At 69.9% G+C, this 115,343-nt stretch carries 89 protein-coding genes and 3 pseudogenes (2 of these 92 cut by a window edge); 56 read left to right on the plus strand and 36 right to left on the minus strand.

Annotation, left to right across the window (positions count from 1 at the left end):
* Positions 1 to 389, minus strand: partial view of an efflux RND transporter periplasmic adaptor subunit gene (locus tag IPN03_01620; GenBank protein MBK9372455.1) — the 5' portion only. 760 nt of this gene lie to the left of the window's left edge; only the first 389 of its 1,149 coding nucleotides appear in the window; its start codon is at positions 387 to 389; its stop codon lies off the left edge, out of view.
* 68 nt (positions 390 to 457) lie between these two features.
* Here IPN03_01620 and IPN03_01625 point away from each other — a divergent pair, with 68 nt between their 5' ends.
* The 17 genes from IPN03_01625 to IPN03_01705 all read left to right on the plus strand — a co-directional run bounded on the left by IPN03_01625 (position 458) and on the right by IPN03_01705 (position 17,254).
* The gene (locus IPN03_01625; GenBank protein MBK9372456.1) at positions 458 to 1,498 is read left to right on the plus strand and encodes a c-type cytochrome; all 1,041 of its coding nucleotides are present in this window, start codon (positions 458 to 460) and stop codon (positions 1,496 to 1,498) included.
* A complete protein-coding gene (locus IPN03_01630) occupies positions 1,495 to 1,827 on the plus strand; it encodes a hypothetical protein (GenBank protein ID MBK9372457.1) in 333 nt (110 codons plus the stop codon). The genes IPN03_01625 and IPN03_01630 overlap by 4 nt, the downstream gene beginning before the upstream one ends.
* Positions 1,828 to 1,829: 2 nt before the next feature.
* Positions 1,830 to 2,846 (plus strand): pyruvate carboxyltransferase, encoded by a 1,017-nt coding sequence (locus IPN03_01635; GenBank protein MBK9372458.1) that lies wholly within the window; start codon positions 1,830 to 1,832, stop codon positions 2,844 to 2,846.
* A gap of 165 nt (positions 2,847 to 3,011) precedes the next feature.
* A complete protein-coding gene (locus IPN03_01640) occupies positions 3,012 to 3,668 on the plus strand; it encodes a cytochrome c3 family protein (GenBank protein ID MBK9372459.1) in 657 nt (218 codons plus the stop codon).
* Positions 3,669 to 3,696: 28 nt separating this feature from the next.
* A complete protein-coding gene (locus tag IPN03_01645) occupies positions 3,697 to 6,762 on the plus strand; it encodes a TAT-variant-translocated molybdopterin oxidoreductase (protein ID MBK9372460.1) in 3,066 nt (1,021 codons plus the stop codon).
* A gap of 1 nt (position 6,763) precedes the next feature.
* Positions 6,764 to 8,164, plus strand: a complete 1,401-nt coding sequence (gene nrfD, locus IPN03_01650) for a polysulfide reductase NrfD (GenBank protein ID MBK9372461.1) — start codon at positions 6,764 to 6,766, stop codon at positions 8,162 to 8,164.
* 43 nt (positions 8,165 to 8,207) lie between these two features.
* The gene (locus IPN03_01655) at positions 8,208 to 8,720 is read left to right on the plus strand and encodes a DUF3341 domain-containing protein (protein ID MBK9372462.1); all 513 of its coding nucleotides are present in this window, start codon (positions 8,208 to 8,210) and stop codon (positions 8,718 to 8,720) included.
* Between the two features lie 79 nt (positions 8,721 to 8,799).
* Positions 8,800 to 9,354: a cytochrome c gene (locus tag IPN03_01660; protein MBK9372463.1), complete on the plus strand. Its 555-nt coding sequence runs from the start codon at positions 8,800 to 8,802 to the stop codon at positions 9,352 to 9,354.
* On the plus strand, positions 9,351 to 10,544 hold the full coding sequence (locus tag IPN03_01665) for a hypothetical protein (protein ID MBK9372464.1): 1,194 nt from the start codon (positions 9,351 to 9,353) through the stop codon (positions 10,542 to 10,544). The genes IPN03_01660 and IPN03_01665 overlap by 4 nt, the downstream gene beginning before the upstream one ends.
* A complete protein-coding gene (locus IPN03_01670) occupies positions 10,537 to 10,977 on the plus strand; it encodes a hypothetical protein (protein ID MBK9372465.1) in 441 nt (146 codons plus the stop codon). The genes IPN03_01665 and IPN03_01670 overlap by 8 nt, the downstream gene beginning before the upstream one ends.
* A 5-nt stretch (positions 10,978 to 10,982) precedes the next feature.
* Positions 10,983 to 11,807, plus strand: a complete 825-nt coding sequence (locus IPN03_01675; GenBank protein ID MBK9372466.1) for an SCO family protein — start codon at positions 10,983 to 10,985, stop codon at positions 11,805 to 11,807.
* Positions 11,808 to 11,809: 2 nt separating this feature from the next.
* Complete coding sequence (gene coxB / locus IPN03_01680; GenBank protein ID MBK9372467.1) at positions 11,810 to 12,796, plus strand: cytochrome c oxidase subunit II; 987 nt, start codon at positions 11,810 to 11,812, stop codon at positions 12,794 to 12,796.
* Positions 12,797 to 12,816: 20 nt separating this feature from the next.
* The gene (gene ctaD, locus IPN03_01685; protein MBK9372468.1) at positions 12,817 to 14,442 is read left to right on the plus strand and encodes a cytochrome c oxidase subunit I; all 1,626 of its coding nucleotides are present in this window, start codon (positions 12,817 to 12,819) and stop codon (positions 14,440 to 14,442) included.
* 70 nt (positions 14,443 to 14,512) lie between these two features.
* Positions 14,513 to 15,088 (plus strand): cytochrome c oxidase subunit 3 family protein, encoded by a 576-nt coding sequence (locus tag IPN03_01690; protein ID MBK9372469.1) that lies wholly within the window; start codon positions 14,513 to 14,515, stop codon positions 15,086 to 15,088.
* A 17-nt stretch (positions 15,089 to 15,105) separates the two neighbouring features.
* Positions 15,106 to 15,435 (plus strand): cytochrome C oxidase subunit IV family protein, encoded by a 330-nt coding sequence (locus IPN03_01695; GenBank protein ID MBK9372470.1) that lies wholly within the window; start codon positions 15,106 to 15,108, stop codon positions 15,433 to 15,435.
* Between the two features lie 107 nt (positions 15,436 to 15,542).
* Positions 15,543 to 16,472, plus strand: coding sequence for a family 10 glycosylhydrolase (locus tag IPN03_01700; GenBank protein ID MBK9372471.1), 930 nt, complete (start codon positions 15,543 to 15,545; stop codon positions 16,470 to 16,472).
* Positions 16,403 to 17,254 (plus strand): hypothetical protein, encoded by an 852-nt coding sequence (locus IPN03_01705; protein ID MBK9372472.1) that lies wholly within the window; start codon positions 16,403 to 16,405, stop codon positions 17,252 to 17,254. The genes IPN03_01700 and IPN03_01705 overlap by 70 nt, the downstream gene beginning before the upstream one ends.
* On the opposite strand, the gene IPN03_01710 is transcribed toward IPN03_01705, so the two are convergent.
* From IPN03_01710 to IPN03_01740, 7 genes and pseudogenes are all read right to left on the minus strand, one after another.
* Entirely contained in the window at positions 17,146 to 18,624 is a 1,479-nt protein-coding gene (locus IPN03_01710; GenBank protein ID MBK9372473.1) for a M20/M25/M40 family metallo-hydrolase, read from the minus strand. The genes IPN03_01705 and IPN03_01710 overlap by 109 nt on opposite strands.
* Positions 18,621 to 19,787: an NAD-dependent epimerase/dehydratase family protein gene (locus tag IPN03_01715; GenBank protein MBK9372474.1), complete on the minus strand. Its 1,167-nt coding sequence runs from the start codon at positions 19,785 to 19,787 to the stop codon at positions 18,621 to 18,623. Before IPN03_01715 ends, IPN03_01710 begins: the two co-directional genes overlap by 4 nt.
* A gap of 101 nt (positions 19,788 to 19,888) precedes the next feature.
* Positions 19,889 to 25,994 (minus strand): annotated as a pseudogene (locus IPN03_01720) (hypothetical protein).
* Between the two features lie 123 nt (positions 25,995 to 26,117).
* Positions 26,118 to 26,744 carry a prolyl oligopeptidase family serine peptidase gene (locus IPN03_01725; protein ID MBK9372475.1) on the minus strand — a complete coding sequence of 209 codons (627 nt, stop codon included), beginning with the start codon at positions 26,742 to 26,744 and terminating at the stop codon, positions 26,118 to 26,120.
* Positions 26,745 to 26,927: 183 nt separating this feature from the next.
* Positions 26,928 to 29,348: a DEAD/DEAH box helicase family protein gene (locus tag IPN03_01730; protein ID MBK9372476.1), complete on the minus strand. Its 2,421-nt coding sequence runs from the start codon at positions 29,346 to 29,348 to the stop codon at positions 26,928 to 26,930.
* Between the two features lie 70 nt (positions 29,349 to 29,418).
* Positions 29,419 to 31,752: a DUF1957 domain-containing protein gene (locus tag IPN03_01735; protein MBK9372477.1), complete on the minus strand. Its 2,334-nt coding sequence runs from the start codon at positions 31,750 to 31,752 to the stop codon at positions 29,419 to 29,421.
* 394 nt (positions 31,753 to 32,146) lie between these two features.
* Positions 32,147 to 33,269, minus strand: a pseudogene (locus IPN03_01740) (PLP-dependent transferase).
* Positions 33,270 to 33,320: 51 nt separating this feature from the next.
* Between IPN03_01740 and IPN03_01745 the strand changes: the two are divergent.
* The gene (locus tag IPN03_01745) at positions 33,321 to 34,040 is read left to right on the plus strand and encodes a hypothetical protein (protein MBK9372478.1); all 720 of its coding nucleotides are present in this window, start codon (positions 33,321 to 33,323) and stop codon (positions 34,038 to 34,040) included.
* A 25-nt stretch (positions 34,041 to 34,065) separates the two neighbouring features.
* On the opposite strand, the gene IPN03_01750 is transcribed toward IPN03_01745, so the two are convergent.
* Complete coding sequence (locus IPN03_01750; GenBank protein ID MBK9372479.1) at positions 34,066 to 35,286, minus strand: MFS transporter; 1,221 nt, start codon at positions 35,284 to 35,286, stop codon at positions 34,066 to 34,068.
* Positions 35,287 to 35,318: 32 nt separating this feature from the next.
* The gene (locus tag IPN03_01755; protein MBK9372480.1) at positions 35,319 to 39,140 is read right to left on the minus strand and encodes a protein kinase; all 3,822 of its coding nucleotides are present in this window, start codon (positions 39,138 to 39,140) and stop codon (positions 35,319 to 35,321) included.
* Between the two features lie 97 nt (positions 39,141 to 39,237).
* On the opposite strand from IPN03_01755, the gene IPN03_01760 reads away from it, so the two are divergent.
* The 3 genes from IPN03_01760 to IPN03_01770 all read left to right on the plus strand — a co-directional run bounded on the left by IPN03_01760 (position 39,238) and on the right by IPN03_01770 (position 41,791).
* The gene (locus IPN03_01760) at positions 39,238 to 40,260 is read left to right on the plus strand and encodes an NAD-dependent epimerase/dehydratase family protein (protein MBK9372481.1); all 1,023 of its coding nucleotides are present in this window, start codon (positions 39,238 to 39,240) and stop codon (positions 40,258 to 40,260) included.
* Between the two features lie 139 nt (positions 40,261 to 40,399).
* Positions 40,400 to 40,798, plus strand: a complete 399-nt coding sequence (locus IPN03_01765; GenBank protein MBK9372482.1) for a GntR family transcriptional regulator — start codon at positions 40,400 to 40,402, stop codon at positions 40,796 to 40,798.
* Positions 40,799 to 40,801: 3 nt separating this feature from the next.
* Entirely contained in the window at positions 40,802 to 41,791 is a 990-nt protein-coding gene (locus IPN03_01770; protein ID MBK9372483.1) for a slipin family protein, read from the plus strand.
* Positions 41,792 to 41,818: 27 nt separating this feature from the next.
* Here IPN03_01770 and hflK read toward each other — a convergent pair whose 3' ends face one another.
* From hflK to IPN03_01785, 3 genes are read right to left on the minus strand one after another with little or no spacing between them, the layout of a single operon-like run.
* Positions 41,819 to 42,751 carry an FtsH protease activity modulator HflK gene (gene hflK, locus IPN03_01775; protein MBK9372484.1) on the minus strand — a complete coding sequence of 311 codons (933 nt, stop codon included), beginning with the start codon at positions 42,749 to 42,751 and terminating at the stop codon, positions 41,819 to 41,821.
* Positions 42,748 to 43,686 (minus strand): protease modulator HflC, encoded by a 939-nt coding sequence (gene hflC, locus IPN03_01780; protein MBK9372485.1) that lies wholly within the window; start codon positions 43,684 to 43,686, stop codon positions 42,748 to 42,750. The genes hflK and hflC overlap by 4 nt, the downstream gene beginning before the upstream one ends.
* A gap of 10 nt (positions 43,687 to 43,696) precedes the next feature.
* Positions 43,697 to 45,907, minus strand: a complete 2,211-nt coding sequence (locus IPN03_01785; protein ID MBK9372486.1) for an SO_0444 family Cu/Zn efflux transporter — start codon at positions 45,905 to 45,907, stop codon at positions 43,697 to 43,699.
* A gap of 189 nt (positions 45,908 to 46,096) precedes the next feature.
* On the opposite strand from IPN03_01785, the gene ytxJ reads away from it, so the two are divergent.
* Positions 46,097 to 46,420 (plus strand): bacillithiol system redox-active protein YtxJ, encoded by a 324-nt coding sequence (gene ytxJ / locus IPN03_01790; protein MBK9372487.1) that lies wholly within the window; start codon positions 46,097 to 46,099, stop codon positions 46,418 to 46,420.
* Positions 46,421 to 46,474: 54 nt separating this feature from the next.
* Here ytxJ and IPN03_01795 read toward each other — a convergent pair whose 3' ends face one another.
* Entirely contained in the window at positions 46,475 to 46,882 is a 408-nt protein-coding gene (locus IPN03_01795; protein MBK9372488.1) for a hypothetical protein, read from the minus strand.
* A 329-nt stretch (positions 46,883 to 47,211) separates the two neighbouring features.
* On the opposite strand from IPN03_01795, the gene IPN03_01800 reads away from it, so the two are divergent.
* Positions 47,212 to 47,415, plus strand: coding sequence for a CsbD family protein (locus tag IPN03_01800; GenBank protein MBK9372489.1), 204 nt, complete (start codon positions 47,212 to 47,214; stop codon positions 47,413 to 47,415).
* A 94-nt stretch (positions 47,416 to 47,509) separates the two neighbouring features.
* The gene (locus IPN03_01805) at positions 47,510 to 48,196 is read left to right on the plus strand and encodes a hypothetical protein (GenBank protein ID MBK9372490.1); all 687 of its coding nucleotides are present in this window, start codon (positions 47,510 to 47,512) and stop codon (positions 48,194 to 48,196) included.
* A gap of 163 nt (positions 48,197 to 48,359) precedes the next feature.
* On the opposite strand, the gene IPN03_01810 is transcribed toward IPN03_01805, so the two are convergent.
* A complete protein-coding gene (locus tag IPN03_01810; GenBank protein ID MBK9372491.1) occupies positions 48,360 to 49,178 on the minus strand; it encodes a hypothetical protein in 819 nt (272 codons plus the stop codon).
* Positions 49,179 to 49,345: 167 nt separating this feature from the next.
* Here IPN03_01810 and IPN03_01815 point away from each other — a divergent pair, with 167 nt between their 5' ends.
* The 4 genes from IPN03_01815 to IPN03_01830 all read left to right on the plus strand — a co-directional run bounded on the left by IPN03_01815 (position 49,346) and on the right by IPN03_01830 (position 52,352).
* A complete protein-coding gene (locus IPN03_01815) occupies positions 49,346 to 50,017 on the plus strand; it encodes a hypothetical protein (protein MBK9372492.1) in 672 nt (223 codons plus the stop codon).
* Complete coding sequence (locus IPN03_01820) at positions 50,014 to 51,396, plus strand: sigma-54-dependent Fis family transcriptional regulator (GenBank protein MBK9372493.1); 1,383 nt, start codon at positions 50,014 to 50,016, stop codon at positions 51,394 to 51,396. The genes IPN03_01815 and IPN03_01820 overlap by 4 nt, the downstream gene beginning before the upstream one ends.
* A gap of 194 nt (positions 51,397 to 51,590) precedes the next feature.
* Complete coding sequence (locus IPN03_01825; GenBank protein ID MBK9372494.1) at positions 51,591 to 51,863, plus strand: GlsB/YeaQ/YmgE family stress response membrane protein; 273 nt, start codon at positions 51,591 to 51,593, stop codon at positions 51,861 to 51,863.
* Positions 51,864 to 51,920: 57 nt separating this feature from the next.
* Positions 51,921 to 52,352 (plus strand): ferritin-like domain-containing protein, encoded by a 432-nt coding sequence (locus IPN03_01830; GenBank protein MBK9372495.1) that lies wholly within the window; start codon positions 51,921 to 51,923, stop codon positions 52,350 to 52,352.
* 25 nt (positions 52,353 to 52,377) lie between these two features.
* On the opposite strand, the gene IPN03_01835 is transcribed toward IPN03_01830, so the two are convergent.
* Positions 52,378 to 53,991, minus strand: a complete 1,614-nt coding sequence (locus tag IPN03_01835) for a response regulator (GenBank protein ID MBK9372496.1) — start codon at positions 53,989 to 53,991, stop codon at positions 52,378 to 52,380.
* Between the two features lie 233 nt (positions 53,992 to 54,224).
* Positions 54,225 to 55,820 (minus strand): hypothetical protein, encoded by a 1,596-nt coding sequence (locus IPN03_01840; GenBank protein ID MBK9372497.1) that lies wholly within the window; start codon positions 55,818 to 55,820, stop codon positions 54,225 to 54,227.
* Between the two features lie 132 nt (positions 55,821 to 55,952).
* On the opposite strand from IPN03_01840, the gene IPN03_01845 reads away from it, so the two are divergent.
* The 9 genes from IPN03_01845 (at position 55,953) to IPN03_01885 (ending at position 65,681) form a co-directional block, all read left to right on the plus strand.
* Positions 55,953 to 56,777 carry an alpha/beta hydrolase gene (locus IPN03_01845; GenBank protein ID MBK9372498.1) on the plus strand — a complete coding sequence of 275 codons (825 nt, stop codon included), beginning with the start codon at positions 55,953 to 55,955 and terminating at the stop codon, positions 56,775 to 56,777.
* A gap of 17 nt (positions 56,778 to 56,794) precedes the next feature.
* A complete protein-coding gene (locus IPN03_01850) occupies positions 56,795 to 58,477 on the plus strand; it encodes a DUF748 domain-containing protein (protein ID MBK9372499.1) in 1,683 nt (560 codons plus the stop codon).
* Positions 58,478 to 58,730: 253 nt separating this feature from the next.
* Complete coding sequence (locus IPN03_01855) at positions 58,731 to 58,901, plus strand: hypothetical protein (GenBank protein ID MBK9372500.1); 171 nt, start codon at positions 58,731 to 58,733, stop codon at positions 58,899 to 58,901.
* 672 nt (positions 58,902 to 59,573) lie between these two features.
* Positions 59,574 to 62,543: a PAS domain S-box protein gene (locus tag IPN03_01860; GenBank protein ID MBK9372501.1), complete on the plus strand. Its 2,970-nt coding sequence runs from the start codon at positions 59,574 to 59,576 to the stop codon at positions 62,541 to 62,543.
* Between the two features lie 15 nt (positions 62,544 to 62,558).
* Positions 62,559 to 63,623: a response regulator gene (locus tag IPN03_01865; GenBank protein ID MBK9372502.1), complete on the plus strand. Its 1,065-nt coding sequence runs from the start codon at positions 62,559 to 62,561 to the stop codon at positions 63,621 to 63,623.
* A 54-nt stretch (positions 63,624 to 63,677) separates the two neighbouring features.
* A complete protein-coding gene (locus tag IPN03_01870; protein ID MBK9372503.1) occupies positions 63,678 to 64,040 on the plus strand; it encodes a hypothetical protein in 363 nt (120 codons plus the stop codon).
* Between the two features lie 305 nt (positions 64,041 to 64,345).
* Positions 64,346 to 64,780, plus strand: coding sequence for a hypothetical protein (locus IPN03_01875; GenBank protein MBK9372504.1), 435 nt, complete (start codon positions 64,346 to 64,348; stop codon positions 64,778 to 64,780).
* A gap of 58 nt (positions 64,781 to 64,838) precedes the next feature.
* The gene (locus IPN03_01880) at positions 64,839 to 65,036 is read left to right on the plus strand and encodes a hypothetical protein (GenBank protein MBK9372505.1); all 198 of its coding nucleotides are present in this window, start codon (positions 64,839 to 64,841) and stop codon (positions 65,034 to 65,036) included.
* Between the two features lie 33 nt (positions 65,037 to 65,069).
* Positions 65,070 to 65,681: a PH domain-containing protein gene (locus tag IPN03_01885; protein MBK9372506.1), complete on the plus strand. Its 612-nt coding sequence runs from the start codon at positions 65,070 to 65,072 to the stop codon at positions 65,679 to 65,681.
* Here the strand turns inward: IPN03_01885 and IPN03_01890 are convergent.
* Genes IPN03_01890 through IPN03_01900 form a run of 3 tightly spaced genes read right to left on the minus strand, consistent with a single transcriptional unit; the run spans position 65,668 to position 68,334 of the window.
* Positions 65,668 to 66,345: a M23 family metallopeptidase gene (locus tag IPN03_01890; protein MBK9372507.1), complete on the minus strand. Its 678-nt coding sequence runs from the start codon at positions 66,343 to 66,345 to the stop codon at positions 65,668 to 65,670. The genes IPN03_01885 and IPN03_01890 overlap by 14 nt on opposite strands.
* A 4-nt stretch (positions 66,346 to 66,349) precedes the next feature.
* Entirely contained in the window at positions 66,350 to 67,261 is a 912-nt protein-coding gene (locus tag IPN03_01895; protein MBK9372508.1) for a hypothetical protein, read from the minus strand.
* A gap of 8 nt (positions 67,262 to 67,269) precedes the next feature.
* A complete protein-coding gene (locus tag IPN03_01900) occupies positions 67,270 to 68,334 on the minus strand; it encodes a murein L,D-transpeptidase (GenBank protein ID MBK9372509.1) in 1,065 nt (354 codons plus the stop codon).
* Between the two features lie 111 nt (positions 68,335 to 68,445).
* On the opposite strand from IPN03_01900, the gene IPN03_01905 reads away from it, so the two are divergent.
* Together IPN03_01905 and IPN03_01910 are read left to right on the plus strand one after the other, a co-directional pair.
* On the plus strand, positions 68,446 to 70,455 hold the full coding sequence (locus IPN03_01905) for a hypothetical protein (protein ID MBK9372510.1): 2,010 nt from the start codon (positions 68,446 to 68,448) through the stop codon (positions 70,453 to 70,455).
* Positions 70,452 to 71,481, plus strand: a pseudogene (locus tag IPN03_01910) (hypothetical protein). Before IPN03_01905 ends, IPN03_01910 begins: the two are co-directional and overlap by 4 nt.
* Before the next feature lie 11 nt (positions 71,482 to 71,492).
* Here IPN03_01910 and IPN03_01915 read toward each other — a convergent pair.
* The 3 genes from IPN03_01915 to IPN03_01925 all read right to left on the minus strand — a co-directional run bounded on the left by IPN03_01915 (position 71,493) and on the right by IPN03_01925 (position 74,676).
* Positions 71,493 to 72,377, minus strand: coding sequence for a hypothetical protein (locus IPN03_01915; protein ID MBK9372511.1), 885 nt, complete (start codon positions 72,375 to 72,377; stop codon positions 71,493 to 71,495).
* A 74-nt stretch (positions 72,378 to 72,451) separates the two neighbouring features.
* Positions 72,452 to 73,030 carry a chalcone isomerase family protein gene (locus IPN03_01920; protein MBK9372512.1) on the minus strand — a complete coding sequence of 193 codons (579 nt, stop codon included), beginning with the start codon at positions 73,028 to 73,030 and terminating at the stop codon, positions 72,452 to 72,454.
* Between the two features lie 2 nt (positions 73,031 to 73,032).
* The gene (locus IPN03_01925; protein MBK9372513.1) at positions 73,033 to 74,676 is read right to left on the minus strand and encodes a hypothetical protein; all 1,644 of its coding nucleotides are present in this window, start codon (positions 74,674 to 74,676) and stop codon (positions 73,033 to 73,035) included.
* Positions 74,677 to 74,960: 284 nt separating this feature from the next.
* On the opposite strand from IPN03_01925, the gene IPN03_01930 reads away from it, so the two are divergent.
* Positions 74,961 to 75,419: a DUF2383 domain-containing protein gene (locus IPN03_01930; GenBank protein ID MBK9372514.1), complete on the plus strand. Its 459-nt coding sequence runs from the start codon at positions 74,961 to 74,963 to the stop codon at positions 75,417 to 75,419.
* A 110-nt stretch (positions 75,420 to 75,529) separates the two neighbouring features.
* Entirely contained in the window at positions 75,530 to 76,276 is a 747-nt protein-coding gene (locus IPN03_01935; protein MBK9372515.1) for an endonuclease/exonuclease/phosphatase family protein, read from the plus strand.
* Here the strand turns inward: IPN03_01935 and IPN03_01940 are convergent, their stop codons facing one another.
* From IPN03_01940 to IPN03_01950, 3 genes are all read right to left on the minus strand, one after another.
* Complete coding sequence (locus IPN03_01940) at positions 76,277 to 78,253, minus strand: DUF3943 domain-containing protein (GenBank protein ID MBK9372516.1); 1,977 nt, start codon at positions 78,251 to 78,253, stop codon at positions 76,277 to 76,279.
* Positions 78,254 to 78,290: 37 nt separating this feature from the next.
* Positions 78,291 to 79,007 carry a phosphatase PAP2 family protein gene (locus IPN03_01945; GenBank protein MBK9372517.1) on the minus strand — a complete coding sequence of 239 codons (717 nt, stop codon included), beginning with the start codon at positions 79,005 to 79,007 and terminating at the stop codon, positions 78,291 to 78,293.
* 269 nt (positions 79,008 to 79,276) lie between these two features.
* A complete protein-coding gene (locus tag IPN03_01950; GenBank protein MBK9372518.1) occupies positions 79,277 to 80,188 on the minus strand; it encodes a YihY/virulence factor BrkB family protein in 912 nt (303 codons plus the stop codon).
* A 204-nt stretch (positions 80,189 to 80,392) separates the two neighbouring features.
* On the opposite strand from IPN03_01950, the gene IPN03_01955 reads away from it, so the two are divergent.
* Entirely contained in the window at positions 80,393 to 80,827 is a 435-nt protein-coding gene (locus IPN03_01955; protein ID MBK9372519.1) for a YXWGXW repeat-containing protein, read from the plus strand.
* A 43-nt stretch (positions 80,828 to 80,870) separates the two neighbouring features.
* Here IPN03_01955 and IPN03_01960 read toward each other — a convergent pair whose 3' ends face one another.
* Genes IPN03_01960 through IPN03_01970 form a run of 3 tightly spaced genes read right to left on the minus strand, consistent with a single transcriptional unit; the run spans position 80,871 to position 83,445 of the window.
* On the minus strand, positions 80,871 to 82,112 hold the full coding sequence (locus IPN03_01960) for an AI-2E family transporter (GenBank protein ID MBK9372520.1): 1,242 nt from the start codon (positions 82,110 to 82,112) through the stop codon (positions 80,871 to 80,873).
* 13 nt (positions 82,113 to 82,125) lie between these two features.
* On the minus strand, positions 82,126 to 82,734 hold the full coding sequence (locus IPN03_01965) for a class D sortase (GenBank protein MBK9372521.1): 609 nt from the start codon (positions 82,732 to 82,734) through the stop codon (positions 82,126 to 82,128).
* Positions 82,735 to 82,749: 15 nt separating this feature from the next.
* Positions 82,750 to 83,445 (minus strand): hypothetical protein, encoded by a 696-nt coding sequence (locus tag IPN03_01970; protein MBK9372522.1) that lies wholly within the window; start codon positions 83,443 to 83,445, stop codon positions 82,750 to 82,752.
* A 534-nt stretch (positions 83,446 to 83,979) separates the two neighbouring features.
* On the opposite strand from IPN03_01970, the gene IPN03_01975 reads away from it, so the two are divergent.
* Entirely contained in the window at positions 83,980 to 84,870 is an 891-nt protein-coding gene (locus IPN03_01975) for a GGDEF domain-containing protein (GenBank protein ID MBK9372523.1), read from the plus strand.
* A gap of 314 nt (positions 84,871 to 85,184) precedes the next feature.
* A complete protein-coding gene (locus tag IPN03_01980) occupies positions 85,185 to 86,567 on the plus strand; it encodes an IPTL-CTERM sorting domain-containing protein (protein ID MBK9372524.1) in 1,383 nt (460 codons plus the stop codon).
* 177 nt (positions 86,568 to 86,744) lie between these two features.
* Here the strand turns inward: IPN03_01980 and IPN03_01985 are convergent, their stop codons facing one another.
* The 4 genes from IPN03_01985 to IPN03_02000 form a co-directional block, all read right to left on the minus strand.
* Positions 86,745 to 87,299 carry a BON domain-containing protein gene (locus tag IPN03_01985; GenBank protein MBK9372525.1) on the minus strand — a complete coding sequence of 185 codons (555 nt, stop codon included), beginning with the start codon at positions 87,297 to 87,299 and terminating at the stop codon, positions 86,745 to 86,747.
* 79 nt (positions 87,300 to 87,378) lie between these two features.
* A complete protein-coding gene (locus IPN03_01990) occupies positions 87,379 to 87,597 on the minus strand; it encodes a hypothetical protein (GenBank protein ID MBK9372526.1) in 219 nt (72 codons plus the stop codon).
* The gene (locus IPN03_01995; GenBank protein ID MBK9372527.1) at positions 87,598 to 87,963 is read right to left on the minus strand and encodes a hypothetical protein; all 366 of its coding nucleotides are present in this window, start codon (positions 87,961 to 87,963) and stop codon (positions 87,598 to 87,600) included.
* Positions 87,939 to 88,343, minus strand: coding sequence for a phage holin family protein (locus IPN03_02000; GenBank protein MBK9372528.1), 405 nt, complete (start codon positions 88,341 to 88,343; stop codon positions 87,939 to 87,941). Before IPN03_02000 ends, IPN03_01995 begins: the two co-directional genes overlap by 25 nt.
* A 268-nt stretch (positions 88,344 to 88,611) precedes the next feature.
* On the opposite strand from IPN03_02000, the gene IPN03_02005 reads away from it, so the two are divergent.
* Complete coding sequence (locus IPN03_02005; protein MBK9372529.1) at positions 88,612 to 88,968, plus strand: PRC-barrel domain-containing protein; 357 nt, start codon at positions 88,612 to 88,614, stop codon at positions 88,966 to 88,968.
* A gap of 50 nt (positions 88,969 to 89,018) precedes the next feature.
* Here IPN03_02005 and IPN03_02010 read toward each other — a convergent pair whose 3' ends face one another.
* The 3 genes from IPN03_02010 to IPN03_02020 all read right to left on the minus strand — a co-directional run bounded on the left by IPN03_02010 (position 89,019) and on the right by IPN03_02020 (position 94,840).
* On the minus strand, positions 89,019 to 89,708 hold the full coding sequence (locus IPN03_02010; protein MBK9372530.1) for a hypothetical protein: 690 nt from the start codon (positions 89,706 to 89,708) through the stop codon (positions 89,019 to 89,021).
* A 117-nt stretch (positions 89,709 to 89,825) separates the two neighbouring features.
* The gene (locus IPN03_02015; GenBank protein MBK9372531.1) at positions 89,826 to 92,672 is read right to left on the minus strand and encodes a cation-translocating P-type ATPase; all 2,847 of its coding nucleotides are present in this window, start codon (positions 92,670 to 92,672) and stop codon (positions 89,826 to 89,828) included.
* A 47-nt stretch (positions 92,673 to 92,719) separates the two neighbouring features.
* Entirely contained in the window at positions 92,720 to 94,840 is a 2,121-nt protein-coding gene (locus tag IPN03_02020) for a FecR domain-containing protein (protein MBK9372532.1), read from the minus strand.
* A 314-nt stretch (positions 94,841 to 95,154) separates the two neighbouring features.
* On the opposite strand from IPN03_02020, the gene IPN03_02025 reads away from it, so the two are divergent.
* The 11 genes from IPN03_02025 to IPN03_02075 all read left to right on the plus strand — a co-directional run.
* Entirely contained in the window at positions 95,155 to 95,301 is a 147-nt protein-coding gene (locus IPN03_02025) for a lmo0937 family membrane protein (protein ID MBK9372533.1), read from the plus strand.
* Between the two features lie 58 nt (positions 95,302 to 95,359).
* Positions 95,360 to 96,748, plus strand: a complete 1,389-nt coding sequence (locus tag IPN03_02030; protein MBK9372534.1) for a hypothetical protein — start codon at positions 95,360 to 95,362, stop codon at positions 96,746 to 96,748.
* 6 nt (positions 96,749 to 96,754) lie between these two features.
* Positions 96,755 to 104,998, plus strand: a complete 8,244-nt coding sequence (locus IPN03_02035) for a DUF3131 domain-containing protein (protein ID MBK9372535.1) — start codon at positions 96,755 to 96,757, stop codon at positions 104,996 to 104,998.
* Positions 104,999 to 105,112: 114 nt separating this feature from the next.
* Positions 105,113 to 105,520: a hypothetical protein gene (locus IPN03_02040; protein ID MBK9372536.1), complete on the plus strand. Its 408-nt coding sequence runs from the start codon at positions 105,113 to 105,115 to the stop codon at positions 105,518 to 105,520.
* Positions 105,521 to 105,607: 87 nt separating this feature from the next.
* Positions 105,608 to 107,896, plus strand: coding sequence for a TonB-dependent receptor (locus IPN03_02045; GenBank protein MBK9372537.1), 2,289 nt, complete (start codon positions 105,608 to 105,610; stop codon positions 107,894 to 107,896).
* 126 nt (positions 107,897 to 108,022) lie between these two features.
* Complete coding sequence (locus IPN03_02050; protein MBK9372538.1) at positions 108,023 to 109,981, plus strand: FAD-dependent oxidoreductase; 1,959 nt, start codon at positions 108,023 to 108,025, stop codon at positions 109,979 to 109,981.
* The gene (locus IPN03_02055; protein ID MBK9372539.1) at positions 109,978 to 110,526 is read left to right on the plus strand and encodes a Rieske 2Fe-2S domain-containing protein; all 549 of its coding nucleotides are present in this window, start codon (positions 109,978 to 109,980) and stop codon (positions 110,524 to 110,526) included. Before IPN03_02050 ends, IPN03_02055 begins: the two co-directional genes overlap by 4 nt.
* A 15-nt stretch (positions 110,527 to 110,541) precedes the next feature.
* Positions 110,542 to 111,885 carry a cytochrome b N-terminal domain-containing protein gene (locus IPN03_02060; protein ID MBK9372540.1) on the plus strand — a complete coding sequence of 448 codons (1,344 nt, stop codon included), beginning with the start codon at positions 110,542 to 110,544 and terminating at the stop codon, positions 111,883 to 111,885.
* A 2-nt stretch (positions 111,886 to 111,887) separates the two neighbouring features.
* Complete coding sequence (locus IPN03_02065) at positions 111,888 to 113,108, plus strand: c-type cytochrome (GenBank protein ID MBK9372541.1); 1,221 nt, start codon at positions 111,888 to 111,890, stop codon at positions 113,106 to 113,108.
* A gap of 110 nt (positions 113,109 to 113,218) precedes the next feature.
* A complete protein-coding gene (gene nosZ, locus IPN03_02070) occupies positions 113,219 to 115,087 on the plus strand; it encodes a Sec-dependent nitrous-oxide reductase (protein MBK9372542.1) in 1,869 nt (622 codons plus the stop codon).
* A gap of 129 nt (positions 115,088 to 115,216) precedes the next feature.
* On the plus strand, positions 115,217 to 115,343 hold the start of the coding sequence (locus IPN03_02075; GenBank protein MBK9372543.1) for a hypothetical protein. 503 nt of this gene lie beyond the right edge of the window; 127 of the gene's 630 nt are visible here — the first part of the coding sequence; it begins with the start codon at positions 115,217 to 115,219; its stop codon lies off the right edge, out of view.

Genomic DNA, 115,343 nt, shown 5'->3' on the forward strand with positions numbered 1-115,343 from the left:
GACAGGTCGCGAACGGCCTGCTCGGCCGCCCGGCACGCCTCCCGCTCCGCCGCCTCGGCCACGACGAGCGACTTTTCCGCGAGGGTGACCTGCGCGCGCACGTCGTCCGCGGCGATCCTGACGAGAGCGTCCCCTTTCTTCACGCGATCGCCTTTCCGGACGAAGAGCCGCTCGACCCGCCCGCCGACCTCCGGGCTCAGCGTGGCCCGGCGGCGGGAGCGCACCGTGCCGGCCCGGCTTCCCGTGACCGTCTCCTCCACGGCGCCGCGCGCGACGGCGACGACCGTGACGGGGACCGGATCGGGACGCAGGAACGTGACGCGCAGGACGAGGGCGGCGAGGACGAGCGCGACGCCGACGAGACCGCGGCGGAGCCACTTGCGAGCCATCGGTCCATCGTAGGAGCGCACCGGCGCGATGGGAAGCGTTCCCTCGGGGCGTCTAGAATCCAGCCCCGATGATCCGGACCCGCCTCCTCGCAGCCGCCGCCGCGCTCCTCGTCCTCGCGGCCTGCGGGAAGAAGGAGCCGGAGCCGAAGGTCGACCGCGCGGCCCGCAAGGCCCTCTCCGCGCAGGCGAAGTCCACGCTCGGCGTCCTGCCCGAGACGATGCCGGGCTCGGAGGCCGATTCCCCCCAGCTCGTCGCTCTCGGCAAGGAGCTCTACTTCGAGAAGCGTCTCTCCGTGAACGGCACCCAGTCGTGTAACGACTGCCACCGCCTGGACGGCGAGAGCCCCTCGGGCGCCGACGGGGAGAGAACGTCGAACGGGGCGAAGGGTGAGAAGGGGACAAGGAACTCGCCGAGCGTGAAGAACGCCGGGTACCACGTCGCCCAGTTCTGGGACGGACGGGCGAAGACCCTCGAGGAGCAGGCCGCAGGACCGCTCCTGAACCCGGTCGAGATGGCGATGCCGGACGCGGCGGCCGTGGAGGCCGCCCTCCGTGCTGCGCCGGAGTACCGCGAGCCCTTCGCCGCCGCGTTCCCGGGCGAAACGGAGGCGATCAGCCTCGCCAATGCCGCCCGGGCCCTCGCCGCCTTTCAGAGAACGCTCCGGACCCACGACCGCCTCGACGACTTCCTGAACGGGGACCTCGACGCGTTGACGCACCGGGAGGCCGCTGGCCTGCAGCTCTTCCTGAAGACCGGCTGCACCACGTGCCACAACTCGCCCACCATCGGGGCGAACCAGTTCCAGCTCCTGGGCCTCGTCAAGGCCTGGGAGACGAAGGACGAGGGGCGGTTTGCCGTGACGAAGGACGAGGAGGACCGCCGGAAGTTCAAGGTCCCCTCTCTCCGCAACGCCGTGGCCACCGGTCCCTACTTTCACGACGGCTCGGTCGCCCGCCTCGACGAGGCGGTGAAGAAGATGGCCTGGCACCAGCTCGGCAAGGAGCTGTCCGACGACGAGATCGCCTCGATCGTCGCGTTTCTCGGGGCGCTCGCCGACCGGAGCGCGCCCGTCGTTCCCCCCCGCGCCCTGATGGAGAGACCGCGATGAACCACGCACAGCTCGTCCGCGACGCCGCCAGCCTCTCGGTCCTCCCCGAGGCGACCGTCGAATCGGTCATCGCCGCTCTGGCCGACCTCGTCCACCGATCCCGCGTGAGCCCGGACGAGCTGCTCCACGCCCTTCTCGGCGCGGCCGACCCCCTTCACGCCCACCCCGTCGACCCGCGCGACTCCCACGTCGTCGCCCAGCTCGTCGAACGGGCGAAGGCCCACCCCCTCGGCCTCGACTACCTGAAGGGCGGCCACCTCGGAAGCGTTGCCGTGACGTTCGAGGCGCACGCCTTCACGGTCCTCGCGGCCCGCGAGCTCCTGAGGTGAACATGACGAACTGGAATCTCCCGAAACGCGTCGACCTCGCCGACATCACCGTCCGGGACGGCTTCCAGCACGAGGAGAAGTGGATCCCCACCGAGGCCAAGCTCTGGGTCCTCGAAGAGCTCGTCCTCGCGGGCTACCGGCGCCTCGAGGTGACGAACCTCGGGAACCCGAAGGGGATGCCGCAGTTCAGGGACTCCGACGAGCTGCTGAAGGGGATCCGGGCGAGCAAGCGGGTCGAGAAGCAGATCGCCGGCGTCGAGCTGACCGCGGTCACCATCCGCGAGAAGGCCGTCGACCGGGCCATCGAGGCGAAGGCGGAGGGGTGGGGGCCGGACCGGATCCTGATGATGGTCTCGACCTCGGCCACCCACATGAAGAAGAACTCCGGCCTCGACCACGCCGGCTACTGGGCCGAGGCCGAGCGCTGCATCCGCAAGGCTCACGCCGCGGGGATCAGGGTCAACGGGACCGTCAGCACGATCTGGGGCTGCCCGATGGAGGGGCCCACCAGGCTCGAGGACGCCGTAGCCTTCACGAAGCGCTTCCTCGACATCGGTGCCGACGACATCGAGCACGCCGACCACGACGGCTCGGCCCCGCCCGACCGGGTCTACGCCTACTACTCGATGATCCTCGAAGCGATGCCGGACGTGACGAAGCACCTGGCCCACTTCCACGTCACCCGCGGGTGGGGCCTCGCGAACGTCCTCGCCGCACTTCAGGCCGGGATCGTGAGGTACGAGAGCACCCTCGGCGGGATCGGCGGCCAGCCCGCGAACTTCTTCGACGGGGCCCCCGTCTCCGGCACCGGCCGCTACTACTACCAGGACCCGAACAACGTCGGCCTCGTCAGCGGCGAAGACCTCGTCGTCATGCTCGACGAAATGGGGATCGAGACCGGCCTCGACGTGGACCGCGTCCTCGCCACGGGCCGGATGGTCGAGAGGATCGTCGGCCGGCGCCTCCGGAGCGAGACGATCAAGTCGGGACGGATTCCGAAGAAGCCGACCGGCTTCTGAGCTCCGGGGTCCTCGACGACCTTCCGTCAGGGCAGGAGGAGAGCCGGAGAGGGGCCTGTTCGTCGGCGCCCTCGTATGGTACCTTCACGGGTTTTTTTGAGACCGTCACGCATGGACGACTCGCTGCCCTTGCCCACTCCCGGCCCTAGAAAGGCATAAGCGAAGATGGCACAGCTCTTTCCGAAGAGCGCGAACTACCTCGCGCCGGCCTCGATAGCCGCCCTCGTCCTCGTGGCGGGCGGCGCCGTAGGCTCCCTGCTGGCGCTCGACTACGCCGGTTTCAACCAACGCCGCGGAGAGACCGTCGAGCAGCCGGTTCCCTTCAGCCACGAGCACCACGTCGCAGGGTTGGGCATCGACTGCCGGTACTGCCACACCGCGGTCGAGAAGTCCGCCTCGGCCGGCGTGCCGCCGACCTCGACCTGCTACAACTGCCACAAGATCGTCTGGAACGAGGCACCGATGCTCGAGCCGGTCCGGTCCAGCTACCGGACCGGGCAGCCGATCGAGTGGAACAAGGTCCACGACCTTCCCGACTTCACCTATTTCAACCACTCGATCCACGTCGCCAAGGGAATGGGCTGCGCCACCTGTCACGGCCCGGTCCACCAGATGCGCCTCATGCGCTCGGCCCAGCCGATCCAGATGCGCTGGTGCCTCGAGTGCCACCGGAACCCCGAGAAGTTCATCCGACCGAAGGAAGAGATCTACAACATGACCTGGAAGGCGAAGGACCAGGAGGCGCTCGGCCGCGAGCTCGTCGAAAAGTACAAGGTACGTCCTCCCGCCGAGATCACGTCCTGTGGGACCTGCCACCGTTGAGCCGCCGGACTGAAGGAGCAGCGACCCGATGAGCCTTCCGACCCTTCGTCCCGAGCCCGCGGAAGGACTCCCGGCCGGGCCCGCCCACTTTCCGCTCGACCTCGCCGAGATCCGCGAGCGCCTCCGGACCCGGCAGGGACCGGCGTTCTGGCGCGGAATCGAAGAGCTCGCGGACGACACCCGCTTCCGCGAGTTCCTGGCAACGGAGTACCCGAGGCACGCCTCCGACTGGGACGAAAGCCTCGACCGCGGCTTCTCCCGCCGGCGCTTTCTCGAGCTCGGCATGGCCTCCATGGCCCTGGCCGGCATGACGGCCTGCACGCGGCAGCCCGTCGAGAAGATCGTCCCCTACGTGAAGCAGCCGGAGGAGATCCTCCCCGGCGTGCCGCTCTTCTTCGCCACGGCGATGACGGTCGGCGGCTTCGCCCAGCCGCTCCTCGCCGAGAGCCACGAGGGTCGCCCCACGAAGGTCGAGGGGAACCCGGAACACCCGGCGAGCCTCGGGGGCGCCACCGCCGTCGCCCAGGCGTCCGTCCTCGGGCTCTACGACCCCGACCGCCTGAAGGTCCCGACGAAGCTCGGAATCCTCGACACCTGGCCGCACCTCGTCACCGAGCTGCAGGCGGCCGCGAAGGCGCAGAAGCAGATCGAGGGAGCAGGCCTCCGGATCCTGACCGAGACCGTCACCTCCCCGACCCTCGGCGCGCAGATGAAGGCGCTCCTCGCCGCCTTCCCGAAGGCGAAGTGGCACCAGTGGGAATCGGCCGGGCGCGACGCCGTCCGCTCCGGCGCCCGGATCGCCTTCGGGCAGCCGGCGGAGACCCGCTACGACCTCGGCGCCGCCGACGTCGTCGTCGCCCTCGATTCCGACTTCCTCGCCTCCGGGCCCGATTCCGTCCGCAACGCCAAGGCCTTCTCGGCCCGGCGCCGCCTCGTCGGCGGGTCGAAGGAGATGTCTCGTTTCTACGCCGTGGAGGTCTCCCCGACCCCGACGGGCACGCTCGCCGATCACCGCCTCCCGCTCCGCGCGAGCGCCCTCCCCGCCTTCGCGGAGGCGCTCGGTGCCGAGCTCGGCCTCGCCGGCTTCGCCCGGCCCTCGGGGCTCGACGAGAGGGCGCTGAAGTTCGCCGGCACGGCCGCGAAGGACCTGAAGGCGGCCGCCGGCCGCTCCGTCGTCGTCGCGGGCGACTTCGCCCCCGCCGAGGTCCACGCCGCGGCCCACGCCATGAACGAGGCGCTCGGCAATGTCGGGAAGACCGTCTTCCAGACCGATCCGGTCGAGGCGGCGCCGGTCGACCAGCTCGCATCCCTCGCCGACCTCGTGGCGGACGTGAAGAAGGGGGAGGTGCAGGTCCTCCTCATCCTCGGCGGTAATCCCGTCTACGACGCCCCGTCCGATCTCGCGTTCGGCGAGAGTCTCCTGAAGGCGGGCCTTCGCATCCACCTTACCGGCTACCCCGACGAGACCTCGCGCTACTGCCAGTGGGCCGTCCCGATGGCCCACTTCCTCGAGGCGTGGAGCGACGTCCGCTCGCTCGACGGCACCGCCGCCCTCGTCCAGCCCCTCGTCGAGCCTCTCTACGAAGGGAAGTCGCCGCACGAGCTGCTGTCGGTCCTCCTCGACGAGACGCCCCGGAAGGGCTACGACGTCGTCAAGGAGCACTGGAAGGCGGCCCGCTCGGGCGAGGCGGACTTCGAGGCGTTCTGGAGGAAGAGCCTCCACGACGGCGTCGTTCCCGGCACCGCATTTGCCGCGAAGGTGCTGCCGGTGCGCGTCGCCGAAGTCGCAGGGGCCCTGGCCGCCGCCGCGACGGCGGCGGCCGCCCGTCCTTCCGACCTCGAGGCCGTCTTCCGGCCCGACCCGTCGCTCCTGGACGGCCGCTTCGCCAACAACGGCTGGCTCCAGGAGCTCCCGAAGCCGCTCAGCAAGCTGACGTGGGACAACGCGGCGATCGTCTCTCCCGCCACCGCGCAGAAGCTCGGCCTGCAGAACGAGGACGTCGTGAAGGTCACGGCGAACGGGAAGAGCGTCGAGCTGCCCGTCCTCATCCAGCCGGGCCAGGCGGCGGGCGTCGTCACGCTCCACCTCGGCTTCGGCCGCGCCCACGCCGGGCGCGTCGGCAACGGCGTCGGCGCCGACGTGACACCACTCCGGACGACGGCCGCGCCGTGGATCGCCGCCGTCACCCTCGCGAAGACGGGCGCGCGCTCCCCGCTCGCGCACACGCAGCAGCACTTCCGGATGGAAGGGCGCGAGATCGTCCGGGTGATGTCGCTCCCCGAGTACGTGAAGGACCCCGCGAAGGCGAAGGGGCACGGCCTCCCGCCGAAGGACGTCTCCCTCTTCCAGCCGGGCTGGGAGTACAAGGAGAACGCCTGGGGGCTCTCCGTCGACCTCGGCTCGTGCTTCGGCTGCAACGCCTGCGTCGTCGCCTGCCAGTCGGAGAACAACATCCCCATCGTCGGCAAGGAGCAGGTCGGCAGGAACCGCGAGATGCAGTGGATCCGCGTCGACCAGTACTACGAGGGGACCGACCTCGAGAACCCCGAGGTCCACCACCAGCCCCTGATGTGCCAGCACTGCGAGATGGCCCCCTGCGAGGTCGTCTGCCCCGTGGCCGCGACGGTCCACGGCGCCGAGGGGCTGAACGAGATGGCCTACAACCGCTGCGTCGGCACCCGCTACTGCTCCAACAACTGCCCCTACCACGTCCGGCGCTTCAACTTCCTCGAGTACAACGGCGAGAGGGAGAAGGAGCCGGTCCTGAAGATGCTCGCGAACCCCGACGTCACCGTCCGGTCCCGTGGCGTCATGGAGAAGTGCACCTTCTGCATCCAGCGGATCAACCGGGCCCGCATCGTGGCCGAGCGCGAGGGGCGCGCCATCCGCGACGGCGAGATCCGGACCGCCTGCCAGCAGACCTGCCCGGCCGACGCCATCGTCTTCGGGAACATCAACGACCCGGCGGCGAAGGTCACGAAGCTCCGCGAGGAGCCCCGCACCTACTGGCTCCTCGAAGAGCTGAACACCCGCCCCCGGACGACCTACATGGCGAAGGTGACGAACCCCAACCCGGACGCGGAGGCCGGCTGACATGTCGACCATCTACGACGGCACGCCCGGCGCCGACCCGATCGGGCAGGCGCCCGTCCTCGCGCCCGGTCACACCCCCGCGAGCGTCACGGAGCGGATCTCCGAGGTCGTCAACACGAAGCTGACGAAGACGCCGAAGTGGTGGCTGCTCGGCCTCGCGGTCGGCTTCGGCCTCCTCAATCTCTTCCTCCTCGCCGTCACGAACCTCTTCATGACCGGCATCGGCATCTGGGGAAACAACGTCCCCGTCGGCTGGGGCTGGGACATCGTCTGCTTCGTCTGGTGGATCGGCATCGGCCACGCGGGGACGCTGATCTCCGCCATCCTCCTCCTGCTGCGGCAGAGCTGGCGCAACTCGATCAACCGGTTCGCCGAGGCGATGACCGTCTTCGCCGTCGCCTGCGCCGGCATGTACCCGATCCTCCACCTCGGCCGCCCGTGGCTCCCCTACTGGCTCCTGCCGGTCCCGGGGACGCTCAACATGTGGCCCAACTTCCGAAGCCCCCTCATCTGGGACGTCTTCGCCGTCTCGACCTACGCCACGATCTCGATCGTCTTCTGGTACGTCGGCATGCTCCCCGACCTCGCGACCCTGCGCGACCACGCGAAGGCGAAGGTCGCCCGGTTCGCCTACGGGATGGCGGCCCTCGGCTGGCGGAACTCCTCGCGCCACTGGGCGAACTACGAGGTGGCGTCGCTCCTCCTCGCGGGGCTCTCGACGCCGCTCGTCCTCTCGGTCCACTCCATCGTGTCGTTCGACTTCTCCGTCGGCATCGTCCCGGGCTGGCACACGACGGTCTTCCCGCCCTACTTCGTCGCGGGCGCCGTCTTCGCGGGCTTCGCGATGGTCCTCACGCTCGTCCTGCCGCTGCGGCCCCTCTTCAAGCTGAAGGACTTCATCACCGAGCGGCACCTGCAGAACATGGCGAAGGTGATGCTGACGACCGGCCTCATCGTCGCCTACGGCTACGTCCTCGAGATCTGGGCCGCCTTCTACAGCGGCAACGAGTTCGAGATCTTCATGGTCCTGAACCGCTTCACCGGGCCGTACGCCGTCCAGTACTGGCTCCTGATCCTCTGCAACATCCTCGTCCCGCAGCTCCTCTGGTTCCGGCAGGTGCGGTCGAACGTCTGGGCGCTCTGGGTCATCGCGATGTTCATCAACGTCGGGATGTGGCTCGAGCGGTTCGTCATCATCGTCGTCAGCCTCTCCCGCGACTACGTCCCGTCGAACTGGGCCATGTACCACGGCACGAAGTGGGACATCGCGGTCTTCGCCGGGACGATCGGTCTCTTCCTGACGCTCCTCCTCCTCTTCATCCGCTTCCTCCCCGCGCTGAACATGTTCGAGATGCGCGTCCTGACGCCCGAGGCGACGAAGGCGCACGGAGAGGAGAAGTAACGCGATGCACGGACCGCAGACGGAACCTCTCCTCCACGGCGTCATGGCCGAGTTCCGGAATCCCGAGGAGCTGATCGAGGCGATCGGGGCCGCGAAGGCCGCCGGCTTCACGAAGCTCGACGCCTACACCCCCTACCCGATCGAGAAGGTCCTCGACGCGCTCGACCTCCACCACTCGAAGCTCCCGCTGCTCGTCCTGGGCGCGTCGATCGTCGGCGCCGTGGGCGTCTTCGGCTTCGCCTACTGGGCGAGCGCCATCGACTACCCGCTGAACATCGGAGGCCGGCCCCTGAACTCCTGGCCGGCTTTCATCCCGGCCACGTTCGAGGGAGCCATCTTCCACGGGGGCCTCGCGGCGGCGCTCGGGATGCTGCTCCTGAACGGCCTGCCGAGGCCCCACCACCCGCTCTTCAACGTGCCGCGCTTCGTCGAGCACGCCTCCAAGGACGGCTACTTCCTCGTCGTCGAATCCGACGACCCGAAGTTCGACGGCCCGGCCGTCAGGAGCTTCCTCGAGAGCCTCGCACCCGTGGAGGTCAACGAAGTTGAAAACTGAGTTGAAGAAGGGCCTGCGGAGGCTCGGCGTCGCCGCGCTCGCCCTCGTGTCCCTCGCCGGCGCCGGGTGCCGGCAGGGGATGTACAACCAGGCGAAGGAGCGTCCCCTGGCCCAGAGCGAGTTCTACCGTGACGGGCTCGCCTCGCGCATCCCGCCGGCCGGGACCGTCGCGCGCGGCTGGCTCCGCGAGGACCGGGTCCTCCACACCGGCATCGGTCCCGACGGGAAGTTCGTTTCCGAGCTTCCGGCCGCCGTCCCGTTCGACAAGGCCCTGCTCGCCCGAGGCCGCCAGCGGTTCGACGTCTTCTGCTCGCCCTGCCACGGCCGCCAGGGCAACGGCCAGGGGATGATCGTCCAGCGCGGGTTCAAGCAGCCCCCCTCGTACCACATCGACCGGCTCCGCGCGCAGCCGCTGGGCTACTTCTTCGACGTCATGACGAACGGCTTCGGGCAGATGTCGAGCTACGCGAGCCAGGTCCCCGCCGAGGACCGCTGGGCCATCGCCGCTTACGTCCGAACCCTCCAGTTCTCCCGCAACGCCCCGCTGGCCGAGCTCACCGAAGCCGATCGCGCGGCACTCGACAAGGCCGCCGCCGCCCCCGCGGCCGCACCGACCCCGGAGGCCCACCCGTGAACCCTGGCTCGAACAGCGGCTCGTACCTGGCTCCCGAGAGCGCCGGGAAGATCGGCCGCATCGGACTCGTCGCCGGCGTCGCCGGCCTCGTCCTCCTGGCGGTCGGCTTCGCCACGAACAAGGACCAGTTCTTCCGGTCCTACCTCACCGGCTACATGTGGATGCTCGGCCTTTCGGCCGGCGCCCTCGGTGTCCTGCTCCTCCACCACGTCACGCGCGGGGCCTGGGGCGTCATGATCCGCCGGGTCCTCGAGGCGGCGGCGAGTCCCGTGACGCTCGGCTTCGCGGCCGTGGCGTTCCTGCCGATCGCCTTCGGCACCCATTCGCTCTACGAGTGGACGCACGGCGAGGTCGTCGCGGCCGACGCGATCCTCACGCACAAGAAGCCCTGGCTGAACACCACGTCGTTCCTGACCCGATCGGCGATCTACTTTGCCATCTGGATCGCCTTCGCCTGGATCCTGTCCAGGCTCTCGGCGCGCCAGGACGAGACGGGCGACCGCCGCCTCGCACTCTGGATGCAGCGCTGGGGCGCCGCCGGCCTCGTCGCGTATCTCCTGTCCATGACGTTCGCGGCGTTCGACTGGCTCATGTCGCTCACGCCGCACTGGTACTCCACGATCTACGGTCTCTACGTGATCATCGGGCAGGCCGTCGCGGCGATGGCCCTCGTGGCGCTCGCCGCGCTTCTCCTCGGGGAGGGGCCCTCCCCCGCCGTCCCGTTCCAGCCGCGCCACCTTCACGACTACGGCAAGCTCCTCTTCGCGTTCGTCTGCGTCTGGGCCTACTTCGCCTACTCGCAGTTCATCATCATCTGGTCGGGGAACCTGCCCGAGGAGACGACCTTCTACACCTCCAGGATGAACGGCGCCTGGAGGGCGACGACGATCGTCCTCGTCCTCCTCCATTACGCCCTCCCATTCGCGCTGCTCCTGTCCCGCGACCGGAAGCGGAGCGCAAGAGCGCTTGCCCCGGTCGCCGTCCTCCTCCTCTTCGCGCGCTGGCTCGACCTCCACTGGCTCGTCGCGCCCTCCTTCTCGAAGGACGCCTTCACGATCCACTGGCTCGACTTCGCCGCGCCCCTCGCCCTCGGCGGCATCTGGCTCTTCCTCTTCGCCCTCGGCCTGAAGGCGCGGCCGCTCCTGCCGGCGAACGAGCCGTTCCTCAAGGAGGCCCTCGCCCATGACTGACCACGACCGCCCGCAGCACGAGCCGGCGGAGTTCGACTCCGAGATCCACGTCAAGGGGATCTTCGGAGCGATCGCGGGTCTCGCCCTCCTCGTCGCCCTCTCCTTCGCGGCGATGATCGCCTTCAGCAAGGTCCTGAAGTCGCAGTCGATCGCGCGCGACCCTGCGCCCCTCCCGGTCGCCGAGGCGAACCAGCCCCGGCCCCGTCCCAGGGCGGCGCTGCAGGCCGACCCGACCGCCGACATGGTGAAGTTCGCGAAGGAAGAGGAGGCCGCCCTGACCTCGTACGCCTGGGTCGACCGCGCGGCCGGCGTCGTGCAGATCCCCGTGGACCGCGCCCTCGAGATCGTCGCGGAACGCGGCCTCCCGGTCCCGCCGCCTCTCCCCGACACCCCGGGGCAGGCTCAGTCCGCCCCCGCAGCGGCCTCGAAATGAGCACCATGACGCGCGCCTTTCGCTTCGCCCCGGTCCTCGTCGCCCTCGCCGTCGCCGCTTCGCCCCTGGCGGCGCAGCCGATGATGCCTTCGCCCACGCGGGAGGTCGGCTGGGAGCAGCACACGGGAACCCAGCTCCCCCTCGACGCGACGTTCACGGACGAGAACGGCAAGTCCGTCCGCCTGGGCGACTACTTCGGGAAGAAGCCGGTCATCCTCTCGCTCGCCTACTACGAGTGCCCGATGCTCTGCGGCATCGCGCTCGAGGGCCTCGCCCGGAGCCTGAAGGGCTTCACGCTGACACCGGGCGCCGACTTCGAGGTCGTCACCCTGAGCTTCAGCCCGGTCGAGAAGCCGCCCCTCGCCCGCGACAAGAAGACGAACCTCGTCGAGTTCTACGGCCGGAAGGCCGAGGGCGAGGCCGGCTGGCACTTCCTGACGGGCGACGAGTCCCAGATCCGCCGCGTCACCGAAGCGGCCGGGTTCAAGTACCGTTGGGACGAGCTGCAGAAGCAGTACGCGCACGCGACGGGTGTCGTCCTCGTGACGCCCGAAGGGGTGATCTCGCGCTACTTCTTCGGCGTCGAGTACGCGCCGAAGGAGCTCCGCCTCGGCCTCTCGGAAGCCTCGGAAGGGAAGGTGGGCGGCGTCACCGCGCAGCTCCTCCTCCTCTGCTTCCAGTACAACCCGGCCCTCGGCAAGTACACCGCGACCACCATGACCGTCCTCCGAATCGCGGGCGCCCTCCTCGTCCTCGGGTTCGGCGCCTTTCTCGCCGTGATGCTGCGCCGGGAACGCCGCGGCCGCGCGCACGCCGGAGCGAGCGCCTGACGATGCTCCCCAACTCGCCCGTCTTCCCGCCCGTCTCCTCGACCCTCGCCTCGAAGGTCGACGCGATCTTCTTCTTCACGCTCGGCGTGTCGGTCCTCTTCTCGGTCCTGATCGTCGCGACGATCGTGGCCTTCCTCGTGAAGTACCGGCGCCGCCACGCCGCCGAACCGGGCCAGGAGATCACGGGGAACACCCTGATCCTCGAGCTCACCTGGTCGATCATCCCGCTCGGCCTCGTCATGGTCAGCTTCTTCTGGGGGGCCTCGATCTTCTTCGAGCAATCGCGGCCGCCCTCCGACGCCTGGTCGTTCCACGTCTACGGCAAGCAGTGGATGTGGAAGGTGGAGCACCCCGAGGGCAAGCGCGAGATCAACGAGTTCCACGTTCCGGTGAACCAGGCCGTGAAGCTGACGATGACCTCCGAGGACGTCATCCACAACTTCTCCGTCCCCGCGTTCCGCCTCAAGATGGACGTCCTCCCCGGCCGCTACACGACGGCCTGGTTCAAGGCGACGAAGACCGGCACCTACCACATCTTCTGCGACCAGTACTGCGGCGTCGACCACTCCAAGATGGTCGGGAAGATCCACGTGATGGAGCCGCAGGACTACCAGAAGTGGCTCGTCGGCGGGGCCTCCGCGGGCGGCACCGTCGCCTCGGGCGAGGAGCTCTTCGTCGCGAAGGCGTGCAACACCTGCCATCGCCCCGACAGCTCTGCCCGGGCACCCGTCCTCGACGGCGTCTTCGGGAAGCAGGTGGCCCTCGTCGACGGGCGGACCGTCGTCGCCGACGAGAGCTACGTGCGCGAGTCGATCCTGAGCCCGGCCACGAAGGTCGTCCAGGGCTACCAGCCGATCATGCCGACCTTCAAGGACCAGATCTCCGAGGAGGAGATCGTCCAGCTCATCAGGTACATCAAGGAGCTCAAGCCCGCCGGTGCCGCCACCGCGCCGGCGGCCGCGGCCCCCGCCGCCGGAGGGAAGTCGTGAGCGCACCCGCGAACCACGCCGTGTCCGGAGATCCCGGCGAGACGAACTACCTCAACGCCTCCCACGGCATCGGGTCGTGGCTCCTGACGAGGGACCACAAGAGGATCGGCATCCTCTACCTCCTCGGCATCTCGGTTTTCTTCGTCCTCGGCGGCCTGATGGCCGTGCTGATCCGCGCCGAGCTGGCGACGCCGCAGGGAGACCTCTTCTCCTCCGACGTCTACAACCGGCTCTTCACGATGCACGGCATCCTGATGATCTTCTTCTTCCTGATCCCGTCGATCCCGGCGGTGCTCGGCAACTTCCTCCTGCCGATCATGATCGGGGCGAAGGACCTCGCCTTCCCGCGCATCAACCTCCTGAGCTGGTACCTCTACATGATCGGCGGCGTCATGACGTTCGTGTCGCTCCTGACGGGCGGCATCGACACCGGCTGGACGTTCTACACGCCGATGTCGACGAACTTCGCCCAGGGGCAGGTCATCGTCACCGCGGTCGGCATCTTCATCGCCGGCTTCTCGTCGATCCTGACGGGGCTGAACTTCATCGTCACGATCCACCGGATGCGGGCCCCGGGGCTCACCTGGTTCCGGCTCCCCCTCTTCGTCTGGGCCCACTACGCCACGAGCATCATCCAGATCCTCGGGACGCCGGTCGTCGCCATCGCGATCCTCCTCGTCGGCGCCGAGCGGCTCTTCCACATCGGCGTCTTCGACCCGAAGTACGGCGGCGACCCGCTCCTCTTCCAGCACCTCTTCTGGTTCTACTCGCACCCCGCCGTCTACATCATGATCCTGCCGTCGATGGGCGTGATGAGCGAGCTCGTCACCGCCTTCTCGAGGAAGCGGGTCTTCGGGTACCACTTCATCGCCTTCTCGAGCCTCTTCATCGCGGTCATCGGCTTCCTCGTCTGGGGCCACCACATGTACATCTCCGGCCAGTCCGTCGTGGCCGGGGCGATCTTTTCGTTCCTGACGATGCTCGTGGCCATTCCGTCGGCCGTGAAGGTCTTCAACTGGACGGCCACGCTCTACAAGGGCTCCATCTCGCTGCAGACGCCGATGCTCTACGCACTCGGCTTCATCGGCGTCTTCCTGATCGGCGGGCTGACGGGCGTCATGCTCGGGACGCTCGGCATCGACATCCACGTCCACGACACCTACTTCATCGTCGCGCACTTCCACTACGTCATGGTGGGGAGCGCGATCATGGGGTACCTCGGCGGGCTCCACTTCTGGTGGCCGAAGATCACCGGCCGGATGTACAACGAGTTCTGGTCGAAGATCTCCGCGCTCGTCATCTTCATCGGCTTCAACACGACGTTCTTCCCGCAGTTCATCCTCGGCTACCTCGGGATGCCGCGCCGCTACCACATGTACCCGGCCGAGTTCCAGACGTGGAACGTCCTCTCCTCCGCGGGCGCGACGATCCTCGGCTTCGGCTACCTCCTGCCCGTGATCTACCTCCTCTGGTCGCTGAAGTTCGGGGCGAAGGCCCCCGCGAACCCGTGGGGCGCCAAGGGCCTCGAGTGGGAGACCTCCTCCCCGCCGCCCGTCCTGAACTTCGACACCCCGCCCGTCGTCACCGAGGAGGCGTACGCGTACGAGACCTCGACTCCCGCCAAGGAGGTCACCGTTGGCGTCTGAGACGCGTCCGGCCGCCCTGGCCCACCACTTCGACGACTACGACCAGCAGCGCGAGGCCGCGACGCTGGGAATGTGGCTCTTCATCGCCCAGGAGCTGATGTTCTTCGGCGGGCTCTTCCTCACCTACACGGTCTACCGCTGGAAGTACCCCGCCTACTTCGCCCTCGGCTCGAACCAGCTCGACATCCCGCTCGGCCTCCTGAACACCATCGTCCTCATCGGCAGCTCCCTGACGATGGTCCTCGCCGTCCGGTCGGCGCAGCTCGGGCGGGCGAAGCAGATCGCCGGCTGGCTCGCGGCGACGATGACGCTCGGCACCGCGTTCCTCGTCATCAAGGGGTTCGAGTACCACCACAAGTGGGTCCACCACCTGATCCCGGGCGAGAGCTTCCAGCTCGCCGGGACGACCGACCCCGCCGCGCAGACGTTCTTCGTCATCTACTTCTGCATGACGGGGCTCCACGCCCTCCACATGATCGTCGGCCTCGGCCTCCTCGCCTTCCTCGTCCCGAAGGCGCTGCGCGGCGAGTTCTCGGCCGAGAACCACAACTGGGTCGAGGGCGTCGGCCTCTACTGGCACTTCGTCGACATCATCTGGATCTTCCTCTTCCCCCTCCTCTACCTCCTGGGACGGCACCACGCCTGAGGCCGACGGAGAAGCGCATGTCGACCGTTCACGTCACCCCCGTCCGCACGTACCTCTTCGTCTTCGCCGGCCTGATGGCCCTGACCCTCCTCACCGTCGGCGTCGCACACGTCAACATCGCCCACCACCTCCCCGGGCAGATGACCGACGCGATCAACGACGCCGTGGCCATGATGATCGCCGTCACGAAGGCGACGCTCGTCATCCTCTTCTTCATGGGCGTCTGGCACTCGGCGCGCATCAACAAGGTCGTCGTCTGGAGCTCGTTCTTCTTCCTGCTCGTCCTCTTCGCCTTCTCCCTCGCCGACTACTTCAGCCGCGGGTGGCTCGGGGTGCCGGGGAAGTAGCGGCGGGGCCCAGGAGCCGGCCGCTCGCGCGCAGGCTTCATCCCGAGCGGCCGTCGCCGCCTCAGCGCTGCTACGATTCACGGCTGTCCTTCGAGGGAGGTTCCGCCGTGAGTCGTCTCGCAGGCCCCGGTGTCGTCCTGGTCGCCCTCCTTACCCCCGTACCGCTGTCGGCGACGCCTCCCGCCGACCCTCCCGAGGTCCGCGCCGTCTGGGTCGACGCCTTCGGGCCGGGAATCCGCTCGCCGGAGGAGGCCGAGGAGCTCGTCCTCGAGGCGAAGAGGGCGAACCTCAACCTCCTCTTCGTCCAGGTCCGCCGCCGCGGCGACGCCCTCTACACGAGGGGCGTCGAGCCGCCGCTCGACGCGCCGGCCTACGATCCCCGCTTCGACGCCCTCGAGAACGTGATCCGCCTCGCCCACCGCGAGGGGCTCGCGGTCCACGCCTGGGTCAACGCGATGCCGGTCTGGCGAAACGAGCCTCCCCCGTGCGACGCGCGGCACCTCTTCAACCGGCACGGGCCCTCGGCCACGGGCGATGAGATGTGGCTGACGACGACCCCCGACGGCGCGACGCTCTTCCCGGTCGGGACGTTTCTCGACCCCGGCCACCCGGGCGTGCAGGAGTACCTCCCGCGCATCTACGCGAACCTCGTCCGCGAGTACGACCTCGACGGCATCCACTTCGACTACATCCGCTACCCCGAGACCGAAGAAGCCCTCGGGCGCGGCTCGGCGGTCGGCTACAACCCGGCGGCGCTCGCCCGCTTCCGGATGGCGACCGGCCGGACCGGAACGCCGGAGCCCGGCGACGAGGAGTGGATGGCCTGGCGTCGGCGGCAGGTGAGCCACGTCGTGCGGCGCGTCTTCCTCGAGGCGAAGGCGCTGAAGCCGCGGATCGTCGTCAGCGCATCGGTCATCCCGTGGGGCGCCCGCCCGCGGACGAGAGCGGCTTTGCCGACGCGGCGCCGATGCAGCGCGTCTTCCAGGACTGGCACGCCTGGCTCGAGGAGGGGATTCTCGACCTCGCGGTCCCGATGAACTACGCGAGAGAGAGCGACGACCGCGTGCGGACCTGGTTCGACGGCTGGGTCGCCTGGGAGCGACGCCACCAGCACCGGCGCGGGACCGTCGTCGGCCTCGGCGGCTATCGGAACTCCCCAGACGCGACCCTCGCGCAGATCGGGCGGGTCCGCCGCGTCGAGGGCTTGGACCGTCTCGCCGGCATTTCCCTCTTCTCCTACCGCGTGCCCGTCGCAGGGCCCGACGGCTCCGAGAGCGCCCCTCTCGCGTTCGCCGGCGAGCGCCTCCTATTCCTCTCCGCAGGCACGCCCGACTCGCCCGGGGCCTTCGCCTCCGCCGCGCCGCTCCCCCGTCTCCCCTGGGTCGCGGCGCCCGGGCACGGGTTCCTCGCGGGGACGGTGTCGGCCGCCTCGCGGGCGGATGCCGACGACGTCGAGGTCGAGATTCGCCGCACCGGGCTCTTCCGGACGACGCGCCGCGTCCGGACCGACGCGACCGGTTTCTTCGGCGTCGCGCGCCTCGCGCCCGGCCGGTACCGCGTGCGGCTCGCCGGGACGCGGGCCGCGGAAACCGAGACGCACGTCGACGTGACGGCGGGCAACGTGGGCGCGCCGCGCTCGCCGGTCCCGCCCGATGAGGCCGGCGGGAAGCCGGGACGCGCACTCGAGGCGCGTCCCGGCTCCCGGCCGGATCAGGGCCTGGCGTCGGCGAGGGCGACGGCCGCCCCGAGGACGGTCCGTCCGCCGGACTCCATCGTCTTGGGCGTCACGAAGTACACGGTGTCTTCGGGGGAGTGGTAGCCGTGGTGCTCACCACCGCTCCCGAACAGGCTGACGGCGTGAATCCCCTTCTCGAAGAAGGGCGCGTGGTCCGCGCGTCCCTCGCCGCGGATCTTTCCCGCCTTCAGGCCGAACCCGGGCGCGAGACGGTCCCGCGCCGCCTCCATCGCGGCCTTGATCTCCGGAAAGTTCTCGCCGCCGGCGATATAGAGGCCATTCCCGGCCCCGAGCATGTCCAGGTTGAGCACGGCGACACACTTCTCGAAGCCCTTCGGCGGGTGGCTCGCGAACTGCTCCGCCCCGCGGAGCCCGAGCTCCTCGGCGGCGAACCAGACGAAGACGACGGACCGCCGGGGCCGTACCTTCAGAGTCGCGGCGGCCCTTGCGACCTCGAGGAGCGTGGCCGCGCCCGAAGCGTTGTCGTCCGCGCCCGGGTTGAGGCGCGGCCAGTCGCCGATGTGGTCGAGGTGCGCGCCGACGACGACGTACTCGCCCTTCACCGACGGGTCGGAGCCGGGAAGGAGGGCGACGACGTTGTGCGTCGTCACCTCCCGCCACGGCAGGCCCTTCACGGCGAATCGAACCTCCCGCCCGGTTCCGAAGGAGGCCGTGCCCCCCTTCGACAGGACCTTCTTCAGGTCGGCGACCGTGAGCTTTTTCCCGCCGAGGAGCCGGTCGGCGAATGCCTCGCTGACCATCGCCTCGGGGAGGTCGCGGCTGATACCGACGTTCGTGGAGGTCACCGGGCTGTCGACGAGGAGCAGCCCCGCCGCTCCCTTCCGGGCCGCGGCGAGCGTGCGGGCGATCGTGGAGCGGTGCTCTTTCCACTCCCCGGTTTCCGGCTCTCCGCGGAGGACCAGGACGACCTTCCCCTTCACGTCGACGCTGGCGTAGTCGTCACGCCCCTGGGCCGCGGCGTCGATTCCGAACCCGACGAAGACGACCTCGGCGGTGACGTCCCCGGAGCCTCCGTTCACCATCGGGGACCAGTCCTTCAGGACCTCCGCCTCGGCGGGCTTTCCGTCCTTCTCCCCTTCTGCGGGAAGAAGCGTGAGGCTGGCGCTTTCCACTCCGCCCAGTCCGTGCGTGAACGGCTGGAGGTAGTCGCGAAAGTCGTCGGTCGGGCGCAGCCCGGCCTTCCGGACCTCGGAGACGACCCAGTCGGCGGCCTTCCGGTACCCTTCGGTCCCCGAGAGGCGTCCCTGCATGCCGGGCGCCGCGAGGACCTCTACGGTCTGGAACGCGGAAGCGGCGGTGATCCCGGCAGCAGCCTTCTCGACCTCGGCAGCCGAGGGCCCCGCCGCCGGCAGTGCCCGGGTGAGGATGGCCGCGGAAGCGAAGAGGACGACGAGCGCGCCCAGCCGCCCGCGGGCGCGCGTCCTGCCCGTCACTTCTTCGGCTCCGCCGCCGGCACGGCCGCCGGGGCCTTCCCCTTCAGCGCGGTCAGCGTGGTGGCCTCCTTCTCGGGAACGAGGCCGGCGCGCATCTTCGCGCGGCGCTCCTCGGGGAGGGAGTCCCAGAAGCCCAGCGTCGAGCGGATCGTCTCGCCGAGCGGCCGGAACGTCAGCCCCGCATTCAAGGCCCGGGCGATCGAGACGTCGCCGATGCCGGCCTCCTCGCCCTTCGTGGAGACCCAGATCGGGAAGTCCGCCTCGGGCGTCAGGCCGAGCTCTTTCAGCTTCTCCTCCGGCGCCCAGGTGAACGTCGCCTTCGACCCGGTCTCCTTCCGGCAGGCCTCGAGGAAGGCGCCCATCGTGAGCTTCTCCTTCGGGCCCGTCGCGTTGAAGACGCCGTTCGTCCCCGACGCGACCATCCGGATCGTCCAGTCTCCCAGATCGCGAACGTCGATGAACTGGATGGGGTCCGTCGGGCTCCCCGGGACCAGGACCTCTCCCCCCTTCCGGACGCGGACCGGCCAGTAGGTGAAGCGGTCGCTCCCGTCGCGGTCCCCGACGATGTAGCCGGGCCGGATGTTGAGCGCCTTGCCCGGCATTGCCTTCTCGGCGGCCTCCTCGCAGAGGAGCTTCAGCGCGCCGTAGTTCCCCTCGCCGATGTCCTTGATGGCGTCCACGTCGGTTCCCGCGGCGAGGCGTGCGACCGTGGCGCTCTCGTCCATCCCCGCCTTCATCGGCGAGGCGTAGACCGAGATCGAGGAGATGAAGACGTACTGCCCGACGTTTCCCGCGAGGACCTCCGCCGCAGAACGGACCTGCCTCGGGAAGTAGCCGGACGTGTCGATCACGGCGTCCCACTTCCGTCCGGCGAGCTTCTTCACGTCGTCCGCGACGTTCCGGTCGCCGTGGATCTCCTCCAGGGGGCGGCCCTTGAAGAGGCCCGGGTTCGACTTGCCCCGGTTGAAAAGGGTCAGCTCCCACCCCTTCGCGAGCGCGGCCTCGACGAGGGCGACCCCGAGGAACCGGGTTCCCCCGAGGATGAGCAGCTTCTTCTTCGCGGGTGCGGCCTCGGCGGCGCGGGCCCATCGCGGAAGGGCCAGGGCAGCTCCGGAGGTTGCGGCCAGGGCCAGGAGATCCCTACGGCTGAGACGGTCTTTCATCGTCGCTCCTTCACGGGCACCTCGGGAATCTACGCCGGAAGCGCGGCGATGTTTCAGCTCTCCTTCGCTTCCTTCCCCCCGACCGGAAGAAGCTTCGGCCCTCATTCCCCCTTCACTGTCAGCACCGCCCCCGCCGAGTAGGCGTTGAACTCCGGTGCGTACATCGACTGGACCGTCGCCGGGCCGACCCGGAACGTCCCGGCCATGTTCGCCCGGAGGCGGTACTTGAACGTTGTACTCGCCGACGGGGAGCTGCTCGAAGAAGAAGTTCGTCCCGCTGTCGCGGACCTCCTCGTACCAGGCGATTCCGAGGTCCCACTTGTAGCGCGAGACGGTCGACTCGGGCTCGAAGCCGGCGCCGCGCGGGTCGCGCAGGTGGACGTACTCGGCGGCGTGCTTGGTCCGGAGCGAGATCTGCACCTCCACCTGGTCGCCCGGCTTCAGCGTGGCGCCGTCGGCGAGGGGCCTCAGGACCCACTCCTTCCCGGTGTTCTCGCGGAGGAAGTACTTCCGCGAGACGTGGAAGAAGTCGCCCCGGTCCTCCTCGGGGAGCTTCTCGGTCGAGAAGTGCCAGGCGGCGGAGGCGAAGGCGAAGCCCTTGCCTCCCTTCTCGACGGCGATCGTCGAGGTCGTCTTCGGGTCGACCTGCGGCCCGGGGATGACGACCTGGTTCTTCTTGCCGGTGTACCTGTCCGGCTCGAACGTGAACGCGGTCTCCCGCCCGCCGACCGTCACCTTCATCGTCTCGCGCGTCCCGAGGGCCCCTTCGGCCTTCAGGTAGTGGACGAGCGAGTAGAGGACCTCGGCCGTGGCGCGGGTCGACTTCCACTGGTTCAGCTTCTTGTTCAGGAAGAGCCACTGGACGAGGCCGTCGCGGCGCGGGTCCTTCGGCGTCAGCTCGGTCAGCGTCCGGAGCGCGAACGCGTGCGTCTCGATCGTGTCGTTGTACCAGAGCCAGGAGCGGTCTTCCTGCGCCCAGAAGGTGCCCAGCTCCTCGTTCGTCTTCGCCGAGTCCATGACGCTCGCGAAGACGAGATCGGCGTCCTTCGGCCGGCCCATCCGCTTCAGGGTCAGGGCGAGGTAGCCCTTCAGGTAGGGCGAGTGCTCCTTCCAGTGCTTGAAGGAGAAGGCCAGGATCTCCTTCCGCTCGTCGGCGGTGAGGGCGTTCCCCATCCAGGACGGGTCGGGGTAGCACGAGGCGACGTAATTGACGAAGGTCAGCGTCTCCCAGCAGCAGTCCCTTTTCATCATGTCGCGCAGCTCCTCGCGGAAGTGCTTCGCGACGTACCCCCAGCCCTTCTCCACCATGTCACGCGGGACCTCGACGCCGAACTCGGACGCCTTCGCGAGGCCGTGGAGGATGTAGACGGTCATGTAGGGCGACGGCGGGCCGCCCGGCCACCAGGGGAAGCCGCCGATGGAGGTCTGCGCCTTCCGGAGCTTCGCGATCGCGGCCTCGCGCTCGGCCTTCGCGACGCGCGGGTCGAGGACCTTCGCGAGCCCCTCGCCGGCGTCCTTTCCCCCGCGCGCGTCCACGAGCCACGGGCTCTCCTCGAGCGTCATCTTCCGGTTCGGGTCGGCGGCGTCCCACGTCTCGAGGCGGACGTCCCTCTTCGAGAACTCCTTCGCCATCGCGGCGACCGACGGGTACTTCTCGAAGATCGACGAGACGATTCCGGTGGAGACGAAGCGGTTCAGGGTCTGCTCGGTGCACTCGTACGGGTAGTTGACGAGGTACGGCAGCGCCTCGAGGACGGCGTAGAAGAGCTGGGCGTCGACCGTGACGACCATCTGCTCGTTGATGAGCGTCGGGTCGCCTCCCTTCGCCAGGTCCTCGAACCGCAGCTCCTTTCTCTGCCCCTCGCGGAGCGTGACGAAGCGCGACTGGACGAGGTGCATCCGGCTCGGCAGCACCGGCAGCGGGCGCAGCTCGCCGTCCGAAAGGCTCCCCGACGTCGCGGTGACCTTGAAGGCGACCGTCCTGACTCCCGGAGGGGCCGTCAGGAAGAAGGTCTGGTTCGTGCCGCCGCCCTTCGGGACGACGATCGCGCGGCTCGTGTCGTTCGCCGAGAGTCCGAAACGGGCCGAGAGGTCCTCGTTCGTCTCGGGGTCGAGGATCTGGAATGCCAGGCTCCCCTTCAGCTCGGCTTCCGACGCGTTGTTGACGACGACCTTCAGCGCGGCCCGGTCCCCCTCGCGCAGGAACCGCGGGACGTAGGGACGGACCATCAGCTCCTTGACGCTCTTCGTCTCCTTCTTCAGCGACCCGCCGCGCAGGTCCTTCGTCACGGCGTGGAGCCAGACGTTCCAGGACGTCACGGAATCGGGAACGGTGAACTCGATCGAGGCGGAGCCGTCGGCCCCGGTCAGGAGCTGCGGCGTCCAGAACGCCGTCTCGGCGAAGTTGCTCCGGAGGGCCGGCGCATCGCCCGCGGCGGGCGCCGCACCGCCGGCGTTCTTCTTCGCCTCGCTCTTGTCGTCGCGCTCTTCGTTCGCCGCCACCTTCGCCATCTGGCGGGCCGGGGCCGACGCCGGCGCGGGAGGCGGGGCCGCTGCGTCCATCGCCATGCTCTCGGCCACCATCGTCGCGCCCATGCCTCCCCGCATCTGGAACCGGCGTCCGCGTGCCCCCGGGCCGCCGATGCCGTACCGGTCGAGCTCCTTGAGGCGGTCGGGCACGAGCGAGGGGGCCGAAGGGGTCGGGTCGAAGCTGCCGATCACCCACTGGGCCTGCGCCGCTCCGAGCGTCGCGCGGGTCCAGGGCGTACCGATGCGCGACGGGTAGAGCGAGAGGACGGAGGGAGGCTGGTGCGGCGCGAAGACGTCGAGGCTCCGGTCGTACATGTAGCCGAGCAGCTCTGCCGCACCGGCTTCGACCGGCTTTCCGGAGGGCGACTTCACCGTGACCCGCCACGTCTCGCGTGTCCCGGGACGGATCCGGTCGCGGAACGTCGCGAACTCCAGCTTCAGCTCCCTGTCGTCCCACGGGACGAAGACCGCCACCGTCTGGCTCATCCACTGGTGGTCCCTGAGCGCCGACAGCGTGATGCCGAAGCCGCCGCGGTCCGCCTCGGTGACGGGAATCTCGAGGACCGTGTTCCCTTCTCCGGCCTTCAGGACCATGCGGGACAGGAGCTTCCCCGCCCGGAACCTTTCGAGGAGCATCGGCTGGCCGGGAAGGCCCGAGGTCGCGAGGAGCCGTGCCGTCTCTCCGACCCGGATCGAACCCGACTCGACGAGGAGAACGAGCGGCACCGACGGCGTTTCCTTTCCACCGGCCACGAGGAAGTCCCGGAACGTCTCGTACTTCGCCCCGAAGTCGTCGACGGTCGTGTAGTGAATCCTCCAAGCGCCCGAGTCGAGCTTCCCGAGGTCGAGCTTCGCGAGGCCGTCTGATCCGTGAACGGACTCGCCCCGGGCCTTCTCGGCGCCGTCCCGGAAGTCGCGCAGCACTCCTTCCACGTTGAACGAGGTGTCCCAGCGGGGACGCAGGGCGTCCCCGGGCGTCGTGTGCGTCGCGCCCTCGGGAGCCTCTTCCTCTCCTTCGGCCGGCGCGCCGCGGCGGGGCAGGTCGCCCGGGAGCGGGGTCGTCGCCGGGGGAATGAGCGCCACGAGGCGCCAGCTCCCCTTGCCCGCACGGGGGGTGCCGTCGAGGCTCGACCTCGTGATCGTCGCGGAAGCGGGCTCTTTCTCACGCGCGAAGCCCGTCGGGAATCCGACGTTCGCCTCGACGGAGACGAATCCGAGCCGCACCGCGCGGGTCGCGGCGCGCGTTTCGCCTCCCTCGTCGACGACGTCGGCGCTCACGACGTAGCGCCACGTCAGGTCGCTCCCCTTCGCGGCGGTCTCGTCGGCCTCCGGGGTGAAGGAGACGAGGAACGTCCCGTCGGCCCCGAGAACGGTCGCTCCGGACGCCACCGTCTGGGCCTTCGACGGCGAGCCCCAGCCCCAGAAGGACCACCACCACGGCCGGAGCGTCTCGCGCGTGACGCGCCACGTGACGTTTCCGGACGCGACCGGAAGGCCGAAGTAGTACTTCGCCTCTCCGGTGAGGACGGCCTTCCGGTTGAGCCGCATCGGTTCCTTCGGCTCCTGGAAGGTGACCTCGAACGTCGGCCGCTTGTACTCCTCGATCCTCACCGGCGTGCTGCCCGAGAGCGAGCTCTCGAGCCGCCAGCCGCCGAGGAGGCGCCCCGTCGGGACGACGAACTCGCCGGCCGCGGTGCCGAAGGCGTTCGTCGAGACCGAGCGCGTCTCGACGCGCTCGCCGTTCGGGTCGATGAGCCAGACGGTGACCGGTGTCCCTGCCGCGGACTTGAACCGCGCGTTCTCCTGCGAGCCTTCGTAGGCGAGGACCTTCCAGAAGAGCTTCTGCCCGGGCCGGTAGATGCTCCGGTCCGTGTAGAGGAGCGACGCCGTCCGGCTTCCGGCGGTGCCTTGCCGGTAGAAGCCGACCTGCTGGCCGTCGAAGGTGACGTGGGCGCCCTTCTTCGCCAGGAGGTGGAAGGAGTTTCCCGTCCTCTCCCTCGAGCCGAACGAGACCGCTCCGTCCGCGTCCGTCGTCTTCACCTCGTCCCGGCGGTGCCCTTCCTTCCAGTCGAAACGCCAGAGCGCGACCTCGGCGCCCGAGACCGGGCTCCCCGTGGTTCCCGAGAGGACGCGCGCCGCGACGGCCCCCGTCTCGGCCTCGGGCCTCACGACGAGAACGAGGTCGGAGACGAAGAGGTTCGTCCCGACGACGACGTTGTCGGACGCGCCGAAGTCCTTCCGGGCCGACGCGAGGACGACGTAGAAACCCGGCTCCTTCATCGGAGGTGTGACGAACGTCCGGTGCGTCTCGAAGTCGGGCGTCGGCGGCAGGTCCACCTTCCACTCCGCCACCGGCCGGGTCGAGACGAGCTTGCGCATGTCGTCGGAGGTCGGGAGGGCCGACCAGTCCTTCGACCCCTCGATCCTCTTCTCCGCGTCCAGCTTCACGGCCCTGAAGTGAACGGCCCCGAGGTTCCTGTGCGAGACCTCGAGCGACCTCTTCCCCGGTCCGTCGACGGCCATCGCCTGGAGGCGGACCTCGGGGGCCTCGATCGCCTTCACGATCGAGAGGCACCGCTGGCCGCCGACGGACGAGGGGTACGCGGCGCGACCTTCCTCGGCCTCGCGGCGCGCAGCAACCCTTCGGTTCGGGCGGCTCCCGCGCTGGTGCAGGTCGGCCACCTCGGCCTTCCCCATGGCCCACCAGGAGTCCGACCGGAACGCGGAGAGGCGGCCCTCGAGGTCCTTCCGGATCCGGGTCTTCTCTCGCTCCTCCGTGAAGGAAGCCGACAGCCGCCGCACACGCTCGAGGCGCGCCTCGAGCTGCGCGCCCTTCCTCCCGGCGCCGGAATGCCACCCCTCGAGGTCGTTCAGGACCGCACAGATCTTCGTCAGCGGGTGGACCGCCGGCGCGGCGAGGTCGATCTGGGCAACGTCGCCCGATTCACCCTTCAGGAGTGCCCCGAGGTCGAGCCGCCAGACCTCGTTCGACTGCTCCGGAGTCCAGCCCGCCGTGTCGGCCAGCAGGTCGACGAGGAGGTAGCTCACGGCGTCGCGGAGAGTCCCGCGGATCTCCTTCGGGTAGCTGTTCGGGTCGAGGACGAGCTCGGCTGCCGCGACCGGCTCCTTTCCCAGCGCGTCGCGCATCCCCCAGACCTCGAGCGCCGCCTTCAGAGCCTCGGCCAGGATCTGCTCGCGCGTCCACGCCTTGAGGTCGACGGCGCCTTTCGAGTCGACCCGCTCCCGCTGGCCGACCTCCCACGAGTAGGCCCGCTGGTACGTCACGAGCGAGTGTCCGTAGAGGAGCCCGAGCTGCGCGCGGGACATCGGCCCTTCCGGCCAGGGCTCCTCGCGCAGCCGCCGGACCGCCGTCTCGTAGCCGTGGAGGCCGATCCGGAGCTGGGTCACCGTGACGAGCGCCTTCGTCCAGTCCTTCTCGTCGCCCTTCGCCTTCGCGGCGGCGAGGATCGTCTCCGCGGCCTTCGCCGCCTCCTCGTACTTCTGCTCCTTCACGAGGCGGTCGACGTCGGCCCAGGACGCGTCGGCTTTCGGCACGGGCTTCACTCCCTTCTCGCTCCCCTTCAGAGGAGCGAGGGCGAGCGCGCCTCCGGTGAGGAGGACGACGACGGAAAATGCGGCAAGGGAGACCCGGACGCGGCGGCGCGGCTCTGTCGTCATAACGTGAGCTTAGACCGCCCCCGCCCCCGAAAGTTCCAGAGTCGATTACACGAGTTCAACACGAGTCCGTGCCAGGCACGGAATCGTGTATTACATGTCCGGTGCCAGGCGTGCAATCGTGTATTACGGGCGGGGGTGACGCCGCTGACGGAGGAGCCACTCCCAGAGCGCCCCGTCCGCGTAGGTCGCCGTCCACGCGTCGTGCCCGGCCTCGGGGTAGACGATCAGCTCGGCCGTGCCCCCGCACTTCTTCACGGCGTCCACCACCGTCGTCGATTCGGCGAGCGGGACGACGGTGTCGCGCGCGCCGTGGAACGCCCTCACAGGGATGTCCTTCAGCAGGCAGGCCCGGTCGGGAATGGCGCCTCCGCACACGGGCACGATGGCGGCGAAACGCTCCGGGTAGGACATCGCGAGCTCCCATGTCCCCCGCCCTCCCATCGACAGGCCCGTCACCGCAATGCGATCGGGGTCGATCCTCAGCTGCCTCGCCACGTCGTCCAGGAGCGCGGCCAGTGCGTCGGCCTGCCACCGCTGTCCGGCCGGGCACTGGGGCGAGACGACGACGAACGGGAAGTCCTCGCGACCGTCGAGCTGATGCGGCGGGCCGTGGACCTTCACCTTCGCGAGATCGTCTCCCCTCTCCCCGGACCCGTGAAGGAAGAGGAGGAGCGGCCAGCGCCTCGTGGCGTCGGCCACATACGCCTTCGGCACGTATAGGAGATAGCGGTACGAGACCTTCCGCGCGATCGTCGCCTCGAAGAGCCGCTCGCTCTGTCCCGGCGGCGGCGCGGCCGACCGGCAGGCGGCAGAAAACGGAGCCACGAGGACGGAGAAGATGGCCAGGAGACTTCGGGAGAGGCTCACCCGCCGATTCTCGCCCCGGCCCGTCCCGGCGCGGTCGCGCCAACCGTTCCTCGGGCCGGAGTGCGCTTATCGAAGAAGGCGGAAGCCCGCCGCGGCGAGAATCGGGCCGTTTCTCTCGGCCCGGGCCGCGAGCGCCCGCACCGTCGTGGCCCAGCCCCTCCCACGGGGAATCTCGGGCGACCAGTCCTCGATGGGGAGGCCACGGAGGTTCGTGCGCCCCCTCATGAGGAGCTCCGCCCACTCGGGCCTCGGCTGCCCCGCGAGGTCGATCGCGGACGCGGCGAAGGCCTCGTCCCGCCGGTGCAGGAAGAGGACTCCCTCTCCGTCGACGCCGGTCTTCTCCAGCTTCAGGAGCGCAGCCCGGCCGCGTGGTCCGTCCTCGAGCTCCTGGAAGATCCCCTCGACGAGCGGGTGCCCCGAGGCGAAGAAGTCGAGCTCCTCGCGCAGGACCGCTTCCTCCCGGTCGAAGGTTCCGAGGTAGCGCGTCCCGCCCGGCACGCCGGGAAGGTGCTCGAGGAGCGCGTCCCCGCCGAACTCGAGGTACCAGGTGCGAATGCCCTTCTTCTCGGTGACGTCGAACCCGAAGAGCTCGCAGGCGGCGGTGACGAACCGCTCCATCGCGGCGTCCAGCCCGGCGGGAACACGGGTGAGGATGCCGCTCGCAAGGTCGGCGCGGAAGCCCTCGGAATGAAGGTGGTGGTAGGCCGCCCTCTGACGGACCTGGGCGGCACCGCGGACTTCCGTGACGAGAGCTGCGACCGGCAGCTCCGAGAGGCCCCGCGCCGAGGCCTTCTCGGCCTTCCGGATCGCCGCCTCCACGTTCGCCAGCGACCGCTCGAGCCCCCCGAGCGGCTCCCGGAAGAGGCCGATCCGCTCGTAGAGCTCCACGAGATCGCGGTAGAACCCCGACGGAGGTCGAAAGTAGACGATCTCCACCCTCTCCTTCCGGCTGATCCGGTCGAGACGGCCGATCCTCTGCTCGACCTGGGCCGGGTCGAGAGGAAGGTCGAAGAGGACGAGACGCCGGCAGAACTCGAAGTTGCGCCCTTCCCCGCCGCACTCGGTCGACACGAGGAACGTGGGTCCCTTCGGCCTGCGGAACTCGGCCACCTCGAGGTCCCGCCGGTCGGGCGAGAGCTCCTCGTGGAAGACGGCGACGCGCTTGCGCGTTTCGCGCTCCAGGAGGGCCTTGAGCGCCTGGAGGGTCGGGAGGTCGTGGCAGAAGACGAGCGTCTTCCCTTCCTCGCTCCCGCCCGGGGCGAAGCTCTTCGCCTTGGAAACGAGCCACGCGACGCGCGGGTCCGCGGCGTCGACCTTCTCGTCGCCCGTCAAGGCCTGGGAGGCCGGGACGCTCTCCAGCTCGACCGGGAGCGGCACGCGCGGCGGGAGGCCGCCGATGTCGACGCGCCGCGTCGCGCTCGTGCAGGGTGGAAGCGGCTGGTTCTCCGCGAGCGCGGCGAGGAACTCCTTCTCGGAGCGGTAGGCGTCGGGGCGGACGAGCTCGAGGAGGCGGAAGAAGCCCGAGGTGTCGGCCTCGAGAGGCGTCGCGGAGAGAAGCAGGAGGTGCTTCGCCGATCGGGCGATGGGCGCGATGGCCCGCTCGGCTTCCGCGTCGAGGACGAGCCGGTGCGTCTCGTCGACGACGAGGAGGTCGAGACCCGCCGCCAGCGCCTTCTGCGCGAGCCCCGGCTCCGAGACGAGGTCCTCCAGCGCGATCACGCTGCGGCGGTGGGCGTCGAACGGATTGAACTCCGGCCCGTGGTCCTTCGCGACGTCGGCCCGGCGCTTGCCGTCGAGCAGGACGAAGACCTGGTGGAACTTCCGCCAGAGCTCGCCCAGCCACTGCACGGTGAGCGTCGACGGGACGACGACCAGGATCCGGTCGGCCCGCTCGGTCCGCACGAGGCGCGAGAGGATGAGGCAGGCCTCGATCGTCTTGCCGAGGCCGACCTCGTCGGCGAGGAGCCAGCGGACCGGCTCGTAGGCCGTCGCCCTCTCGGCGACGTGGAGCTGGTGCGGGTGAATGGCGATCCGCCCGCCGAGGAAGGAACCGAGCCCCTTCGCCTGCCGCATCCGCTGCAGGAAGAGTCCGTCGAGACGGTTTCGGAATGCCGCGGCCCGGTCCACGTCGAGCCCCGCGAGGCGCTCGACCGGGTCCTGCGGAATCTCCGCGGGCCAGAGCATCTCGTCCTCGATCTGGCGGCCGTCCGTCGTCGTCCAGACCGTCCCGCCCTTCTCCCTGGAAGAGAGCGTCACGACCTCGCCGGTTTCCTCGATCCGCGCGTCGCGTCCCGCGGAGAGCTCGAGGGGCTTCAGGCCGGCATCGCCCGCACCGAACGTCAGCCGCTCCCCGGTTCTCGGGAAAAAGACGACGATCCGGCGGGCCGCCACGTCCTCGACCCTCCCGGGTCCGAGGTCGCGGTTGTACTTGTGCAGGACCTTTGTCCCTATGCGGGGCGCCCCGTTGGGGGCGACGACCCTCGCCATGAGACCGGGAATGGTGCACCGCCGGCTTCCCCGGGGCAAGGCCCCGGGGAAGCCACGCGGAGTCAGTGTGTTAGCTGCGACAGAAGACGCGGAAGTCCATGTCGCCGAAGGGGAAGATGGTGTCGGCGTCCTCGAGGACCGTCAGGTACTCCTCGTGAATCTGCCCCGCTTCCGCCTGCCGCATGAGCTCGCGGGCGCGGTCGAGGTGCCTCACGATCTGCACCTCGGAATACCGGACGGCCTGCCCCGTTTCGATGAGGAAGCCCCAGTCGGAGGCTCCCGCCAGGAAGAGGCAGCGAGCCGCCTGGTCCAGCGCTCGCTTCAGCACGCCGTCCGTCGTGTCCCGGTGGCGCGTGGCGAGGTCGGCCATCTTCCCGACGAGCCGGAAGAGGTGCCGGTAGACCCAGGTGTTCGGCTGGAACTCGCGGCCCTCCACCCACGTCTGGAAGTAGTCGCCCTTGCCCCAGCTCGACGCGCCGGGCGTCATCCGCTGGTGGTGAGGGTTCTCGGCGAGGTACTCGGACGGGGTGACCGGCCGGACGACCGACTGGTCCCAGAGGAGCTTGCGGAAGACGGACTCGATGAAGCCCGGGCCTTCTTCCCACCAGTGGCCGAAGAGCTCGGCGTCGTAGGCCGAGACGACACACGGCTTGCGCCCGCCGTTCTTCTCGAAGAAGTAGTTCGCCTGGGCGCCCCGCTCGAAGACGAACTGAGCGGCCTGGGCCTCGCGCGTCTCGTCGGCCCAGTCGGGCACGTAGTAGGCCTTTCCGCCGAGGTCCACGCCGGGGCCCGTGATCCGGTAGTACTTGATGCCGGTGTTGCGCCTCACGCCGGCCGTCTTCCAGTACTCGGGAAGGTAGTCGAAGTCGGCGTCGTAGCCGAGGTCGCGGTACCACTCCTTGTAGTTCGACGCGCCGGGGTAGCCGTTCTCGCGCGACCAGATCTTCGCGCGCGTCTCCGGGTCGATCGGGAACGCCGCCGTCCCCGCGGGGGTGATGACCGGGTTGGCCGAGTCGAAGAAGGGGCGCGTGTCCCCCTCGCGGAGGGCCTTCGGGTTCACGAGGAACCAGTGGAACCCCTCGGCCGCCAGGATCGCGTCCAGGCCCGGCGTCCAGGCGTTCTCCGCGAGCCAGATCCCTCGCGGGCTGCGCCCGAAGACCCGCTCGTACTGTCGCTTCGCGGTCTGGACCTGCGCCCGGATCGCCTCCGGGAAGTCCTTGTAGAGCGGAAGGATCCAGTGCGTCGCCGGGCAGGTGATGACCTCCAGCTTGCCGGCGTTCTGGAAGTCGCGGTAGCCGCGTGTCAGGTCCCCTTCGTAGGCGTCCCAGACGCGCTTGGCCGTCCAGAAGCGGGAGAGGATCTGCTCGGCCGCGGCGAGCCACGGCTTGCCCCGCGCGTTGTCCCGCTCCCGCGTCGCCAGCTTGATGCACTCGTCGATGTGCCGGGCCGCGCGCAGCTTCAGGTGCGGGTCCTGCATCATCGAGAGGAGCGGCGGCGTCAGGCTCACCGTGAGGCGGAAGTCGACCTTGTCGCGTTCCAGGTTCCAGAGGACGTGCAGGAGCTGCGTATAGACCGAGACGACGGCCTCGAAGAACCACTGCTCCTCCAGCCCCACCTCGTACTCCGGGTGGCGCACGAACGGGAGGTGCTGATGGAGGACGAGCGACCAGTATCCCTTCTCCGGTGGGGCCGCGTGGCTCCGCCTCTTCCAGTAGAGGTACTGGTTGTAGCGCCACTGGTCGGGCCCGACGGGTATCTCCAGGTCGTTCGACGGGGTGTGGATCGACCCCCACGTCACGTGCACCTCGGCCGGCTCGTCCTTTCCGCGGGGAACGAAGACGGCGTTCGACCGGGCGACCTTCTCGAAGAACGTCGTCCCGTGCGCGCGGTAGCCGATCTCGGCGACGTAGTCCCTGCCGCCCTCGGCCTTCACCCAGTAGCAGACCTTGTCGGCGAGGTAGTCGTCCACCTCGAAGAACGTGTTCGCGTTGAACCCGTCGAACGAGATCCCGGTGACGTCGTAGACGCGGAGCAGGAGCGAGTTCTTCTCGAAGAAGTCCGCTCCGAACCGGGCCTTCAGGCCGTCGCGCGCGGCGTCCCCCACCTCGAAGATGCAGTAGATGCTCTGCGGGTCGCACGGCACGAGATAGACGTAGGTCTCGTTGTAGTAGTCCGAGAGGAACGGCAGCTCCTTGAGCACCTTCTGGAACGGCGTCTCCGGGACGTCCGGGTCCCAGGGCGGCGGCGGGAGGGGATCCTGCGAGGGACGTCCGACTTTCGCGTGGCCGTCGAAATCGGGGACGTCGAGGACCTCGGTGCGGGCGGCCTGCAGCGCGGCGAGGTCGGACGCGGTCGACTGGGGCTCGGGAACCGGAGCGGGACTCGGAGCCAGCGGCTCGGTCATGGCCTTGGTCGCCTCCTTCGCTCTTCGGGGCACCGGAATCCTGGACTTCGGAATCTCAGGGGTCTTCGGACTCGTCGGGGTCTTCGCGGTCTTTGAGGCCTTTGACGCTTTTGAGGCCTTCGGGGCTGCCGCCGAGGCCTTCGGGACCGCCGGTCCCTTCACTGCCTCGGGCACCTTGCGGGCGGGCTTCTTCGGCTGCTCCGGGGCGGCCTCCACTTTCGGCTTGCGGGTCGGTTTCTTTTCCATGGTCCTCGTTCTGATCGGTTCGGGTTTCCCTGGCCCCGCGAGGACACGACGTCCCGCCGTAGGGCCTGAGGCCGGTCCGTGGCTCCCGGTCTCGGGTTCCTGTCCAGCGGCTCCGAGGATGATACGGGATCGGTCGTGAAGGTCCCGTTCAGGTTCCGAGGGCCTGTGCCAGATCGGCCAGGAGATCGTCCGGATGCTCCAGGCCGATCGAAAGCCGGACCAGGTCCCCCGGTGCGGTCGACGCGGCCCCTTCGCTCGTTGCCCGGTGCTCGATGAGGCTCTCCACCCCCCCGAGCGACGTCGCGCGCGTGAAGAGGCGCGTTCGGCCCACGGCTTCGATCGCGGCCTCGCGCCCCGGCCGCGACGTGGAAGGAGATCATCGACCCGAAGGCGGTCATCTGGCGGCCGGCCGCCTCGTGCCCCGGATGCCCGGCGAGTCCTGGGTAGTTCACCCTCGAGACCGCCGGAAAGGTCGAGAGCGCCGTGGCGACTGCGAGGGCCGATTCCGACTGGAACCGCGCCCGCACGGCGAGCGTCCGGAGCCCTCGAAGGACGAGCCAGGAGTTGAACGGCGAGGAGACCGCCCCGAGGATCGTCCGGACGTGGCGGACCTTCTCCAGGAACTCGCCCTTTCTCGAGAAGACGAGGGCGCCTCCCTGCACGTCGCTGTGTCCGCCCATTCCCTTCGTCGTCGCGTGAAGGACGATGTCGGCCCCCAGGTCGAGGGGCCGCTGAAGGATCGGCGTCGCGAACGTGTTGTCGACGAGGACGAGCGCACCGATCCTCTTCGCGATGGCGGCCGAGGACGCGAGGTCGGTGATCCTCAGGAGCGGGTTCGACGGGCTCTCGAGCCAGACGAGCCGCGTTTCGGGCCGCAGCGCTCCCGCGAGGGCGCCGGGCTGGTCCAGGGGCGCGAACGTCGCCGTCAGCCCCCACGCGGGAAAGAAATCGCGCGCCGCGACGCGGTACGCGTAGTAGACGTCTTCCGGCAGGACGACGTGGCTGCCCGGCGGGAGGGCCTGCGCGACCGCGAGGCCGGCCGCCATCCCCGATCCGAACGCGAGGGCCGCCTCGCCCCCTTCCAGCCTCGAGAGCGCCTCTTCCAGGAGGTCCTGGGTGGGATTCGACTCGCGCACGTAGGTGTGTCCCGCGATCGGGACCCCGGCCTCGTCGCGTCCGAACGTCGTCGACAGGTGGATGGGAGGGGCGACCGCTCCCGTCGACGGGTCGACGGAGAAGGCGGCGTGGACGGCGACGGTCTCGATCCGCATCGCCGGAAAGCCTACAGGAACGCCCGGGGGCCGCTGTGGAAGAATCGCTGCGTGCCCGCCACTCTCCCGGCTCTCGCGGCCCTGCTCGCCATCACCCTCCTCGCCACACCGCCTCCGACGGTGCCCCCCGACGTCGCGTCCGGGCTCGAGACGGGGCGCCAGGGGCTCGCGCACTACCAGTGGCGCCTCAGGACCGAGATGAAGGTCGACGGCGTCTCCCGCCTGACGAAGCTCGAGGACGTGCACCTCGGCCCCGACGGCGGCCTCGTCACGAAGAAGACCGTCAAGTACGACAGGCGCCCCGAGCCGACGCCGCTTCCGGCCAGCGATCCCCGCTCCGACCGCCAGCGCCCCCTCACCTCGCCCGAAGAGGAGCGGCTGGCCGAGGCCGCGATGGAGGTCATGCAGCTCTACGCGCGTCTCACGCCCGACGTCGCGAGGCGTTGGCAGGAAGGCGCCGACATGCTCCCGCCCGACCCCGGCCGCCCGGGCCTGGTGAGACTGAAAGGGCGCGGCCTGGGACGCCCGCAGGACGAGGCGACGCTCTACCTCGACGAGAAGACCCGCATCGTCGAGCAGATCGAGGTCAAGACGACGGTCTCTCCCGAGATCCGGGACATCGCGTTCCTGCGGGCCGACTTCGAGAGGATCCCGGCGCCAGGAGCGCCACCGGGTCTGCTGGTCCCTGGCAGGATCTTCCTGAACATGCAGTACCAGGGGCGCCGCGTGACCCTCGAGATGACGACGACCGACTACAGCACCTGGCCCTGAGCCGGCGGGCCGGTCGGTCGGTCCCTCACATCGACGCGACGCCGTCCTTGCGGCGCCGGGCGGCGACGGTCCCTCCGGCCACGACGAGCGCGACGCCGCACGCTACGAGAACCGCCGGCGCTCCCGCCGCCGCTGCCGCCGCCCCGGCGGCCAGGTTCCCGAGCGGCATCCCTCCCCGGAACGCGAGGCCGTAGATGCTGATGACCCGGCCCCGGAGCGAGTCCCCGACGCTCGTCTGGACGAGCGTCATGAAGCTCGAAAAGACGACCATGAGGCAGGCTCCCGCCGCGACGAGGAACGCGAACGAGAGGACCGGCGACCGGGAGAGGCCGAAGCCGGCGGTGAGAACTCCGTAGGCCAGGAGGCCGATCGCGCCGATGAAGCCTCGCCGCCGCATCCTCGAGGCCGTCGTCGCGACGACGAGCCCCCCGAGGACGGCCCCGCACCCGAAGGCCGACAGGAAGGCGCTGTAGCGCCCCGCTCCGGCGTGGAAGACCTCCTTCGCGAAGACCGGGAGAAACGTCACGAGCGGAATCGAACAGGCGCTGCCGAGGAACGCGAGGCCGACGAGACCCCTCAGGTCCCTTCGCCTCCAGACGACTCCGACTCCCTCCTTCAGCCCTTCCAGAACGCTGGCCCCACCGCCCCCCGCGGCCGGGCGGCGCGGGATCGAGGCGAGCGCGGCGACCACCGCCAGGAACGAGAGCCCGTTCAGGCCCATGCAGCCGGCGGCGCCGAGCTGGTGGAAGGCCAGGCCGGCGATTCCCGGCCCGACGACCCGCGCGAGGTTGAACTGGATGGAGTTGAGCGCGATCGCCTTCGGAATCTCCTCGGGAGGAACGAGTGTCGGGAAGAGCGCCTGGAAGGCCGGGGCTCCGAACGCCTGCGCGAGTCCCGAGAGGAACGAAAGCGCCAGGATGGACCCGAGGGTGACCTGATCGACGAGGATGAGCGCCATGAGAACGAGCGCGCAGCTCATCTGGACGACCTGCGATACGAGGAGGATCCGTCGACGCTCGGCACGGTCGGCCAGGACGCCGCCGAAGAGGGAGAAGACGAGGAACGGCGCGTCTCCGAGGAACGCGTCCATCCCGAGCCAGAACGGAGAGCCGGTGAGGGTCAGCACGAGCCACCCCTGAGCGACCCGCTGCATCCACGTGCCGACGCTCGAGACGAGCGACCCCGACCAGAGGATCCGGAAGTCGCGGTGGCGAAGGGGCGAGAAAGCCCGCGGAAGGCGCAGCACGAGGAATCAGTCTCGCACGCCGGTGCGCCCGGTCAGTCGCCCGCCGCGGACCCTGCGTCGCTCCAGCCCGCCTCGGCCGGCGGCACGCCGGAGAGGGCTGCGGCCAGCCGGCTCCCCCACGCCTCCACGTCCTGTGGCCGCTCGCCCGGCGCCTTTGCGAGCGCGGAGAGGACGAGCGCATCGACCTCGGGCGGGAGCCCGGCACGGAGCAGGGAGGGCGGCGTCGGCTCCTCCGTGAGGATCTCGTGGAAGATCCCGCCGACCCCTTCCGACTTCACGAGCCGGAGTCCGGTCAGCGCCTCCCAGACCACCGCCGCCAGGGCGTAGAGGTCGGTCGCCGCGGAGAGCTCCTCGTCCATCACCTGTTCGGGCGCCATGAAGGCGGGCGTGCCGACGACCATCCCGGTCCGCGTCAGCGCCCGGCCCGCCTCCGGGGCCCGCGCGAGACCGAAGTCCACGACCTTCACCCTGAGCCGGTCCCCGTCCCACGTCAGGACGAGATTCTCGGGCTTCACGTCGCGGTGGACGACTCCCGCCCGGTGGGCCGCCGCGAGCGCCGCCCCCGCCTGGCAGGCGACCTCGGCCACCTGGGCCGGACGGCCCCGCCCGTCCTTCGCCAGGACGCTCCCCAGGTCGCGTCCCCGCAGGCGCTCCATGACGAGGAAGAGCGAGCCGTCGTCCAGCTCGCCGGCATCGAAGAGCGCCGTGACGCCGGGATGCGACAGCCGCGCGAGCGTGTTCGCCTCGCGGACGAACCGGAGGCGGATTCCCGGGTCGGCGTGCAGGTCCAGGCGGACGATCTTGATCGCCACCTCGCGCGGGAGGCGGAGGTCTTCCGCGAGGAAGACGGTTCCCATTCCCCCTTCTCCGAGGACGCAGAGAAGGCGATAGCGATCCCGGATGACGGCGGGCAGGAGCCGCGAAGCGTCGAGGGGCGTTCCGTCATCGGGACACCGCACGACCTCCGAGTAGACCCGCCGGCAGCGCGGGCAGACGGCCGCGGGAACGACACCGCGGCTCTTCATCGCCGCCCGCGCCGTTTCGCGCGCCGACTCGGCCTCGGCGAGCCGCCGCCGTACGGTCCGGATCTCCAGGGCGCCGCCCAGCTGGTGGGCGAAACCGCCGAGGAGCCGCCGCCGGGACTCGTCCCACGTCGCCCCCGCGGGGACCGCGACGGCGCCCAGCAGCTCGCCGCTCGCGCCGCGCGCCGGGAACAGGGCGCCCTCGCCGGGCGACAGGAAGGCCCCCGGCGCGGCGGCCTCCGCGTCGGATCGCGTCGGCGCCGGAACGTCCTCGCCCGCCAGCCGCGTGGTGGTTCCCCTCTCGTCGAACGCGAAGACGCCGACCGAGGCAACTCCGAGCGCTCGCGCCAGCTCCGCGGCGACCGTCGAGGCCCACGAGGCCGGGTCGAGCTGCGCCTCCGGCCGGCTCTCGAGCAGCTGGGTGATTCGGGCCTGCGCCTCCTCCAGCCGCGCGTTCGTCTCGGTCAGCTCCCGCGTACGCTCCTCCACGCGCGACTCGAGCGCGGCGGCTCGCCGGCTGAGGCCCCTCGTTCGCAGGCGTACGACCGTCGCGACCGCCGCCAGGAGGAGGAGGAGCATCGCTCCCCTCGCCCACACCGTCCCCCACCACGGCGGCTCGACCGTGAAGTGGAAGCGGGCCGGCCGCGGACTTCGGAGGCCGGACGAGGCGAGGGCCTGCGCCTCGAGCGTGTATCGGCCGGGGGCGAGCCCCGCGTAGCGCGCGCGCGGTTCGGGGTGGGGAGGCGAGAACGCGCTCTCGAGCGGAAGGAGGCGTTCCGAGAAGAGCGTCCTTTCCTCCGAGAAGTAGGACGGAGACCTGAGCGCGAACGTGATCGAAGCCGCGCCGGCGTCCACCGCGCGCCCGGGATGGACGGCCCGTCCGGAGGCGTCGACCACGCCTGCGATGGCGATGGCCGGGGGCGGCGCAATCCGTGGCGGCCGTCCCGCGTCGAGCAGCGAGAGGCCGCCGTCCATGCCGACGGCGAGACGGTCGCCCGGCAGTGGTGCCAGGCACGACTCGGCCGTCGTGCTCGCCCCGACGAGGCCCGTCCCCATGTCGAGCCGCTCCACGACGACGCCGTCCTTCACGCGGAAGAGGGAGTACGACGTCGCGACCCAGAGGTCTCCACCCGCTTCCGCGAGCGCCGCGATCCACGGATCGTCCAGGGCCCGATTGACGGCGTCGACGGGCCTCACCCGCCCTGCCTCGAGCCGGAAGAGACCCCGGTCCGTGCCGATGAGAAGGCCGCCGCGCGTCGGCAGGACCACGCGGCTGTACCCGCTCGGAAGGCCCGCCTCCGATCCGATCCGCGTGAAGCGCGCGCCGTCCCAGCGGATGACGCCCCGTCCATCGGTCCCGATCCAGGCGGTCCCGTCGTCCTCGACGGCGATCGCGCGCGCCTCGCCGAAAGGCTCGCCCGCGATCTCCGTCGTCGGTATCGGATCGCGGGGCTTCTTCGTCCGCGCGTCCCACGAGAATCGGACGACGCCGTCCACCGTCGTGGCCCACACGGTGTCGCCCGCACCACGCGCCAGGTCGAAGACCCGGCCCGGGCCGGCCAGGGGAAGGTCCGGGAACCGCCGGACCCCCGCCGGCGACACGTGGATGAGACCTCGCGGCGTCCCGGCGAGGAAGGACTCGCCCTCCATCGGGAGAATCGTCCATACCGCGGCTTCCGAGCCGCCGAGCGCGATCCGGCGGACCGTGTCGCCGCTGACGACGGAGACTCCTTCCGTGTGACCGACCCAGAGGCGTCCCCCCGGCGCCGGCGCCACCGTGAAGACCATTCCTCCGAGGTCGGGAAGCCGGGATGGGATGGACCTCAGGTCGAGATCGAAGATCTTCACGAGCCCGGCTTCCGTGGCGAGCCAGAGAATTCCGCTGCGGTCGACGATCGCCCCGGAGACGCTGGCGCTGGGAAGTCCCTGCTGCGTCCCGATCCACTCGGGGATCCGCCCCTCCCGAACGAGCAGGAGTCCCCGCGTCTCGGTCGGGATCGCCCAGCCGTCGACGAGCCTCACGAGGGCGTTCGGCTCCGCCTCCGGCGGAACCTCGGCGACGACCTGAAACGGACCCGTACCACCGGCGAGGCGGGCGAGCCCGCGCCCGAAGAGGACGTAGAGGTCGTCTCGATCGAGGGCGAAGGCCACGGGACGGCCCATCCCTGGCGGGATCGGCAGCACGGCGGGGCTCGTCGCGGACCTCGAGAGGAGGGCGAGCCCTCCCTCGGACCCGGCCCAGCAGGTGTCGTCGGTGGCGGGACCGAGCGCCAGGACGTTCGGGCCGAAACCCGGTGGGAAGGGCATCTCGTCGGCCCGGCCCTCCGCCACGCGGACGACCCGTTTCCCGTCGCCGAGCCAGAGCGCACCCGGCGACGCGGCCAGGAGCGTCGGCCGGAGGGACGCGATGCCCCGGATCGCCGGTGGGAGCGGGACCACCCGCGGCTCGCCGAGCGCTCCGGCAGCGGGTGCGATGCGCGCGAGCCCCTCCTGCGTGGCGGCCCACACGGTTCCGTCGGCGGCCGTGGCGAGGGCGCTCACGGAGTCGTGCGAGAGGCCGTCCCGCGAGGTCAGGCTCTCGAACTTCCGGCCGTCGTACCGCGAGACGCCGTACGAGGTGCCCACCCAGATCATCCCGTCGCGGTCCTGGGCGACGCAGAACACCTGCGAGTACTTCAGCCCGTCCGCCACGCCGTAGATCCGGAGCGCAGGGCGTGCCGCCCCTGCGCCCGCCGCGCAGACGAGGGCGACCAGGAGCGCGAGGGCGCCGATTGGAGCGCCCCGCATCCGCGAGGGACGGGCCGATCCCTTCACCCGGACCTTCCGCGCCATGCTAACCGGGTTCCGGAGAGAGACAGACCCTCCCGCACCGTGCTAGCGTCACCGGCTGCCCGCGGGCCGCCCGGCCCGCCGCCTGAAGGAGGCCTTCGTGCTGCGCACACCTGTCGTCTTCCTCACCGGAGCCAGCGGAGAGATCGGCCACACGCTCATCGAGCGGCTCTCCGAGGACGGGAGCCGGCCCGTCATCACGCTCGACCTCAAGCCCCTCGACCCCTCGATCGCGCCCCGCGTGACGAGGCAGTTCACGGGCTCGATCCTCGACCACCAGCTCCTCGAGCGGATCCTCTCCGAGTTCGAGGTCGACCAGATCTTCCACCTCGCGGCGCTCCTCTCCACGCGGAGCGAGTTCACGCCGGTCACGGCGCACCAGGTGAACGTCGAGGGGACGATGGCGATGCTCGAGTTCGCCCAGAGGCAGGGCGAATCGCACGGCCGTCCCGTCGTCTTCATGTATCCCTCCTCCATCGCGGCCTACGGCATGCCGGGCCTCGAGGTGAAGGCGGGAGCCGGGAAGGTGAAGGAGGACGACTTCACGAACCCGACGACGATGTACGGCTGCAACAAGCTCTATTGCGAGCAGCTCGGCCGCTACTACGCCCGCCACTACAAGCAGCTCGCCCCCGAGACGCTCTCGGGCAAGGTCGACTTCCGGTCGATCCGCTTCCCCGGACTCATCTCGGCCTTCACCGTCCCTTCGGGCGGCACGTCCGACTTCGCCCCCGAGATGATCCACGCCGCCGCGTCCGGCAAGCCCTACGCCTGCTTCGTGAGGCCCGACGCCCGCATCCCCTTCATGGCGATGCCCGACGCCGTCGACGCATTCCTCCAGCTCGCCGCGGCGCCGCACGCGAAGCTGACGCGGACCGTCTACAACATCGGCGCCTTCGCCCCCTCGGCCGCGGAGGTCCAGGCGATCGTGGAAAAGGCCTTCCCGAACGCCGAGATCACGACGAAGGTCGACGCGAAGAGGCAGGGGATCATCGACTCGTGGCCCGCGGACGTCGACGACTCCGCGGCCCGCGAGGACTGGGGGCTCTCGCCCCGCTTCGACCTCGACCGCGCCTTCCAGGAATACCTGATCCCGAACATCCGAAAGCTCTACCAGCCCTGACCGGGAACCGTGGGGGTCTGGTCTACGTTCTACACTCTGCGCGCGCAGAGTGTAGAACGTAGACCAGACCCCATTCCCTTGACACCCCGCTTCGGGCGCCCCACATTCCTGTTGTCCTAGTTCACTAGGACACACGATCATGAAGAGCGCGCCCGTCCCCTTCCGGCTCGACACCGCGTCCGGCGTCCCGTTCTACCGGCAGGTGATCGACCAGGTCCTCCTGGCCGTCGCCGACGGACGGCTCACCCCCGGGACTCAGCTCCCGACCGTCCGCCAGCTCGCGGTGGACCTCGCCGTCAACCTGAACACGGTGGCGAAGGCGTACCGGGAGATGGAGATCCGCGGGATCGTCGAGACGCAGCAGGGAACGGGGACGTTCGTCGCCGAGAGGGCCAGCCCCGGCGGCGCGGCGGAGCGGAAGCGGGCCCTCGGGAGGCTCGTCGACGAGCTTCTCGCCAAGGCCGGCTCCCAGGGATTCGACGTGGACGAGGTGGCCGACGCCGTCGCGGCTCGCACGGCCGGCCCGAGGAGGAGGTAGGAAATGTTCCCAGGCATCGCGGTGTCCATCGCGAAGAAGAAGGCTGCGGAGCAGGAAGACGAGGCCCGGAGCCCCCTCGACTCGAGGGCGGAGAGGAAGCAGAGGGTCCGGGACCGGGCGGCGAATTCCCGCCGCGTCGTCTCGGAGATCGGCCTCCTCGCGTTCTTCCTGGTGCTCGCCGCCAGCGGCCTCACCGCCGCGTTCAGCGGCTCTCCCGTGCCCGTCGCGACCGGCTTCCCTCTCGCCTTCTATCTCCTGTTCGCGTTGAAAGTCGCCAAGCAGTGGGAGCGGGCGGTCGTCCTGCGCTTCGGGAAGTTCCAGGGGCTGAAAGGGCCGGGCCTCTTCGTCCTCATTCCGGTCGTCGACGTCATCTCGCACCTCGTCGACCAGCGCGTCCGCGTCTCCGACGTCACCGCCGAGTCGGCCCTCACGCGCGACACCGTTCCCGTGAACGTCGACGCCATCGTCTTCTGGACGGTCTGGGACGCGCAGAAGTCGATCCTCGAGGTCTCCGACTACGTCGACGCCGTCCTCTTCGGGGCCCAGACCGCCCTGCGCGAGTCGATCGGCAAGCACATGCTCGCCGAGATGATCACCGAGCGCGACCAGCTCGGGAAGGAGCTGCAGAAGATCCTCGACGACAAGACGAACCCGTGGGGGATCACGGTCAATTCCGTCGAGATCCGCGACGTGAAGATCCCGCCCGAGCTCGAGGACGCGATGAGCCGCCAGGCCCAGGCCGAGCGGGAACGGCAGGCCCGGATCATCCTCGGTACGGCCGAGACCGAGATCTCCGAGCGCTTCGTGAAGGCCGGCGACGCGTACGAGGGCAAGCCCCTCGCGCTCCACCTGCGCGCCATGAACATGCTCTACGAGGCGCTCAAGGAGAAGGGCTCCATGGTCATCGTCCCGTCGAGCGCCGTCGAGACGATGGGGCTCGGCGGACTCGCGGGGCTGACGGCCCTCGGCAAGGACTCGCTCACGAAGAGCTGACGGGCTCCCCTCCCGCCCGCCCCGGCGTCAGCTCGGCGGGACGGACACGCCCCCGGCCGCTTCCGGTCTCACGAGGCGCAGGCGCGTCCCCTCGTCGACGACGTAGACCTTCATCCGCGGAAGGACCTCCTCGAGCGTCTCGAGGTAGAGCCGTGCCCTGAGCGGCCCCGGCGCGAGGCTCGCCTCCCGCCGGAGCGACTCGAAGCGGGCGGCGTCGCCGTGCGCTTCCTCCACCCGCCGCTGCCGCTGGCTCACCGCGGACGAGACGAGCGCGCCCGCCTCGCCCCGCGCCCGCGGGAGCGTGTCGTTGGCGTAGCTCTCGGCCTCGTTCACGTAGCGCTCCCGGTCGCTCTTGGCGTTCTGGACGTCCTGGAACGCCGCGAGGACGGCCGGGGGCGGATCGACCGACCGGATGGCGACGGAGACGATGCCGACGCCGCTCTGCCAGTCGTCGAGAAGCCCCTGCGTCCCGCGGCGGACCTCCTCGAGGAGAGTCAGCCGCCCGGCCGTCAGCGCCTCGTCGACCGGGAGCCTCCCCATCGCGTCCGTCACGACCGACTCCGTCGCCCGCCGCACCAGCTCGCGGGTGTCGCGGCCGTTCACGACCCACTCGACCGGTTTCGCGACGCGGTACTGGACGGCGAGCTGCACGGCGAGGATGTTCGTGTCGCCCGTGAGCCACTGTCCCTCGTCGGCGGAGAGCGTGGCCTCGAGGCCCCCTTCGGCGGTCCGGAAGCCGATCGGGACGGTCTCCGTCTTCGTCACCTCGACCTTCACGACGCGGTCGATCCCGCGGGGCACCCAGTGGATTCCCGGAGTGAGCGGGATGGGGCGCGGGACCCCGAGCCGGAGGACGACCCCCTGCTGCGACGTGCGCACCGCGACGATCCCCGAAAGGAGCCAGACGGCCGCGAGAAGCCCCGCCGCCGAAAGGGCCGCTTTCCGCCCGGCAGGGCTCAATTCGGTCCCTTCCTCGAAGGCGTCGCGGGCGCGGCGCCGTCCGTCAGGAGGCGGAGGACGTCCGAGTCCCCGGGCAGGACGAGCGTCGTCTTCTCGTCGAGGATCTTCTCGTAGGCCTGGAGGGTCCTGAGGAACTTGTAGAGGTCGGGGTCCTGGTTCGTCGCCTTCGCGTAGATCCGCGCGGCCTCGGCCTCCCCCGCTCCCTTCTCTTCCTGGGCCTTGCGGTACGCCTCGGAGAGGAGGCGCGTCTTCTCCTTGTCGGCTTCGGCGCGGATCTTCAGCGCCGCCTCCTCGCCTTCCGACCGGAAGCGCCGCGCGATCCGCTCCCGCTCCGAGCGCATCCGGCCGAAGACCGAGAGGAGGTTCTGCTCGGGGAAGGCGATCCTCTTGAGCCTCACGTCGACGACCTTCACGCCGTAGTCGGCCGCGGCCCGGGCGCGGACCCGGTCGCCGATCCCGGCCACCACCCCCGCCAGGTCCGCCTCCCCCGCCGTCGCGGAGACGAGACGCGTGAACGGGACGGAGCCGAGCGCGGCGCCCGTCTCCGAAGCGACGAGGTCGGCGAGCCGCGCCTCCGCACTCTCGCGGGTCACGAGCGTCTGGAGGAAACGCAGGGGCTTCTCGATCCGCCAGAGGACGAACGGAGTGACGACGATGTTCTTCTTGTCGTTCGTGAGGAACTCACCCGAGGGCGGGTCGAAGTAGAGGAGACGGGCGTCGAGGCGCACCACGGCGTCGACGAGCGGCACGCGGGCGTGGAGCCCCGGCGTCGTGACGACGGAGACGGGGCGTCCGAACCGCGTTCTCACGGCGAACTCCGTCGCCTCGACGACGTACGGCACGCGGGCGAGCAGCAGGAGGACGGCGATGCCCACGGCCCACGGTGCGAGCCGGCGGAGGAGCGGGGATCTCGGTGTCTCGGGCACTTCTTCCATGTCGTTCTCGTCAGCGCTCCGCAGCGGGGATGTCCGGAGGCGGCGTCGGTATCGGGTTGACGAAGCCGGAGAGCCCGGGAATCGGGGCCGATCCGGCCGCCGGGTCCGTGGTCCCGGAGCTGCCGTTGGGGGTGATCCAGAGCTCGAAGCCCGGGGCCCGCCGCGCGTCGGGGCGGATCAGCTTGGGGACGCCGGGGAGGACCCTCTCGAGCGCCTCCAGCTTCAGCCGCATCCGGCTCGTCTTCGGCGCGGCCGCCACCTCGCGCGCCAGCGGGACGAACGCGGCCGCATCGCCGTGGGCGGTCTCGACCAGGCGCGTCCTCTCCGAGTCCGCCTCCGCAAGCGTCCGGGCGACCTCGCCGCGGGCTCGTCCGAGAGCCCCCTCGGCCTCCACGAGCGCCTTGTTCTGCGCGGTCTTCCGGTCCTCCGCGGCCGAGGCGATGTCGCGGAATGCGCCGTGAACGTCGTCGGGGGCGTGGACGAAGAGAAGCCGCAGGTCGACGGGCGCGAGCCCCGTCTCTTTCAGCGCCGGCGACTGCCGCAGCGCCTCCAGGACCTTCCGTTCGACCGCGCCCCGCTCGGACGTGTAGATCGCGTCGATCGGCGTCCGCCCGACCTCCTCGACGAGGAAGGCTCTCGCGAGGTCCCGGAACGCCGGCTCGGCGCGGTCGACGCCGAACCGGTAGAGCGCCGGGTCGGCGACGCGGTAGTGGACGACGGCCGCGACCTCGATGACGTTCTCGTCGCCCGTCAGCAGCTGCGCCTCGTCCGGAACGCGGGACGATTGCGTCGGGACGAAGACCCGGGCCGTCAGGGGCGCGGACGCGGGCGCGGCGACGCGGTACCGGAAGCCGACCTCCACGGAGCGCAGAAGGCCGGTCGGGACCGACTCCGCGTCTCCGAACGGGAACGGAGGAACGACGTGAAGGCCGGGGCCGAGGTCGGCGGCCGTCACCCGTCCGAGAGTCCTCACGAGCCCAGTTTCTCCGGGGCCGACGACGAGGACCGCGCTCCTGGCCCAGATGAGGAGCAGGAGCGCCGCGCCAGCCAGGACGAGAGCCCTGCGAGGGAGCCGACGCGTGAAGGGGACCCGGGCGAGCTCGCCCAGCGCCCTCCCGTGCTCCTTCAGCTCGTTCCAGCCGGGGCGCAGGCCGCGGCGGTGCAGGCTGAAGGCCATGAGGGCGAGGAAGCCGAACGCCCCGAGGAACCTCACGACGGCCCAGAATCCACGCGCTTCGACCTCAGGCGCGAGCGGAGCGGGAACGAGGCCGGCCCCGATCACCGCGTTCAGGAGCAGTCCCGCCCCGATCGCGACTCCGAAGATCGCGGCGAGGTAGAGGGCCACGAACTTCCGGCCGAACATCCGGGCGACGACCGCGATCGTCGAGGCGTTCGTGGCCGGGCCCGTGAGCATGAACACGAGCGCGGAGCCCGGGTCCAGGCCCTTGCCGATCATCGCGGCGGCGATCGGCGTCGAGGCGCTCGCGCAGACGTAGGTCGGCACCCCGACGATCGCCATGACGACCATCGAGAGGAGGGGCCAGGGAAGGAAGCGGAGGAAGAAGTCCGCAGGCAGGAGCGCCGCGAGAAGCCCCGTGGCGAGGAACGCGAGGAGGAGCCAGAAGGCCAGCTCGTCCATCATGGTCACGAAGGCGTAACGGGCGATCCCCGCCACGCGCTCCCTGAGCCCTCGCTTCTGGACCTCCGCTTCGACGGGCGGTGCGCAGCTTCCGTCCGCGCAGGCCGTGGAGCCCTCCCCGGGGACGACGGCGGCCCCGTCGCCCTCCCGGGCCTCCGTTCCCCCGTCGCGCCCGCCGGCGACGAGGGAGAGGAGCCCCGCCCCCACCGCCGTGGCGATGGCGGCGAGCGGCCGCACGAGGGCCATGACCGGCCCGAGGAGGCCGTAGGTGATCAGGACCGAGTCGACACCGGTCTCGGGCGTCGAGATCAGGAAGGAAACGGTCGCCTCGCGGCTCGCACCTTTCTTTCGAAGCGCCACGGCCGTCGGGAGGACGCCGCACGAGCAGAGAGGAAGCGGGGCGCCGACGAGCGCCGCCGTCAGGATCGACTTCAGGTCTCTTCCGCCGAGGATCCGCCCGATGCGCGCCGTGTCGACGAACTCGTGGAGGATTCCCGCGAGGAAGAATCCGAGGAGGATGAAGACGCCGCTGTCGAGGACGATCCGGTACGTCTCCTCGAAGACGCCCACGAGCAGGTTCATGACGCTCCGGGGGGCAGGGCGGGCGATTTCGTCACGGCTCGGAGTATCGCCCCTCCGCTCAGCCGTGCGAAGGGACCGGCGATCCGGCCCCGCGCCGCTCCCCGGGAGCCGGGGCGAGCCACGGGTTGACGGCTGTGCCGCACCGCACTAGAACGGCGGGCGCGGTGGCCCCACCGCACGGAGGACGCGATGAAACCGGTGAGAGACGCAGAGGAGCTCGCGCGAGCCTTCGAGGAACCCTGGGCCCTCGTCTTCAAGCACTCCACGCGCTGCCCCGTCAGCACCGCCGCGCACCGCGAGGTCGCCGAATTTCGGCGGAGGCACCCGGAGGCCCCCGTCTACGTCGTCCACGTCGTGGAGCAGAGAAGCCTCTCGAAGGCCGTGGCCGAGCGGACGGGAGTCCGGCACGAGTCGCCCCAGGCGATCGTCCTGGCCTCCGGCGCCGTCGCCTGGTCCGACTCGCACGAGGGCGTCACGGCCGATGCCCTCGAGGCCGGCCGGCTGAAGGGATAGAAAGCAGAAGAGCCTGCGTCGGCAGGCCCTCGTCGCTCGCCGGCTCCCGGGCGTCTAGGACGTGAGTCGCGAGAGGATCGCGGAGAGCTCGGCGACATGCTTGCGCTGGCGCGGGATCAGCTCCAGCGTCACCAGGTCGCGGGCGTTCCCTTCGAGGCCCCTGGTGGCCTCCTCGTACATCTGAAGGCTCAGCTCCTCGCCCGCCAGGAGCTCCCGGACCGTGGCGGTGTCCCTGAGGAGGGCGAAGGCTCCCGACGTGGCCGCCACGCTCGCGGGTTCGCCGCCGAGCTCGAGAACGGCCCCCTGGAGGGCCGCGACCGTTCTCTGGTGCTCCGAAGCGAAGCGGAGGATCTCCGAGGCGTCCACCGTGGCCCGGCCCTCGGCCGACCTGAGGGCGCGCTGATAGGCATGCACCGCGGCGAGCTCACCCCGCAGGAGGGAGTTGAGCTCGTCGTTCCCCACTACCTCTCTCCAGCGTGTTGCGGAACGGATCGCTTGTTCATGGGTTTGCCCTCGGTCCGGCCTAAGCACGAGTCGCGCCAGGAAGAACGGGCGTCGAGGCCCGCAGTCTGGACCCGACCGTCGCGCCGGGGGCCGGTCTCCGCCACCAGGCACCCTTGAAAAGAGTGGAAACCGGATCGCAAGGTTTTCAACCGCCCGGGCGCGACATCGGCCGCGGCACGACGGACTGACGAGTCGGACCCGGTCGCGGCGACTTCCCCTGCCGACGGGACATCGGCTGCGTCCGTGGCACGTCCCATGCGTTTTCTTCACGCAAAGGAGACGCAGCCATGAGAGAGCAGGAGATCAAGGGGAAAGTGAAGAAGGCGAAGGGAAAGGTGAAGGAAGCCGTCGGCATCCTCTCCGGGAACAAGAAGATGGAACGCGAAGGCTCGGCCCAGCGCGCCGCGGGCGCCGTGCAGGAGGGGCTCGGCAAGGCCCGCACGGAGGTCGGCAAGGCCCTGAAGAAGATCGGCGATGCCATCAGCGGATAGCCCGCTTCCCGGATGACCGAGGTTCCCGAGAGCCGGGTCCGGTCACGGGCCTGGTTCTTGCGGCGCATCACCCTTGAAAACTGGAGGAATCCCGATGAAGAAGCTCGTTCTCGTCCTCGCTCTCGTGGCTGCGACGTCGGTCGCGGGGCGGAGCTCGGCCGAACCGCAGAACCCCGCCACCACGCCGATGGGCGCCACCGCGAACTCCGCGCTGGTGGACGACATCACCCGGCTCTGGAAAGCCAACCTCTCCGAGGAGTTCATCAACAAGTACTTCGCCCGCACCGATCTCGCGCGCGACCTGACGCCCGACGACGTCGTCCGTCTCCGCGAGGCCGGCGTTCCCGAGAGCCTCATCGCTTCGCTCACCCTTCGTGAAGCGGTGAAGAGCCCGTCGTCCCTCTCCCCCGGCCCGAACGACTCCCGCCGCTGGGACGGCCTCGCCCTCCGGAACTCCGGGGTCGTGCTCCTGAAGAGCCGATGGGACTCGGGAATGCTCGAGTTCCGGGAAGCGTCGCTCCGGTGGGTCGACTCGAAGCGGACCGAGAAGAACCTCCTCATCCCGATCGAACAGGTCACCGAGCAGCAGCTCACGTGCCTCAAGAAGGCGGGAGGAAACGAGTGCTTCGAGTGGGTCGTGAAGACGCGCAGCGAGGAATACCGCATCCGCGACGCCTCGTGGAAGCAGGGCGACAACACCAAGGTCCAGGAGCTCTACGACTTCTTTCGCAGCGCCTACCCGAACCTGATCTCCTCCCGCACGCCCGTCGACGAGAAGTGAACCGGTGGGTCGCCTCGAGCCGGTGACGGCTCCTGCGGGGTCCCCGGACAGGATGAGACCGGCCGCCCTCGGGGCGGCCGGTCTCTCTCGCAGGAACGTCCGGGACGAGAAGGCCAGGGCCGGCGGGACGCCAGGCCCTGGCCCGCTGGTCTGGCCCCCGGCCTCAGAAGGGCGTCGCGAGCTGGAACGTGCCGTCGTTCGACGCGTTGTTCACCTCGACGCCGTAGCAGACGGCGTTCTGGGACGCCTGGATCTCGACTCCGCCGTTGAAGAGCGGGCTGCCGTAGGCGAACTGTGCCCAGCCCCAGGCCCGGAGCGTGAAGCTGAAGGCCGAGCCGACGACGTCGCCGAAGCGGTCGAACGCCCGGAACGTGATCGTCTGGTCGAAGGGAGAGTTGCTCGCGCAACCGATGTTGGTCCTCGAGGACCCGTCCACCGAGACGCCCACCACGTACCCCGGACGGGACGGAGTGACGGCGCCGAGGTCGTCCGCGAACTGGACGGACGTCGTGTATCGGCCCGAGGATGTGTCGACGTAGACCTGGGAGCTGACGACGAAGACGTAGTTGGCGTTGCTGCTGTCGAGGTCGATCGCACCGGCCCCGGAGTAGCCGAAGATGTCCTGGAGGAAGTTGTTGAACGTGACGGTCTCGTACGGAGCGATCGTCAGGTACCGCGCCTCGATCTCGCCGGTCCCGTCGCTGAGGCCGATGCGAATCTGGTACGTCGCGTCGACCGCGTTGTAGATGCTCACCTTCGTCTTGTAGACGGCCCCGTAGGCGCCGTTGGCGTTCGCCGACGTCGGCAGGAGAAGGTGCGAAACCGCACCGACGGCGAGGGCGCGCGGCCCGGTGGCCGAGCGGACCCCGGATCGCGACTCGGCGCCGAGGGCGCGCCGCTCGAAGCGGGCATCCTGCGAGAGCGCCGGGAGGGTGACGAGCGTCACGACTCCGGCAAGGGCGAGGCGGAAGGCTGCATTCATCGTTCTGTTCCCCTTTCGTTGCAAAGCGCGTCTGCGCTGCCTGCGACGTCGCAAGGCGCTTGCCACGGCGGACGCCGACGCGGAGGTTCGACGGGCCCCGTCCCTCGGCCGGAGGCCGGCGCGTTGACGTTCGCCACCACCGGGTCGATCCTGTACAGGAGAACGCCATGATCGAAGCCCTTCCCCCAGAGCCTTCCTCCGGAGTCGCTGGTGCTCTGGGAACTCTCCGGCACGCCCTGGCCGACCCGCTCTCGGCCGCGGGCCTGAAGCTCGAGCTTCTCGAGCGCCGCCTCGCGGCGGCCTCACCCGGCGAGCCGGCCCTCGCCGAGAGGGTCCGCGGCGCGAGCTCGGACCTCGGCCTCGCCGGCCGGCTCATCGACCTCCTGCCACGCCTCGCGGCCATCGCGGGAGAGGAGCCGTCCGCGATCGCGCTCGACGAGCTCTGCCGGCTGGCGGGAGTCCCCCTGGGAGAGGACGGGAAGCCCCGCCCGCACCTGCTCCTGCGGCGCGTGGCGGCCAGCGACGCCCTCCGGACCCTGTCGGGGTGCTTCGGCGCTCCCGAGCCCGCGGGCGCGTCGCCCCGCGCGCGCGTGGAGGTGGAGATCGCCGCCGGCCGCGTGTCCCTCCGGATCGAGGGACCCGGGGCCCTCGGCGGGAACCCCGAGCGGCTCTTTCACCTGCCTCGCGGCGAGGAGCGTGCCGAAGAGCTCTTCCTGGCCCGCGCCGCCGTCGAATCCGACGGTGGCACTGTCGCGCTCGCAGACAGGGGCGGTCTCCTCGCCGCGTGTCTCTCCTGGCCCCACCGGGCGGCAACGGCGGACGAGGGCCCGGCATCGTGAAGGTCCTCGTCGTCGAAGACGAGCCCGGGGCGCGCGAAGCGCTCGTCGAGCTCGTGAAGGACCTCGGCTACGAGGTGACCGCCGCGCCGTCCGTGGCGGACGCCGCGGCCGCGCTGAGCAGCTTTGCTCCGGACGTCTGCATCACCGACCTGGGCCTGCCCGACGGCGACGGTCTCGACGTGGTCAGGGCGGCGAAGGCGGCGGAGCGCGACTGCGCCGTCCTCGTCCTGACCGGGAAGGGCTCCGTGCGCTCCGCGGTCGAGGCGATGAAGGCCGGTGCCCACGATTACCTCCTGAAGCCCCTCCGCACCGCGCACCTCAAGACGACGCTGGCCCAGCTTTCCGAGCAGCACGAGGCGGCACGCGGCGTGCTTTCGGCGGTGCCTCCCGATCCCGCCGCAGCCGGGGGCCTCGCCGGAATGGTGGGCCGCTCCGCCCCCATGGTGGAGGTGTTCCGCCTCCTCACCCGCGTGGCCCGCTCGAACGCGCCCGTGCTGATCACGGGGGAAAGCGGCACGGGAAAGGAAGTCGCCGCCGAGACGGTGCATCTCCTGTCCCGCCGCGCGGCCCAGCCCTTCGTCGCCCTCAACTGCGGGGCGATCTCGCCCATGCTCGTCGAGAGCGAGCTGTTCGGGCACGAGCGAGGAGCGTTCACCGGCGCCGAACGGCGCCGGGCGGGAACGTTCGAGATGGCCCACGGCGGGACGCTCTTCCTCGACGAGGTCTCGGAGATGCCCCTCGAGGTGCAGGTGAAGTTCCTGCGCGTCCTGGAGACCCGCACCTTCCGGCGGGTCGGCGGAACCGAGGAGCTGGACATGAACGTCCGGCTCGTGACGAGCTCCAACCGGGACCTCGCCGACGCGGTGCGCCGCGACGCGTTTCGCTCCGACCTCTTCTACCGCCTGAACGTCTTTCCCCTCCGCCTTCCGCCGCTGCGCGACCGGAAGGAGGACGTGCCCCTCCTCGCGGCCCACTTCCTCTCCCAGATCGAGGAGAAGGAGCAGCACGGCTTCTCGTCCTTCGAGCCCCGCGCGCTCGAGGCGTTCTCCGGCTACGGATGGCCCGGCAACGTGCGCGAGCTGAAGAACGCCGTCCACAGGGCTTACGTCCTCAGTGACCCGCCCGCGATCCAGGCGGAGGCAGCGGAAGCCGTCCTGACCGACTCGGGCGCCGCCGAGCTCCACTCCATCGCGGGAGGCGACGGCGCCTGGCCCGCGGTGCCGATCCGCGTCGGCGAGACCCTTCAGGCGGTCGAGAAGAAGCTCCTCACCGCCACGCTCCTCGCCGTGAGCGGAGACAAACGCATCGCGGCCGAGCTTCTCGGCGTCAGCCTGAAGACGATCTACAACAAGCTCAAGGAGTACCAGCTCGAGCCCTAGGCCGTCCGGGCCTGCCGTTGAAAAGCGTGCACGCCCGGGCGCAGGGTTTTCAACGCCCCCAGGCTCCGGGAACGGAGCCGCCGGCGTATCCCCGTGTACGACCGGGAGTCGCCCTCCTCGTGCCGTCGCCAGGGCCCGGGCCCCGGGTGGCACGGTGCATGCGATCGCTTCCTCGAAAGGAAGTCAGATCGATGATCTCCATACCGGGTCTTCTCCTCCTCCTTCTCATCGCCGCGGTCTGCGGGGCCATCGGCAGCGCCATCGGTGGCGGGAGCCGGGGCGGGCTCCTCGTCTCCATCGTCCTCGGGTTCATCGGCGCGCTGCTCGGCTCCTGGATCGCGCGAGAGATGAAGCTCCCCGAGCCGTTCGTCCTCCGGGCCGCAGGCCAGGCCTTTCCGATCCTCTGGTCGATCGTCGGGTCCGCCCTGTTCGTCGCCCTCGTCCACCTCTTCAGCCGCCGGCGGTGAACCGGCACGACGATCCGGCGCCGGCGCGCGCCGTGCGGGATCGCCCAGGGAGATGACATGAACGGGCAGCTCCCGAAGCCGACCGACCACCTGAATGCCCTCCTCCGCGTGGAGCTGGCTGCGGTCCTCGCCTACCAGCACGCGCTTCGTTCGGTGGGCGGTCGGCTCGGGGACGACTCCGGCAGGCTTCGCGACCTGGCCGACGGCCACCGGCGAAACGTCGCGGCGCTGCAGGTCTGCATTCGCAGGCTCGGGGGCGTACCGGACCTCGCGTCGGGCGCGGCCTGGAGCTCCTTCACCCTTCTCCAGGACGAGCTCTCCGTCCAGCAGCTGCTCGACGCCGAGGAGTGCGGCCTCGCCGACTACAACGCCGCGCTGCCCGCCCTCGAGGGCGACGTCCGCGAGCTGGTCTTGAAGGAGCTCATCCCGCGACAGCGGCTCCACGTCGCGACCCTCTCGCGACTCCTGCTCGACGTCTGCGCGGCCTGACGGGCAGCGCGCTCCCGTCCCGCGGTCAGGCCTCCGGCCGCAGCCCGTCCGCGAGCGCGAGCAGCCGCTCGAGCGTCGTCGCGCCGACCGGCTTGGCCAGGTGGTGGTCGAACCCGGCGTCGCGCGATTGGACGAGGTCCTCCGGCTGGACCCAGCCGGAGAGAGCCACGAGGAACAGGCCCGCGAGGGACGGATCGGCCCGAAGGCGCCGCGCCACCTCGAGTCCGCTGAAGCCTGGAAGCCCGATGTCGAGGATCGCGACGTCGGGTCGAAGCCGACGGGCGCTCTCGACCGCCGAGGGACCGTCGTGCGCGACGTGGGCCTCGTGCCCGTCCAGCTCCAGGATCTCGGCGAGAGTCCTCGCGGCGTCGACGTTGTCGTCCACCACCAGGATACGTCGCGGCGTGACGGTTGCCAGGGGCGCCGGCGGCGGATCCTCGTGATGCGTCGCGGCGCTTCCCTCCAGGGGGATGCGCAGCGTGAACGTGCTTCCCTTGCCCGGACCGTCGCTGGCCGCGGTGAGCGAGCCCCCGTGGAGCTCCGCGAGCTGCTTCGCGAGCGCCAGGCCGATTCCGAGCCCGCCGTGCTCGACGGCGGTGACCTGCGCGCCCTGGCCGAAGAGCGTGAAGACGTGCCCCAGCGCGTTCGCCTCGATGCCGATGCCGGAGTCGATCACGCGCACGGCAACGGTCTCTCCCTCGCGGGCCGCCTCCACGCGGACTCTGCCACCGGGCTCGGTGTACCAGGCCGCGTTCGACAGGAGGTTGGTGAGGATCTGCGTGAGTCGTATGGGGTCGCCCTGCAGGTATACCGGCACCTGGGGCAGCGCCACGTCGAGCGCGTGCCGCCGGCTGGTCAGGACCGGGCGCGTGGACTCCAGCGCGCTCTTCACGACGTCGCTGATGGCGACGCGCTCCGGCCTCATGCCGACCTTCCCGTGCGAGATCCTCGATATGTCGAGGAGGTCGTCGATGAGACGGACCATGTGCGAGACCTGTCGCTCGATCACGTGCCGGGCCTCGGCGGCGCGCGCCTGGTCCTCGTCCCCGTTTCCCACGCGGGACAGGATCTCCGTCGCGTGCCCGATCGGCGCGAGGGGATTGCGCAGCTCGTGGGCGAGCGTCGCCAGGAATTCGTTCTTCCTGCGGTCGACCTCCCGGAGCTTCTGCTCGGCCTTCCGCCGTTCTGCCACCTCGGCGGCGAGCGCGGCGTTCATCGTCTCGAGGCTCGTCGTGCGCTCGTCGACGCTCTCCTGGAGCTCCTCGCGGGCGTGCCGCAGCACGACCTCCTGGCGACGGGCCTCGACGGCGTAACGGATCGAACGCTCGAGGAGGTCGGGGTCCATCGGGCCGACGGCGAGGAAACCCGCGGCTCCGTTCTCCATCCCCCGCAGGTCCAGGGCCCTGTCGTCGGAGGTTCCCACGAGGAGGACGGGCGCCACGCCCCCGGCTTCGTTGTAGCCACGCATCAGGTCGATGCCGGACCGCTTTCCCAGATCCTCGCCCACGAGGTGGACGTCGTACCGGGTCGAGGTCATCCGGCTGAAACCGGCGTCGAACGAGTTCGCCCAGTCCACCTCTATCGGAACCGGCATCCGAGCGACCAGGTCGCGCAGCCGCATGACGATTCCTTCGTCCATTGCGACGAGAAGGGCCCGGAGAGGCCTGGGCTCTCCTGCAAGCGAATGGTGCGCCGTCACGCTGGAAGTCTCAGCCCTGCGCAGAGAGGAGTCAAAGAGCGCTGTCGCTCCCGCGCGCGTCTCTGGTCGGCCTGCTCCTGGCCTGCCCCGTCGTCTGCCTCAATACTGCCGCCGATCATGTGAGGACTGAGTCTGCCCTCTGCCTGCCGGGAAGACGCGCCGGGAGGCCTCGTTCAGAACAGCGACTCGGTCGTGATCAGGTAGACGGGCCCGCCTCCACGATCGGGAAAGGCCACCTCGAAGCGGACGACGCGCACGCCCGACGTACGGGTGAGCTCCACCAGGAGGCCCGCCCCGACGTCGCTCCGCCACCCTTCCGTGGAGGGCCCGACGCGCTCTCCCCAGGTCTTGCCGCAATCGGCGAAGACCGCGAACCCCAGCGCCGCCAGGGACAGCACCTCGCCGGTGAGGCGCCGGCGCCACTCGACGTTCGCCACGACGCGCGAGGTGCCGTCGAACGTGTTCGGGTCGTACCCGCGCAGCCCGGTGTCGGCCCCGAGCGTGAGCTGCCTCTCGCCGTCGAGGGCGTAGCCGAGGTCGGCAGCGACCCGGCCTCTCAGGCCCGCCGTACCGGTGACGGCGCCCCCCACCTCGAGGTGGCTGATCGCATTGGCCAGGCTGCGGCTCTCGACCCGTCCCGAGAGACCGACGCGCTGCCAGGTGTAGACCCGCCCCGAGAGCTGGCTCGCGTCGAACGCGGCCTCGTAGCGAAGGCGTGCCTCGTCGCCACCGAAGAGAGGCAGCGAGATCCCCGTCACGACCTTCCAGTTGGGCCCGAGCGCGAGGTCTTCCTGCCTGAACCAGGCGCGGAAGCCGCTCACGACCTTCCATCGGAAGGTCGTGCGTTCCCAGCCCAGCTCGGGACCGACCAGGTCGCGGTCCTCTGGCTGCGGGTAGGCCGGGCCGTACAGGCTCCGCCAGTCCCGGAAGGAAGCGCTCTCGCTGAAGGCTCCCACCAGAAGACGGTTGACGCGCACGCCGCCACCCGGCAGGCGAAGACCTCCGTAGACCTCCCAGGACGTCGTGTTCGCATCACCCTCGACCCGCCGATCGCCGTCCGACCAGAGGTATTCCCTGGATTCTTCCCGTCTCCACTCGACGCCACCGGCGCGCGGAGTGGACTGGGAGAAGAACGGGTACTCGAACCGGAAGTGATCCGCCGACCCGTCGGTGGACGCCCGGTGGTCCAGCTCCAGCTGCCAGCGCGTGCCGAGGAACGTGATGTCCTTGTAGCGGAACGTCGTGGAGGTCCGTTCGGGGTCGTCCGTGACTTCGAAGAAGAGGCTCTTCCCGAATCCGATCACGTTGTCGTCCGAGACCCCGAAGGTGGCGGACTGGCGGTCCCCCTCCACGCCGAAGCTGAGGTTCACGGCCAGCGTCCACTGGTCGTGCGTATCGACGATCACTTCTGCCCCGCCGGCAACCGGCCGCGCCGAGATCCTCACCGGGTTCAGGAACCCGGTGCCTCGCAGGATGATCTCGGTCTCCTCCAGCCGGGCCGGATCGAGGACGTCGCCGACCTTGAAGAGCAGCAGGCGGCGGATGAAATCCTCGCGGGTGAGGATGTGCAGGGCGTTGGCCCAGCGATACGGCCACGACGAGGTGGACGGGTCGTCCAGGTCGAAGACGTCGTGCCTGTCGATCTGCACCGCCACGATGGTGGTGCCGGGAGCCACGTCCTCCACCATCGCGCCCCGGGCGCCGGGCCCGAAGAGAACGAAGACGAGGCACAGGGCAGCGCGCCGCAGAAGGCCCCTGCAGGCGGTCACGAACCCGGGACTGATCCAGACCGGCCCGTCCTGGGCCGTGGTACGGGACGTGCTAGGCGACAGGCCATGACCTCCGGTCGAAATATACCAACCGGTCGCGTCCCCCCTTCCGATGAATCAAGGAGACATGCCATGGGTTCACTGTCGACGAGAGACGGCACGCAGATCCATTACAAGGACTGGGGCACGGGCGCGCCCCTGGTGTTCAGCCACGGCTGGCCCCTCAGCTCGGACAGCTGGGAAGCCCAGATGCTCTTCCTGGCCTCCAACGGCTACCGCTGCATCGCCCACGACCGCAGGGGTCACGGCCGTTCGAGCCAGCCGTGGAACGGCAACGACATGGACACCTACGCCGACGACCTGTCGGAGCTCATCGAGACGCTCGACCTCGAAGGCGCCACCCTGATCGGCTTCTCCGCCGGCGGCGGCGAGGTGGCCCGCTACATCGGCCGCCACGGCACGAAACGCGTCGCCAGGGCCGCCCTGGTCGCCGCCGTCCCGCCGCTGATGCTGAAGACCGACGCCAATCCCGGGGGCCTCTCGCGCGAGGCGTTCGACAAGATCCGCCTCGGCTGCCTCGCCGACCGCTCGCAGTTCTACAGGGACCTCGCGAGCGGCCCGTTCTTCGGGGCCAACAGGCCGGGCGCGAAGGTCTCGCGGGGGATGATCGACGCGTTCTGGCTCCAGGGGATGCAGGCCGGCCACCGGAACACCTTCGAGTGCATCGAAGCTTTCTCCGAGACCGATTTCACCCGGGATCTGGAAAAGTTCGACGTGCCGACGCTGGTCATTCATGGCGACGACGACCAGATCGTGCCGATCGGCGCTTCCGCCCTCCTTTCGTCGAAGCTCGTCCCGAAGGCGACCCTGAAGGTCTACCCGGGTGCGCCGCACGGCCTCGCCTACACCCACAGGGACCAGCTGAACGCCGATCTGCTCGCGTTCCTGAGGTCGTGAACGAGCGACGATCCGGAATGACGAAGCTCCCGGCGCCCCTTCGTCTCGCGCAACGGTCTCTCAAGGTCGCGCTCCCCCTGGTGCTGCTCGTCCTCGCAGCGTCGTTCTTCGTGGACGAACCCCTCCGCCGCAGTATCGAGCGCCGGATGAACGACAGGCTCCCGGGCTACGACGTCCGCCTTCCGAAGCTGCGCGTGCACGTCTTCTCGTTCTCGATCGCGCTCGAGGGCCTCACGGTGAGGCAGAAGGCGCACCCCGAGCCCCCGGTTCTCCACATCGAGCGCCTGACGACGAGCATTCACTGGCGCGCGCTGCTTTCGGCCCGTCTCGTAGCGGACGTCCTCCTGGTACGGCCCCGCGTCGACATGGACCTCGTCCAGCTGCGAGAAGAGGTGAAGGACGGGGTCCCCGTGAACGAACGGGGCTGGCAGGAGGCGCTCCAGGAGGTCACCCTCCTGAAGATCGATCTCTTCCGGGTCGAGGACGGCACGGTCACCTACGTCGACGCCGACGCGGCTCGTCCCATTCGCCTGACCTCCCTTCGGATACGGGCAAACGACATCCGGAACGTGAAGTCGAAGCCCGACGTCTACCCGTCGCCCATTCACGCCGAGGCCACGCTCTTCGGGTCGGGCCGCGGCACTCTCGACGGTCACGCCAACTTTCTGGCCGAGCCCTACCCGGGCTTTCGCGCCCTCTTTCGCCTCGACGCGGTTCCTCTCGACGCGCTTTCCCTGCCGGTCCGATCGCACACGTCTTTCGTTCTCGCGGGCGGAATCCTCGCCGCAGCAGGGGACCTGGAAACCTCCCCGGCGGTGCGGAATCTCCGGCTCTCGAAGCTCTCGCTGTCGGGCGTGACGCTGGACTACGTGCAGGCGAAGGCCGGGTCCGCCGAGCCGAGCGCCGCGGCGACGCCTCCGCCCGCGACGGCGGCGGCGAAAGCGAAGGGGCCGCCGCCGCCGGAGCCGGAGTGGGCCATCCGGATGGACAAGATCCTGATCTCGTCGAGCGAGCTCGGCTTCGTGAATCGCGCGACGGACCCGGGGTACCGCGCGTACTTCTCCCGGCTCGACGGCTCGATCTCGGACCTCGGAAACCACGCGTCGGGGGCTCGGGCGTACTACGACCTCAGGGGGCGGTTCCTCGGAAGCGGAGAGACCAAGCTCACCGGGTCCTTTCGGGAGGGCTCCGAGAACCCCGATTTCGACGCGAACCTGAGGATCGAAAGCACCGACATGACGCTCATGAACGACCTGCTCCGGTCCTACGGGAAGTTCGACGTGGTCGCCGGCAGATTCTCGTTCTACTCCGAGCTGAAGGCCCGGGACGGCAACATCGAGGGCTACGTCAAGCCGCTGTTCAAGGGAATGGACGTCTACGACCGGAGGCAGGACCGGGACAAGTCGGTCTTCCGCAAGGGCTACGAGATGCTGGTCGGCGGCGTCGCCGGGCTCCTGAGGAACAGCGAGAGGAAGCAGGTGGCGACGGTGGCGACCGTCTCCGGGCGCCTCGACGAGCCGGACACGAGCGGCTGGCAGATTGCGGTTCGCCTCGTCGGGAACGCCTTCTTCCAGTCGATCCTGCCCGGTTTCGACCGCGAGCTGGAGCGCCTGCCGGCCAAGGGGAAGAAGGATGAGAAACGTTCCGCTCCCGGCGCGCCCGTTCCCGCCGCCGGGACGCCGTCGCCCGTTCCCGGATGATGGGAATGGCCCGGATCGTCCTCGTCGTCTTCGCCGTGCTGCTGGCCTATGCCGCGTTCCGGGCCCGTCAGGGCTGACGCTCCCTCCCTCGTGCCGGAGGGAGGACGGCCCGGACCGTCTCACTCGTACCGGAGAGCCTCGATCGGGTTCAGCGCCGCCGCCGATCTGATGGGCCTCGCGGAGGAGGACGCGGATCTCCTCCTGCGCGGCCGGGAGGTCTCCCTCGGAGGCGGTGCTCGCCAGGATCTGCGGAATGCGCGGCCTCAGGGTGAGGCGGGTGGCCGCGGTCGTGTACGGCACGAGGATCACGTCGTCCGAGTCGCTGCCGCTCGCGGTCTGGCCCTTCGGCGCGAGGACGCCCATCACCATGAAGAGCAGCGCCGCGATCTGGCCCGAGACTGGGTGCCAACGCTCACGGTCGTGAGCCGGAACCCGGGCGGGGACTTCCGGGAGGCGACGCGGTAGATCCCGAAAGCCGCGCCGGAAGCCACCACCACCAGGCTTCAACCTTCGAGGGACTTTCTGTTCAGGAGCTTCTCTTCTCCTCGAACGCTGTCATCGATTCAGTCGGGTTCACGGCGTTCTCCGCTGGTTCTTACCGGGCCTTCTTTGCGCGAGCGGGATCCCAACCGCTCGGACCGTCCCTGGGGGACTCCCCCTGGTAATCCTTTCAAACGCACCCGGAGCCCCGTTCCTCCAAACCCTCCGTGCCGGGTCCTTCATCTCTGAAAGTCCGTGCGCACCGCCCCGGCACCGCTCCGCAACTCTGGCGCGTCACTTGCGTCCTTACGTTCGTCCATCCCGCGCTGCATCGCGGCGGGAGGGTGGATCGAAAGGGGCCCCCGCCCCGAGCCGGTCGAACCGGTACGAGAAGGCGCGCCATGAAGACCGAGAGTCCGGCCAGGACGCCCGACGGCACCCGAAGGAGACGACCATGAAAGCGTCTCCCGGTACCCGGGCTTCGTTGGCCGGAGCCGCCCTCATCGCGGCGCTGGTCATGGCGCCTGCGTTCCGGACGCACAAGGGGATGCAGGACGCCGCGGCGGCGCAGCAGGGAGCGGACTATCGGGCTCACGTACGCACGCTGATCGCCCTGATGGCCGCCGCCTCCCTGGGCACGGTGCTGTCGACCCTCGCGTTCGTGCACCTCCTCCCCAGGAGCGCCCTGCACCGCCCGGAGAGCACCGGCTCTCTCGAGACACGGAACCTGCCCGAACTCCAGGAGGAGACGAACAGGGCCCTGCGCAACACCAACCACGCCCTGCAGATCAGCGAGGCGAGGCTTGCCGTCACGCTCCACTCCATCGGCGACGCCGTCATCGCCACCGATGCCGAGGGTCGGGTGACGCTCCTGAATCCGCTTGCCGAAAAGCTCACCGGCTGGACGCAGGCCGAGGCCGCCGCGCGGCCGGCGGCCGAGGTCTTCCGCATCGTCGACCGCGACACCCGTCAACCCTCCCCGTTCCCCCTCGAGGAATCCCTCGCGCATGGCACGCACCAGCGCCTGGCGAAGCACACGGTCCTGATCGGGCGAGACGGGAGCGAGCGTCCGATCGCGGACAGCTGCGCACCGATTCGCGACCCTGCCGGTCAGGTGGTCGGCGCCGTGCTGGTGTTCCGCGACGTCACCGAGGAAGCGGCGGCGCAGAGCGCCCTTCGGGACAGCGCCGGTGTGCTCCAGACGATCCTGGATACCGTCGCGGACGGCATCATCACCCTCTCGGCCGACGGCGGCGTCGTCGAGACCGTCAACCCCGCGGTCGAGCGCATGTTCGGCTACGCCGCCGACGAGCTCCTCGGACGCCACCTCAGCCTGCTGATCACCGAGCTGAGCCGCGACCACGACGGCCGTCCCCGGGAGCGCCTCAGCGCGATCGACGAGGCGTACGCCAGCGGTCTCGGGCGGGAGGTCGTGGGTCACCGAAAGGACGGCAGCCTCTTCCCCGTGGACATCACCGTCCGCGAGATGTCGCTGCGCGGGAAACGGTGTTTCGCGGGCATCCTGCGTGACCTCAGCCGTCGCAGGCAGGCGGAGGACGCCCTGCTCAAGGCGGGCGCGCTGCAGAACGCCATCTTCAACAGCGCGAACTTCTCCAGCATCGCCACCGACGAGAAGGGCGTCATCCAGATCTTCAACGTCGGCGCCGAACGCATGCTCGGCTATGCGGCTGCCGACGTCCTGAACAAGATCACCCCGGCCGACATCTCCGATCCGCTGGAGTTGATCGCCCGCGCCGAGTCCCTCAGCAAGGAGCTCGAGACGCCGATCCAGCCGGGATTCGACGCCCTGGTCTTCAAGGCGTCCCGCGGCATCGAGGACATCTACGAGCTGACCTACCTCCGCAAGGACGGCAGTCGCCTGCCGGCCGTCGTGTCCGTCACCGCGCTCCGCGACGCCCAGGACGCCGTCATCGGCTACCTGCTGATCGGCACCGACAACACCGCGCGCAAGCAGGTGGAGGCGGAGCAGGAAAGGCTCGGTCAGCGCCTGCGCGACCACCAGTTCTACACGCGCTCGCTGTTCGAGGCCAACATCGACGCGCTCATGACGACCGATCCCGGCGGCATCATCACCGACGTCAACAATCAGATGGAGGCGCTCAGCGGTTGCACGCGCGAGGAGCTGATCGGCGCCCCGTTCAAGCGTTACTTCACCGACCCGGCCCGGGCCGAAGCGAGCATCAAGCTCGTGCTGAGCGAGAAGAAGGTCACGAACTACGAGCTCACCGCGCGCTCGAGGGACGGAAGGGATACGGTCGTGTCGTTCAACGCGACCACCTTCTACGATCGGGACAGGAGGCTGCAGGGCGTCTTCGCCGCTGCCCGCGACGTGACCGAGCGCAAGCGCCTGGACCAGGCGCTGCAGGACAAGAACGTCGAGCTGGAGAGCGCCCGGGCCGTGGCGGAACGGGCCAACCTCGCGAAGTCCGAGTTCCTCTCCAGCATGAGCCACGAGCTGCGCAGCCCGCTCAACGCGATCCTCGGTTTCGCGCAGCTGATGGAATCCGATTCGCAGCCGCCCTCCCCCGCCCAGACGGAAAGCATCGCCCAGATCCTCCAGGCGGGTTGGCACCTGCTGACGCTCATCGACGAGATCCTGGACCTCGCGAAGGTCGAATCCGGCCGGGTGCCGTTGTCGCGCGAGCCGGTGTCCCTCGCGGAGGTGTTGCTCGAGTGCGAGGGCATGCTCGAGCCGCAGGCGCAGCAGCGGCACGTCCGGATGACGTTTCCCCGGCTCGACGCGCAGGTCTTCGTCTCCGCCGACCGGACCCGCGTGAAGCAGGTCCTCATCAACCTCCTCTCCAACGCGATCAAGTACAACGTCCGGGAGGGCACGGTCGCCGTGACCGTCGCCGGATCGGCCCCGGGCCCCATTCGCGTGAGCATCGGGGACAGTGGCAAGGGACTGACCCCGGAGCAGCTGCCGCAGCTCTTCCAGGCATTCCAGCGGCTCGGCCAGGAAGGAGGCGCCGAGGAGGGCACGGGCATCGGTCTCGTCGTCGCCAAGCGGCTCGTCGAGCTGATGGGAGGCACCATCGGCGTGGAGAGCGAGGTCGGCGTGGGAAGCGTCTTCTGGTTCGAGCTGGAGTCCGCCCCCGCGCCGCACTTTCACGCGGCGGCGGCGGACGCCGCGCCGCCTGAGAAGCGGACGGACTCCGGCACCTTCCGGCTGCACACCCTGCTCTACGTCGAAGACAACCCCGCCAACCTGAAGCTGGTTCAGCAGATCATCGCGCGCCGTCCCGACATCCGTCTGCTGACCGCCGTGGACGGGTTGAGCGGCGTCGCGACGGCGCTCTCGTCCCGCCCGGACGTGATCCTGATGGACATCAACCTGCCCGGCATCAACGGTTTCGAGGCCCTGGACCTCCTTCGCTCCAACCCTGGCACGGCCTGTATCCCCGTCATCGCCCTCAGTGCGGGTGCGATGCCCAGCGCCGTCCGGCAGGGCGAGAGCGCCGGGTTCTTCCGTTACATGACCAAGCCCATCAGGGTCCGCGAGTTCCTGGCGACGCTCGACCTGGCGCTGGACCTCGTCGCGGCGCGCTCTGCGGAAGGGCCGTAGGACTCTGCAGGGTGCGTGGTGAATGACTCGGACGTTCTCGGCGGCAAGCTCCTGATCGTGGACGATCAGGCCGTCAACGTCCTCCTGCTCGAACGGATGCTGGGTGGCGCCGGCTATTCCTCGATCGCGTCCACGACCGACCCCGCCGAGGTGTGCGCCCTTCACCTGAAGAACCATTACGACCTGATCCTGCTCGACCTGCAGATGCCCCTCATGGACGGATTCCAGGTCATGGAGGGGCTCAGGGAGCTCGAGCCGGACGGCTACCTTCCGGTGCTCGTCGTCACGGCGCAGCCGGGCCACAAGCTCCGCGCGCTGCAGGCGGGCGCGAAGGACTTCATCAGCAAGCCGTTCGAGCTGCCCGAGGTGCTCGCGCGCGTGAGGAACATGCTGGAGGTGCGCCTCCTGCACCAGAGGCTGCACGCGAGCAACGACCTCCTGGAACAGCGCGTCCGGGACAGGACGGCCGAGGTCACCCAGAGCTACCTGGAGCTCATCCTCACGATGACGCGCGCGGCGGAGCACAAGGACGAGAACACCGGCGCCCACGTGCGACGCATCAGCTACTACAGCCGCGAGCTCGCCGGCGCGCTCGGCCTGAACGGCGAGTTCGCCGACAGGATCTATGTCGCGAGCCCCATGCACGACATCGGCAAGATCGGGATACCCGACCACATCCTCCTGAAGCCGGGGCCGCTGACGGCGGAGGAGTGGGTCGTGATGAAGGGGCATACGACGATGGGAGCGAGGATCCTCGGCTGCAGCAAGTCCCCGTATCTCCAGATGGGCGCCGAGATCGCGCTCGATCACCACGAGCGCTGGGACGGCGGGGGCTACCCCAACGGCAAGAGGGGCGAGGCCATCTCGATGGCCGCGCGGATCATGAACGTCTGCGACGTCTACGACGCCCTCCGGAGCGCCCGGCCCTACAAGCCCTCCTTCGACCATTCCAGGACCGTCGGAATCATGACGCGCGGCGACGGCCGGACCCAGCCGGAGCACTTCGACCCGGCCCTTCTCGCCGCGTTCCAGCGAGACCTCCCGGCGTTCCGCGAGATCTTCGAGACCTACGCGGCCTAGCAGCGTCCGGCTCGGCACGCTGTTTGCGGTCGTCATCGGCAGGAGGTTCCAGCGATGAGCAAGACCAGGACCAGCGGACCGGCGACCGCCGTGATGGCGGAGACGGCTCCGAATCCCGTTCCGTTGAAAGCTTCCCCGGGAAGCACCGTCGACCCGTCCAGCGAGAAGGACTACTGGCACGTGAACTACATGACGCGCCCGTATTACAAGGAGGGCATGAGCTTCGGCGACTACGAGGCCGCGTACCGCTACGGGTGGGAGAACGCCGGGATGCCGGAAGAGATGACCTTCGAGATGGCCGAGAAGGCGCACCTCGAAGGAGGCTGGACGGCCGTTCGAGGCACGTCGCCGCAAACGTGGACGGACATACGCGAGGCGGTTTGCGACGCCTGGACCCACGCTCGCCGAACTCCCTGACCCTGCCCTGCCTCATACGCGGCAGACCTTCACGAAGGCTTCCACGACCTCCGGGTCGATGCCGATCCATCGCGAGGCGGTACCGGTCCTCGCGTGCGCGCCGGGCCCCGGCTCGACGGCTGATTCCGGTAATTGCTGCACCGGAGACGGCACGCTTTTCAACCCGGCAGACCACGGGCGCCAGCCCCCGGTCCCTTCCGCTCCGACCCCGCGAACCCGTGTGCGGCCGGGGTCGTTTCGCGTGGCCGGCCCTGCCCCGCACGCGACTGGCACCGTTCCTGCTCGGGCGGGCCAGGAGATTACTCATGCACATCACGAAGCTCGCCTATCTCGTTCCAGCCGGACTCCTCGTCTTCGCCACCGCCTGCGGCCCGAAGGCCGACACCATCGAGAAGAAGTCGGAGTCGACGACCCAGACGTCCGAGGGCACCGTCAAGACGACGAACGAATCCACGCAGGTGGGTACGACCCTCGAGGCGAAAACGGAGACCTCGGTCGACACGGCCTCCGGCACCGTCAGCTCGACGACCGAGACGGTCATCGGGACGATCACCGTCTTCGAGCCCGGCAAGAAGCTCGAGGTGATGACCGGCGAGAAGAAGATGCACACCTACTCGCTCGACGACAAGGACATCGTCTTCTCCCTGGAGAGCCCCATTGCGGTAGGAAAGCGCGTCACCGTGGTCGAGCAGACCGGCGACGACAAGGTCCACCGCGTCACCGTGAAGCTGGAATCCTAGAGATCCAGCCTTCCACGCCGCCCTCCCCCACGCTCCCGCCGAAACAGGAGAGATCGCGATGAAATGGGTCAACATGTACTTTCTCGGATACGTCATCCTGCTCGCGGGGATCGTCGCGGCTCTCTGGAAGGTCGGTGCGCTGGAGCAGGTCGGCGCCGGCTGGACGGCCATCGGGATCGTGATCGCGATCGGGATCGGGATCATGGTCTCCGTCGCCAGCAGCGGAAACAAGGAAACGGTCCAGATCGAGAAGTGATCGCCGGGCGCCGACCGGGAGCAGGAGGCTCAGATGGGATACGTGGAGAAGAACCTGCTCGCGGGTGAGGAGGTCCTTCTCCGGCCGCGTTATCACCCGGTCCGGTTCCTCTCCGGCGCTCTCGGCGTCCTCCTCGGCGGGCTCGTGGCCCTGGCGGCTTTCGCCCTGCCAGGGGCCACGGGGTACTCCGTCCTCACCGTCGCCGCGGGCGCCTTCATCGCCGTCGTCGGTCTTTTCGCCATGGGCCTGCGCGCGCTCGTGGATTCCTTCGACGAGTTCGCGATCACGTCCGTCCGCATCATCAAGAAGACCGGCATCCTGACCCGGCGGGTCTCGCAGATACCGCTCGACAAGGTGCAGGACCTGAGCCTGGTCGCGACGCTCTGGGGACGGTGGCTCTCGTACGGGGACGTCGAGGTCCAGTCGGCTGCCGAAGAGGGGCCGATCGCGTTCCGGCGCATCCGCGATCCCGAGGCGTTCCGCAACGTCGTTCTGAGCCGCCGGGCGGCACCGCCCGCCGCCCCGGCGTCGCGCCTCCCGACGGCGGAGGAAAGGCTCGGGAACGTGGAGCGGCTCTTCGCAGCCGGCACCCTCACCGAGGCCGAGTACAGGACGAAGCGGCAGGAGCTGATCAGCGAGCTCTGACGAGGAGCGGGTACGGGTTGACCGGCGTGCCGCCCCACCACTTCTTGTCCGCGTCGAGGATGTTGACCGCGAAGTGGAGGTGGGGAGCGTCCTGACGCGCGTTCCCGGTCGCCCCGACGAAACCGACGAGGTCTCCCCTTCGGAGAAGCTGTCCCTCGTGGAGCCCCGGGGCATACCCGTCGAGGTGCGCGTAGTAGAAGCAGTACCGATCCCCCACATCGAACTGGTAGACGGTCAGGCCGCCCCGCACGCTCGTGAAGAGCTTTCGCACGACCCCGTCGTCCACGGCGAGAACGGGCGTCCCGCGCGGAGCGAGGATGTCGATCGCGTCGTGCGAGCGGGCGGCGCCCCGCGATTGCGTATAGGTGTCCTGGAGGTCGCGCAGATCCAGCCCCGCGACCGGAATCAGGAGCCCCCGCGGGAGCAGGTCGGAGCGCGCGTCGTCTCCCGCCGGACTCCCGGGTACGGCCACCGGCGCGGGCTTGGGGGCGCTGGCGGTCGGACGGGTCGGACGGGGCGTCCGGGCTCTCGGCGCCAGCACCGGCTTCCCTTCGGATACCTCGTCGCGTTCGGCCCGCACGAGGCACCAGGTCAGCGGCACCAGCAGCGCAGCCCCCAGCAGGAGGGGGATGAGCCTGGCGGATCTCACGGGCAGCGGCTTCATCCGGTCACCACCGCGCGCGCGACCCGCGCGTGTCGACGTGGACGACCGGCCCGTGCGCGGCCGTCGCCGGATAGACGCTGACCCCTCCCACGAGGTCGGGATGGGCCTTCTCCACCCTCTCGGCGGCCTCCGCCACGATGCGCGCATCCCCAGGACCCACGCAGCCGTCGCCGTCGAGGTCGTCGATGAGGCCGTTCCCGTCGTCGTCGGGATAGACGTCCGCCGAGTCCCCGTACATGTGGCGGGACACGGCCGAACGGCCGCCCGACCCGACCTCGCGTGCGTTGTACCGCGGCGTCCGGAACCCGCTCATGACGTGGAGCCCCTTCACGGGATGCCCGGACTCGCCCAGCGCCGCGATCAGGAGCTCGAGCTTGTCGACGAGCTTCAGGTCGAGGACGAGGTACTTCGGCCAGACGCCCGGCTGGTCCTTCGTGAGGAAGTCGCCGAGGCGGAAGTGCTCCGACACGCGGCTCGCGGCCGTCGCCCTCGTCACCTCGATGAATCCGCGCGGCAGGGCGTACGCCGCACGGCCGGCCGCATAGGCGGCGGCGGGAGACGCATCCGTCGCGCCGCTCTCGTTCGGCCAGCTTCCGAGAACGTACGCGCCGATGCGGCCGTCGCGCTTGTCCGTGAACGGCGTGAGCAGGATGACGCTCGCTCCCCTCTTCGCGTGGGCCGGCGGCCAGCCCGCGGGCCACTCGAAGGGATAGATGCCGGGCTTCTCGATGGTCACCCGGAGGCCTGCGCGTTCCAGCTCGTCGAGCCCCTCCCGGGTCTCGATGAACGCCAGCAGCTTCCCCGAGCGCCCTCCGATGTCCCGGAAACGCGCCGGAAGCCGCGCGTCGGGCGGTTCACCGGACGCAGCGCCCGGGAGGGCGAGAAGCGCGATCGCGAGGCCGGCGAGGACGCACAAGGGCGGCCTCACTTCACGAGATGCGCGGGAGCTCCCGGTGAGACGAGGCCGCCGAGCTCGCGGGCGTCCCAGTTCGTCAGCCGGATGCAGCCGTGGGAGGTCTTCCCCCCGATGGTCGCAGGCTCCGGCGTGCCGTGGATGCCGTAGTGCGGCTTGCTCAGGTCGATCCAGACGACCCCGACCGGGTTGTTCGGCCCGGGCGGGAGCTTCGCCTTCTCGTCGCCCGGCTCGGAATCCCAGAAGAGCTCGGGGTTGTAGTTGAAGCTCGGATCCGTGGCGACTCCGTTGATCTTCCACTCCCCGAGCGGGAGCGGATCGTGCTCGCTCCCGACCGTCGCCGGGTATCGCGCCAGCACGGCTCCGTCGGGACCGACGGCCACCGCCGAGTGATCGCTCTCGCTCACCCGGACGGTGATGCCCTTCGCCTTCTCGAGCGGGACCCTTTCGACGTTCGGAACCTGAATACTGGCGCCCGCGTCGAACGCGGCACCCGGGTTGAGCGCCCGAAGGAGCCCCGGGCTCGCGTGGAACCTTTCCCCGAGCGACTCGACGACCGACTCGAAACCGAGGGCGCTCAGCTTCGCCCGGTCGGGTGTCTCCAGCGGGAGCTTTTCGAAGGGCCCGACGACGTCGCCGGGGGTCAGGACGTACGGGACGACGACGGGCGCGGTGTCCCGGTTCAGGGCGGCCCAGGTCTTCGCATCCACCTTTTCACCCCCCCCGAGCCGATGCGCTTCGTTGAAGGCGGCCACCGCCCTCCGCGTGTTGCCCCCGTAACGCCCGTCGATCTCTCCCGGCGAGAAGTGGGTGCGGTCGAGGAGGACCTGGACCCTGAGGACGGACGAGCTCGAGGCGCTGGCCGGCGCGAGGCGCGGCGTTCTCGACGCGTCGTTCGCGCCGGACGAGCTGAGGCCCGACCGCGGGTTACGTGCGGCCTTGCGGGCCGTCGTGGCGGCGGCGGACTGCAGCGGGAAGACGCAGAGCAAAGCGAGAGCACAGGTCTGGAGGAATCTCGGGTCATTTCTCACGCCTCTCCTGGCGCAACACCGATGCCACCGGCGCCCGCGGACCATCGCGGCCTCCCGGGCGAGAGAAGACCCTCGCGGGCGTGGTCAGTGGCGCGGTTCGTGCTCTGAGAGAGACGGAGTGAGCTCGATGACCCGATTCGGACCGAATACGTTGAAATGAGAGCCCGAATGCTGATCGCGGGCGGCGCCGTCGCCCTCCTGGCCCTCGGCTGGGGAGGAGTGAACCGGCTCCGGAGAACTGCGGACGGAGGCGTCCCGCGCCGGCCGGATCCCTCGCTCACGGAGCACTTCGCCTCGAGGGTGACTGCGGCGGACCACGCGGCCGCGCTGGCGGCGCGCACGAGAGCGCCCTCGTCCGTCGTCTCGCCGGCGAGCCTTCGGACCGACACCGGCATGCTCAGAAGCGGTGCGGAAGCCGTCGTCGTGCGCCGTCCGCAGTCGCCCCTCGAGCTGCAGCGGTTTCGAAGCGTCACCTCGATGGAGATCCTGGGGCCTGCCGGGCGGGAGGGAACCGCCGTTCTCACCGATCTGAACCCCCGCATCAACGACGGATACGTTCTCGAGCTGATCTGGAGCGATGGCGAGGAGACGCGGCTTCACCTCGAGAACGCCCGTCCCGAGATCAACCGTCTCGTCCTCGATCCGGGCTTCCCCTCCGGCCTCGTGGTTGCCGGACCCGGCAAACCACGCCCCTGCGACCTCTGGTCGGCCCGGGTCCCGGAACGGATGCAGGAGCTCGAGAAGAGACGGCGGCCCTACACCGCGCTGTGCGACGGCGACGTCCTGCTCCGGCACCGGACGCAGGGCTCCCGCACCTCGCGGGAGTGGGCGGCCGATTTCCTGCGCAGCAACGTGCCCGGCGGCGAGGGGCTGACCGCCCTCGTGAAGAACACCCTCTATGCCGACGCATTCCTCGAAGAGGCCCAGCTCGCACCCGGCGCGGCCCCCGTCCGGGAGCCGCCCGACGGTCCGGACTTTCCCCGCGCAGCGCTGGTGAACCCGCTGCACCGGACGGACCGGCTCGTCTCGCGCGAGCTGGGGATCACGATCGCCGAAGGCGGCGCGCCCGTCGTCGGAAGGTGGTACCCGGCGACCGCCACTCCCGGCGTCTTCGTGAGCCTGATGACGCCCGGGCGCGTCGCGGGAGAGGTCCTGGAGAAGAGCCCCGTGCGCGCCCTCGACGCCACCGAGTCCGGCGCGCTGGTCTACCTGATCGCCTTCGACCTCGAGCGTTTCGATCTCGGGTTCGGACTCGGCACGGACCACCCCGACGTCGGGTGGTCGGAACGCGCGCTGCCCGCCGTACGGACGCCGGCCCGGCCGGGACCGGACGGCTTCTCCGACCTCGTGCCGCTGGAGCCGACCGGGTTCGTCCCGCCGCAGGTCGCCGACAGGGTGATCGCGACGTTCGCCGGCGGCTTCAAGCGCGCTCACGGCGCCTTCCGCTCCGGCGCGCTCGCCCGCGTCAACGCGGGCAGCCACTACGGTTTCGTGGAGGGAGGTGTCGTGATGAGCCGCCTGCAGCCCGGCCTCTCCACGCTCTTCGCGCTCGACGACGGGAACGTCGCGATGAAGACGTGGTCGCGCGCGGACGACGCCCTTCTCGAACGCGTCCGCTCCGCCCGGCAGAACGGCGTGCCCCTTCTCGAGGTCGAGCCCCGGACGGGCGAGGTGGTCGCGGGCGCGCTCGTCGGACACTGGGGAGAGGGCAACTGGGGGGGATCGCAGGACTCCAGGCTCAGGTCGGTCCGGGCGGGCGCCGGCATTCAGGAGTGGAACGGGCGGCGGTTCCTCGTCTTCGCGTACTTCTCCAGCGCCACGCCGTCGGCCATGGCCGTGGTCCTGGCCTCGTACGGCTGCCAGTACGCCATGCACCTCGACATGAACGCGCCCGAGCACACCTACCTCGCGCTCTACCGGTCCCGTCAGGGCCGTCTCGACGTCGAGCACCTGGTCCGCGCCATGAGCGTCCTCGACAAGACCTCTGGAGGCACGACCATCCCCCGCTTCCTCGCGGTCGCCGACAACCGGGACTTCTTCTACCTGATGAGAAAGCGCGCAGGGAGGCCGGCCGAACCGCCAGGCGCGGCGAGGGCCGAGGCCTCCCCTGCCACCCCGGCCGCTCCGGCCGCTCCGGCCCCTCCGACATCCATCGTGGCGAAATGAACCGAGGACCCCGCTCCCCTCTCGCCTGGCGGGTCCACGCCGTCCTGGCGGCCGTCCTGCTGCCGGCGTCGTTCGCGGCCGCGACGGTCCTCGAAGACCGGAACGATGCGATGCTTCTGAAGCTCGAGAAGTCCCACGGGTACACCTCGAGCCAGATGACCGCCGTTCGGCGCATCTTCGAGCGCTCGCGTTTCGCCGGCCAGGGCAACCCCGCGATCTCGAAGCATCCGCTCACCCTCGAGGAGTGCCGGGATCGACGCGCCGCCCAGGCCGTTCCCGACGTGAACCCGCTCTTCGCGAAGGTCTGTGGCGGCCCCTTCATGGCGCCGCTCTTCGACCCGGCCAGGGAGACCCCGGAACAGGCGCGCTCCTGCATCGACCAGTTCGAGTTCCCCGACATCCCGTGCGAGGTCCCGGTCGTCTGGATCCGCGCCGGCGAGGCCGCCGAGGTCTGCGAGGCGCTCGGCAAGAGGCTCTGCGACGCGCACGAGTGGGAAGGGGCCTGCGCCGGCGCGCTCCTGGCGCCCGACTATCGATTCGGCCCGGACGCCGGAGGGGACGCCGGGGCGGCCGTGGGCCGGATGCGCGCGACGCACAACCGGGCCCGCCACGCCGGACAGGTCCTGGTCCTACGGTCCCGCCTTCCGGAAAGGCGTCTGCGGAACGTCCAGTCACAAGACCCCGGGTTGCCCGGGCGGCGGCTGGGAGCGGTGCGGCTCGAACACGTTCCCGGCAGGCTCCTTTCCCGAGTGCCGGAGCTCTCTCGGCGTCTTCGACCTCCACGGCAACGCGGCCGAGCACATGAACCTTCCGCTCGACGAGAGGCAGATGTCCAGCCGCGGCAGCCGGACGCTGGGCGTGACCGAGATGAAGGGAAGCTGGTTCGCCTTCGACGACTTCAGGGCGCACGAGGACTGGTGCCGGTGGCGCGCCCCGTTCTGGCACGGGACGAGGGTCCTGGACCCGAGGAGCCACGCGAACTACCACCTCGGCTTCCGGTGCTGCAAGAGCCTGCCGCCGCCCTGAGGGGCCGCAGCTCAGCTCGGACCGAGGAGGCGACGGGCGTTGGGGTCCGGCCCTTCGTCGCTCAGAAGACCCGCCCGGGACGGATCTTCGAGGACGTCGAACACCGATCGCGCCTCACCGTCCACCAGGACCGTGCTGCTCACGAGGCGGATGCCGTGGCTGTAGTCGGCGTACCGTGCTTCGTGAACCGTGCTGAGAGGCTGGATCGCCTCGCCGTCGGGACGCAGCCAGCCGTAGATCGCCACGCGTCCCGGGTACGACGCGAGGCGGGGCGTGATCACGACGTCCTTCTTGGTCCCCGAGACGAGCGTACCCGGCGCGAACCGGCGCTGCTGGCGATCGATCGTCTCGTTGTGGGCCTTGAAATAGGCGACGGAGGTCATCGCCCTGCAGGCGGGCATGGGATGCGGATCCAGCTTCGCCTCGGCCTGGACGTGGATGGTGTTCACGATCTTGCGGGTCGGCAGGGTGAACCCGAACTTCCGGGCGACGGCGAGGGCCTCGGGGAGCCCGAGCGGAACCCGGACGAAGTCCTCGTCCGAACCGACGGCGAGGTAGTCGGGCATGACCCACACGACCGCCCTCACGAGGGCGCCGGAGGGACCCGGCGTGCTCGTCACCACGGACCGGAGCTGCCGCAGGGCGCTCGGGATGTTCCCCTCGAGGAGCTGCTCGACGAGCACGCGCGACCGCTCCTCCCGGCTCGACGACGCGAGGCGCGCCATCAGCTGCGAGCCCGTCAGAGCGAAGGGGGTACGCGGGGGAATCGAGGCGACGAGGTCCACCGGGAACCGGGCGGCGGGGGCCGCGAGTGACGTCTTCGCAGGGGCCCCGACGAGGGCGAGCGCGGCGATGCCGACGAGTCCGCCCAGGGTCAACCGCCTCCGACACGCCATCGGCCTTGCACCGTACGCGCCGCGGACCGTGAAAGCAATCAGCCGGTGAGGCGCTTCACCTCGGTGCCACAGCGTCAGGCGCGCCCGAGAAGGCGCCTCTTCATCTCTTCTTTCGGCGGATGCGGGCCGACGTAGACGAGGAGGAACGCGTCCGCGAAGTCCTTCCCTTCGAACGCGGTCGTCGTCCCGTCCGACATCCTGATCGTCGAGCCCTTGCCGGGCTCGTACGTGAAGGTCATCCGGTCTCCACTCTTGAAGTCCTTGATGGCCAGCAGCATCTTCGCGATCTGACCCCGGGCCCGCCTGCCCTTCTCCCCCGCGTTTCTCGCGAAATCCTGCTCGAGCGGCGTGACGAGCTGTTCCCGGCTCACCGCCCGGAGGAACTGCAGGATCAGGACCTTGGGAACGTCCGGGCCGACGACGGCCTCGGTCTCGTGGGCCGGCACCGGAAGGTAGAGAGCCACGACGTAGACCCGGATCACGAGCTTCTTCAGGAGGGCCGTACCGTTGAGCTTCAGCTGCCGGCCACCCGCCTCGACCGTCTCCGGCAACGTCACGCCCGCGATCCGGGCCGCCGGAAGCGGCCGCGCCATCAGGAGGCTCGCCAGGGAGGTGGCGAGCCACAGCGCCGGCCGCTTCCGGATGCCGATCATGCCTACGGGAGCCGCCGGGCGATCTGGATGGCCGGGTCGTTCGTGATGTTGTCCGCGACCGTCGCGTAGACGAAGGCCGAGCCGGAGGTCACGGTGACCGTGACGCTCTCGTCGCCCGTGAAAGTGATTCCTTCGAAGAACTCCGCCGCGGACCGCTGGATGTAGTAGGTGGCCGGGTAGTTCTGGGTGAACTTCTTGAGCTCGCTGCCATAGGCGTCGCGGAGCGTGAAGGTCAGGGTCGCGCCGGAGTCGAGGGTCCTGAGACCGACGCTGAAGCGGAACTTCTGGAAGTCCGACGGCGCGAGGAGGACGCCGGAATCCCCGCCCGACAGCGCGTCGCCGGGAGGAAGGCCGTACTCCGTGACGCCCGTCGTGCCCAGCGACCCCGCGTCGTTGTAGACACGAGCCCTGATGACCGGGGTGGCGCCGCCCTCGGGGACGACGTCGAGGCTCCCGTTTCCGGTGGTGCCGATGAGGCCGAGCACGTTCGGGAACTGGAGGGTCTGGCGCGGCTGCAGCGTATAGCGGACGAAGGAGTCGCCCGCCGAACCGCTCCGCTCCTTCGGGTGGTAGACGAGCCTGCCGAACGCGAGGCTCCCCGACGGGTTGCTGAGCTGCACCGCCGTCCGGTAGAAGGCGCCGTTGAGACCCGGCGAGGAGACGACGGTCACGATCGTGGCGGCCACCTCTCCGGGGAGCGGGCTCGGCGTGACGATCACCTGGACCCGGCTCACGGTGGCGCCGCCGAGACCCGTGACCGTGAGGGTGTACGTCGTCGTCGTCATGGGGTGAACGACGACCGAACCGGAGGTCGGAACCGGTCCGACACCCTGGTCGATCGACGCGGAGTCGCCCCCGGTCGTGGACCAGCTGAGGGTCGCCGCTTCACCGGGCGCGACCGACGCGGGGCTGGCCGAGTAGAAGTTGACGATCGGGAGCTCCGCGCTGGAGCCGCTGACGGTGACGGTCACGGTGTTCGAGTAGATCTGCTGGGTCGTACCCTGGTTGAACGCCCAGGCCCTGTAGCTGTAGGTGCCGGGAGCGAGGCCGAAATCGATCTCGGAGAGAACGGTTCCCGCCGGACAGATGTCGTAGAAGTACTTCGTGTCGATCTGCCGGAAGTACCCGTCGGCACCCGCCCTCTCGAGGACGACGGCCGCGGTGCGCGAGTCCCCCTGCGTGAGCGACAGGGTGACCTGGTTCGCCGCCGTTCCCGATATCGCGATGACGGGAGGCGACGGGGGCACGACGAACGAATCGTCGAGCCAGGACCCGGGTGCCGACACGTCGCAGTCCTTCACCCGCACCCAGAACTGGTAGACGCGGTCGGCCGTCTCGAGTGTGACGGTGTGGATCCTCGAGGTCGTCTCCGCGATCACCGTGAACGCGGAGAAGGGCGAGCAGTAGTCGCCCGCCACCGCGCGCAACACCTGATACGTCGTGTCGGCGGCGGCGCCCGAAGGGGCGTCCCACGCGTACGTGACCTGCCGCGGGAAGTCCTGCGAGCTGTTCACGAAGCGGAAGTTGGGAATCGTCGTGCCCGGGGGGCAGGGCTGGGCCGCTGCCGCTCCGGCCACCAGCAACGCCAGGACGAGAGAGATGCGGGTCACGGGGCTGAGGAGCCCCACCCGTCCCATAGCTTTCATCGGATCCTCCTCGAAACCGCGCATGCGGCTGTGTCGCGCTCGCGCAAGGGTCGTGCCGGCATCACGGGGCGGAGCTTCTCCGCCCCGGCCCGTACGTCGACTACCCTCGCCGGCCCCTCCAGTAGAAGCCCCCGCCCCCGAACAGGAGAATCAGGACGACGATGATGAGGATGGTGTTCGTGCTCATGGGTATTCCCTCCTATGTCGACGAGGCTGGAGCACGGAACGTGCCACGACCAATGGCACGTGGACTGCTTCGAAGGGCGGAGGGAGCAGCGAGCACAATGAGCACGACAGTCCCCACAGAGCGTTCCGTCGAAGTTCTGAACTCCCTTCTCCGGGGCGAGATCTCGGCCCAGGAGGCCCACGAAAAGGCCCTGGCGCTCTCGGCCGACATGACGGCGAACGAGACCGCGGAGATCCGGCGCATCTCGGCCGAGCACACCCGGTCGGCGGAGGCCCTGCGCACGGAGGTCTTTCGGCTGGGAGGCCAGCCGGCCGGCTCCGCCGGGGCCTGGGGCGCGTTCGCGAGGGCGTTCCAGTCGTCCGCGAACATGCTGGGGGTCTCCACCGCGTTCTCGTCCCTGTGCGAGGGTGAAACGCACGGCCTGAAGGAGTACGAGGAGGCGCTCGAGACCGCGTCGGGGCCCACGAGGTCGCTCCTTCAGGACGTGCTGATACCGAACCAGAAGAGGCACATCGCCGCCCTGGACGTCATCGGCAACCGCCGCCGCGCGGGCTGACCTGGCGTCGCCCCTCCCGCGCGCGCCGTCGGGGCGGCCGGCTGGAGGAAGTGCAAAGGCCCGGGCAGCCTTTTCAAACGCCCGCCCATGGCAGGGGAATAATGGTGTCGATGCGCTTCCGCGTCATGACCTACAACATCCACCGCGCGATCGGCATCGACCGGCGCTTTCGTCCGGAGCGGGTCACCCGCATCATCGGGACCTACGAGCCGGACATCGTCCTCCTGCAGGAGGTGGACGACGGCGTCCCGCGCTCCCGCAGGCTGAATCTCGGCCTGGAGCTGGCGCAGAGCACGGGGTATCCCTACCTCGCCATCGGGCACAACGTCACGCTCCGAAAGGGCCGCTACGGCAACGCCACCCTGAGCCGGCATCCGATCCTCCTGGAGCGCAACATCGACCTGACCATCGGCACCCTGAAACGGCGCGGCTGCCAGCACACGGCCATCGCCCTCGGCGATCCCGGGGGTCGCACCCACCGCCTCGAAGTCTTCAACCTGCATCTCGGTCTCTCGGCCCGCCAGCGAGAGCTTCAGGTGGCGCTTCTCGCCCGCTCCCGCGAGCTGGCGTCCCTGCCGCCCAGCGCGGCCTGCCTCGTGGGGGGCGACTTCAACGACTGGCGCTCGCAGCTCACTCCCGTCTTCACCGGACCGATGCAGTTCCGGTCCGCGACCGAGAGCACGGCCAGAGGCGAGAAGACGCTTCTGACCTACCCGTCCTTCTTCCCGAGGGGTCCCCTCGACCGCATCTACTACCGAGGGCCGCTGGCGCTCTTCGCGGCGAAGCGTTGCCGGCTGCGGATCTCGCGGATCGCCAGCGACCACCTTCCGATCGTCGCCGACTTCGAGATCCGCTGACTACAGGCGGAAGCTCGCGAAGAGGCGCCACTCGGACTGCGTGGCGGTGCCCTCGTGGAAGGCGGAGTAGGTCGTTCGGCGGCTGTACCACGAGTATCCCGCGCCCATGCCGAACGAACCGGTGACCGGGAGGCGCGCACTGGCCCGGAAGAACTGCAGCGTGTTGCTGGACGAGGTCCCGTTCGCGGTGTGGGCCCAGGCGAGCCCGTAGCCCAGCCGGAGGATCTCCCGCTCCTTCCGGTAGAGACGGCCCGCCACGCGCAGACCGCCGCCGGGCGCGAAGTCGTAGGTCCGTCCGGTTTCGGGGTTCAGGAAATCGGTCGTCTGGATGGCGGCGAGCGGAAACGCGATCGCGGTGACGTCCGTCCCCACGTGGAGGTTCGTCCCCACCTGGTACCGCGACAGCAGTCCGGCGCTGAAGATCTGCGCCGCGAAGACCTGCGACTCGTTGTTGAAGTACTCGTACTCCTGGAAGACCCCGAGGATGTGCCGCAGACGCCCTGTGTGGTCTCCCAGCTCCCACCCTCTCAGGATTCCTCTCCCTTCGATGCGTGTGATGCCCGAGCCCGCCGAAGCGATGTCGGCCTCGAGCCAGAACGAGTCGAACGGCTTGCGGATCTCGCCGGCGAAGGGATCGCCGTAAGCGGCAGAGACGGAGATCACCGCCTGGTTCGGGCTCTCGGCCTGGTTGCTGATGTGCCGGTATCCGAGGTCGCCCACGACGTTGAAGCGGCTCGGGAAGCGTTCGTCCGGGTTCGGGTAGGAGCCGGACATCTCGCCGTGGACGAGGCGGTTGAAGGCGCCCATCGGGTCCACGATCGCGCCTCCGAGCTCCCGCCAGAAGCGCTCCGAGCCGCGCGCCCGGTTGTCGCGGAGCATTCCGCCGATACGATGGGCCATCTCGCCCCGGGACATGCCGCCGAGGGTGGTGTTCACGAGGTCGTTGAGAGCGGGCTGGGTGTTCTCCATGAAGAACTCCCACGCCAGGCTGCCGAACATGGTGAACGCGCCCGACTCCCAGTAGCTGTAGCCGTTCGACCGGGCGGCGTTGAAATAGAGGCTCCCGTGGAACGGGTGCATGGACTGGTTCATGTCGAACGAGTCCTGGTCGAAGCCGAAGCCGTTCCTGAAGTTCTCCTTCACGGTGTCCATCGAGATGTAGGCGAACTCTTCCTCGGTGACGTAGCGGCTGAAGGCCCAGGGAAGGAGCTCGGCCATGACGATCTCGCCCGCGGCCGCATAGAAGCGCTCCGGCGGGATCGGGCGTCTCGACGGCGCCGCCAGGACGGCGGAGGAGGTCGTCGACGCGGGCGCGGCCGGGAGATCCCCTATGCGCGGTCCCCCGAACCGGTACGACAGGCCGCCCGTGACCTCGGCGCTCGAGTAGAGGTCGCTGCTGGAGCCGTAGCACCCGAGGCTTCCACAGACGGCCGTGTCCGTCGCGGGACTGGCGCTTCTCCAGCGGTACCGGCCGTCGACACGCAGGGCGAGGCGCTCGCCCAGGTAGAGCTTTCCGCCAATCGCCACGTTCGCAACGAACCCCGTCTCCGCCGTGCCGGCAACACCTGGAAGGTCGGGGTGCAGCGTCATGGCCCCCGCCCCGAGGCCCATGTAGCCGCGCATCCGGCCCGCGCCGAACCCGTAGAGGCCGTTGACCTCCCAGGTCGTGACGCCGACCGGCGCCGACGGCGCGAGGGACGCCCCCGTCGTCGGATCGCTCGCTTCCAGGCGCGGGGTGGCCCGCGACAGGGTCAGCTCGAGACTGAACCTGCGATCGATGCTGTACGCACCCCGCAGGCCGTACGCGGTGCCCCGGCCGATCGCGATGTCGGTGCCGGGGTCCTGGTAGATACGGGTCCCGTAAGAGCTGCCCGCGAACGCGCCGATCTCCCACCGGCCGTCATCCTGTGCCGCTGCCGGACACGCGACGAACGCGGTGCCCGCCAGGAGCGTCGCGGCGAGCCATCGTCGCAGCATCGGGGTCATTTCTCTCCCTTGCACGTGCACCCGCCCTTCAGAAGTCGAGCGTCGCCGACACGCCGTACGTGCCCGCGCCGACGACCGGAAGCAGGGTGAGACGGGCGCCCGTGATCTCCGGCTCCCTCTCGCCGGACCGGAGCCTGCGGTTGAAATGGACGACGGAGTGGCCGACGAGCGTCCCGATGGCCGCCCCGGCCACGACGTCGGTCGGGAAGTGCTTGCCGCGCCGAACGCGCTCCCAGGCCGTCATCGTCGCCAGGCCGTACGCCGCGGCCTTCACCCAGAACTGGTCATACGACGTCGCGATCACCGATGCGACGGCAAACGCCTGGGTCGAGTGGCCCGAGGGAAAGGAACGTCCCTCGAAAGGCTGGAAGGAATATGCACCCTGCTCTTCCGTCGGCCGCTCGCGTCCGACGAGGGTGCCGATGACCGGAGTGATCATCCCGGTCGCGATCAGGCTGGCCGTCAGCCCGTCCAGGCAGACGTTCTTCGCCTTCGAGTCCTTTCCGATCATCCCCGCCAGGTAGAACCCCCCGAGGAGCAGGATGGAGCCTCCCCCACCGATCTGGTCGTACATCTCGCCGGCGAAGCCGGAGCTTGGCCCGCGCTCGCGTGCGGAGTCGCTGAGCGTCTCGTCCGCAAGGGACAGCGTGGCGAGGGCCGCCGTGGAGCCCGCGAAGACGAGCCACTCGCGGCCCCGCCAGCGCGCCGGCGCCGACAGGACGTGCCCCGTGTCGAGGAGCACCATCTTCAGAAACGCCGGCGGACGGTACGGGGGCCGTCGCCTCCGGCGGCGAATCGGGCGACGCGGCTTCGACGATCGGTTCCTCGATCGCCGGAGCGGGCTGCTCGACGAAGGCCGTCCCGGCCGCGGCTCCGGAGGTGCTGACGGCTTGCGCCTGGGCGAGCGACGCTGCCGTGCAGACGGCGGCGGCAAGGAACGTCGCGAGCACTGGGACTCTCGCTGGTCGACGGCATCTCATGCCTGCGGACCTCGCACGAACCGTGCCGTGTCCGTCATCCGGGATTTCGGGCCGGAAGCGTCCCGGCGCTGGTGGCCCCCGGAGCGGGGGTCACGGGGCGCTGCCTGTATCGACTCGAGTAGACGGCCGTCAGCTCGGCGCCCAGGAGCAGGATGAACGACTCGTAGTAGACCCACAGGAGGACGACGACCAGCGAACCAGCGACCCCGAACTGCGCCGCTGCGGTCGTCCGCGCGAGATAGAGGCCGATCAGCCACTTCCCGACCGAGAAGAGGAGCGACGTGACGACGGCGCCCAGGCCGACGTCTTTCCACTCGAGGTTCGCGTCCGGCAGGACCCGGTAGATCAGGCCGAGAAGAACGGCGAGCACCAGGAACGACAGGATCTCGTTCGCGAAGGTCACGAGCGCCACTCGAAGCGGAATGTCCGCGGAGAGAAGGTCCGTGAGCGCCATCAGGCTGGCGCTGAGCACGAGCGAGACGAAGAGGAGAAACCCGACGATCAGGACGAGGCCGAAGGACACCAGCCTCTTCTTCAGGAGCGAGTGGAGGACGGATCCCGGCCTCGGCGCCACCTCCCACACGCGGTTCAAGGCCTCCTGAAGCTGGATGAAGACGGCGGTGGCCCCCAGGACGAGCAGCACGACCCCTGCCACGCCGAGGGAACCTGCGCCCGGACCTGGCCCGGTCGCCTTCACGAGAAGCGCGGCCACGGCGGTCCCCGTCTCGGGACCCATCACACCCTGCAGCTGGCGAATGATCTCCCGTCGGGCCTGCCCTTCGGCGAGGTAGCGCCCGGCGATCGAGAGGATGACGAAGAGCAACGGTGCCAGCGCGAACAGGGAATAGAACGCGAGGGCGGCGCTCTGGGTGTCGATCGCGTGCAGGGAACAGCGACGGAAGGTCTCGCCCAGGAACGCCAGGATCTCGCGAACGGCACGCCGCATTCGTCTCCCCTCTCCGGCTCGGCAGGGCCCGTCCCCGGCCCGTGCCCGTCGCCCGCCGGTGCGGCCGCCCCGCCTCGACGAAACGACCCCCCTCGAGAGCGCAAGTCCCCTGCCATCACCTCATCGTCCCCTTCGATCCGATCGGCTGGAGGACGGTCGGACACGGCACGCCTCTTGCGCATGTACCAATCGAGGTATTTGCAGTTGAAAGTCCTCGGTAAGTCCATCGCCGCAATGTCCTTCTTTCTCCTGTCGTCGATGCCCGCATCGGCCCAGGTGCACTTCCGGTTCGACATCCCGCTTCCCAGCCTCGAGGTCCGCGTCGGCCACCGGGCGCCACCGAGGATGCGGAGTGAAAGGAGGCCTCACCGCCCGGGCCGCGACTATGTCTGGCTCGCCGGCTCGTGGGACTGGCAGGTCAACGACTGGGCCTGGATGCCGGGACGCTGGGAGCGCCCGAACCACAGCAGCAACCGCTGGGTGAAAGCGCGTTATGCCCGGCAGGGGAATGCCTGGCGCTACGAGCCGGCCCACTGGTCGCACCAGCGCGTTTTCGAAGGAAACGACTACCGCGAGTGGAAGTCGAAGAACGACCGGAACCGGGGACGCGCGAACGGACACGACCACGACCGCGACTGACGTTCGACGACCCGCCCCGCGCGCCTTCCGGTCCCCACGGCCGTCAGTCGGCGAACTCGCTCGACCAGCTCAGTTCCGCGCTTTCTTCCGGGTGGCGGTCTTCCCTTCGGCGGTCCTGCGAGATCTCGGCGGCGATGCCGGCGGCCTGCCTTGCGCCGACGCCGTGCGTCCGGCGCTCGTACTCTTCCTCGGCGCGCTCGTCGCCCTCCCGGAGGCTCGTGTCCGCGGGCCTCTCCTGCTCGCCGGGCAGGTCCACCCGGAGCTCCTCGACGAGCATCATCACCGTGGCCGCGACGGGAAGGGCCAGGAGAGCACCGAGGATGCCCATCAGAGTGCCTCCCGCCAGGAGCGCGAAGAGGACGACGGACGAGGGAAGGCGCAGCGCCCGGCCGTAGATGCGGGGAATCAGCACGCGGCTCTCGAACTCCTCGTACGCGGACATGGCGACGAGGACGACGACGACGATCACGGGCCCCCGCGGAAAGGCCGCGAGGACGGCCGGCCCGACGGAGAGGAGGGGTCCGATGTACGGCAGGACGTCCGCGAGGCCGGCGAACACCGCGAGGGCCAGGGCGTTCTCCACGCCGCAGGCCTTCAGGAGGACGAACGTGAAGACCGACATCAGGAGCGACGTGATCATCTGCCCGCGGATGTACGAGCCGACGATCGTCTCGAGGTTCATGACGATGCGGGAAAGGCGTATGTGACGCGAACGGGGAACGACGGCGAAGAGCCCTCCCCGAAGGCGATCGCGGTCCACCATGATGTAGAGCGCCAGGAAGAGGGCGCTCAGCCCGTACGCGACGACCTCGAAGGCCCGCATCGAGAAGGCCAGGGCCCTCGCTCCGACGGCGCTCGTCAGGGCGTCGGGCGGGAGGCCCCGAAGCCAGGTCGCGAGCGGGGCGGTGAGGCGGGAGGCCTCCAGGTGACCCGCGAGCTGCGCGCGCAGCGCGGGCTCGTGCTCGATGAGGCCGGTGGCCTGCGCCACGAGCGTCGGGATCGTCAGGGCTGCGACGAGAACCGCGAGGACGAAGAAGACCGTGAAGGCGATCGCGATGCCCAGGCCACGTGCGACCCGCTTCTCCTCGAGCCAGCGCACGGCCGGGCTCAACGTTCCGGCGACGACGAGAGCGGCGACGAGAGCGAGGAGAACGGGCCAGAGCCTTATCAGCAGCCAGAGGCCGGCGGCGACCAGGATGAGGGCCCCCACGGACTTCGGCGTCACCTCGAACCGCACGGGACGGTCCGGATCGACTGATGCGCCCGTCACTCCCGCTTCGAGCATGGCCGCCCTCCGTTCAGTCGGTGAGCCGGGAGGCTCGCACGATGAAACGGTTCGGTGCGCTTCCCACGTAGCCGAACGGATAGCAGGTCACGAGAGTCAGGACGGGGGCTGCGGAGGGAGCGAGGACCCTCAGCTCCTCCGGTTCGACGACCTCCGTCGCGTCCACGCGGTACTCGTATTCCCGTCCGGGGGTCCGGAACCGGATGACGTCGTCGACCCGGATGTGCCGGAGCTCCCGGAAGAACGAATCCCGGTGGCCGGCGAGAGCCATGTTCCCTCGCTCGCCCGGACGGGCCGTGCCGGGGACGCGTCCCACCGCCACGGACAGGGTCGCGTCGTCGTCCCCCTCCCGCACGATGGCCGAAACGCCGATCCGGGGGATCTCGATCCGGCCGAGGACGAGTGGATCGAGGCCGGGCGCCGTCCTCGTCTCCACGGAAGAGACGAGGACAGAAGCCGGAGCCGGGCCGGCCGCCGTCGCGATGCGCCCGTCCAGATCGGAAAAGGCGCGCCCCTGGCGCGCCTGGTAGACCCGGGACCGAACGGTCGCCGCGGCGGCTCCGCCGAGGAGCGAGAAACCGATCACGCAGAGCGCGATCTCGCCTCGGCGAAGCCACAGCACGGTCCTATCTCCCCGTCACGCCGCCCGGATAGCGAGAGCGCGGAGGCCGAAGGCCCCGACGAGCGACAGCAGACCCAGCCCGGCGAAGAGAGGAATGCGGCTGGCCGTCTTCGGCAGCTGCTCGGAGGGACGCGCTTCGGCAACCGCGACGGGAGCGGGCTTCCTCGGGGTCTGGGCGGCCATCGCGTCGTACGGCTTCACGGTCCGGTCCGGGGTCACGACGAGGAGGGGGGCCGTCTTGTATTCCGTCTCCGTCACGGCGTCCGGAATCGCGATCACCGACTCCTTCGCCGCGGCCGCGAGCTCGATGGCGCGACCCTGCGGGTAGACGATGTCGTGACCGGTCGTCCGGTCGCCGGAGAACCACGTCTTCAGTGCCCGGGGCTGGCCGGGGGTTGTCGCCCACACGACGTAGCGGCTCTCAGGCATGACCTCGTCGTCCAGGATCACGTGCGGCCTGGAGAGGACCGTCACGAAGACCTTCGACCGGTCGGTCGTCGTCACCTGGAGCATGTCGCGGTTGGAGTCGATCAGGACGACCCTGATGAGATAGGTGCCCGGCTGCAGGGTGACGGTCCCGACGTCGAGCGGTTCCGTCAGGGTAAACGTCCCTTGCTGCGGATCGCTCTGAGCGAAGGCGGCGGGAGCGGTCGCCACCGCGAGGAGCATTGCGCACGCGCCCAGGGCGAGGCAGGACATCAGCTTCTTCATTTCGAGACCTCTTCTTCTTCCTCTGTAAGAGGAGAGACGTTGGGGGGACCGGAGACGGTCCGGCCGCCGGTGTATCGATGACGGTCGCCGGGTCGACCGCGATCCCGGAACGTGACGGATCTGCCCGGTCTGTACGGACATGCCAGCGCAAGTCCGCTGCCAGCGTGGGAGCGCTTCCTCGGGGGACGCGGCTCGGCTGTGGAGCGTCCTCCGTTCGCGCGGCGTGGAAATCCTCCCATCCGTTTTGAAAATCGTTCCCGGCCCGGTGCCACGATCGTTCCCGCCGACGTCGAAGGGGCGGGCCGCCGCCGATCCGAGGCAACGAGCGACGTTGGCACGCAACGTGCGCCGCAACCCGGAGGCACGGTGCGGACGAGCCCGTGCCTTGCACGGGATTCGAGGCTGCATCGGAAAGGCGGAAGGCGTGGACTCGATGCCGCGACCACACCGGAGGAAACACGGAGAAGCGACTGGCGGCCCAGCCATCCCGTGGCGAAGCCCGCCTCGGACCACCCTCGACACAGCGAGATGCGCATGACACCGAAACCCAGGGACCTGAAGCGACACGCCCCCGCCAGGAGGGCCTCGATCGAGCACGTCCTCGTCGAGAACGAGAAGATCAAGGCGTCCGTCGAGAAGGCTGCCAGCGACCTCACGCTGGTCAACGACGCTCTGAAACAGGACGTGATTCCTCCCCACGTCATGCGGCAGGCCCTCACCCGGAACGAAGATGCCGAGCGTGGGGTTTCGAAGGCCGCAGACGATCTGAAGCTGGTCAACGTCACGCTCGCCCATGAGATGGCCGAGCGCGTCGTCATCGAATCCGAGCTCGCCAGCGTGAGGACCGACCTGGCCGAGACGCGCTACGAGCTCCTGAACGCCGAAGCGAGAGGGAAAGCAGCGCAGGAAGCAGCGCTGAGCGACACGCTCACCGGCCTCCCGAATCGTGCGTCCTTCGAGCAGGGTCTCGAACACGGTTTGATCCAGGCGACACGGCACGGCTGGAGACTCGCCGTCCTCTTCATCGACATCGACGATTTCAAGACCATCAACGACACCCATGGTCACGGCCTGGGAGACCGGGTGCTGGTGACGATGGCGGCGCGTCTCAGGTCGTTCTTTCGCGATGAAGACATCATCTGTCGCTGGGGAGGCGACGAATTCGTGTGTCTCCTGATGGAGGTCCAGCAGGATGACGCCGTGGTTCGCCTCGCGAAGCACTTGTGCGAGCGGATCTCCGAGGCCTGCACCTTCGACGAAGTGACCCTGGTCATGGAGCTCAGCATCGGCATCGCCGTGTTTCCACAAGGCGGCGCGACCGCTGACGTACTCATCAGGAACGCCGATATCGCTATGTACGAAGCCAAGAGAACGGAGACGAGGGTCGTGCTGTTCCGGGAGACTGGTGAGCGACCAGCGGGCTAGCCCGGATCGATCGGGAAGCCCCGAGGGACGGGCTTCGACGGGGGCGCGACATCGTGGCCCGGGCGACGGCATTCCCGGAAGCCCTCCGGGCCTGCGACTCGCAATGACGTCGCCGAGACCACGGGATCAACCTTTCCAGGGAATCGTCAGGAAGCTCGAGGGTTCTCCGTCAATCGTGTCGTGGGAACCGGGAGCTCTCGGATGAGCGACTGTCGCGGGCAGAGGGCTTCCAGGGCCTTTGTCGCCAGAACGGATGAAGGCCGGCTGGCCCTAACCGAATACGAGTTCTTGCAGAGATCGAGGAGGAGCCGCAGATGTTAAAGACGAAGGGCCTGAGTCTTCTGGCCACAGCGGGAATCGCCGTGCTTCTTGGCGGAGGCTCGCCGGCGGCGGCCCAGACCGCGCCGCCGTTGGGAGTCGTTCAGCAGTTTTCGGTCCTGGGCAACTCGGGAGTGACCGGCTCCACCGGCACGGGCACCGTGGTCACGGGAGATGTCGGTTCCTATCCGACCCCCACGATTACGAACTTCCCGCCGTCGAGCGTGGCCCCTCCCTTCACCCTGCACACCACGAGCAACGCGACCGTGCAGCAGGCTCACTCCGACGCCATCGCCGCCTACAACTTCCTGGCGCTTCAGGGACCCGGCACGGTGCTCCCCGCCCAGCTGAACGGACAGGCGCTGACCTCGGGCATCTACTCCTTCACGGGAGGAGCGGCGGACCTGGCGAACAACGGAACCCTCACTCTCAACGGTGGAGGGGTCTTCATCTTCCAGGTGGATACCTCGCTCACCGCCAACACCGGCTCCAACATCGTCGGTACGGCAGACCCCTGCAACGTGTACTGGAGGGTGGGCACCTCCGCGAGCCTCCTCGGCACCAGCTTTCGTGGAAACGTCTTCGCGGATGCCAGCATCACCATCGGCTCCGGCGCCAACGTGACGGGACGAGCCATTGCAGGAACCGGGGCGACGGGGGCGGTGACGATGTCGGGCTCCGGGGGCAACTCGATCAGCGGCTGCGCCCGGCTCGCCTGTCCGCCTCTGACGATCCTTCCGGCCACCCTTCCCAACCCGGTCGTGGGCACTCTCTATAGCCAACCGATCACCGCCAGCGGCAGCACCCCCGACACGTACGTCTATACCGTAACGGCTGGCGCGCTGCCCCCGGGCCTCGGGCTCGATTCGGTCCTCGCGGTCAAGACCGTCAATCTGACCGGCACGCCGACCACCCCCGGCTCCTACTCCTTCACCATCACGGCCACCGACGCGAACGGCTGCGAGGTGAGCCAGGCCTACTCGGTCGTGGTCGCTCCGGCCGGCTGCCCGACGGTCACCGTCCTCCCCGCCACGCTCCCCAACCCGGTCCTCGGCGTTCTCTATGCCCAGACGATCTCGGCGACAGGCGGCGCCTCGCCCTACGTCTACAGCGTGTCGGCCGGTGCCCTTCCGCCGGGCCTCCTGCTCAGCCCGCTCACGGCGACCCCGACGGCCAGCCTGTCGGGCACCCCGACGGCGACCGGTTCGTTCAACTTCACGATCACGGCGGTCGACGCGAACGGCTGCCCCGGAACCCGGGACTACACGGTCTTCGTCGACCGCGCCACGGGCGTACCGACGCTCTCCACCTGGGGCCTGCTCATCCTGATGGCGCTCACGGGGCTGGTCTCGACCTGGTACCTGAGGAGAGCCGCCTGACCTGACCCGACGACACGACCCCGCTTCCGTCGAAGCCCTGCCCGCCAACTCCGGCCGGCAGGGCTTCTCTCCTTCGAGGTCGCCCGGAAACAGAAACGCGGCGGCGGGGTCCCGATCCGGGAATCCCCGCCGCCGCACGAGCCCGCGTCCCGGGCCCTTTCTGTTCCTATCCGGTGTCTAGAGTTTCCCGGTGCCGACCGTGAGCTCGTTGTTCACGTCCTTGACGCCCTTGGTGCCGCGCGCGATGCGCTCGGCGTCGCTCTTGATCGTCGACGAGCTGACCCGCCCGATGAGGGTCACGACCGACTGCGAGGAGCTCACGTCGATGTCCCCGGCCTTGATCTCGGAGTTTGCGATGAGCTTCGACTTGACCTGCGAGCTGATCATGACGTCGTCGGTCCAGCTGCCGACCGTCCTCTCGCCGACCGTCAGGTCGTTCACGACGCCGTTCACGTCCGCCGTGCGCCAGGAGATCCGTCCGGCCTCGCGCCGCGCCTCTTCCGTGTCCACGACGCCGGTCAGGTAGACGACGCCCTCCCGTGTCTGGACTTCCACCTGGCGCCCTTTCACCTTCTCGCTGTTGCTGAGCGTCTTCTCGACGGCAGACGTGATGGCCGAGTCCGCCTGCCGCGTGTCCTTGGTCGTCATCGAGGAGGCGCACCCCACGGTCATCGCGATCGAGGCCGCGGCGAGGAGGCCGGGTACGAGGAATCTGAGATGGGATTTCGTCATTGTGGTCATTCCTTTCGAGCGGCCCCCGGGGCCGCGGGTTCGTGCGCCATGGGGAACTCCGGCGCGGATTCGGGCGCGGCTACTTCTTCGTGTTGACGAAGAGCAGAACCCCGCCGGCCACTACTGCTGCGATGCCGGCCCAGACCGGCACGTTGACGGTTTCCTTGTCCTTGATCGAGAACGAGAGCGGGCCGAGCTCGGCCTTGTGGGTCTTCTTCGTGTACGTGAAGCCTCCGTAGACGAGCGCGAGCGCGCCCGCCACGAGAAGGATGATCGCGACACCCTTGATTCCGTTCATTCACATTCCTCCTTTCGGATCTGCCTCGCGCGTGCCGGGCCCGCGCCCGGTTCCGCCGCGAGGGCGTGTTCTCGCTTTCTGCAAACCCGCCCGGCGCGTCGGTCCAAAGGACGACCGGACACCGCGCAGGAGCGACCGCCCGATCCCCGTGGCGACCAGCACGCCGCCGATGACGATCGCCGCGGCGACGAAGGGGTGCCTCGCGATCTGCCGACGGAGATCGAATGCGTTCCGGGCCCGGGTCCTGGCGTCCAGGACGTCCCATCCGATGGCGGTCCTGAGGCCGTCGCCTCGCCGGGCCATCCGATCGAGCTCTTCGGCCCGGCTGCCGGGCCGCTTCGTCACTTCAGGAGGGTTCTGATCCATCGCAGATCCTCCCTGAGCGCCTCGAGGGTCTTCTTGAGGAACGGCGCGCTCACCCAAGAGCGCGCGGCCAGCAGGAGGGCCGCCCCCGCGATCAGGGCGGCGGCCGAGACGACGAGCGCGGCCAGCCATCCGGCGAGCACCGTCGCGAGGGCCAGGAAGCCCGAGACCACGAGAAACTGAAGACCGAAAACGACCAGCAGCATCGCCCCGGCGACTAAGGCGATGCGGCGGAAGCGGACTTCGAGGTCCTGCGCCAGCTCCGTGCGCGCCATGAGGAACCGGGTCGCGGCGAGGTCCGTCCCACGCTCGGCGAGCCTGTCCAGAAGCTCTGCCAGCGGTACCTCTCTCGGCAGATCGGAACCCGATCGCGTCTCACTCACCACCTTTGAAGCGCAAGAGGGGTGCCAGCGCGGGGGACCCGCTCCATCCCACGCCTCGCGCCGGGATCCCGATCCGCCGCGCCACGACCTCGAGCGGGGGAAGCGGGCGAGGATGTAGTCCTTTCAACGCAGCCGGAACGGTCTGCAAAACGCGACGAGCCCCCGTGCGGCCCCTCTCATCGTGGCATCCCGATTGCGCAGGGCTCGGCACGGGCGGCCGTGCTCGCCGGCCGCAAAGAGGAAGGAGACCCTCATGACGACCACTCTGATGGAAGTTCGACCCAAGCTCCTCACCGCGTCGACGCTCAAGGGAAACGCCGTCAAGAACCTCGCCGGCGAGAGTCTCGGCACCATCGAGGAGTTCATGATCGAGCTCGAGACCGGGCGGATCGGCTACTGCGTCCTCTCGTTCGGAGGGGTGCTCGGGATCGGCGACAAGCTGTTCGCCATTCCCTACAAGGCGATGACTCTCGACACCGTCACTCACACGTTCACCCTCGACATCTCGAAGGAGCGCCTCGAGAGCGCGCCCGGCTTCGACAAGGGCGCCTGGCCCGACATGACCGACCGGGCCTGGGGGGAGAGGATCTACGGCTTCTACGACGTCCAGCCCTACTGGATGTGAGGAACCGGCAAGAGGCGGCGCATGCGCCACCTCTTGCCCTTCCTGCCCTCTCAGTGGCACTGGCGGGGGCGGAAGAGAAGAACGCGATCCCGGGTCTGGCTCGCGATCCGAGCGACCTGGAACTCCCGGAACTCGGGGCTCGGATCGGTCGATGCGTCGTGAACGGGACACCGGATGCCGGCGACCCTCACGACGTCGCCTGCGCCGAGCGGCATCGCGACGCCCGCGGCCGACACCCATGCGGAGCCCTCGCCGACGACGACACGCGTGTCATCTGCCCTGCCGACCTCGATCCGGTATTCCCCGGCACGCTCGACCGTCAGCGAGGCGTTCGGGGTGTCGACCCCGAACGACTCCTCGGGCAGGAGCCGCCCGACCAGGAACGAGGCCTCCCCGCCCCAGACGTAGAAGCGCTTGACCTCGTGCGTGAGCTCGACCGCCTCGAGCCCCGCCCCGGCCTCCAGGTGGATCTCGAGACCCGCGGAGTGGAGCCCGAGCCGCGCCCCTCTTCCGGCGTAGAGACGATCGCCGGTCGCCACCGACAGGCCGAGGGACGCCGGTCGCCAACCGTCCGGGTCGCCGCCGCGGTCGTAGGAGGCGCCCCCGGAGACGCCCGCGACCCTGAGGACGACCCGGCCCGTCCCGACGCCCGGGCGCGGCCGGGTCTCTCCCCGTGGCGCGATCGCGACCGTTCCGAAGGTCGACTCGTGGGTGCGGCCCAGATCCCCTGCGCTGCTCATGTCTTCAGCCCACCCTTCGCCCCTGGAGAATCCGCATCGGCACGTGACCGCTGCGTTGCGTCGCGCGCTCGGACCGGGTACCGCAATCCCGCTGCCAGCGCCGCGGAGGGCCCGGGATCAGCGCGCAGCCATCCGTCGAAGAGCCAGCTTCCAGACTTCGACGACGACGAGGATCGTGAGGCCGGATCCGAAGGCGATGAGCAGGTCCCGCGCGCCGAGGGGGGCGGTCTTGAAGACCTTCTGGAGGAACGGCACGTAGACGACCGCCACCTGGAGGCCGATCGTCGATACGAACGCGCCGACCATCAGCGGGTTCGTGAAGAGCCCGAGGCGGAAGAGCGAGGTCCGCTCGGACCGGACCTCCAGCGCCAGGATCACCTGCGAAAAGATCAGGGTCGTGAAGAGGAGCGTCTGCCAGGCCGGGTCGCCGCTGCGGAACGCCCAGAGGCCGATGCCGAGCGAGATCAGGCTCATCACGACGCCCATCACGGCGACGAACGCCACGAGGCCGCGACCGAAGATGCTCTCCTCCGACGAGGTGGGAGGCCGCTTCATGATGCTCTTCTCGGCCGGTTCCACGCCCAGCGCCAGGGCCGGCAGCCCGTCGGTTACGAGGTTCATCCAGAGGATCTGGAGCGGCAGGAGCGGCAGAGGCATGCCGAGGAGAGGCCCCAGGAGCATCACAGCGATCTCGCTGGCGTTGCAGCTCAGGAGGTACTTGATGAACTTCCGGATGTTGTCGTAGATCTTCCGGCCTTCCTCCACGGCCGCCACGATCGTGGCGAAATTGTCGTCGAGGAGGACCATCTCGGCCGCGTCCCTGGCGACGTCGGTTCCCGTGATCCCCATCGCCACTCCGATGTCGGCCTTTCGGAGCGCGGGCGCGTCGTTGACGCCGTCGCCCGTCATGGCGACGACCAGGCCCTGCTCCTGGAGGCTCGAGACGAGCCGGATCTTGTGCTCGGGCGCGACGCGGGCGAAGACGGAGACACGGTGGACGCTCTCGCGCAGCTCTTCGTCCTGCAGCCCGTCGAGGTCCTGCCCGGTCAGGAACTCATCGCTCTCGGTGATCCCGACCTGCCTGGCGATGTGGCCGGCCGTCAGCGGATGGTCGCCGGTGATCATGACCGTGCGGATGCCCGCCTCCCGGCAGCGGGCCACCGCCTCGGTGACCTCGGGCCGGGCCGGGTCGAGCAGTCCGAAGAGCCCGACGAGGATGAGGTCGGTCTCGAGGCCGGACAGCTCCGGACCGGTCGGGACGTGATCGACCGGGCGAACGGCCACACCCAGGATGCGCATTCCCTTCGCCGCGAGGTCGTCGTGCGCCTTCATCACGCCGCGACGCCGGTCGTCGTCGAGCGGCACGAGCGCGCCGTCCACCCAGACGGACCGCGTCACCTCGAGCAGCCCGTCGACGGCGCCCTTCGTGACGGCGAGGAAGTCGGGCGTCGCGACGTCCTGGCTGCGCCGCGCCCAGAGCGGCCCGAGGACGGCGGGCACCTGGGCATCCGCCACGGGCATCCGGTGAACCGTCGTCATCCGCTTGCGGACGGAGTCGAATGGAAGCTCGGCCACCCTGGGCAGGGCCCCGTCGAGGTCGTCCTTCCTCGCGCCGTACTCCGCGGCCGCCAGGACGAGCGCGCTCTCGGTCGGGTCGCCCACGGCGTGGAAGCCCGCGGCGGGATCCCCGTCCGGCGCGAGGACGGCGTCGTTGCACAGCGCGCCCCCGACGAGGAGGAGGTCGAGAGCCGAGACGTGCGCGCCCGCCTCCTCGGCCGAGCCGGCACGCTTCAGGGTGAGATGCCCGCCGTCCTCCCTCTGGACGAGGTCGATCCGCCGGTTGGCGATGTCGATCGCCGTGACCGTCATCCGGTTCTGGGTCAGGGTGCCGGTCTTGTCCGAGCAGATGACGCTCACGGAGCCGAGGGTCTCCACGGCCGGGAGCTTTCGGATCAGCGCCTTGCGCCGGAGCATGCGCTGCGCCCCGAGGGAGAGGGCGATGGTGACGACCGCGGTCATCGCTTCCGGAATGGCCGCGACGGCGAGGCTGACGGCGGTGAGGAGAACCTGCAAGACCTCCTCCCGCGTCCCGGCCGTCCGGATGCCGAGGAGGAAGACGACCGCGACGAGGACGCCCGCCGCGATGGCCAGCCCCCGGCCCAGGCGATCGAGCCTCTTCTGGAGCGGGGTCTTCTCCTTCACCACGGACTGGATCAGGCCGGCGATCTTCCCCAGCTGGGTGGCCATTCCGGTCGCCGTCACGACGGCTTCACCGCGTCCATAGGTGACGACGGTCCCCGCGTAGACCATGTTGCGGCGCTCGGCGAGCGGCTTCTCGGACGTGAAGACGAGCGCGCCGTCCTTCTCCACCGCCTCGGACTCGCCCGTGAGCGCCGACTCCTGCGCCCGCAGGTTGACGCTGGACAGGACGCGCGCGTCGGCCGGCACGACGTTCCCCGTCTCCAGGAGAACGACGTCGCCCGGCACCAGCTCGCGCGAAGAGATCTCCAGCACCCGCCCCTCGCGCCGCACCTTCACCGTGGGAACCGACATCCGCGCGAGCGCGGCCATCGACCGCTCGGCGCGGTGTTCCTGGGTGTAGCCCAGGACCGCGTTGAGGACCACGATGACGAGGATGACCACGGCCTCGATCCAGTCTCCGAGCACCGCCGAGAGGGCCGCGGCGGCGAGGAGAATGAAGGTCATGACGTTGAAGAGCTGCTCGCGCAGGATGGCGAGCCGGCTGCGACCGGCCCGCTCGGTCAGCTCGTTTGGTCCGTGCTCTTCCAGGCGTTCTGCCGCCTCGGCAGCGCCGAGGCCCGCGACGCCGTCACTCGCATGACGCTTCAGCACGTCCTCGGCACTCCGGCGCGAGGCGTCGGGCGAAGGCTCTTCGGACGCCGCAACCCCCGGCGGCACGGAATCGTTCCGCCGGGGGTCCGGGGCTTCCAGGGCAGAGCCCATCGGCGTCAGGCCATCAGTCGTTCTTCTTCACCTTTTCGCCGTCGTGATCAGACCGGCGTCGGGGTGGGTGAGGGCCTCGCCTGGCGCTTACTCGGTTGGACCTGATTCTGTTCGTTCTTCTGCGGTTCGTTCTTCTGGGGCTCGGTCCTCTGCGGCTGGGCCCTCCGCGGCTCCGTCTTTTGCGGTTCGGCTTTCTGCGGCTCGGCTTTCTGCGGCTCGGCCTTCTGCGGCTCGGCCCTGTCGGACCGTGCAGGGGCCGGCTGCGAATCGGTCCACTCGCGCCGGGTCTCCGTCGCGGGCGGCCTCGCCGCCGCTGGCGTCGGAGGAGGAGCGGGCCGATCGACGGCCCTTTCCGGCGGCCGCATCGGCGTAGCGGCACGCATCGGCGGCGCTTCCCTCGTCAGCTCGGGCTCGGGCGCCGGCGCACGATCTCGCGTCGGAGGCGCACCCTGACCGTTGCCACGACGCGGCGCCGCGGTCGGGGGCGCGGGCTGCGGCTGGGTTTCCGGCCGGGGCTCCCACACCCGCGGCTGAGGGGTCTCGTCGCGTCCGAGCGGCGAACGCTCGGGCGTCGCCGGGACCCGGGTCGAGGAGGGCGGCAGCGGCTGCGGCTGGCGCGAAGCCTTCACGTCGCCGCGGGGGGCCAGCTGGACTTCCGCGCGGGCGGCCGGCCGGACCGGCTGGCTGCGCGTCTCTCCACGGTTCTGTTCGACCGAGAGGCGGCGCGAGACGTCGGCGGGGACGGGCTCGCCTCCCCTTTCCCGGATGACTTCGAGCTTGCGGTCGAAGGACGGCGGCGCCGGCGGCGGGGCCGTCCGGGTGACGACCTCACGCTGGGCGATCCTCTGCGGCGGCTGGATCGAGGCACGCCCCTGGACGGAGACCGCGCTGACGCGGATCGACTCGCGGGTCGGGATGACCGGGATCGGGCCGCGTACGAGGGGTGCCCTCGAGACGTCGCGCAGGACTCTCGCGTCGCTCACGAAGGCCCGGTCGACCCTTCCGCTCGCGACGAAGACGTCGCGGGAGACGACGGTCACCCGGTTGCGGTAGGCGTAGTTGAATCCCGCCACGTTGACGTTCGAACGCGAGCGGTGCCACCACGGGTCGAACGGCTCGCGCGGACCGAGAGGGAACCAGCCGACGAACCCGCCGATCGAGATGGAGAAGGACACGCCTCCCCCGCCTCCGCCGACGAAGCCGACGACGGCCGGCGAGTACCCGGGGTACTGGTTGCCAGGGCCGACCGGAACCCAGCCCCAGCGGCCCCGGACGACGGCCCAACGGCCGTAGTGGTAGGGCGCCCAGCCCCAGGGCTCCGAGGAAAGCCACGTCCAGCCCCACGGGTCACGCCAGATCCAGCGTCCGGCCCGGTACGGCTCCCAGCCGGCGGCCATTCCCCTCGGGTACCAGACGGAACCGTACTGGGCGTGGTTCTCCCAGGAGCCATACGCATCGAGATCGTTGATGCCGTAGATGTCGGGGTGGACGTACGACACCGAGCCGACCGAGCGATACCGCCGGGCGCGCTGCTCTACCCAGCGATCCCAGCTGTCCGTGCGGCCGATGCGGACGAGGTCGTAGTCGGGACGGTCGATGCCCCAGACGCGGATCTGGTCGCCGCGGTCCAGGTCGATCTGGCCCCCGGCGGCGGCTGCCCAGGCCCGGCCCTGGAAGACCGAGACGCGGCTGTTGCCGTCTTCGTCGACCTGGACGCGGTAGCTGCCGGGCCGCTCGAAGGTCACCGATACGTTCGGAGTGGCCACCTCGAAGATCTCGTCCCGATCGAGGCGGTTGATCCGGATGGACGCCGTCCCGAGGCTGAGGGAAAGCTGGCGGACGTCTCGCGCCAGGTCGAGCGCCGCCAGCTCGGTCTGGGCCGCGAGGTAGACCGTCGCGCCGCGCAGCTGGAGCTCCATCCGCCCGTTCCGCCCGGTCCAGATCCGGTCGCCGAGCGTCATCGGGTAGTTGACGGTGGCGGGCTGCCAGTCGTCCGGCGCATCGCCGCGATTGAACGACACTTCACCCTCGAAGTACGACACGCGGGCCACGGACTGGCGGATTCCGTCGTCGTACTGGTCGTCGTCACGTTGGGCCGCCGCGGGTGGGAACGTGAGAAGGACGGCCGCAAGTACGAGCAGGGTTCGGAGACCAGGTCGGAGTTTCATATTCCCTCCATCGCGAGCCCCCTTGCGAGGGTCGTGCCGTCCCATTGAGAGGCCGGTACGCCGCCCGGACCATCCGCGGGACGCGGAGATCCCTGGCTGGCGCCCTGTACTCCTTTCAACGGGAATTGAACTCGTTTCCACTTTCGCCATTCTCCCCCCGCTCTCACCCGGCAGCTCCCCGCGAAATCGCCCTCCGTCGCCGCCGGGGAGGTGGCACTCGGCTTGCGCTTCCTTCCGGGCAGAACTGGTCCGGCTGCGGCGGGCCTCCGTCCCTGCCTCACGACTTCATCGGCTGACGGAGAGAAGGACATTCCATGTGGACAATCGCCGTCATTCTCCTCGTTCTCTGGGCTCTGGGGATGGTCTCGTCCTACACCGTGGGCGGTCTCATCCACATCCTGCTGGTCGTCGCCATCATCGTGGTGCTCATCCGCGTCATCCAGGGCCGACGGGTCCTCTGAGGACGCCGGACGGGCGGCTTCCACGAGCCGCCCGTCACGAGATTCGGCGCTTTGGGCTATGAGACGCGGCCTGCGGGCTGCCGGGTGGGCGGTGGCCGGTCTCCTTGCCTTGCCGCTCCTGCCCGTCCTCGCGACGAACGTCCTCCTCAGGACCAGCCTCCTCCGGAGACTGATCAATGCGGATCCGGACGCGCTCACCGTCGACTATCGAGGGGCGTCCTCCTGGCTGCCGGGACACCTCGCGTTCGAATCGATCGCTCTGCGCAGCAGAGACCAAAACGTCGAGTTCGAAGCCGCTCTCGGGGACGTGAGGCTGCGCGTGTCGCTCGCAGACCTCGTGAAGCGCCGGTTTCACACGACGCGCCTGCGGGCCGGCACGCTCCGGTTCCGGCTGCGCGAGCGGCTGACGCGCCAGGAGGCCACGGCCGTGCGCCTCGCGCGGTACCCGCGCATCGAAGGATTCGCCGATCCGCCCCTCGTGCCGGCGTCGCCCTCCGTGCCGGCGACCGGGCCTGTGCCGTGGCGGCTCGTCATCGACGACCTGGCGGTCGCGAGAGTCGAGGAGATCTGGATCGATTCGTGGAAGTGGAACGGCAACGGAAGAGTCGCGGGATCCTTCGAGCTGCTGCCGGGCCGGGAAGCGCGGGTCGGTCCCGCCCGCCTGGGCGTCGACTCGGGTGCGCTGCGGCGTGGCGATGCGCAGGTGGCGAACCGGACGCGTGGAGAGGTCTGGTGCGAGCTGCCGCGGTTCGACTCCGAGACCCATCCGGGGAACGAGGTCTGGAAGATCCTGTCCGGTGGCTCGGACCTGCGGGCCGACCTCGCCGGCCTCGAGTTCCTTTCGCCGGACTCTGGCGGCGCCGACGTGTCGGGAGGCAGGGGATGGATTCTCGCGCGGGTCGCGCTGAAGCACGGTGCGGGCGGGATTCGCGTCTCGGCCACGGCGCGCGACGCCACGCTCCGGACCCCCAATCGGACGTTCAAGGCAACGGCCAGGCTCGACCTCCTCGTCCCGAGGGTCGACTTCCCGCGGGGCGAAGCGTCTCTCGCCGGGACGAAGGTCGCCTTCTCCGACGTAACGGTCAAGGGCGCGCCGGGCCGTCCCTGGTCCGCGACGTTCTCCGCTCCGAAGGCGCGCCTTCGCCTCGGGGACGGCTCGCTCGACGCCGGCCTCGCCGGCAGCCTCCTCGACGCCCGGCCGATCGTCGCGTTGATGCCCTCCGGCCTGCCCAGGTGGATCGCGAAGGTCCTCGACCTGGAGAACCTCGTGGTGTCCGGCCACGTGGCGGCCGGACCGTCACGCCTCGCCCTGACGTCACTGGAGCTCTCCGCGGGCGACTTCTCGCTGGCGGGTGACTACCGCTCCAGCCCCGGCCGGGAGCACGGGAAGTTCCGCGCCACGAAGGGCGGGTTCTCGATCGATTTCACCGTCCCGAGCGGAGGCTGAAACCGCATGAGGCGCTTCCTCTTTCATCGCCGGCCCCGGGGGGAGTCGCAGCCGCTGCGCGGAGAGCTGCTGAGCCTCGAGAGCCTCGAAGAGCGCGCGAAGTCCCTCGCCGGCGTCTTCACGCTGGCGCGGGAGAGCTCGAGGGGCGGGTACGACGTCCTGCCCCGCCTGGACGCGAACCTCCGTTTCCTCCGCGAGTCCTACAGGATGCTGGCCGACGACGTCCACCGGGGGGTTGCCGTCCCTCCGGCCGCCGAGTGGTTCCTCGACAACTTCCACCTCGTCGAGTCGGAGGCGCACGCCGTCCGCCACGACCTTCCGGTGCGGTATTACCGGAAGCTCCCCAAGCTCGCCGCGCGCGACTTCTCCGGCAAGGCCCGCATCCACGCGATGGCGCTGGAGCTGATTCGGCACGGCGACGGTCGTCTCGACCCCGAGCGCCTCGGACGTTTCGTCCACGCCTTCCAGACCGTGGCGCCTCTCACGATCGGAGAGCTCTGGGCGTGGCCGAGCATGCTGAAGCTGGCGCTCCTCGAGAACCTGAGAGTCCTGACGGAAGGGATCCTCGCTGGCCAGGACGCGCGGCGGCAGGCGGACGCCGCGCTCTCGGCCCTCTCGGCCGGACACGCGCACGAGGCGCTTCCGGAGCCTCTGCACAGCGCCTTCGTCGCCCAGCTCAGGCACCGGATGCGCGAGCGCGACCCCCGGGCCTCGTCTCTCGCCGCGAGAGTGGAGAAGGCTCTGGAGGCCCGCGGGACCACGCCCGAGGACCTGGTCCGCGCCGAGAACCAGCAGCAGTCCACGGACCAGGTTTCCACGGGCAACACCGTCACGAGCCTGAGGCTCTGCGCGACGCTCGACTGGAGCCGATTCGTGGAGAAGGTCAGCCTCGTCGAGCAGATCCTCATGCGCGACCCGGTTGCCGTCTACGCCCGTATGGACTTCCAGAGCCGCGACCGGTACCGGCACGCCGTCGAAGAGCTCGCCGAGCCTTCCGGCGGCGCGCAGGTGCGCGTGGCCCTGCGCGCCGTGGAAAGCGCCCGGCAGGCGGCGGAGAAGAAGGGGATCTCGGACCGGACCGCCCACGTCGGCTACCACCTGATCGGACGCGGCCGCCGCGGGCTCGAGATCGACGTGGCCCACCGCCCGACCCTCCTCCGGCGTGTGCAGCGGGCCCTTTTCGCGCGCGCGACCGGGCTCTATCTCGGCGCCATCGGTCTCGTGACCGGGCTCGGCGCCCTCGGCGCATACACCTACGCGGAGGCGTCCGGCAGTCCCGCACTGGCCCTCCCCGCGGCGCTCCTGGCCCTGGTCCCGGCGAGCGAGCTGGCCGTCCTCGTCGTTCAGCGCCTCGTGGCCGCGCTCGTTCCCCCGAAGCGGCTCCCCCGGCTGGAGCTCGTGGAGGGAGTTCCCCCGGGCGCACGCACGATGGTGGCCGTGCCGACCCTGCTCGGGAGTGTCGCGGGCGTCGAGCGGCTCCTCGAGCACCTCGAGGTGCAGGCCCTCGGGAACCTCGAGTCCAACGTCCACTTCGCCATCCTGAGCGACTTCCGGGACGCGCCGACGGCGACCGCGAGCGGGGACGAGGAGATCCTCGCCGCCGCCGTCGAAGGGATCACGGCGCTCAACCGCCGCTACGCGCCGGAGACGATGGACCGCTTCTTTCTCTTTCACCGGGATCGCCTCTGGAACCCGCAGGAAGGCGTCTACATGGGCTGGGAGAGAAAGCGCGGGAAGCTCGAGGAGTTCAACCGGCTCCTGCGCCACCCGGACGATCCCGCCTTTCGCGTGAAGGTCGGAGACGTCTCGATCCTCCCGTCGATCCGGTTCGTCCTCACGCTGGACACCGATTCGCGACTGCCGAGAGGAGCGGCGAGGAGCCTGATCGGGATCCTCTTCCACCCGCTCAACCGGCCGGTGGTGGACCCGGTCGAGAAGAGGGTGACCGAGGGTTACGGCATCCTCCAGCCGCGCGTCAGCGTCACCCACTCGAGCGCGGCCGGCTCCCTGTTCGCCCGGGTCTACGCCGGACACACCGGCGTCGACCCGTACTCGACGGCCGTATCGGACACGTACCAGGACCTCTTCGGCGAGGGGATCTTCACCGGGAAGGGCCTGTACGACGTGGATGCCTTCCGCGCCACCGTGGACGGCCGCGTGCCCGAGAACGCCCTCCTCTCCCACGACCTGTTCGAGGGTCTCCACGCGCGGACCGCGCTCGTCTCGGACGTCGAGGTCGTGGACGACTACCCGGCCAGCGTCCTCGCCCACGCCCGCCGCCAGCACCGCTGGGTGCGCGGGGACTGGCAGATCCTCGCCTGGCTCCTTCCTGTCGTGAAGACGGCGGACGGGTTCGCGAAGAACCGCCTCCCGCTCATCAGCCAGTGGAAGATCCTCGACAACCTGAGGCGCAGCCTCGTGGCGCCCCTGCTCCTCGTCTTCTTCGGGGCGGCCTGGACGTTCCTGCCCGGGAGCCCGCTCGCGTGGACCCTCGCCGGCCTCGCGGTCGCCGCCTTTCCGCTCGTGACGTCCTTCTCCCGCCTGCTCGAGCGATCCCGGTCCGAAGCGCCCGTGCACATGTACGTCCGGGGAGTCTTCGAGGAGCTCAGCACGGCGGTGGCCCAGGCGCTCCTGACCCTCGTCTTCCTCCCCTACCACGCGTGGGAGATGCTGGATGCGATCGGCCGGACGCTCGTGAGGCTCGCCGTCACGCAACGTCGCCTCCTCGACTGGGAGACGGCGGCGTCCCAGGAAAGGCGCGCCGCGGGCCAGCTGAAGTCCGGCGTCCGCACGTTCTACCTCGAGATGGCCGCGAGCCCCGTCGCGGCGGTCGCCCTCGTCGTCCTCACCGCCGCCGTCAGGCCGCACGCCCTCGGGCTGGCCTTGCCGTTCGCCGCCCTCTGGGGAGCGGCGCCCGGGATCGCGTTCTGGCTGAGCAGGCCCACCGCGCCCGCCCGGCGCGAGCTGACGCCGGAGGACCGCGCGCTCCTCGCCGGGATCGCGCGCAAGACGTGGAGGTACTTCGAGACGCTCGCCGGACCCGACGACCACGGCCTCCCGCCGGACAACGTCCAGGAGGGTGCGGACCCGGGCGCGGGCGCGACCGTCGCGCACCGGACCTCGCCGACGAACGTCGGGATGGGGCTCCTTTCGACGCTCGCCGCACACGACCTCGGACTGCTGACGGCCGAAGAGATGGTCGACAGGACGGACCGGACGCTGACGACCGTCGAGGCGCTCGAGAGCCACGAGGGACACCTCCTCAACTGGTACGACACGCGAAACCTCTCGCCCCTCCTCCCCCGCTACGTCTCCACGGTGGACAGCGGCAACCTCGCCGGGGCTCTCCTCACGCTCGCCGAGGGCTGCCGTGAGCTCGCGATCGCGCTGCCCGCTCTCGCTCGCCGGCTCTCCGAGCTGTCGCAGCGCGCCGACGCCCTGGCGGACCGGATGAGCTTCGGGTTCCTCTTCGACCGCGAGCGCCAGCTCTTCTCGATCGGCTACCGGCTCGCCGACGCCGGCGGGCCCGGCCGACGGGACCCCTCGTTCTACGACCTCCTCGCCTCGGAATCGCGCCTCGCGAGCTTCTTCGCCATCGCCAAGGGCGACGTCCCCCAGAGCCACTGGTTCCGGCTCGGCAGGCCCGTCGTGAGCGTCGGCGGCGTCCCGACGCTCGTCTCGTGGAGCGGCACGATGTTCGAGTACCTGATGCCGCTCCTCCTGATGCGGACGTATCCCGGAACGCTCCTCGATCAGACGTGCCAGAGGGCCGTTCTCCGGCAGGTCGCGTACGGCGGCGAGCGGCGGGTCCCGTGGGGAATCTCCGAATCGGCCTACAACCTCGTCGACCGGCTCGGCAACTACCAGTACAAGGCCTTCGGCGTCCCGGGCCTCGGGCTCAAGCGCGGCCTCGCCGACGAGCTGGTCGTCGCTCCCTACGCCACGGCGCTCGCCGCGCTCGTCGACCCGGGCGAGGCTGCGCGGAACTTCCGGCGCCTGACGGCCCAGGGCGTGGAAGGCTCCCTCGGGTACTACGACGCCGTCGACTACACGCCCTCGAGGCCCACCGACGCCGACGCCGTGGCCGGCGAGAGGCTCACGGCCGGGCCCGTTGCCGGCGTCGTCGTGACGAACTACCTGGCGCACCACCAGGGGATGACGCTCGTCGCGCTCGCCAATGTCCTGGGCGGGGACCTCATGGTCGGCCGCTTCCACGCGGACCCCCGCGTCAAGGCGACCGAGCTCCTCCTGCAGGAACGGATCCCGCGGGAGGCCCCCGTCACCGATCCCCGTCCCGCCGAGGAGACGCACGTGGCGCCGGCCGCGCCACCGCGCACGCCCCGCCGGATCCACTCGCCCCACACGCCCTACCCACGCGCCCAGATCCTCTCGAACGGCAGCTACATCGCCATCGTGACGAACGCGGGCGGCGGCGCGAGCCTCTGCCGCGGCCGTGCGGTGACCCGGTGGCGGGAGGACCGGACGCGGGACCCGGGGAGCCAGTTCGTCTACCTTCGCGACGTCCACACCGGCGAGGTCTGGTCCGCCGGGCACCAGCCGATCGGGAGGGACGCCGGGACCTTCCTCGTGGAGTTCCTCGCCGAGAAGGCGATCCTCGAACGGAGCGACCACGAGATCGAGACCCGCCTCGAGGTGGCCGTCTCCCCGGAGGAGGATGTCGAGGTGCGGCGCGTCTCGCTGACGAACCGCAGCGACCGCCCCCGCGAGCTCGAGCTGACGAGCTACGTCGAGATCGCTCTCGGCTCTCTCGCCGAGGACGTGGCCCACCCGGCCTTCGGGAAGCTCTTCATCGAGACCGAGTGGGTTCCCGAGAGCACGGCGCTCGTCGCCCGGCGCCGGCCGCGCAGCGCGGGCGACCCGGAGTTCTTCGCCTTCCACGTCCTGGCCATGGACGGGCGGGCGCAGGGGCAGGTGGAGTGGGAGACGGACCGGATGCGCTTCCTCGGCCGCGGACGCGGCCCGGAGAACCCCGTTGCCCTCGACGGCCGTGCCCTTTCGGGAACCACGGGGGCCGTCCTGGACCCGGTCCTGAGCCTCAGGACCCGCGTCCGCCTCGCGCCCGGCGGCTTCGTCCGCCTCTCCTTCACGACGGGCGTCGCTTCGGACCGGCCAACGGCCCTCGGGCTCGCCCAGAAGTTCCACGACTTCGGCTTCGCCGCGCGGACGTACGCACTGGCCTACACGAATGCCCGGATCTCGCTCGGGCACCTCGGCATCTCCGCCGAGGAGGCCCAGCTCTACGAACGGCTCGGATCGCGCGTCTTCTTCTCGGACGCCTCGCTGCGCGCCGACGCCCGGACCCTCTCCAGGAACTCCCTCGGGCAGCCCGGACTCTGGGGACACGGCATCTCGGGCGACCTCCCGATCGTCCTCGTCAGGGTCAGCGCCCCGGAGGACCTCGCCCTCGTGCGGCAGGTCCTGAAGGCGCACGAGCTCTGGCGCCTCAAGGGGCTGAAGGCCGACGCCGTGATCCTGAACGAGCGGCTCACCAGCTACCGCGACGAGCTGCACGAGCAGCTCGTCCAGCTCGTCGCCTCCGGTCCCTGGAGCGCGTGGAGAGGGACTCCGGGCGGGGTCTTCCTCCTGCGCGCCGACGCCATGCCGGAGGCGGAGACCATCCTCCTCCAGGCCGTGGCCCAGGCGGTTCTCGCAGGCGACCGCGGCAGCCTCCTCAGCCAGCTCGACCGGCCGGAGCCCGAGAGCCGGGTCCTTCAGCCGTTCGTTCCGACCGGCGCGCTCCCGGAGGAGGGAACTCCGGACGAGCCCGTGGCTCTGCCCATCCTCACGATGGACAACGGGCTCGGCGGCTTCACGGAAGGAGACCGCGAGTACGCCGTCGTCCTCGAAGGCGACAGGGAGACGCCTCTCCCCTGGGTCAACGTCCTCGCGAACCCGCGCTTCGGGAGCATCGTGACGACCTCGGGTGCCGCCCACACGTGGTGCGAGAGCAGCCGCGAGAACCGCCTGACCCCGTTCGCGAACGACCCGGTCACCGACCCGACCGGCGAGGCGATCTTCCTCCGCGACGAGGAGAGTGGTGACCTTCGGGGCGCGACGCCTTCACCGCTGCCGCGATCGGCGAGCGCGTCGCGCTGGGTGGTGCGCCACGGGGCGGGCGTGACCCGATGGAGCACCGTGGCGCACGCCGTGTCGCAGGAGCTCACCGTCTTCGTCGCCCGGGCCGCTCCCGTGAAGCTCTCGCTCCTTTCCCTGACGAACCGGTCCCGTCGCCCGCGGCGCCTCAGCCTCTTCTCGTACGCCGAGTGGTCGCTCGGGCCGCCGAGGCCCGGCCGCCCGGCCTACGTCGTGACCGAGCAGGACCCGTCCACCGGCGCCGTGCTGGCGCGCAACCCCTTCAACGAGCCCTATCGAGGGCACGTCGCCTTCGCCGGCAGCAGCGACCCGGTCGTCTCGGCGACGGCGGACCGCCAGGAGTTCCTGGGACGCAACGGCCAGCTGGGCCGCGCGGCGGGGCTCTCGGGCCAGACCCTGGGCGGCTGCTTCGGCGCCGGGCTCGACCCGTGCGCTGCGCTGCAGACGACGGTCGACCTCGCGCCCGGCGAGACCCGGCGGGTCCTCTTCTTCCTCGGCCAGGGCAGAGACCTCGAGGAGGTCCAGGAGCTGCTGGCGCTCTTCGCCGGGCCGGACGGACTCGCCGCCGCGGACGCGGAGCTCGCGTCCGTGGACGCGTTCTGGGACGAAACGCTCGACGCCGTCCGCGTCTCGACCCCGGATGACTCCTTCGACCTCCTCGTCAATCGCTGGCTCCTCTACCAGAACGTCGCGAGCCGGCTCTGGGCCCGATCGGGCTACTTCCAGTCGAGCGGCGCGTACGGCTTCCGGGACCAGCTCCAGGACGTGATGGCCCTGACCTTCACGCGTCCCGACCTCACGCGGGAGCACATCCTCCGGGCCGCGGCTCGCCAGTTCGTCGAAGGGGACGTGCAGCACTGGTGGAACGCCACGAGCGGCCACGGCATCCGGACGCGCTGTTCCGACGACCTGCTGTGGCTCCCCTGGGCCGTGTCGCGCTACCTCGAGACATCGGGCGACAGCGCGGTCCTCGAGGAGGGGATTCCGTTTCTCACGGCGCCCACCCTTCCGACCGGAGGGCCCGGTGAGCCCAGGGAGGTCGAGGAGTACGGTCTCCCCGAAGTCTCCCCCGAGACCGCCCCTCTCTTCGAGCACTGCGTGCGGGCCATCGAGCGCGGCCTCACGGCCGGGCCTCACGGCCTGCCGCTCATCGGAAGCTGCGACTGGAACGACGGGTACAACCGCGTCGGCCCCGAGGGGTCCGGCGAGAGCGTCTTCGTCGGCTGGTTCCTGCACGCCGTCCTGGGCGCGTTCGCGCCGCTCTGCCAGGAGCGGGGCGATCCCGGACGCGCCCGGCGCTACCGGGCCGAGCGCGAGCGGCTCGGCGCGATGCTCGAGCAGGCATGGGACGGGGAGTGGTACCGGCGGGCGTACTTCGACGACGGCACTCCGCTCGGCTCCGCCCAGAACGAGGAGGGGCGGATCGATTCCGTCGCCCAGAGCTGGGCGGTCCTCTCCGGGGCCGCTCAGGGCAAGCGTGCCGAGCGGGCGATGGACGCCGTGCGCACGCATCTCGTGAGGCGCGGATCGCGGGTCGTCCTCCTCCTCACTCCCCCGTTCGACCGGACGACGCAGGACCCGGGCTACATCAAGGGCTACACCCCGGGTGTCCGGGAGAACGGCGGCCAGTACACGCACGCGGCCCTCTGGGTCGTCCTGGCCCTCGCGCGCCTGGGCAGCGGGGACGAGGCCGTGGAGCTCTTTCACATGCTCAACCCCGTCAACCACTCGCGGACCCCCCAGGAGGTCCAGCGCTACATGACGGAGCCGTACGCGGTCGCGGGCGACGTCTACGACCACCCGGCCCACAGCGGCCGGGGAGGCTGGACCTGGTACACCGGATCGGCCGGCTGGGCGTACCGCGTCGCGATCGAGGGGATCCTCGGCCTGGACCGGTCCGGCACCTCCTTCTCCGTGAACCCGTGCATCCCGTCGTCCTGGCCCTCGTTCTCGATCGAGTGGCGGGTCGGCGCGACGCGCTACTCGATCACGGTGGAGAACCCCGAGGGGCGCACGCGCGGCGTGGACAGCGCCGAGATGGATGGGCGGCCCGAGGATCCGAGGGCGATTCCGCTCCTCGACGACGGCGGGACCCATCGCGTGAGGATCGTCCTCGGGACGGGGACGGCGGCGTAGGGAGGCGCGGCCGGGCAGGGCGGACCCTCGCGATCCCGGTTTCCGACGAATAGCGCTCCGCGCATGACCGGCGTCATACTCGAGCGGGCCGACCGGGCCTAGAACGAGCCTGTCATGCGGAAGAGCAGGTCGCGGCGATGCGCCGGGGCACTCGTGGCCGTTCTCGCGGCGACGCTGCTCCTCCCTCTCGCGGCCCTGGCGAGGATCGCCACCCCCTCCGCCGAGAAGCACGGCTGCCACTGCCCCGTGAAAATGGCCTGCTGCGAGGCCGGGCTCTGTCACGGCGAGATGGACACGGAGCCCTCCTCCAGCCCCTCGTGGTCGGGCTGCCGCGACGAGGCCCCGGACAGGACGGCGGTCCCCGTACCGCCGAACGCGTTCGACGGGGCCCTCCTCGCCGAATCCTCACCCGTCGCCGGGGAAACCGGCGCGCCGATCTCCTGCATCGTCCCTGCCACGGTCGGGGTCAGGGGCCCCGCCCCCGCGATCCCTCCTCCCCGAACCTCCATCGTCCCCCGCTGACGGCCCGGGGCTCGCCCCCGGCCCCGCCCGGCGCTCCGCGCGGCACGGTCGCACGGAGTTCGTTCGATGCACCCCGATGGAGCACCCATGAAGCTGAAGACCTGCGTCCTTCTCGCCCTGCTTGCGGCGAAGGGCCTCGCGGCGGACCCGGTCCCCGCGACGCTCTCGGGCTCGATCCTCGCCACCGACGGCAGCGGGCTGCCCGGCGCCCGCGTCACCGTACTCCCCGAGGGGCCCGACTCACGGCCCGCTGCGGTCATCGCTTCCGGCGAACGGGGCCTCTTCCTCGTGCGCGGACTCCCCGCGGGGACGTTCCAGCTGCGGATCGAGCTGCCGGGCTTCGAGACCCGAACGGTCGCGAACGTCAGGCTCGCTCCCGGCGACCGCCGCGACCTCGCCGTGACGCTGCGTGTCGCGGGGATCAGGGAAAGCGTCACGGTCGTCAGCCCGTCGCCCCGCGACGCCGTCGAGGCCGCGGAGATCCGCGAGAGCTCCGCGCGCGACGTCGGCGACGCGCTCGTCCAGCTCCCGGGCGTCTGGAAGCTCCGGAAGGGGGGCATCGCCAGCGACGTCGTCGTACGCGGGTACCAGAGCCGCGACCTGAACGTCCTCGTCGACGGCGAGCGGATCTACGGCGCCTGCCCGAACCACATGGACCCGCCCTCCTTCCACGTCGACTTCGCCCAGGTCGACCGCGTCGAGGTGGCGAAGGGACCTTTCGACGTGAGGAACCAGGGGAGCCTGGGCGGCGTCGTGAGCATCGTCACGAGGAGACCCGAGCCGGGCTTCCACGCCACCGCGAACGGCGCCGCCGGATCCTGGGGCTACGCCAACCCCTCGGTTTCGGCCTCGTGGGCCGGCGAGGCGTTTTCTGCCCTCGCCGGATACTCCTATCGGCGCTCCACGGCGTTCTCGGACGGCGACGGCCGCCGTTTCACCGAGCTGACGAACTACCGCGCCGACGCCGTGGACGGCGAAGCGTTCCGGGCGGGAACCGCCTGGACCCGCGTCGGGTTCGTCCCGGCCAAGGACCACGCGGTCACGTTCTCCTACACGCGGCAGGACACGTCGCACACCTACTACCCGTATCTGCAGATGGACGCCGTGTACGACGACTCGGACCGCTTCGGCCTGACGTGGGAGGCCACGCCCTCCGCCGTCGTGACGGCGGCGAAGCTCTCCACCTACTACGCACAGGTCGACCACTGGATGACCGACGAGTACCGGACCACCGGGGCGCCCGCGGCGCGCGGATGGTCGATGGGAACGGACGCCTTCTCGCGGACGCTCGGAGGCCGGCTCGAAGCGACCGCCTGGGGCGTGACGGCGGGCGTCGAAGCGTACCGGCGGTACTGGGACACGACGACGTATCTCGCCGGCATGCAGTACAAACCGCAGGCGTCGCTTCCCGGTGCCACGACCGACGTCTTCGGCCTCTTCGCAGAGCGGTCGTTCCGCCTCGGCGGGACGGTCATCCTCGACGCCGGGCTTCGGTGGGACCACGCCTCGGCCTCCGTCGACGGCGAGAAGGCCTCCACCGACCTGACCTGGGCTTACCACGGCACGCGCGCGACGGAGCAGGACGACGCGCTCGCCGGCGGGAGCCTGCGCGCCCGCTGGCAGGCCGCGGAGGGGCTCGAGGTCTCGCTCGGTGCGGGGACGGCGGCGCGGATTCCCGAGCCGCAGGAGCGCTGGTTCTCCCTGAAGCGGATGGGGACGGACTGGGTCGGCAACCCCGATCTCGCCCCGTCGCGCAACACCGCGCTCGACCTGTCGGCGTCGTTCCGGGCCGGGCGCGTCTACGTCTCGGCCAGCGCGTTCGTCAACGAAGTCGCCGACACCATCATCCTCGCCGACGTCGCCAGGGTGAACGTGGTCCCGGGCGTCATGAACCCGAAGGCCCGGACGTACGAGAACGTCGACGCCCGCCTCGCGGGCGGCGAGGCGACCGCCGCAGTGACGCTGACGGGCACCCTCTTCTTCTCGGGGGCGGTGTCGTACGTCAGAGGGACCCAGGACCCGCGCCCCGAGCTCGGGATCCTTTCGGAGTACGTCGCCGAGATGCCGCCCGTGACCGGCCGGGCTTCCCTGCGCTGGGACAACGGCCGCTTCTGGGGAGAGGCAGAAGGCGTCTTCGCCGCGGCGCAGACGCACGTCGACACGGATCTTCTCGAATCCACGACCCCGGGCTGGGGGATCGCGACCCTGCGGGCCGGTATCGCCTTCGGCGACGTCGGACTGAACGTCGGCGTCGAGAACCTCTTCGGGCGTCTCTACTCCGAGCACCTCTCCTATCAGCGGGACCCGTTCCGGTCGGGCGTGAAGATCCCCGAGCCCGGGCGGAACGTCTTCGTCAACCTCTCGTACCGCTACTGATCCCCTCCGGAGCCGGGACCGAGGATCGGCGGTCCCGGCTCCCCCCTTTTCATCGGCTCGTCATGACCTGCGTCATACCGGCCCTGCGCCGCCGGGAGGATTCTGCCGGGCACAGGGAGATTCGACATGCCGATCCGGGCTCGCATCCCGTCCTTGTCGGATTGGAAGGCGCAGGTCAAGTGCCAGTCCGGGTGTCCGGTATCCACCGACGCCGGCCGGTACGTCCAGCTCATCGCGGAGAACCGTGACGAGGAGGCCTTCCTCGTCGCCCGGGCGCCGAACCCGTTCGCGTCGGTCTGCGGCCGGGTCTGCGCCGCGCCGTGCGAGGACGCCTGCCGGCGAGGCGCGATCGACGCCCCCGTCTCGATCCGTGCCCTGAAGCGGTTCGTCACGGAGCGGTACGGCGTCGAGTCGATCCGGCCGAACACGCAGGACCGCCTCTTCGGCGAGCTCGTGGGAGAGGGGAACCGCTACGCGGGCCACCTCCCGGTCGTCCCCTCCCCTGCCCCGCCGCCCGCGTCGGGGAAGACGCGCGTTGCCGTCATCGGCGCCGGACCAGCCGGCCTCTCGGCCGCGCACGACCTCGCCCTCCTCGGCTACGACGTGACGGTCTTCGAGGCGGGCGGCGAGCCGGGCGGGATGATGCGGTTCGGGATCCCCGAGTACCGCCTCCCGCGGACGCTCATCAAGGCCGAGATCGACCGGATCCTCGCGCTCGGCGTCACCCTCCGGCTCGGGACGGCGCTCTCTCCCTCCTACGGCCTGGCCGAGCTGCGCCGCGGCGGCTTCGAGGCCGTCTTCCTCTCGGTCGGCGTCTCGAAGGGGCGGGACCTCGACGTCCCGGGCGTCGAGCTGGACGGCGTGGTGAAAGCCGTCGACTACCTCCTGAACGTGAACCGCGGCTACCGGATGGACCTCGGCCGGCGCGTCGTCGTCATCGGCGGCGGTTTCGTCGCCTTCGACGCGGCCCGCACCGCCCTGCGCGTCTTCAAGGAAGAAGAGGTCGACGCCCTCGCCGGCGAAGCGGGGGCGGCCGACGCCCGCGCGAAGGAGGCCCTCGACTCCGCCCGCGCGGCCCTGCGCGGCGGCGCGGCCGACGTGACGATCGTCTCCCTCGAGAACTTCGACGAGATGCCCGTCCTCCGGACGATGCAGGGGCACGAGGAGTTCGAGGAGGCGAAGAGGGAGGGGATCGTCTTCCTTCCCCGCCGGGGCCCGAGGCGCTTCCTCGGAGCGTCGCGCCTCGAGGCGGTCGAGCTCAGGACGGTCCTCTCCGTCTTCGACGAGAACGGACGCTTCTCCCCGCGCTACGACGACGCCGACGTGACGACGGTCCCGGCCGACGCCTGCATCCTCGCCGTCGGACAGAAGCCCGACCTCTCGTTCCTCAAGCCCGAGGACGGCGTCGACCTCACGCCCGGCGGGACCATTCGGGTCGACGCGGCCACGCTCGCCACCTCCGCGGCGGGCGTCTACGCCGGCGGTGACGTCGCCTTCGGGCCGAGGAACCTCATCGAGGCGGTCGCGAACGGGAAGAAGGCCGCCCGGTCCATCCACGAACACCTCGCGGCCCGTGGCGCCTCGGCCGGCCTCGCCCTCGAGAGCCACCTCGAGGTCGAGAAGCTCTTCACGCCGACCTACAGGATGATCGCGGGCTTCGAGCTGCACGACCGCGTCGCCCCGCCGACGATCGACGTCGGGCGGCGGACCGGGATCGCAGAGGTCGAGAACGGCTACGACGAGGCCGAGGCGCGCCTGCAGGGCGCCCGCTGCCTCGTCTGCCACGTCCAGACGATCTACGACCCGGAGAAGTGTGTCCTCTGCAGCCGTTGCGTCGACATCTGCCCCGAGTACTGCCTCGCCATCGTTCCCTTCGAGGAGCTGGAGCTCCCTGAGGAGGAGAGGGCTCTGCTCGCCGAGCGCGCGAACGGGAACGGGCTCCCCCTCTCGGCGATGGTCAAGGACGACGACAAGTGCATCCGCTGCGGCCTCTGCGCCGTTCGCTGCCCCACCGACGCGATGACGATGGAGCGATTCACGATCACGGAACGTCTCGTTCCGACCACGAGCGAGGTTTCTCGATGACGACGAAGACGGACCCCCCGGCCGGTGCCGAGGCGCCCTCCAAAGAGCCCAACAGCCGCCGCGACTTCCTGATGAAGGCCGGCCTCGGCGCCGGCGTCGTCGCCCTCGTCGGGCAGGCGGGCGCTTCCCTGCGCTCGCTCGTCCCGAACGTGTCGTACGACGCGCCGACGACGGTGAAGCTCGGTGCGCCGATCGACTTCCCCGACGGGATGAAGTTCCTCCCCGACGAGCGGCTCTTCGTCTTCCGCGAGGGAAAGACCTTCCACGCCATCTCGGCCGTCTGCACGCACCTCGGCTGCACGGTGAGGGCCGAGGCGCTCTCGAAGGTCGAGGAGGCCAGCGTCGAGGGCAAGCCCCTGCGCCTGACGCACCGCTTCCAGTGCCCCTGCCACGGCTCGAAGTACTCCGGCGACGGGACGAACCAGACGGGGCCGGCCCCGAAGCCGCTCGCCTGGTACCACCTCTCCGTCGCCGTCGACGACGGGCAGCTCGTGGTCGACCTGGCGCAGGAAGTGGGCCACGACTTCCGGCTCACCGTGGCGTGAGCGGAGCGAAGAGCCGTGAGCGCGAAACCCGGAACCCCCGCCCCTCCCACCGCCCCCGGGGTCCACCCGAAACCGTTCTGGAGCTTCCGCCCCCGCTCCGACCGCGAGGCGGGAGACGCCGTCGTCTCCAACTTCCTCCTCCACTGGTTCCCGGCCAAGACCTACAAGCCGTCCCTCGACTGGAACTACTCGTTCTGGCTCGGCACGGCCTCGGCCGCCCTCTTCTTCCTCCTCGTCCTCTCGGGCCTGCCGCTCCTCCTCCTCTACGTCCCGTCGGTCGAGCGGGCCTACGGGTCGGTGAAGGACATCGAGTTCGTCGTCACGTTCGGCTCCTGGATCCGCGCCGTCCACCGGATCGCGGCGCACCTCATGGTGGCGGCCGTCTTCCTCCACCTCGTCCGCGTCTTTCTCACGGGCGCCTACAAGAACGGCACGGGGCGCGGCCAGCGGCGCGAGTGGAACTGGGTGCTCGGCGTCGTCATGATCGTCCTGACCCTGTTCCTCTCCTTTACGGGCTACCTCCTCCCGTGGGACCAGCTCGCCTACTGGGCGGTCACCGTCGGGACGAACATCGCGAGCTCGGTGCCGTACGTCGGCCCCGAGATGCGCGAGCTCCTCATCGGCGGGCGGACGATCGACCAGGCGACGCTCCTGCGGTTCTACGTCCTGCACGTCATCTTCCTGCCGGCCGGGCTCGGGGCGCTCCTCGCGTACCACATGTGGCGCATCCGCAAGGACGGCGGCCTCGCGAAGGCCGACCGCTGGACGCTGGAATCGGAAAAGACCGAAGCCCCGCCCGCGAAGACGAAGACCTACTCGCTCCTCGGCGTCGCCCGCGGCCAGGCCCCGGCGATCCGGGCCGTGACGCTCCAGGCCGCCGACCGGACGGTCAACTCGGTGAACGACCTCGTCCGGAGGATATCGATCGTCGTCCTCGGGACGTTCGCCGTCGTGAGCATCCTGGCCTGCTTCATCCCGTCGCCCCTCGAGGAGCCGGCCAACCCGATGATCACGCCGAACCCGGCCAAGGCGCCGTGGTACTTCCTCTGGCTCCAGGAGATCGTCACCGACACGACGCTGAAGATCGGCTCCTTCACGATCAACGGCGCCTTCCTCGGCGGCGTGATCCTGCCGACGATCCTCCTCGGCCTCCTCACGGTCTGGCCCTGGCTCGACAGGAGCCCGGCGGGCGCGGCCGGGGTCTGGTTCCACGCTTCGAGGAGGCGGCAGAACCTCGTCTTCCTCCTCGTCGTCCTCCTCGTCCTCGCGTTCACGATCGTCGGGACCTTCCTCCGGGGTCCCTACTGGAACTTCTACTGGCCGTGGCAGGCCTGGCCCGAGCTCCCGACGAGGATCTGACGATGGAGCAGCGCACGAGCTCGCCCTACCCTGGCAAGGACCGACCCGTCCTCGCCGTCATCGGCGTCCTCCTCGTCGTCTCGACGGTCGTCTTCGCCGTCACGGATCACCGGAAGGACTGGCGCTGGTACCAGGCCGAGTTCCGGAAGATGGTGGCCGAGAAGTTCGGCGCCGAGAAGGCCGCCACCCTTCCGGCCGGGATGAAGCAGATCTGGGTGAAGGACCTCGGCCGGGCGGACCGCTGCATCACCTGCCACCAGGGAATCCTCTGGAAGGGGTTCGAGACCGCCGAACACCCCTGGAAGACCCACCCCGCCGAGCCGCTCAAGATCCACCCCGTCGAGGACTACGGCTGCACCGCCTGCCACGGCGGACAGGGCTGGGCCGTCGAGAGCGAGAAGGCCCACGGGCCGATCCACTTCTGGGAGGAGCCCGTCCTCGGCAAGGCGATGGGCGAGGCCTACTCGATCCAGGGGGACGACAAGGGCGCCCTGATGCAGATGAACTGCAACGTCTGCCACCGGTACGACCGCGAGACGAAGGGCGCCGACCTCATCAACCTCGGCAAGAAGCTCGTCAACGAGAAGGGCTGCCGGGCCTGCCACGTCGTCAACGGGCGCGGCGGGACGATCGGCCCCGACCTGACGTACGTCGGCGACAAGGCCGCCGAGCAGTACGACATGAGCCGTCTCGGCGGCCAGAAGACCGCGTTCGCCTGGCACGTCGCGCACCTGAAGAACCCGAAGGAGCTCGTCCCCGACACCGTCATGCCGTCCTTCGGCTTCGGGACGAAGGAGTCCCAGGCGCTCGCGGCCCTCGTCCTCTCGTGGCGCCGGGCTCCGGTCCCGGCGACGTACCGCCCCGGGGTCCCGCGGACCGACCCGCAGACCCCCGAGGAGATCGCCGAGGAGGAGCGGATGAAGCACGGGCCGGGCGCCTGGTTCGTGTCGACCGGCTGCTTCGTCTGCCACTCGGTCGCCTCCCTCGGCGTGAAGAGCGCCGCCCAGGTCGGGCCCGACCTCTCGACGGCCGTCGAGGACACCCAGAAGCGCTTCGGCAAGACCGTCGACGACTTCATCAAGAACCCGACCGGGACGATGTCCGTCGTCCTGTCGCGCCAGATCATCCTGACCGACGCCGAGAAGGAGGTCGCGATCCAGAAGCTGCGCGAAGCCTTCGCCGAGCACCAGAAGCAGAAAGCCGCGGCCCCCGCGGCGCACTGATCGACCGCGGAGGCCGCGCGCCGATCCCGCGCGGCCTCCGTTCACCGCAACGCAACCGATTCCGCCCCCGGCCAGAGCCGGGGGCCTCACAGGGAGAAGGAGGGGACCAGATGACGGAAAAGAAGAAGAGCGTCCTGACGTGGGGCGTCCTCGGAGCGATCGTCGTGGCCGGCGTTCTCGCGGGGCGCTGTGCCCCGTCGGGGCCGAAGGGGAAGAAGGCCCCCGCGTCCTCGTCGGACATCTCCGTCGCCGCGCAGAAGACCTACGTCGCTCCGGGCGACCTCGACGAGTACTACTTCTTCGCCTCGGGCGGCCACTCCGGGCAGATGTACGTCTACGGCGTCCCGTCGATGCGGCACCTCTCCACGATCCCGGTCTTCACGCCCTACCCGGCCACCGGCTACGGCTTCGACGACGAGTCGAAGGCGATGCTGAACGGCCTGACCTGGGGCGACGCCCACCACCCCGCCCTGTCCGAGACGGCGGGCGACTACGACGGGCGCTGGCTCTTCATCAACGACATGAACTCGCGCATCGCCCGGATCGACCTGCGCGACTTCAAGACGAAGCAGATCTTCGGGCCGGTCGCGAACGTCTCCGGGAACCACTCCGGCGCGTTCGTCACGCCGAACACCGAGTACGCGATGATGGGCTCCCGCTTCTCGGCGCCCGTTCCGAAGGCGAACGCCGTCGGGATCGACAAGTACGCCGCCGAGTACAAGGGCATCCTGGCCGCAATCAAGATCGACCCGAAGTCGGGCGAGATGTCCCTCGGGTGGCAGATCCTCACCCCGCCCTTCAACTGGGACCTCGGCGACGCCGGCAAGAAGGTCTCCGAAGGCTGGATGTTCTGGACCTGCTACAACTCCGAGCGGGCGACCGGCAAGCTCGAGGTGACCGCCTCGCAGGCCGACCGCGACTACATCGCCGCCGTCGACTGGAAGGCCGCCGAGAAGGCCATCGCCGAGGGCAAGGGCGACATGCTGGGCGGCGTCAAGGTCCTCGACCCGCGGAAGGTGCCGGGGATCATCTACCTGATGCCGTGCGGCAAGTCGCCCCACGGGGTCGACGTCTCGCCCGACGGCAAGTACATCATCGGCTCCGGCAAGCTCCAGGGCGTCACGACCGCCTTCAACTTCGAGAAGGTCCTGACCGCCATCCGGAACAAGGACTTCACGGGCGACGAGGACGGGATCCCCGTCCTGAAGTACGAGTCGATCAAGGACGCCGAGGTCGAGGTCGGCCTCGGCCCGCTCCACACCCAGTTCGACGCCGACGGCTACGCCTACACCTCGCTCTTCGTCGACTCGGCGGTGGCGAAGTGGAAGCTCGGGACCTGGGAGGTCGTCGACAAGATCCCGATGTCCTATTCCATCGGCCACCTCTGCGCGGCCGAGGGCGACACCGTGAGCCCGGACGGGAAGTACCTCGTCGGCCTCAACAAGCTGTCGCACGGCCGGCACCTCAACGTCGGCCCCTCGCAGCCCGAGTCGTCGCAGCTCGTCGACATCTCCGAGGAGAAGATGAAGCTCCTCTACGACGCCTTCACCGAGCCCGAGCCCCACTACGCCGTCATGGTGAAGGCCGACAAGCTCAAGCCGATCGAGGTCTACCCCAAGGAAGAGAACACGCACCCGCTCGCGATCTGGGACGTGAAGGACGCCGGCGTCACCCGCAAGGGGACCGAGGTCCTCGCGAAGGTCGTCCTCGTCAGGTCGACCATCACCCCCGAGCTCATCGAGGTGAACCAGGGCGACACGGTCAAGGTCGCGATGACGAACATCGAGCAGACGACCGACGAGCTCCACGGGTGGGGCCTCCTCGACTACAACATCAACATCGTCGTCGACCCGGGCGAGACGAAGGTCGTCACGTTCAAGGCCGACAAGCCGGGCGTCTTCGCCTACTACTGCACGAACTTCTGCTCCGCTCTCCACCAGGAGATGCAGGGCTACCTGATCGTCAAGCCGAAGGGCTGACGGCTCTCTCTCCCGGCGGGGCGGCTCCGCGAGGCGCCGCCCCGCCCCTCTTTCCCAGCTCCTCCGTCCGCGTCCGTCCCCGGGGGTGCGCCGCGGCCCGGCCCCGGACCCCCGACCGAGGGCACCGAAATGCGATCTCTCCTGGAAAAGAGCAACCGCCTCCTCGAGCAGCCGATCGGCCTCGCGCCCCGGCTCCTCCTCGTCGCGGCGACGGTCTGCCTGCTCGGGGCGTACCTCTTCCCGCTCTGGAACCTGA

The organism is Holophagales bacterium, from assembly GCA_016719485.1.
Taxonomy (GTDB): Bacteria; Acidobacteriota; Thermoanaerobaculia; order UBA5066; family UBA5066; genus UBA5066.

Excerpts from the sequence above, each read along its gene's own strand:
- IPN03_01850 (MBK9372499.1), top strand. The coding sequence starts at position 56,795 with ATGACGAAGCTCCCGGCGCCCCTTCGTCTCGCGCAACGGTCTCTCAAG.
- IPN03_01705 (MBK9372472.1), top strand. The coding sequence starts at position 16,403 with ATGCAGCGCGTCTTCCAGGACTGGCACGCCTGGCTCGAGGAGGGGATT.
- IPN03_01765 (MBK9372482.1), top strand. The coding sequence starts at position 40,400 with ATGAAGAGCGCGCCCGTCCCCTTCCGGCTCGACACCGCGTCCGGCGTC.
- IPN03_01855 (MBK9372500.1), top strand. The coding sequence starts at position 58,731 with ATGCGCGGCCTCAGGGTGAGGCGGGTGGCCGCGGTCGTGTACGGCACG.
- IPN03_01630 (MBK9372457.1), top strand. The coding sequence starts at position 1,495 with ATGAACCACGCACAGCTCGTCCGCGACGCCGCCAGCCTCTCGGTCCTC.
- IPN03_01735 (MBK9372477.1), bottom strand. The coding sequence starts at position 31,752 with ATGACCGAGCCGCTGGCTCCGAGTCCCGCTCCGGTTCCCGAGCCCCAG.
- IPN03_01915 (MBK9372511.1), bottom strand. The coding sequence starts at position 72,377 with ATGGCGTGTCGGAGGCGGTTGACCCTGGGCGGACTCGTCGGCATCGCC.
- IPN03_01930 (MBK9372514.1), top strand. The coding sequence starts at position 74,961 with ATGAGCACGACAGTCCCCACAGAGCGTTCCGTCGAAGTTCTGAACTCC.
- IPN03_01940 (MBK9372516.1), bottom strand. The coding sequence starts at position 78,253 with ATGCTGCGACGATGGCTCGCCGCGACGCTCCTGGCGGGCACCGCGTTC.
- IPN03_02035 (MBK9372535.1), top strand. The coding sequence starts at position 96,755 with ATGAGGCGCTTCCTCTTTCATCGCCGGCCCCGGGGGGAGTCGCAGCCG.
- IPN03_01995 (MBK9372527.1), bottom strand. The coding sequence starts at position 87,963 with ATGGATCAGAACCCTCCTGAAGTGACGAAGCGGCCCGGCAGCCGGGCC.
- IPN03_01785 (MBK9372486.1), bottom strand. The coding sequence starts at position 45,907 with ATGAACCTGCTCGTGGGCGTCTTCGAGGAGACGTACCGGATCGTCCTC.
- IPN03_01875 (MBK9372504.1), top strand. The coding sequence starts at position 64,346 with ATGCACATCACGAAGCTCGCCTATCTCGTTCCAGCCGGACTCCTCGTC.
- IPN03_01655 (MBK9372462.1), top strand. The coding sequence starts at position 8,208 with ATGGCCGAGTTCCGGAATCCCGAGGAGCTGATCGAGGCGATCGGGGCC.
- IPN03_02005 (MBK9372529.1), top strand. The coding sequence starts at position 88,612 with ATGGAAGTTCGACCCAAGCTCCTCACCGCGTCGACGCTCAAGGGAAAC.
- IPN03_01670 (MBK9372465.1), top strand. The coding sequence starts at position 10,537 with ATGACTGACCACGACCGCCCGCAGCACGAGCCGGCGGAGTTCGACTCC.
- IPN03_02065 (MBK9372541.1), top strand. The coding sequence starts at position 111,888 with ATGGAGCAGCGCACGAGCTCGCCCTACCCTGGCAAGGACCGACCCGTC.
- IPN03_01695 (MBK9372470.1), top strand. The coding sequence starts at position 15,106 with ATGTCGACCGTTCACGTCACCCCCGTCCGCACGTACCTCTTCGTCTTC.
- IPN03_02055 (MBK9372539.1), top strand. The coding sequence starts at position 109,978 with ATGACGACGAAGACGGACCCCCCGGCCGGTGCCGAGGCGCCCTCCAAA.
- IPN03_01970 (MBK9372522.1), bottom strand. The coding sequence starts at position 83,445 with ATGAAGAAGCTGATGTCCTGCCTCGCCCTGGGCGCGTGCGCAATGCTC.
- IPN03_01960 (MBK9372520.1), bottom strand. The coding sequence starts at position 82,112 with ATGCTCGAAGCGGGAGTGACGGGCGCATCAGTCGATCCGGACCGTCCC.
- IPN03_02030 (MBK9372534.1), top strand. The coding sequence starts at position 95,360 with ATGAGACGCGGCCTGCGGGCTGCCGGGTGGGCGGTGGCCGGTCTCCTT.
- IPN03_01660 (MBK9372463.1), top strand. The coding sequence starts at position 8,800 with ATGTACAACCAGGCGAAGGAGCGTCCCCTGGCCCAGAGCGAGTTCTAC.
- IPN03_01945 (MBK9372517.1), bottom strand. The coding sequence starts at position 79,007 with ATGGTGCTCCTCGACACGGGGCACGTCCTGTCGGCGCCGGCGCGCTGG.
- IPN03_01985 (MBK9372525.1), bottom strand. The coding sequence starts at position 87,299 with ATGACGAAATCCCATCTCAGATTCCTCGTACCCGGCCTCCTCGCCGCG.
- IPN03_01770 (MBK9372483.1), top strand. The coding sequence starts at position 40,802 with ATGTTCCCAGGCATCGCGGTGTCCATCGCGAAGAAGAAGGCTGCGGAG.
- IPN03_01755 (MBK9372480.1), bottom strand. The coding sequence starts at position 39,140 with ATGGCGCGGAAGGTCCGGGTGAAGGGATCGGCCCGTCCCTCGCGGATG.
- IPN03_01830 (MBK9372495.1), top strand. The coding sequence starts at position 51,921 with ATGAACGGGCAGCTCCCGAAGCCGACCGACCACCTGAATGCCCTCCTC.
- IPN03_01900 (MBK9372509.1), bottom strand. The coding sequence starts at position 68,334 with ATGGTCCGCGGGCGCCGGTGGCATCGGTGTTGCGCCAGGAGAGGCGTG.
- IPN03_01640 (MBK9372459.1), top strand. The coding sequence starts at position 3,012 with ATGGCACAGCTCTTTCCGAAGAGCGCGAACTACCTCGCGCCGGCCTCG.
- IPN03_01810 (MBK9372491.1), bottom strand. The coding sequence starts at position 49,178 with ATGAATGCAGCCTTCCGCCTCGCCCTTGCCGGAGTCGTGACGCTCGTC.
- IPN03_01800 (MBK9372489.1), top strand. The coding sequence starts at position 47,212 with ATGAGAGAGCAGGAGATCAAGGGGAAAGTGAAGAAGGCGAAGGGAAAG.
- IPN03_01905 (MBK9372510.1), top strand. The coding sequence starts at position 68,446 with ATGAGAGCCCGAATGCTGATCGCGGGCGGCGCCGTCGCCCTCCTGGCC.
- IPN03_01625 (MBK9372456.1), top strand. The coding sequence starts at position 458 with ATGATCCGGACCCGCCTCCTCGCAGCCGCCGCCGCGCTCCTCGTCCTC.
- IPN03_01925 (MBK9372513.1), bottom strand. The coding sequence starts at position 74,676 with ATGAAAGCTATGGGACGGGTGGGGCTCCTCAGCCCCGTGACCCGCATC.
- IPN03_01715 (MBK9372474.1), bottom strand. The coding sequence starts at position 19,787 with ATGAAAGACCGTCTCAGCCGTAGGGATCTCCTGGCCCTGGCCGCAACC.
- nosZ (MBK9372542.1), top strand. The coding sequence starts at position 113,219 with ATGACGGAAAAGAAGAAGAGCGTCCTGACGTGGGGCGTCCTCGGAGCG.
- IPN03_01845 (MBK9372498.1), top strand. The coding sequence starts at position 55,953 with ATGGGTTCACTGTCGACGAGAGACGGCACGCAGATCCATTACAAGGAC.
- IPN03_02040 (MBK9372536.1), top strand. The coding sequence starts at position 105,113 with ATGCGGAAGAGCAGGTCGCGGCGATGCGCCGGGGCACTCGTGGCCGTT.
- IPN03_01675 (MBK9372466.1), top strand. The coding sequence starts at position 10,983 with ATGACGCGCGCCTTTCGCTTCGCCCCGGTCCTCGTCGCCCTCGCCGTC.
- IPN03_02015 (MBK9372531.1), bottom strand. The coding sequence starts at position 92,672 with ATGGGCTCTGCCCTGGAAGCCCCGGACCCCCGGCGGAACGATTCCGTG.
- nrfD (MBK9372461.1), top strand. The coding sequence starts at position 6,764 with ATGTCGACCATCTACGACGGCACGCCCGGCGCCGACCCGATCGGGCAG.
- IPN03_01890 (MBK9372507.1), bottom strand. The coding sequence starts at position 66,345 with ATGAAGCCGCTGCCCGTGAGATCCGCCAGGCTCATCCCCCTCCTGCTG.
- IPN03_02020 (MBK9372532.1), bottom strand. The coding sequence starts at position 94,840 with ATGAAACTCCGACCTGGTCTCCGAACCCTGCTCGTACTTGCGGCCGTC.
- IPN03_01990 (MBK9372526.1), bottom strand. The coding sequence starts at position 87,597 with ATGAACGGAATCAAGGGTGTCGCGATCATCCTTCTCGTGGCGGGCGCG.
- IPN03_01805 (MBK9372490.1), top strand. The coding sequence starts at position 47,510 with ATGAAGAAGCTCGTTCTCGTCCTCGCTCTCGTGGCTGCGACGTCGGTC.
- coxB (MBK9372467.1), top strand. The coding sequence starts at position 11,810 with ATGCTCCCCAACTCGCCCGTCTTCCCGCCCGTCTCCTCGACCCTCGCC.
- IPN03_02010 (MBK9372530.1), bottom strand. The coding sequence starts at position 89,708 with ATGAGCAGCGCAGGGGATCTGGGCCGCACCCACGAGTCGACCTTCGGA.
- hflC (MBK9372485.1), bottom strand. The coding sequence starts at position 43,686 with ATGGAAGAAGTGCCCGAGACACCGAGATCCCCGCTCCTCCGCCGGCTC.
- IPN03_01885 (MBK9372506.1), top strand. The coding sequence starts at position 65,070 with ATGGGATACGTGGAGAAGAACCTGCTCGCGGGTGAGGAGGTCCTTCTC.
- IPN03_01975 (MBK9372523.1), top strand. The coding sequence starts at position 83,980 with ATGACACCGAAACCCAGGGACCTGAAGCGACACGCCCCCGCCAGGAGG.
- IPN03_01815 (MBK9372492.1), top strand. The coding sequence starts at position 49,346 with ATGATCGAAGCCCTTCCCCCAGAGCCTTCCTCCGGAGTCGCTGGTGCT.
- IPN03_01935 (MBK9372515.1), top strand. The coding sequence starts at position 75,530 with ATGCGCTTCCGCGTCATGACCTACAACATCCACCGCGCGATCGGCATC.
- IPN03_01860 (MBK9372501.1), top strand. The coding sequence starts at position 59,574 with ATGGCCGCCGCCTCCCTGGGCACGGTGCTGTCGACCCTCGCGTTCGTG.
- IPN03_01950 (MBK9372518.1), bottom strand. The coding sequence starts at position 80,188 with ATGCGGCGTGCCGTTCGCGAGATCCTGGCGTTCCTGGGCGAGACCTTC.
- IPN03_01880 (MBK9372505.1), top strand. The coding sequence starts at position 64,839 with ATGAAATGGGTCAACATGTACTTTCTCGGATACGTCATCCTGCTCGCG.
- IPN03_02025 (MBK9372533.1), top strand. The coding sequence starts at position 95,155 with ATGTGGACAATCGCCGTCATTCTCCTCGTTCTCTGGGCTCTGGGGATG.
- IPN03_01635 (MBK9372458.1), top strand. The coding sequence starts at position 1,830 with ATGACGAACTGGAATCTCCCGAAACGCGTCGACCTCGCCGACATCACC.
- IPN03_01730 (MBK9372476.1), bottom strand. The coding sequence starts at position 29,348 with ATGGCGAGGGTCGTCGCCCCCAACGGGGCGCCCCGCATAGGGACAAAG.
- IPN03_01870 (MBK9372503.1), top strand. The coding sequence starts at position 63,678 with ATGAGCAAGACCAGGACCAGCGGACCGGCGACCGCCGTGATGGCGGAG.
- IPN03_01690 (MBK9372469.1), top strand. The coding sequence starts at position 14,513 with ATGTGGCTCTTCATCGCCCAGGAGCTGATGTTCTTCGGCGGGCTCTTC.
- ytxJ (MBK9372487.1), top strand. The coding sequence starts at position 46,097 with ATGAAACCGGTGAGAGACGCAGAGGAGCTCGCGCGAGCCTTCGAGGAA.
- IPN03_02045 (MBK9372537.1), top strand. The coding sequence starts at position 105,608 with ATGAAGCTGAAGACCTGCGTCCTTCTCGCCCTGCTTGCGGCGAAGGGC.
- IPN03_02050 (MBK9372538.1), top strand. The coding sequence starts at position 108,023 with ATGCCGATCCGGGCTCGCATCCCGTCCTTGTCGGATTGGAAGGCGCAG.
- IPN03_01920 (MBK9372512.1), bottom strand. The coding sequence starts at position 73,030 with ATGATCGGCATCCGGAAGCGGCCGGCGCTGTGGCTCGCCACCTCCCTG.
- IPN03_01835 (MBK9372496.1), bottom strand. The coding sequence starts at position 53,991 with ATGGACGAAGGAATCGTCATGCGGCTGCGCGACCTGGTCGCTCGGATG.
- IPN03_01980 (MBK9372524.1), top strand. The coding sequence starts at position 85,185 with ATGTTAAAGACGAAGGGCCTGAGTCTTCTGGCCACAGCGGGAATCGCC.
- IPN03_01645 (MBK9372460.1), top strand. The coding sequence starts at position 3,697 with ATGAGCCTTCCGACCCTTCGTCCCGAGCCCGCGGAAGGACTCCCGGCC.